The sequence below is a fragment of the Mucilaginibacter flavidus genome (genome assembly GCF_024055575.1).
GTDB classification, from domain to species: Bacteria; Bacteroidota; Bacteroidia; order Sphingobacteriales; family Sphingobacteriaceae; genus Mucilaginibacter; species Mucilaginibacter flavidus.
This window is the reverse complement of the sequence record NZ_JAMXOE010000011.1, coordinates 1-115343: the sequence shown is the minus strand read 5'-3', so window position 1 is coordinate 115343 and position 115343 is coordinate 1. Positions and strand designations below refer to the sequence as shown.

At 44.1% G+C, this 115343-nt stretch carries 90 protein-coding genes (1 of these 90 running past the window's edge); 47 read left to right on the top strand and 43 right to left on the bottom strand.

Going from position 1 to position 115343, the window contains the following annotated elements:
• Positions 1–2569: the 5' portion of a T9SS type B sorting domain-containing protein gene (locus NAF19_RS16885; protein WP_252791322.1), read on the bottom strand. Its footprint begins 548 nt before the window's first position; only the first 2569 of its 3117 coding nucleotides appear in the window; the start codon lies at positions 2567–2569; its stop codon lies beyond the left edge, outside the window.
• 189 nt (positions 2570–2758) lie between these two features.
• Positions 2759–3955: an amidohydrolase family protein gene (locus NAF19_RS16880; protein ID WP_252791321.1), complete on the bottom strand. Its 1197-nt coding sequence runs from the start codon at positions 3953–3955 to the stop codon at positions 2759–2761.
• Positions 3956–4115: 160 nt separating this feature from the next.
• Here NAF19_RS16880 and NAF19_RS16875 point away from each other — a divergent pair, with 160 nt between their 5' ends.
• The 4 genes from NAF19_RS16875 (at position 4116) to NAF19_RS16860 (ending at position 7385) form a co-directional block, all read left to right on the top strand.
• Positions 4116–4436 (top strand): ArsR/SmtB family transcription factor, encoded by a 321-nt coding sequence (locus NAF19_RS16875; RefSeq protein WP_252791319.1) that lies wholly within the window; start codon positions 4116–4118, stop codon positions 4434–4436.
• A 2-nt stretch (positions 4437–4438) separates the two neighbouring features.
• Positions 4439–4918, top strand: a complete 480-nt coding sequence (locus NAF19_RS16870) for an SRPBCC family protein (RefSeq protein WP_252791318.1) — start codon at positions 4439–4441, stop codon at positions 4916–4918.
• A 238-nt stretch (positions 4919–5156) separates the two neighbouring features.
• The gene (locus tag NAF19_RS16865) at positions 5157–6857 is read left to right on the top strand and encodes a GH39 family glycosyl hydrolase (protein ID WP_252791317.1); all 1701 of its coding nucleotides are present in this window, start codon (positions 5157–5159) and stop codon (positions 6855–6857) included.
• Positions 6858–7019: 162 nt separating this feature from the next.
• Positions 7020–7385: a DUF2200 domain-containing protein gene (locus NAF19_RS16860; protein WP_252791316.1), complete on the top strand. Its 366-nt coding sequence runs from the start codon at positions 7020–7022 to the stop codon at positions 7383–7385.
• A 70-nt stretch (positions 7386–7455) separates the two neighbouring features.
• Here the strand turns inward: NAF19_RS16860 and NAF19_RS16855 are convergent, their stop codons facing one another.
• From NAF19_RS16855 to NAF19_RS16840, 4 genes are all read right to left on the bottom strand, one after another.
• The gene (locus NAF19_RS16855; RefSeq protein ID WP_252791315.1) at positions 7456–9888 is read right to left on the bottom strand and encodes a bifunctional YncE family protein/alkaline phosphatase family protein; all 2433 of its coding nucleotides are present in this window, start codon (positions 9886–9888) and stop codon (positions 7456–7458) included.
• Positions 9889–10033: 145 nt separating this feature from the next.
• Positions 10034–10957 (bottom strand): metallophosphoesterase, encoded by a 924-nt coding sequence (locus tag NAF19_RS16850; protein ID WP_252791313.1) that lies wholly within the window; start codon positions 10955–10957, stop codon positions 10034–10036.
• A 32-nt stretch (positions 10958–10989) separates the two neighbouring features.
• Positions 10990–12777, bottom strand: coding sequence for a RagB/SusD family nutrient uptake outer membrane protein (locus NAF19_RS16845; protein ID WP_252791312.1), 1788 nt, complete (start codon positions 12775–12777; stop codon positions 10990–10992).
• A 37-nt stretch (positions 12778–12814) separates the two neighbouring features.
• Complete coding sequence (locus NAF19_RS16840) at positions 12815–16021, bottom strand: SusC/RagA family TonB-linked outer membrane protein (protein WP_252791310.1); 3207 nt, start codon at positions 16019–16021, stop codon at positions 12815–12817.
• 311 nt (positions 16022–16332) lie between these two features.
• Between NAF19_RS16840 and NAF19_RS16835 the strand changes: the two genes are divergently transcribed.
• Positions 16333–17037 carry a TetR family transcriptional regulator gene (locus tag NAF19_RS16835; protein WP_252791308.1) on the top strand — a complete coding sequence of 235 codons (705 nt, stop codon included), beginning with the start codon at positions 16333–16335 and terminating at the stop codon, positions 17035–17037.
• Here the strand turns inward: NAF19_RS16835 and NAF19_RS16830 are convergent.
• From NAF19_RS16830 to NAF19_RS16805, 6 genes are all read right to left on the bottom strand, one after another.
• Entirely contained in the window at positions 17005–17268 is a 264-nt protein-coding gene (locus NAF19_RS16830; protein WP_252791305.1) for a CBU_0592 family membrane protein, read from the bottom strand. The two genes, NAF19_RS16835 and NAF19_RS16830, sit on opposite strands and share 33 nt — an antisense overlap.
• Before the next feature lie 58 nt (positions 17269–17326).
• Positions 17327–18406 (bottom strand): Gfo/Idh/MocA family protein, encoded by a 1080-nt coding sequence (locus NAF19_RS16825; RefSeq protein WP_252791304.1) that lies wholly within the window; start codon positions 18404–18406, stop codon positions 17327–17329.
• Positions 18407–18415: 9 nt separating this feature from the next.
• A complete protein-coding gene (locus NAF19_RS16820; RefSeq protein ID WP_252791303.1) occupies positions 18416–19870 on the bottom strand; it encodes a Gfo/Idh/MocA family protein in 1455 nt (484 codons plus the stop codon).
• 29 nt (positions 19871–19899) lie between these two features.
• A complete protein-coding gene (locus tag NAF19_RS16815; protein ID WP_252791302.1) occupies positions 19900–22641 on the bottom strand; it encodes a 3-keto-alpha-glucoside-1,2-lyase-like domain-containing protein in 2742 nt (913 codons plus the stop codon).
• Between the two features lie 25 nt (positions 22642–22666).
• Positions 22667–23935, bottom strand: coding sequence for a Gfo/Idh/MocA family oxidoreductase (locus NAF19_RS16810; protein WP_252791300.1), 1269 nt, complete (start codon positions 23933–23935; stop codon positions 22667–22669).
• Positions 23936–24001: 66 nt separating this feature from the next.
• The gene (locus NAF19_RS16805) at positions 24002–24718 is read right to left on the bottom strand and encodes a 3-keto-disaccharide hydrolase (RefSeq protein WP_252791299.1); all 717 of its coding nucleotides are present in this window, start codon (positions 24716–24718) and stop codon (positions 24002–24004) included.
• A 191-nt stretch (positions 24719–24909) separates the two neighbouring features.
• Between NAF19_RS16805 and NAF19_RS16800 the strand changes: the two genes are divergently transcribed.
• From NAF19_RS16800 to NAF19_RS16785, 5 genes are all read left to right on the top strand, one after another.
• Complete coding sequence (locus tag NAF19_RS16800) at positions 24910–26175, top strand: ROK family protein (protein WP_252791298.1); 1266 nt, start codon at positions 24910–24912, stop codon at positions 26173–26175.
• Between the two features lie 34 nt (positions 26176–26209).
• Positions 26210–26980 (top strand): alpha/beta fold hydrolase, encoded by a 771-nt coding sequence (locus tag NAF19_RS16795; RefSeq protein ID WP_252791296.1) that lies wholly within the window; start codon positions 26210–26212, stop codon positions 26978–26980.
• Between the two features lie 84 nt (positions 26981–27064).
• Positions 27065–27211 carry a DUF2256 domain-containing protein gene (locus NAF19_RS30590; RefSeq protein ID WP_256484335.1) on the top strand — a complete coding sequence of 49 codons (147 nt, stop codon included), beginning with the start codon at positions 27065–27067 and terminating at the stop codon, positions 27209–27211.
• An 8-nt stretch (positions 27212–27219) separates the two neighbouring features.
• A complete protein-coding gene (locus NAF19_RS16790) occupies positions 27220–27693 on the top strand; it encodes a 2'-5' RNA ligase family protein (RefSeq protein WP_252791295.1) in 474 nt (157 codons plus the stop codon).
• 378 nt (positions 27694–28071) lie between these two features.
• Entirely contained in the window at positions 28072–28212 is a 141-nt protein-coding gene (locus tag NAF19_RS16785; protein ID WP_252791293.1) for a hypothetical protein, read from the top strand.
• 192 nt (positions 28213–28404) lie between these two features.
• Here NAF19_RS16785 and NAF19_RS16780 read toward each other — a convergent pair whose 3' ends face one another.
• Together NAF19_RS16780 and NAF19_RS16775 are read right to left on the bottom strand one after the other, a co-directional pair.
• Positions 28405–28674 carry a DUF6965 family protein gene (locus NAF19_RS16780; RefSeq protein ID WP_252791292.1) on the bottom strand — a complete coding sequence of 90 codons (270 nt, stop codon included), beginning with the start codon at positions 28672–28674 and terminating at the stop codon, positions 28405–28407.
• Entirely contained in the window at positions 28674–30209 is a 1536-nt protein-coding gene (locus tag NAF19_RS16775) for a flavin-containing monooxygenase (protein ID WP_252791291.1), read from the bottom strand. The genes NAF19_RS16780 and NAF19_RS16775 overlap by 1 nt, the downstream gene beginning before the upstream one ends.
• 59 nt (positions 30210–30268) lie before the next feature.
• Here NAF19_RS16775 and NAF19_RS16770 point away from each other — a divergent pair, with 59 nt between their 5' ends.
• Entirely contained in the window at positions 30269–30571 is a 303-nt protein-coding gene (locus NAF19_RS16770; RefSeq protein WP_252791289.1) for a hypothetical protein, read from the top strand.
• A 1-nt stretch (position 30572) separates the two neighbouring features.
• Here NAF19_RS16770 and NAF19_RS16765 read toward each other — a convergent pair whose 3' ends face one another.
• Together NAF19_RS16765 and NAF19_RS16760 are read right to left on the bottom strand one after the other, a co-directional pair.
• On the bottom strand, positions 30573–35084 hold the full coding sequence (locus NAF19_RS16765) for a hypothetical protein (RefSeq protein WP_252791288.1): 4512 nt from the start codon (positions 35082–35084) through the stop codon (positions 30573–30575).
• 680 nt (positions 35085–35764) lie between these two features.
• Entirely contained in the window at positions 35765–35953 is a 189-nt protein-coding gene (locus tag NAF19_RS16760; protein WP_252791286.1) for a hypothetical protein, read from the bottom strand.
• A gap of 707 nt (positions 35954–36660) precedes the next feature.
• On the opposite strand from NAF19_RS16760, the gene NAF19_RS16755 reads away from it, so the two are divergent.
• Positions 36661–37482 carry a hypothetical protein gene (locus NAF19_RS16755; RefSeq protein WP_252791284.1) on the top strand — a complete coding sequence of 274 codons (822 nt, stop codon included), beginning with the start codon at positions 36661–36663 and terminating at the stop codon, positions 37480–37482.
• 515 nt (positions 37483–37997) lie between these two features.
• Here the strand turns inward: NAF19_RS16755 and NAF19_RS16750 are convergent.
• Positions 37998–38600, bottom strand: coding sequence for a peroxiredoxin (locus tag NAF19_RS16750; RefSeq protein WP_252791282.1), 603 nt, complete (start codon positions 38598–38600; stop codon positions 37998–38000).
• Between the two features lie 191 nt (positions 38601–38791).
• Between NAF19_RS16750 and NAF19_RS16745 the strand changes: the two genes are divergently transcribed.
• From NAF19_RS16745 to NAF19_RS16735, 3 genes are all read left to right on the top strand, one after another.
• A complete protein-coding gene (locus tag NAF19_RS16745; RefSeq protein WP_252791281.1) occupies positions 38792–39787 on the top strand; it encodes an MBL fold metallo-hydrolase in 996 nt (331 codons plus the stop codon).
• 468 nt (positions 39788–40255) lie between these two features.
• Entirely contained in the window at positions 40256–40762 is a 507-nt protein-coding gene (locus tag NAF19_RS16740) for a CAP family protein (protein ID WP_252791280.1), read from the top strand.
• Positions 40763–40839: 77 nt separating this feature from the next.
• On the top strand, positions 40840–41346 hold the full coding sequence (locus NAF19_RS16735; protein ID WP_252791279.1) for an OsmC family protein: 507 nt from the start codon (positions 40840–40842) through the stop codon (positions 41344–41346).
• Between the two features lie 87 nt (positions 41347–41433).
• On the opposite strand, the gene NAF19_RS16730 is transcribed toward NAF19_RS16735, so the two are convergent.
• Positions 41434–41823 (bottom strand): DUF4242 domain-containing protein, encoded by a 390-nt coding sequence (locus NAF19_RS16730; RefSeq protein ID WP_252791277.1) that lies wholly within the window; start codon positions 41821–41823, stop codon positions 41434–41436.
• Positions 41824–41968: 145 nt separating this feature from the next.
• Complete coding sequence (locus tag NAF19_RS16725; RefSeq protein ID WP_252791275.1) at positions 41969–43066, bottom strand: nickel-binding protein; 1098 nt, start codon at positions 43064–43066, stop codon at positions 41969–41971.
• A 198-nt stretch (positions 43067–43264) separates the two neighbouring features.
• On the opposite strand from NAF19_RS16725, the gene NAF19_RS16720 reads away from it, so the two are divergent.
• The 6 genes from NAF19_RS16720 (at position 43265) to NAF19_RS16695 (ending at position 51462) form a co-directional block, all read left to right on the top strand.
• Complete coding sequence (locus NAF19_RS16720) at positions 43265–43765, top strand: VOC family protein (protein WP_252791274.1); 501 nt, start codon at positions 43265–43267, stop codon at positions 43763–43765.
• Between the two features lie 26 nt (positions 43766–43791).
• The gene (locus NAF19_RS16715) at positions 43792–44085 is read left to right on the top strand and encodes a hypothetical protein (RefSeq protein ID WP_252791272.1); all 294 of its coding nucleotides are present in this window, start codon (positions 43792–43794) and stop codon (positions 44083–44085) included.
• A gap of 147 nt (positions 44086–44232) precedes the next feature.
• The gene (locus tag NAF19_RS16710; RefSeq protein ID WP_252791271.1) at positions 44233–45051 is read left to right on the top strand and encodes a helix-turn-helix domain-containing protein; all 819 of its coding nucleotides are present in this window, start codon (positions 44233–44235) and stop codon (positions 45049–45051) included.
• Positions 45052–45092: 41 nt separating this feature from the next.
• Entirely contained in the window at positions 45093–46634 is a 1542-nt protein-coding gene (locus NAF19_RS16705; protein WP_252791269.1) for an FAD-dependent monooxygenase, read from the top strand.
• Between the two features lie 385 nt (positions 46635–47019).
• A complete protein-coding gene (locus NAF19_RS16700; protein ID WP_252791268.1) occupies positions 47020–50286 on the top strand; it encodes a LodA/GoxA family CTQ-dependent oxidase in 3267 nt (1088 codons plus the stop codon).
• 24 nt (positions 50287–50310) lie between these two features.
• Positions 50311–51462: an NAD(P)/FAD-dependent oxidoreductase gene (locus NAF19_RS16695; protein WP_252791267.1), complete on the top strand. Its 1152-nt coding sequence runs from the start codon at positions 50311–50313 to the stop codon at positions 51460–51462.
• A gap of 286 nt (positions 51463–51748) precedes the next feature.
• Here NAF19_RS16695 and NAF19_RS16690 read toward each other — a convergent pair whose 3' ends face one another.
• The 8 genes from NAF19_RS16690 to katG all read right to left on the bottom strand — a co-directional run bounded on the left by NAF19_RS16690 (position 51749) and on the right by katG (position 65943).
• Positions 51749–52924 carry a hypothetical protein gene (locus tag NAF19_RS16690; RefSeq protein ID WP_252791265.1) on the bottom strand — a complete coding sequence of 392 codons (1176 nt, stop codon included), beginning with the start codon at positions 52922–52924 and terminating at the stop codon, positions 51749–51751.
• Between the two features lie 367 nt (positions 52925–53291).
• Positions 53292–54905: a SusD/RagB family nutrient-binding outer membrane lipoprotein gene (locus NAF19_RS16685; protein ID WP_252791264.1), complete on the bottom strand. Its 1614-nt coding sequence runs from the start codon at positions 54903–54905 to the stop codon at positions 53292–53294.
• Between the two features lie 36 nt (positions 54906–54941).
• On the bottom strand, positions 54942–58565 hold the full coding sequence (locus tag NAF19_RS16680; protein ID WP_252791262.1) for a SusC/RagA family TonB-linked outer membrane protein: 3624 nt from the start codon (positions 58563–58565) through the stop codon (positions 54942–54944).
• Between the two features lie 210 nt (positions 58566–58775).
• Complete coding sequence (locus NAF19_RS16675) at positions 58776–59927, bottom strand: FecR family protein (RefSeq protein WP_252791260.1); 1152 nt, start codon at positions 59925–59927, stop codon at positions 58776–58778.
• Between the two features lie 317 nt (positions 59928–60244).
• Positions 60245–60817, bottom strand: a complete 573-nt coding sequence (locus NAF19_RS16670) for an RNA polymerase sigma factor (protein ID WP_252791258.1) — start codon at positions 60815–60817, stop codon at positions 60245–60247.
• A 489-nt stretch (positions 60818–61306) separates the two neighbouring features.
• Entirely contained in the window at positions 61307–62218 is a 912-nt protein-coding gene (locus NAF19_RS16665; protein WP_252791256.1) for a helix-turn-helix transcriptional regulator, read from the bottom strand.
• A gap of 296 nt (positions 62219–62514) precedes the next feature.
• Positions 62515–63336 carry an alpha/beta fold hydrolase gene (locus NAF19_RS16660; protein ID WP_252791254.1) on the bottom strand — a complete coding sequence of 274 codons (822 nt, stop codon included), beginning with the start codon at positions 63334–63336 and terminating at the stop codon, positions 62515–62517.
• 363 nt (positions 63337–63699) lie between these two features.
• The gene (gene katG / locus NAF19_RS16655) at positions 63700–65943 is read right to left on the bottom strand and encodes a catalase/peroxidase HPI (RefSeq protein WP_252791251.1); all 2244 of its coding nucleotides are present in this window, start codon (positions 65941–65943) and stop codon (positions 63700–63702) included.
• Between the two features lie 220 nt (positions 65944–66163).
• On the opposite strand from katG, the gene NAF19_RS16650 reads away from it, so the two are divergent.
• The 3 genes from NAF19_RS16650 to NAF19_RS16640 all read left to right on the top strand — a co-directional run bounded on the left by NAF19_RS16650 (position 66164) and on the right by NAF19_RS16640 (position 69698).
• Positions 66164–66367, top strand: coding sequence for a hypothetical protein (locus NAF19_RS16650; protein WP_252791249.1), 204 nt, complete (start codon positions 66164–66166; stop codon positions 66365–66367).
• Positions 66368–66470: 103 nt separating this feature from the next.
• Positions 66471–68504 (top strand): kojibiose hydrolase, encoded by a 2034-nt coding sequence (locus NAF19_RS16645; RefSeq protein ID WP_252791248.1) that lies wholly within the window; start codon positions 66471–66473, stop codon positions 68502–68504.
• Positions 68505–68534: 30 nt separating this feature from the next.
• Complete coding sequence (locus tag NAF19_RS16640; RefSeq protein WP_252791245.1) at positions 68535–69698, top strand: glycoside hydrolase family 130 protein; 1164 nt, start codon at positions 68535–68537, stop codon at positions 69696–69698.
• Between the two features lie 227 nt (positions 69699–69925).
• Here the strand turns inward: NAF19_RS16640 and NAF19_RS16635 are convergent, their stop codons facing one another.
• From NAF19_RS16635 to NAF19_RS16625, 3 genes are all read right to left on the bottom strand, one after another.
• Positions 69926–70225, bottom strand: coding sequence for a hypothetical protein (locus NAF19_RS16635; RefSeq protein ID WP_252791243.1), 300 nt, complete (start codon positions 70223–70225; stop codon positions 69926–69928).
• A 96-nt stretch (positions 70226–70321) separates the two neighbouring features.
• Positions 70322–71038 carry a pirin family protein gene (locus NAF19_RS16630; protein WP_252791242.1) on the bottom strand — a complete coding sequence of 239 codons (717 nt, stop codon included), beginning with the start codon at positions 71036–71038 and terminating at the stop codon, positions 70322–70324.
• A 208-nt stretch (positions 71039–71246) separates the two neighbouring features.
• The gene (locus tag NAF19_RS16625) at positions 71247–71831 is read right to left on the bottom strand and encodes a Crp/Fnr family transcriptional regulator (RefSeq protein WP_252791240.1); all 585 of its coding nucleotides are present in this window, start codon (positions 71829–71831) and stop codon (positions 71247–71249) included.
• A 166-nt stretch (positions 71832–71997) separates the two neighbouring features.
• On the opposite strand from NAF19_RS16625, the gene NAF19_RS16620 reads away from it, so the two are divergent.
• Positions 71998–72864, top strand: coding sequence for a phosphatidylinositol-specific phospholipase C/glycerophosphodiester phosphodiesterase family protein (locus NAF19_RS16620; protein WP_252791239.1), 867 nt, complete (start codon positions 71998–72000; stop codon positions 72862–72864).
• A 4-nt stretch (positions 72865–72868) separates the two neighbouring features.
• Here the strand turns inward: NAF19_RS16620 and NAF19_RS16615 are convergent, their stop codons facing one another.
• The 4 genes from NAF19_RS16615 to NAF19_RS16600 all read right to left on the bottom strand — a co-directional run bounded on the left by NAF19_RS16615 (position 72869) and on the right by NAF19_RS16600 (position 77788).
• Positions 72869–73090, bottom strand: coding sequence for a YdeI/OmpD-associated family protein (locus tag NAF19_RS16615; RefSeq protein WP_252791238.1), 222 nt, complete (start codon positions 73088–73090; stop codon positions 72869–72871).
• Between the two features lie 83 nt (positions 73091–73173).
• Complete coding sequence (locus NAF19_RS16610) at positions 73174–73953, bottom strand: GLPGLI family protein (RefSeq protein WP_252791237.1); 780 nt, start codon at positions 73951–73953, stop codon at positions 73174–73176.
• A gap of 4 nt (positions 73954–73957) precedes the next feature.
• Positions 73958–76765, bottom strand: coding sequence for an outer membrane beta-barrel family protein (locus NAF19_RS16605; protein WP_252791235.1), 2808 nt, complete (start codon positions 76763–76765; stop codon positions 73958–73960).
• Between the two features lie 129 nt (positions 76766–76894).
• The gene (locus NAF19_RS16600; RefSeq protein ID WP_252791234.1) at positions 76895–77788 is read right to left on the bottom strand and encodes a glycoside hydrolase family 25 protein; all 894 of its coding nucleotides are present in this window, start codon (positions 77786–77788) and stop codon (positions 76895–76897) included.
• 165 nt (positions 77789–77953) lie between these two features.
• Between NAF19_RS16600 and NAF19_RS16595 the strand changes: the two genes are divergently transcribed.
• The 4 genes from NAF19_RS16595 (at position 77954) to NAF19_RS16580 (ending at position 80953) form a co-directional block, all read left to right on the top strand.
• Entirely contained in the window at positions 77954–78340 is a 387-nt protein-coding gene (locus tag NAF19_RS16595; RefSeq protein WP_252791232.1) for a LytR/AlgR family response regulator transcription factor, read from the top strand.
• Positions 78341–78766: 426 nt separating this feature from the next.
• Positions 78767–79630, top strand: a complete 864-nt coding sequence (locus NAF19_RS16590; protein WP_252791231.1) for a universal stress protein — start codon at positions 78767–78769, stop codon at positions 79628–79630.
• A 30-nt stretch (positions 79631–79660) separates the two neighbouring features.
• A complete protein-coding gene (locus tag NAF19_RS16585) occupies positions 79661–80077 on the top strand; it encodes a hypothetical protein (RefSeq protein ID WP_252791229.1) in 417 nt (138 codons plus the stop codon).
• A 24-nt stretch (positions 80078–80101) separates the two neighbouring features.
• Entirely contained in the window at positions 80102–80953 is an 852-nt protein-coding gene (locus tag NAF19_RS16580) for a universal stress protein (RefSeq protein ID WP_252791227.1), read from the top strand.
• Positions 80954–81042: 89 nt separating this feature from the next.
• Here the strand turns inward: NAF19_RS16580 and NAF19_RS16575 are convergent, their stop codons facing one another.
• Complete coding sequence (locus NAF19_RS16575) at positions 81043–82824, bottom strand: hypothetical protein (RefSeq protein ID WP_252791226.1); 1782 nt, start codon at positions 82822–82824, stop codon at positions 81043–81045.
• Between the two features lie 200 nt (positions 82825–83024).
• Here NAF19_RS16575 and NAF19_RS16570 point away from each other — a divergent pair, with 200 nt between their 5' ends.
• From NAF19_RS16570 to hemH, 12 genes are all read left to right on the top strand, one after another.
• Positions 83025–84317: an acetyl-CoA hydrolase/transferase family protein gene (locus tag NAF19_RS16570; RefSeq protein ID WP_252791225.1), complete on the top strand. Its 1293-nt coding sequence runs from the start codon at positions 83025–83027 to the stop codon at positions 84315–84317.
• A gap of 46 nt (positions 84318–84363) precedes the next feature.
• Positions 84364–85254, top strand: a complete 891-nt coding sequence (locus NAF19_RS16565; RefSeq protein WP_252791223.1) for a universal stress protein — start codon at positions 84364–84366, stop codon at positions 85252–85254.
• 133 nt (positions 85255–85387) lie between these two features.
• Positions 85388–87778, top strand: a complete 2391-nt coding sequence (locus NAF19_RS16560; protein WP_252791221.1) for a heavy metal translocating P-type ATPase — start codon at positions 85388–85390, stop codon at positions 87776–87778.
• Positions 87775–87933, top strand: a complete 159-nt coding sequence (gene ccoS, locus NAF19_RS16555) for a cbb3-type cytochrome oxidase assembly protein CcoS (RefSeq protein WP_252791220.1) — start codon at positions 87775–87777, stop codon at positions 87931–87933. The genes NAF19_RS16560 and ccoS overlap by 4 nt, the downstream gene beginning before the upstream one ends.
• 85 nt (positions 87934–88018) lie before the next feature.
• Complete coding sequence (gene ccoN, locus NAF19_RS16550) at positions 88019–90145, top strand: cytochrome-c oxidase, cbb3-type subunit I (protein ID WP_252791219.1); 2127 nt, start codon at positions 88019–88021, stop codon at positions 90143–90145.
• A gap of 7 nt (positions 90146–90152) precedes the next feature.
• Positions 90153–90344 (top strand): hypothetical protein, encoded by a 192-nt coding sequence (locus NAF19_RS16545; RefSeq protein ID WP_252791217.1) that lies wholly within the window; start codon positions 90153–90155, stop codon positions 90342–90344.
• On the top strand, positions 90341–91240 hold the full coding sequence (locus NAF19_RS16540) for a cbb3-type cytochrome c oxidase N-terminal domain-containing protein (protein WP_252791216.1): 900 nt from the start codon (positions 90341–90343) through the stop codon (positions 91238–91240). The genes NAF19_RS16545 and NAF19_RS16540 overlap by 4 nt, the downstream gene beginning before the upstream one ends.
• A gap of 3 nt (positions 91241–91243) precedes the next feature.
• Complete coding sequence (ccoG, locus tag NAF19_RS16535; RefSeq protein ID WP_252791215.1) at positions 91244–92617, top strand: cytochrome c oxidase accessory protein CcoG; 1374 nt, start codon at positions 91244–91246, stop codon at positions 92615–92617.
• A gap of 3 nt (positions 92618–92620) precedes the next feature.
• Entirely contained in the window at positions 92621–93043 is a 423-nt protein-coding gene (locus NAF19_RS16530; protein WP_252791213.1) for a FixH family protein, read from the top strand.
• Positions 93040–93729, top strand: a complete 690-nt coding sequence (locus NAF19_RS16525) for a sulfite exporter TauE/SafE family protein (protein WP_252791212.1) — start codon at positions 93040–93042, stop codon at positions 93727–93729. Before NAF19_RS16530 ends, NAF19_RS16525 begins: the two co-directional genes overlap by 4 nt.
• Positions 93730–94005: 276 nt before the next feature.
• Positions 94006–94350: a hypothetical protein gene (locus NAF19_RS16520; protein WP_252791210.1), complete on the top strand. Its 345-nt coding sequence runs from the start codon at positions 94006–94008 to the stop codon at positions 94348–94350.
• 233 nt (positions 94351–94583) lie between these two features.
• Complete coding sequence (hemH, locus tag NAF19_RS16515) at positions 94584–95627, top strand: ferrochelatase (RefSeq protein ID WP_252791209.1); 1044 nt, start codon at positions 94584–94586, stop codon at positions 95625–95627.
• A gap of 148 nt (positions 95628–95775) precedes the next feature.
• Here the strand turns inward: hemH and NAF19_RS16510 are convergent, their stop codons facing one another.
• From NAF19_RS16510 to NAF19_RS16480, 7 genes are all read right to left on the bottom strand, one after another.
• Positions 95776–96210 (bottom strand): response regulator, encoded by a 435-nt coding sequence (locus NAF19_RS16510; protein ID WP_252791207.1) that lies wholly within the window; start codon positions 96208–96210, stop codon positions 95776–95778.
• The gene (locus tag NAF19_RS16505) at positions 96207–96725 is read right to left on the bottom strand and encodes a sensor histidine kinase (RefSeq protein ID WP_252791205.1); all 519 of its coding nucleotides are present in this window, start codon (positions 96723–96725) and stop codon (positions 96207–96209) included. The genes NAF19_RS16510 and NAF19_RS16505 overlap by 4 nt, the downstream gene beginning before the upstream one ends.
• 82 nt (positions 96726–96807) lie before the next feature.
• Entirely contained in the window at positions 96808–97347 is a 540-nt protein-coding gene (locus NAF19_RS16500) for a PAS domain-containing protein (RefSeq protein ID WP_252791204.1), read from the bottom strand.
• Positions 97348–97608: 261 nt separating this feature from the next.
• Positions 97609–98979, bottom strand: a complete 1371-nt coding sequence (hemN, locus tag NAF19_RS16495) for an oxygen-independent coproporphyrinogen III oxidase (RefSeq protein WP_252791202.1) — start codon at positions 98977–98979, stop codon at positions 97609–97611.
• 2 nt (positions 98980–98981) lie between these two features.
• Positions 98982–99440 (bottom strand): Rossmann-fold NAD(P)-binding domain-containing protein, encoded by a 459-nt coding sequence (locus NAF19_RS16490; protein ID WP_252791201.1) that lies wholly within the window; start codon positions 99438–99440, stop codon positions 98982–98984.
• 83 nt (positions 99441–99523) lie between these two features.
• Positions 99524–100576: a response regulator gene (locus tag NAF19_RS16485; protein ID WP_252791199.1), complete on the bottom strand. Its 1053-nt coding sequence runs from the start codon at positions 100574–100576 to the stop codon at positions 99524–99526.
• Positions 100573–101760, bottom strand: coding sequence for a PAS domain-containing sensor histidine kinase (locus NAF19_RS16480; protein ID WP_252791463.1), 1188 nt, complete (start codon positions 101758–101760; stop codon positions 100573–100575). The genes NAF19_RS16485 and NAF19_RS16480 overlap by 4 nt, the downstream gene beginning before the upstream one ends.
• Positions 101761–102056: 296 nt before the next feature.
• On the opposite strand from NAF19_RS16480, the gene NAF19_RS16475 reads away from it, so the two are divergent.
• The 5 genes from NAF19_RS16475 to NAF19_RS16455 all read left to right on the top strand — a co-directional run bounded on the left by NAF19_RS16475 (position 102057) and on the right by NAF19_RS16455 (position 108801).
• Entirely contained in the window at positions 102057–102776 is a 720-nt protein-coding gene (locus tag NAF19_RS16475) for an LOG family protein (RefSeq protein ID WP_252791198.1), read from the top strand.
• A 160-nt stretch (positions 102777–102936) separates the two neighbouring features.
• Positions 102937–103350 (top strand): hypothetical protein, encoded by a 414-nt coding sequence (locus NAF19_RS16470; protein ID WP_252791196.1) that lies wholly within the window; start codon positions 102937–102939, stop codon positions 103348–103350.
• A 163-nt stretch (positions 103351–103513) separates the two neighbouring features.
• The gene (locus tag NAF19_RS16465) at positions 103514–104827 is read left to right on the top strand and encodes a sugar MFS transporter (protein ID WP_252791193.1); all 1314 of its coding nucleotides are present in this window, start codon (positions 103514–103516) and stop codon (positions 104825–104827) included.
• A 331-nt stretch (positions 104828–105158) separates the two neighbouring features.
• On the top strand, positions 105159–108095 hold the full coding sequence (locus NAF19_RS16460; RefSeq protein ID WP_252791192.1) for a sensor histidine kinase: 2937 nt from the start codon (positions 105159–105161) through the stop codon (positions 108093–108095).
• 58 nt (positions 108096–108153) lie between these two features.
• Positions 108154–108801 (top strand): response regulator transcription factor, encoded by a 648-nt coding sequence (locus tag NAF19_RS16455; protein WP_252791190.1) that lies wholly within the window; start codon positions 108154–108156, stop codon positions 108799–108801.
• 39 nt (positions 108802–108840) lie between these two features.
• Here the strand turns inward: NAF19_RS16455 and NAF19_RS16450 are convergent, their stop codons facing one another.
• Positions 108841–109665 carry a hypothetical protein gene (locus NAF19_RS16450; RefSeq protein WP_252791188.1) on the bottom strand — a complete coding sequence of 275 codons (825 nt, stop codon included), beginning with the start codon at positions 109663–109665 and terminating at the stop codon, positions 108841–108843.
• Between the two features lie 336 nt (positions 109666–110001).
• Between NAF19_RS16450 and NAF19_RS16445 the strand changes: the two genes are divergently transcribed.
• On the top strand, positions 110002–115343 hold a 5342-nt coding region (locus NAF19_RS16445), incomplete at its 3' end, for a putative Ig domain-containing protein (protein ID WP_252791186.1).

The window sequence follows — 115343 nt, the reverse complement described above, 5'->3', positions numbered from 1 at the left end:
AAGTGCCCGGACTGCTCACAGTTATTTGGTCATTCGTATCACCGGTGGACCATTTTACCGTGCCGTTATTGTAGCTGACCTTTAAATCGACGGTTTGTCCGTCGCATAACGTGGTCTTTATTATTTTTTGGATGCTGATAGTCGGTGGCGGGTTAAAGCTGATCGATTGAGCTGCGGAGGTTTGCGAGCAAGTCGTCCCATCGCTATTTGGGTGGTTACTTACTATCGAAACAGTATAGTCGCCGGCAATACTTGCGGGTAACGAAGTTGTATTGTTGGCAGCAGGCAATAATACGTTGTCCTTGAACCATTTTATAGTATAAGCGGGGTCGGCAGGTACAGGGATCGATAAGGTAGCATTGTCGCCTATACAATAGGACGGTTTATCCGGGATGATAACAGGCGCCGGTAAGCTTACAAAATCCACCGATACCTCTTTTGATGGTACCCAAGAACCATCGCAGGAGCTTACTTCGATTTTATATTTCCCTGCCCGGGTTATTGCTAAGGACGGGGTTAGGTCGCCGGTTAGCGCATCATCCTTATACCAGCGGTATTGATAGGCCGTGCTGCCTTCCGCTTTAAGGGTAAGCGGCGTTCCGTCACAATATCTTAAGGCATCCGGGTAGTTAAAAGTAAAAACGGGTGCGGGTGTAAATGTTATTTGCTGCTGGTTTGATGTTGCTGTACAAGCTGCAATTTTGCTGCTGATGGTTACCGTGTATTTCCCATTAATGGTTGTGGTAATGCTGGTTTTATTCTTGTCCGCGGTTAGCTTATTGCCATCGCTAAACCAATTGATCTCATAATCTGGTTCTGTGGCTGCGTTAACTGTCAATATCGCGTTTTCACCTGTACAATATTTCGCTTTATCGGCGTTAATTACAGGAACCGGCAGATGTACAAGATCTACCTCAATTTCTTTTGAAGGCACCCAGCTATCCGTACAGGCACTCACTTCCACTTTATATTTACCGGTTTGGGTAACTGTAAAAGCAGGAGATGTTTCCCCATTTAAAACGCCGTTTGTGTACCAGCGGTAACTGTAGCCGGGCTTGTCATCCGTTTTAAGGGTTACCGGGTCATCATTGCAATTTTGGATCTTATCAGGATAGTTGAAGCTGAAAACAGGCACTTGTGTTACACTCACTTTTAAGTGATTGGTCTCTGCATGTATATTTTCGCAGGAGGCGTATATCAAAGCATAATAATCGCCCGCGGTTTTTACACTTAGCGTAGCCAGGTTGGCGCCGGGCAGTATGTTTCCGTTTTTATACCATTGTATGCCGTTATTCTGTACATCATATTGATTTAAAACCAGGTCAACGCTGCTGCCACCACATATCGTTGTTTCGGCCAGGTTGTCTCCGTTAGGGATATTAAAGGAGGCTGCCTTTAACATCTGTTTAGGGTCGAAGTATTTTCCGTAGTCGGGTTTTATAAGGTATAAGCCGTTGTCGCTGGCCAGCCAAATGCCACCCTCACACCCGGCTGGGGTATCTAAATAATTACTTGCGGTACCGCTTACGCATACATCGTTAACGGCCACATTGCCCAGCTGGTCGAAATGGAATAATGAGAAAGTGCGTAATGAGCTGCCGTCATAATTACCATACATCGAGTTGCTGAAATATAAGCCCTTGGCTGTACCAATAAGCAGGTTTTCCTTGGTGAGCGTAAATGGCGGATTGGCATAGTTTGGGTTGCCTAAACTGGTAAGGCCGTAAATAGCCGTGATTTTATTGACGCCGGTATTATCCAGGTAATGCCCATACGGCGGATTGGGATTGTAAAAGTTCTGAACCGCCTCCTGGAACATTCCTTTTTCGTTGCCCCAAAAAATATCAGAGCCATAACCCGGGATAGCAGTCACGGCTTGCAAGGTAACATATACAGTTGTTACATTTGGCCCGCTCTCGTTAACCTGGTAGATATAAGCTTCCTGTGCATTTTGGTAACCCGAAATAATTATCGGATATTGTTGCGGATCGGGCGGGTCATAGGTGTTCTCTTTATATACCTGGGTCCTGTAAGTGGATTCAAATATTTTTATATCCGTTATATTCGGGTTGCTGAAGTAATTAAGCTGTCCTGTTGCCGGATCAAATACTCCCCGGCCTGTAGCGGTACCTATAAGCAGTTTGCCGCGGCCGGTAACAGCATCAAAATTGGAGACCCCTATTGAATTTACCGCGCCTACCATCCCATCAGACGACCCGATCTTTTTTAGTGCACCATTTTTATATTCAATTACATTGGTTGAATTAGCGGCAATAAAAACATCATCCTGGTTGAGGCCGGCTATATCAATAAAGCGAAGGTTACTATATGCAGAAAATTTAGCGGTATAATCGTCTATTGTTAAAGTTATGCTGTTTACGCGGTACACGCCATTGTTTGAGGTGAGCACCCAGGCATAAGGATCTGAAAAATCGCGCCTTACCTTTAATACCTTTTTGCCCGTTAACAAGTTCGCAGTTATTGTAAAATCGAGATCCTGTTGTCCATAAGCAATTGTGCAGGCCAAAACAAGCAGTACAGTTAGTAAATAGCGATAAGGCGTCATCATCAATACGCCAAAGTAAAAACTTTTAATGATTTATGAGGCATGGGCATTCGGCTATTTTATATCGTGATAAAACGTTGTTAGTATTTGCCTCGCTGGAGACGTAAAGCGCATGCATAAGGTTCCGGCATACCTGCCGAAGGCATTGGGTTCCGGGCCTTGACCTATTACTTAACACTAAAGCACAGAATCTTACTGCATAGCTGCAATTTGTTTAGCGTTTAACTCTAAAAACCTGGTAGCATTATTAAATAGAATGTCACGTTTTTGTCCTTTGGTTAAATAACTTGCGCCTTCAATCCTGTCAATGCCAATCTTTATGGCACCGGGCCAAACCATCTGATCCGATCCATACATAACCCTTTTACCGAACCCGGCATTTACCAGTCGTTGCAAATAAAAATCAAATTCTTTTTGGGGCAGTATATAATTAATAACGCCAAGATCAACGTATAGCTGCGGGTAAGCGTATAGCATCGCAATCATATCATCTATCATAGGCCAGCCCGCGTGCATAGCATATATTCTAAGTTTGGGATGTTTAACTAATACATCTTCTAGTATCAGGGCGCTCCCCAACCTGGCGCGAGATTTAGTTAGTAGCGAAACACCCGGCGGCCCGGTACCAAGGTGTATGCCTACCGGAATATCCAGATCTTCGGCCATTTTAAAATAAGGTTCCATAGCAGGGTCGGCTGCGGATATGCCTTCGTACTGAATAGCAACTTCACCAAACACTTTAAATTCACCCGATTTAAACAGTTTAGTTAACGAGTCTACATCAAGTTTGTCATGTTTCAAAATGCCGAAATCCCAATAAACCGCATTTATAATCCTATCGGGTAATGTCGCTTTCCACTGTCTTACTTTAGTCATATCGCCGCTTAATACGCCGTATATATTTCTTTCTTTCAAAACAGCTAAAGTTTGCTGCTTTAACTCATCATCGGTAAGTGGCGAAGAAATGGAAACCGTGTTCCAGGCGCCGGTTTTTAAAGCGCCAATAAAAGTTTCTCCATAATTTACCTTAGGTTCGGCATACCCAAAATAGGCAAATGGCGCACCTACTTTTACAGGTGGAGGCCCCTGGTCGTCGGCACCAATGGCGTGCAGGTGCATGTCAATAACCGGTAACGGGCGCTTAACCTGCCCGAAAGAGTTCAAAGCTACCAGGAAAGCAAACAGTATGAATAGGTACTTTTTCATTGCATAAGGATTTGATACTAAAATATGAATTAATGTTGTAACGTAGGTCACGTAAACAATTTCCAGCATTTTTATGCAAACCCATCGTGGTTGCTCTATTTTATCTACTGCATTAGATACTACCACCTGTTTGTACGAGCCATTCGCACCGGTGCTTGCTTTTGCAATGTATAGCTTCATCATCGCTTATTTTAATTCCATAAGTATTGCCAAAGCCCGCATACTCAGGATTAGCGGTACGAGAATTAGAAAGATCAGCAACTGCACTGCTGCCAGATATTCTCAAAAAAAATTTGCACAACCAAATGGTTGTATTTATATTTAGCAACCAAATGGTTGTGCTATGATTGAAAGACGAGACGTTTACCAGGCTATTGCAGACCCCACCAGGAGAATGATTATCCAGAAGTTATCGGGTGGGGCGTTAAATATTGGTCAAATTGTAGAAGATTCGGGAATTACCAGGCAAGGGATTGCCAAGCATCTTAAAGTTCTGAACGAATGCGGCATGATCACGCTTACTCAGAAAGGCCGGGAACAATTTTGCGAAGCCCGGCTGGATCAATTAGATGAGGTGGTTGATTGGGTGAACCAATCCCGCAAGCTGTGGGGTCAGCGGTTTGAGAAACTGGATAAATTTTTAGCGGAAACAAAAAAACTATAAATATGAAATCAAAAGACAAAGAACTTTTAATAACCCACTTATTTGATGCCCCCATCGGGGAAGTTTTTGATGCATGGACCGACCCTGAAAAACTCAAGCATTGGTATGCTCCGGATGGATGTACCATAGCGTACAAGTATATCGAAGTAAAACAAGGAGGGAAGTTTCATTACTACATTCATCACCCCCTGCATGGAGGCGCTTGGGTAATGGGTACTTACGTTGAAATATTGCCACCCGAAAAGCTGGCGTTCACGATACGGATTACTAATGAAAATGGTGACGTGACAGATAATTTGTCGGCGCAATGGCCTGGCGAAATCATGACCACTGTGACGTTTGAATCAATAGGTAGTCAAACAAAGACAACAATCCATGAAGCTGTTTCTGAAGCCGAAGCGAGGAAAACAGGTGCTTACGCTGGCTGGATTATGATGTTTAATAAACTCAATAAATTGTTAACCGGGCAATTACCCGAATAATATTTATTTAGCCGTACAGTCGCGATGTGTTTGGTCGGCTTAATTTGGCCAGTCCTCCGCAAATTGGGTCGGAAATTTTTCACTTTCGGCTAATATTAAATAGAAAGCCTTCAGTCGAAAGATTTGAGGCTTTTTTGGTTTTGTGAGACTACCTTTTTTTAGATGAAACGTAAGTAAATACGAGGTACTGCAAGTATATTTACAGGTACATCAATCTCAATAACACCCGTTAACAACCATGAAAGATAGCATACAGCACACGTGTATAATTTTGTTGCTTATAATAACAAGCTACGGTAACACTTTCGCACAAAAAACGGGACAGCAAGCTGCCGGTATCACAGTCGACTTAAAAAATGAAACTGGCACTATGTTTCCTTTCTGGGCCTGGTTCGGTCACGATGAGCCCAACTATACTTATATGAAAGATGGCCGGAAACTGCTTAGCGAACTGGCGTCATTAAGCCCGGTACCTGTTTATATGCGGGTGCATAACCTGCTTACGACCGGCGATGGCACGCCGGCTTTAAAGTGGGGTTCGACCAACGCCTATACAGAAGATGAAAAGGGGAACCCGGTATATAACTGGCAAATTATTGACAGTATTTTTAGCACTTATATTAAACGCGGCATGAAACCTTATGCCCAAATCGGGTTTATGCCCGAGGCCCTTTCAACTCACCCTCAACCCTATCAGCATCACTGGCAGCCGGGCACTGCAAATAAGCTTTCGACCGGATGGGCCTATCCGCCAAAGGACTATCATAAATGGGAAGATCTGGTCTACCAGTGGGTAAAACATTCGGTACAAAAGTTCGGAAAAACAGAGGTTGAGAGCTGGTACTGGGAAGTGTGGAACGAACCAAACATTGAATACTGGCAGGGCATCAGGGAAGAATTTTTTAAATTATATGACTATGCCGTTAACGGCGCAAAAAGAGCATTGCCAACTATAACGATTGGCGGACCCGAGGTTGCGGGTACTTCGGGGCAGGGCGCTATAAGTTTCCTGAGGGCCTTTATTGAACATTGTATAAGTGGCGTTAACTATGCTACCGGCAAAACAGGAACAGCGCTCAACCTGGTTTCTTTTCATGCGAAAGGTCAGCCCCAGGTAGTCGATGGTCATGTGCGGATGAATATGGCACCGCAGTTAAGGGATATAAGCACCGGTTTCAAAATTGTTAGATCTTATCCCGAAACCAGGGATCTTCCGGTAATTATAGGCGAATCAGATCCGGAAGGATGTGCGGCCTGCGGTATGGCTACCAATCCGGCAAATGCCTATCGCAACGGCACCATGTACGCCAGTTATACCGCCGCCTCTTTTGCCAGGAAATACTTGCTTGCCGATTCGCTAAAGGTTAATTTTTTAGGTGCCGTTTCATGGTCGTTTGAATTTGAGAACCAGCCATGGTTTTACGGCTACCGCGATCTTGCTACCAACGGGATTGATAAACCTGTGCTTAATGTATTCAGGATGCTTGGCATGATGAAAGGAAAAAGACTTAAGGTTGATGGAAACCGGATGTACAATACAAAAGCGGTTGTTGATTCAAGCGTTCGCAAAGCTGAATCAGATATTGGCGCACTGGCTTCGGCAGATAAACATTCTGTTACGATTATGATTTGGAACTACCATGACGACGATATTAAAGAAAAAGCTGAACAGGTAGAGCTCACCATAAAAAACTTACCGATGAGCACAGCAACGTTAACCCATTACTGGATTGACGATGAACACAGCAATGCCTATGAAGCGTGGAAAAAAATGGGATCGCCGCAAAATCCGGATAGCGCCCAAATAGCAGAATTGGAAAAAGACGGGCAATTGCAAATGCTGGAAAAACCCAGAAAAGTAAATATCAGCGCAGGGCAATGCAAAATTGAATTGCTGCTGCCCCGGCAGGGTGTTACGCTGATAAAGCTTACGCGGTAACGGATGACTAATAAAATCGGCGCATGCCGGTAATTTAGTATAAGGACTGCTCAGCATTTCGCCGGCTCAGTTTGCTAAAGCTCGTGCCTATGCCTGTGTTTTTGCTTATCAATGTTTTATAGGTATTTTTGGGTAACGAAGATCAAGTCAACAATATAAGGTATGAACACCACCGACATACACAACGAGCGTATCGCAAAAATGACCTTTGCCTCGGTATACCCATTGTACATCGCAAAAGTGGAGAAGAAAGGCAGAACAAAAGAAGAGTTGGACCAGGTGATAACGTGGCTAACCGGCTTTAATAATGAGCAACTAAAAGATCTGATTGGACAAAAAGCAACTTTTGAAACTTTCTTTCAAATGGCTTCGATAAATCCCAATGCATCGCTCATCACCGGGGTAATCTGCGGATATCGCGTAGAGGAAATCGAGAATCCTTTAACACAGCAAGTCCGGTACCTGGATAAGCTGGTGGATGAATTGGCGAAAGGAAGGAAAATGGACAAGATATTGCGAAACTCGTAAAGTAATAGCTTCTATCTCGCGCAATCGCAGCTTCATGACGCATCCGCATTTGTTTAATTGGCGAAACTAATCAGTCATCATCATCCTTAACCGGTGATAATTTTACAAAGGCGCTCCTTCGCGGTTCCGGCATCCGGCTGGCTGATCCTTTTATGGCTTTCCAGATAATTTCATTTAACAATCTATCAGGAGCAGCATCTGCTTTGGCAAAGTTAAATAATGCCGATTGCTTGGCCTCCTTATTCCAGGCTGCATTCCGTTGGCTGATATCAACAATAGCATTTTGGGCTACATAGGCAGTGCTGTCAGGTATGGGCTGAAAGCAGTTCCACATAGGGGTTGCGGCGGCATCGTACTGGCTCATAGGGGGCAGCCCCAGGATCAATTCGATGGTACGGAGCATCCCGGAAGTTGAGTACATAGTGTGGTTAACGCTATGGCGTTTAACAAAAGGACTAATGACCCAGGCAACAGAGCGATGGGCATCTACATGGTCCGGGCCATCCTGGGCGTCATCTTCCAAAACAAAAATGACCGATTCTTTCCAGATAGGACTATGAGATATATGCTCCACCAGCCTGCCAAGTGCCAGGTCGTTATCTGCTACCTGTGCAATTGGGCTATAGGCTCCCTTTGATGAACCACTGGTATGGTCGTTTGGCAAATATATCGTGTTAAAATGCGGGACATTTTGCTTTGCTACAAGGGAATCAAAGTCATGTTCAAAAATCTTTTCCCTGAATACGTCCTGTACCGCCAGGTTCCAGCCCGGGTACGACTTGCAATAATGTGCGTCTTCCCTAAGCAGGTCAAGGGTAGGTTTCCCGGTGTCCATAAACTCCCCGTAGTTTCGAAAAGAAACGCCGGCCCGCTGACAGTAATTCCATATAAATCCCAGCGGCGGGTTTGCAATCGGGCGGCTTCCGTCAAAGTCGTAATTGCCTCCCCTGCCAGCATAATTGTAAGGCCAGTTCTTCTCCACAAAGTCAGTAGCATAAGCAGCCATCGACCAGTTGTGTCCATCGGCGCTTACTTCAGCATCCACATAAAAATTGTCGAGCAACACATAATCCTGCGCTAATTTATGGCCGTTAGGTGTTATTTTCTTTCCAAAAAGGCAAAGGCTGCTGTCGCCGTTGCCTTCGGGCATATCACCCAAAACCTGGTCGTACGTACGGTTCTCCTTCAATACATAGAATACATATTTAATAGGTGAATTGCCCCCGACCTTAACAGGAACCGGGTTCCCTGCTTCGCCTGAAGGAGCAAGCTCACGTTCTTTAGAATAGGGCGTATTTTTGTAAACCTGTTGGGTATAGTTACTCTGGATTGCCGGAGTTGGAACAGGGATAACCGATAGCGTGCCTTTAAACATGCTCCCGATATATTTTATCGGGCTAATAGGTGATTGGGCACTGTTATTACTCTTTTTATATTTTGCATCATCAGAAGACGGCTTATCGCCAGGCTTGTATGGATTAGACATAGAGGACATGCCCTTCCCATTGGTAACCAGTATTTGCTTGCCGCAAACACGTACACAGGTAGGATACCACCCAGTAGGAATAAATCCCAGGGAGTGACTATTACCGGGGTTGGATACATCAAATTCAGCGAGATAGTTATTATCTGCGTTGGCAATATAAAGAGTCTTCCCATCGGCAGACAGCGCAACACTGTTAGTGGCTGAGCCTACAGGTGCATCAGGTGATAATGCCGTATGAAGCGTTTCGGCTACTTCGCGGGTGTTTAGATTAATAACCGATACAGAATTAGAGCTTGCATTGGCAACATAAAGCCATTTACCTTTCGCATCAACGGCCAGGTCTGTAGGATGTTCTCCTGTATTTATTGAATCTTTTAATATGTTCTTTTGAGTATCATATATCCAAACCTTATGACCGCCCCATGCAGAAATATACAGCTCTCTTTTTACAGGGTTCAGGCTACAGGTATAGGCCTCGGCAGACAGGGCAACCCTGCTCAATACTTTCATTGTTTTAGTATCGCATACATACAGGGAGTTGTTTTCTTTGGTCACCACATATAGCCGTTCCCGCTTTGCATCAAGGGTAAGCCCGGTTGGGCTTATTTTATCCTTAGGCCAGGGCTGGCCGAGTATAAGGGTATCTTTATTGATGAGGTTTTTCCCGGTAAACTGATACCTGGTGATAATATTGTCATTACCCCCCGAAGCATACAAATAGTTTTTACTGAAGGCAAGCCCCAGCCAGGCATCTTTTACATTTATGGTAGCCACTAACTTTTGTTCCTGCAAATTGATCAGATCAATTGTTGGGTGCCCGTTACCATTGTTGGTGACTGCTGCATGGATTCCGTCGGGCGCTATGGCCATATTGAGCGGCAGATCGCTGCTTAACGGGATTGAGTTTCCGGCGGGTGAAAGTGACCAGCCATTTGGCAGCTGAACCCTTTGTGCAATAAGCTGGTTGCTTAGCAGCAAAAGGCCGCCGCAGATAAACCCAAAAAAACAATTTCTCATAGCTATAATATTAAGTCGCTTTTTATATTGATACTTTACTCAAGGCAAATTTAATTTCGCCTTGAGTATTATATCTTATAAAGAGCATTACCGATGCTGAAGAACAAAGATAAGGTGTAAAAGTAACCCGTATATTCCCTGCTTGTTAATAAGAATGCGGGAAGTATTCATTTTCAACAGTTCCATCATCATACAGACTTAATATTGCATAACCCGGAGGGGTTTCCAGGTAATAACCCGGCCCTGCCGATTCCACATCGCCTTTACCCCACCAGAAGCCACTCATAGCTCCGTTGCAGCAATATAAAACATCGTTGTAATGGCTATGATCAGATAAATGGTTGTGCCCGCTTAAGCAAATCTTTACTTTGTCGCGGTGTTTGTAAAATAGATCTTTTAACTTCTTACAATCGGAATGTCCACCACCAACCAGCACCTGCGTGGCACCTAAAATCGGAAAATGCGACATCAGCGATACAGGAGCAGATGCCGGTATTTTTTCCAGTTCGCCTTGTAGCCAGTCATACTGTTCCTGGTCCAGCGAAATATTGCCGTTGTTCCCGTCGAGTACAATAAAATGCCAGTTCTTTTTGGTAAAGCTATAGTACCGGTGCGGAATTTTCAATCGCTTAACCACATATTCTTTCCCGTACATTTCATCCTCTTTTGAGGGAGCCTTCCACCATGGGTCGTGATTACCTATGCAGCTATGTACTTCATATTTATCAAGCACCGCAATGCAATCATCCCAGATACTCCATAGCTGGATAACCTGGTCGTGTTTTACATTATCATAAGATGCATCCATAATGGAATCTCCCCCGTTTAAAAAGAAATCAGGCTTGTGTTTCGCTATGATGTGCTTTAAGCAGTTTTTAAACCTTTCCGGTGCATTATTCCCGTCAGTGATATGCACATCGGTAATATGCGCCACAGTCAGCGCTAATTTTTTACCTTTTTTTCCTTCCCCGTTATTTATGGAAGCCAGGGCCGGCAGCCCACCGGTTACCATCACGCCGGTGGCCAATCCCGCTGCCTTTAATAAAGATCTCCTGTTTAGTTTCATCATTTCATTTTGATTATCAAATAATTTACCACCTGTTACCAGCCGAATATTTGTTTAAGGGCCTGGTTCAATATTACCTGTTGTTGTGGTATAGGGCGATAATAATATTTAGGTTCCTGGAAATCACGGGTTACTGATTCGGTTACAATGAAGCTACCGGTATTAACATTCTTTAAATATACGGTGGCATCAGAGCCAATTGTACCTGTGCGGTAATATATTAACGGCACTCCCAATGAGTTCTTTTCCTTTTGATCTTCTGCCGGTATGGTTGAAGATGCGTCTATCAAAATAATATCCTCTACACCATCGCCGGTTAGATCATATTTTCCTAAACCTGCGAAATACATCCCTTCCGGACTTTTTGCTAACAGCTTCCCAGCCTTCCACCGCATCAGGTCGTCATACCTGGTATTTTCAAACGCAAACTCCACCCTGCGCTCTCTTCTTATCTCTAATATCACCCCGGCGTTCGACGCAATGTTAGGAAATTGTTGTTGTAATACTGCGTCGGGAGCTGAATTTGCCAGTGCCATATTAAGATCAGGCAAACCTGCCCGTCTCCTGAGAAGGTTCACCGAAGCATCAAGCTGGGGTTGCGTTAAGGTACCCAGTTCGGCAAGTGCTTCTGCATAGCTTAGCAACACTTCAGCATAGCGGTATACAGGGAAATCAACGCCATTTACGGTACTGGCATCGGTGCTGTTTATGTACCCTTTTAATTGGTGGTAGCCTGTAAAGTTTTTGTTTAAACTCTGGATATACGGCTTTGTATCCGGTACCCTGATCCATCCCGGGTATGCTATGGTTTGAGCAAGCCGGGGGTCGCGGTTCTGAAACTCCTGTACAAAACTCATTTTGTTATAGTTTGGCTGGTCGGTAAAACGGCTGCCATCTTTCATCAGGTAGGTTTGGATCAGATCTTTAGCAGGGGCCTGCTCATAGTCGCCAAAAACCACCCCATTTACATTCTCGCTCCGCTTCTTACCGTAGTCAAAAATATTGGCCAAAATAACTTCCTTATTTGCAGTCAGATCCTGGCTGTTGAACAAAGTAGCATAATCCTGATCGGGTTTCCCGGTATTGTAAACTGCGAAATTACCCGAGGTCATTATATCACCGGCTATTTTAACGGCGGTTTGAAGAAAAGTATTTGCGCTGCCCCCTAAATTTAATTCGGGATGATATTTACGGTAAGTACCTTCATAAAGCGCCGTGCGGGTATAGAATGCAGCTACCGCCCATTTCCCGGGTGTACCTGCGGGAACGCTTTCCCTTACGTGCTGATAGGCAAAATCAAGGTCGGCCATCACGCTATCCATAACCGATGCCCTTGGGTCGCGTGCCTTGTATAAAGCTTTATCGCCCGGGCTCAAAGTACCCGAGTACCAGGGCACATCCGAAAAGCGTTTAACTTTATCCATATAAAATAAGGCACGATAATACCTGGCCAATCCGGCATAGTGATTTTTTATATCGGCGCTCACTTTTGCCTTACTATAGTTTTCTAAAAAATAGTTCACATCGCGTAACCGGCTCCAGTCCCAACCCGAGGTAATATTTTGTGAATTGGCGCTGCCTGCCATTACATTTTTCACTTCTACGTTAGCGGTAGTTGCAACATTGTCACTGCTTTGATCATTCAGGTAGCTATACCTGTCGGGCATAGACAGCAGGCCGTTAACGTATAACGAAAGGTCATTTTCTGTATTAAAGAAAAGATTTGGTGAGATAGCCGTTTGGGGAAAACGGTCGAGTCCGCTTTTTTTGCATGCAGTAAACGCAATTGCAATAAACACGATATATATAGTGTATTTCTTCATGACTGATTTTTTTAATAATTATTAAATCATTTAAAAATTAAAGATCTAAGTTTAAGCCGATTGCATATTTTCGCTGGAATGGATATGCCCATGCGCTTGAGCCTTGATTTACCGCCTCAGGATCGATATATTTCTTTATAGCCGAGAACTCGTAAAGGTTATCGCCGGTTACAAAAATGCGAAGGCGGCTTATACCTGCTCTTTTTGTTAAATGGGTGGGTAAGGTATAACCCAATGAAACATTTTTAATTCTTAAATAAGCGCCGTTTAACAGGTACTTTGTTTGCGGGATATCCAATCCGGCGCCGTAATTGGCATCGGCCAGCCATGCTTGCAGCACAGGGTAGTAAGAGTTTGTATTGGCATCGGCAAGGCCTGCTGCCAAATAAGATTTCGAATCCTGGGCTCTTTGCGCAGCCGTCTCGGGTGTGGCGCGGTAGTAATTAAGGTTCCATGGATATACGTTGGCATAGGGCTGCTGATATGGTCCCCAAAACAAATAATGGTGCGGGTAAAAATCTCTTTTTAATACGCCCTGCATGAATACAGAAAGATCAATGCCATTCCAATTCATATTTATATTGGCGCCAACACTATAATGATCGGCGCTGTTGCCAATAATTTTTAAGTCTTTGGGATCATTTGCACTTAAGCCTTTTTCAATTTTATGGTTTCCATCCAGGTCTTTGTACTGGGGCCAGCCCGGAACAATGCTTAAAGCACCCCAGGGTATAATGCCCGATTCATCAAGCGCATTTATCTGGGCCTGGTTCTGGAATAACCCATTATTTTCCAGCCCCCATATCTCCCCAATTTTTTGCCCTACCCGGTAGCTCGAAAAAAGATTCTGATCGTTCTTGAATCGTGTGATTTCAGCGTCAGAATTGGAAAGGAATACTTTGGTTGAAAAACTGAAAGGTTTAGAAGCCAGCGTAAACCTGTCCTGGTAGGTTACAGATAATTCCCAGCCTTTAGTTCTTAAGTCAGCTGCATTTTGCATTGGAACTGCGGTACCGAGTACACCCGGCAATTCCTGGCCAGCGGTAAGCATCCCCTTGGTATTGCGGATATAATAATCAAATCCAACCAGGAATTTATCATTAAGAAGGCCGATATCAGTACCTACGTTAAATGTGGATACCCTTTCCCATGTATAGGTATTAGGGTCGACGGTTAACCCGGGGGCGCCTGTAATAATCGGGCTTTGGTTATTGCCGCCTATTAAATAACCCGAAACACCTGTTCGCAGTGATTGTATATAACCAAAATCGCTAACGTTTTGGTTGCCAAGGTCGCCGTATGACGTGCGCAACTTAAACGTAGACACTACAGGGGCCAAAGGCTTAAAAAAATCTTCGGCGCTCGCTATCCACGCTGCTGATGCCGATGGAAAAAAGCCGTAACGACTTTTTGTAGGGAAACGTGATGATCCATCGTAGCGGCCGGTGCCCTCTAAAATGTAACGTCCTTTATAGGTATAGTTTAGGCGGCCAAATTCGCTGGCTGTGGCATAGGCCGAATAGCTTGCGTTAACCGATGAGGTACCGTTGGTTAGTGCCAGGTAAGGCAATGAAGATGATATAAGCCCGTCCTTCGAGGCACCTATAGTTGAATAGTTATAATCTTCGGAGTTATAGCCAACCATAGCGCTAAAAAAATGGTCGCCGATGTTTTTTTTATACGTGGTATATAAATTGAAGGCGTTATTATATAGGTAGCCGTTATTCTCGGTTACACCACCTGTACCGCCTTCCTGCCGCACATCATTCGGCCCATAGCCAATATTATACGAATTTGCGTCGGCGTGGTATTTCCACAATTCTCTTTTAAACGAAGCATCGCCATTTACCGTTAAATCGCCATTTAAGAATGTAGCTGTTGCGCTGGCAATATTTTGAAAACCAAACATAGTTTGGAGGTTATTCCCGCCATCAACCAGCCTGGCTCCAAGCCTTCCTGCCCCGGTATTGGCCCAGGTACCATCCGGGTTTTTGGCTACGTCGGTTGGTTGCAAATAATAAATATCGGTTATGCTGCTTGCCGGCTGGGCCCGTTTAGTTTCATAAATACTGAGGTTATTATCTATTTTAAGCCACTTTAAAGGCGAAAATCCCAACCTCGATCTCAAGCCATAACGGTTCCAGAAATCGTCTGAAAGTTTATTCAGGCCATTTTCTTTGGTATAATCTGCAGACAGGTAATAAGTTAAAGGTGTGCTGTTTATATTGGCGCCTCCCGAAAGTGTCAGCGTATGGTTTTGTGATAAGCTGGCATCATTAAAAAAATATTTATACCAATTGTTGCTTCCCATGTAATCCCATTTTGTAGGATCAGATGGATTTAACCTGGTATCTGCAATAGATGGGTTGTCAGATCTTTCCCTGGCCCATTTGTAATGCTCATCGCTGTAATTCACGTAGTCCCAGGGCGTATTATTTGTAGATGTTTCGAGCACCTTTGAGTAGATGTAGGGGTCGGTTACAGGCTGCGGTAAAATAGTAGGCTTACCCCACGACGACAACGCATTGTAACTAATGAGCTGATGACCTGCACTGCCTTGTTTGGTTGTGATAAGTATTACACCAAATGCCGCCCTTGCCCCATAAATAGCTGCCGATGCGGCATCACGCAATATAGAAATAGATGAAATATCTGATGGGGTTAGGCGCAACATATCGTCGTTGCTTGATGCCGGGATGCCGTCAATTACAATTAATGGCGAGCCTCCGTTTATGGAAGTAAATCCCCTTATATTGATTGTCGGTACCGTACCGGGCGATCCGCCGGGGTAAGTAATATTAAGGCCCGGACTAAGGCCCTGCAAACCCTGCATTACGTTTGCTATCGGGCGCGATTCGAGCTGTTTGCCCGAAATCTGATCGATGGCTCCCGCAATATTTATTTTTTTCTTGGCGCCAAAGCCGACAACTACAACCTCGTTGAGGTTACCATAGTCTGGCGATAGGTTTACGTCCAATTGGGTTCGCCCATTAAGGCTGATCTCCTGCTGCTTAAACCCCATAAAGGAAAAAACAAGCGTGGCATTTGGGTTTACGTTAACAAGGGAATAGTTGCCCTGTAAATTTGTTGCGGTGCCCTGGGTTGTTCCCTTTACCCTGATGTTTACCGATGGTAGGGGGCCTTTGGCATCGGCATCAAAAACCACACCGCTAACGGTGATGTTTTGAGCGAAACCCTTTGCTGCAAAGAACATGAAGCAGATCAATAGTAGTTTTTTTTTCATAATCGGGTTAATATTTAATAGTTTAATTTTCATTCACCGCGTTATCTAAAGCGCGGCTAAGGTCTGGTTCTTATGTTATCAATTGGTTATCGAAAAATTAATAAATTAATTGAACAACCAATCAATTTATAATTCACAAAGAAAGAATTTATACGCAATAAAAGTTTTACGTTATTACCCTATTATTAAGCGATATTGGGGTTTATAGGCCAAAAGCTCATATAAATAAGCTATCATCCGGATTTTAAATATTTCTGTTCTGCCAATTCGCAAGCCTATGAAATATCGACGATTAAAAAGCAGTAAGTTAATTGAATAACCAATCAATTTATAAAATTTCAGAAATAAGATTACTTTTGAGTAGTTTAGTCGTTTCAGATATTATTAGCATGGGTAGAAAGAGCCTTAAAGAGATAAGACAATTAGAAATTATAAAGACCTTTTACAAGGTTGCTAAAAAAGAAGGTTATGAGAATACTTCTATCGCCAAAATAGCGAAAGTGATGGATATTAATCCAAGCCTTGTCAGTCATTATTTTGAAACAAAGGAGGATCTAACTTATGCACTGATAGATTATATCCTCGAAAGATACCTGTTGATCTATACGATTAAAAATAAGGAAGAAGTTACGCTTGAAGATTTACAAAAAACGATTGAAATGCTTTTTTCAAAAAAATGGAATTTGCTATTTGACGATGGGCTGTTTTATACCTTTTATGCATTGGCGTTCAGAGAGAAAAAAATCAAAGCAAAATATAAGACTATACTGGATTCCCTTCGCCTTGCACTTGCGTCAATGATAGAGCAATGCAATGAAAAGCATTTAATAAACGTTCCAACCCCTAAAACAGCGGCTGATTTAATTTTCGTACTGGTAGATGGCGCATATTTTTATCTTTCGTTAGAAAATGATAAAAAAGCATATGCCGAGCGCCTTGAATATTACAAGAATAAAGCTTACGAAATTTTGGGTATAGATAACTCATTCAGCCCTGGAAGCACCCTGGATACGTAACTGGCGACCTAAGGCAAATACCCCAATAAACATCCATAACAGGTTGGCTACAGCATTTGGCATATCGCTATTATCAATTGCTGTGGCTACCAAACACAGTCCGCCCATGATGTTCAATAACTGAAAAGTCCGCGATTCGGCCTTTATTACTTTTAAGCTTAACAATAAATAACCTAAGGTGCATAAAACCACACCCAGCCAGCCAATACTTGTTAATATAATTTGTTTCATAACGTCGGGTTAATATTGCCGGTAAATGTTATAATGTGCCAGAGGCAGGCACACCATCCTACAGGTCGATCATCTTTCCCGTTTTTACCGATTCATCACAGGCAAAGGCAATTTTCAGGCTATTTACCGCGTCGGCAGCAGGTTCTGAAAGGTCGATATCTTCCAGTATGGCTTTTAAAAAATGGCGTTGTTCACGATTACACAATTCCTGGTGGTCGGGTTCGTCTTTCAAATCTATCCACTCATTTTCCCTGGTAAACTCGTCGTCCGCATCGAGGTCTGCGTAATGCACCTTGATTGATTCGGTTTTGGTATGCGCCCTGATATTGTCTGAATTACCGGCCGACGCGGCATTTTTCGCGACAATAGAAACCGCACCTTTAGGCCCGAATACGTCCTTAATGAAAAATGCATTATCGCTTACCATTGGGCCCCAGCCGGCTTCATACCAACCCACAGAACCATCTTCAAAACGGATCTGCAGGTGGCCATAATTATAATTCCAGTCCGGGATATCATCTGTAAGCCTTGCGCCGATGGCACTCACCTGCATTGGCCGCGATCGCGTCATCTGGCACATCACGTCAATATAATGTACTGCGCAATCTACAATCGGGCTCAGGCTTTTCATCAAATTGCGGTGAATCGTCCATTTGTGGCCGTGGCTCTGCTGATTCAGGTTCATACGCATCACCAGCGGCTTCCCCATTTCTCTTGCCAGTTCCGTAAACTTTTCCCAGGATGGGTGATACCTTAGAATATACCCTACCAACAGCTTTTTATTTGCCTTTTCCGCAGCTGCTGCAACCCTTATCGCTCCCTCAACAGAATCAGCCAATGGCTTTTCTATAAACACATGGCAGCCTTGTTCAAACGACTTGATAGCGTAGGGCTCATGTGTATCCGGATAGGTAGAAATACAAACGGCATCCGGCTTCGTTACGTCAAGGGCTTCATAAAAATCATCAAACAACGGATAGCCACCGCCCAAATTTTGATTAAGCACCTCTTTGCTCTTTCCGGTAGATACCAGCCCGCATATTTCAAAGCCGGGTAAAGTATGGTAAGCCACGGCATGAGATGACCCCATATTGCCGCAGCCTACCACCAACACCTTTATATTGTTCTGTACAGACATGTTTTGCTTTTATACGCCTAAACTCCAGCCTTTGCGGTACTGGCGTTTTACAAATTGATTTACGTCGTCAAAGTTGGTCACTTTCATGTTAGCTTTATCCCACAACATTTTCATGTCTCTGCCCGGATAGCTTATATTTCCGTTTGCATCCTTGCGTTGCACATCGGTACCCCTAATAGCCAGGTTGGCGATCAACAATGTTTCGGTAAGCGGACCAGCGATCTCAAAAGGAGAGCTCAGCTGAATCTTGCCATAACCGGCCATGGCTGCTTCGGCAAACATCGTATAATGTCCGTCTTCCTGCCCGGGAACGCGTGGAATAGTGATCGCGGTATTATCTTCACTATTGCGCGATAAGGGAAGAAGCCTTGGATTTTTGCCATAAGTTTCGCAAATCATCTTTCCTTTGGTGCCGATAAACAACACCCCATTATCCCCAAATCTTTCATCAGGGCCCAGTTCTTCCGGGCGCTCCGGCTTTATTCCACCGTCCATCCAGTGTACCTTTACTTCGCCTTTTGTTTTATCCGTTTTAGCAAACGTAAGGATAACGTGGCTTGAAGGCGGACAGCTTTCAGGAAAATAACCGCGGTTAAACTCCCCAACGTATACACTTCCTACACTACATTCTACAGCAATCGGCGTATCCAGATCCAACACCCTGAAAGGTGGTTCAACCAGATGGCAGCCCATATCGCCTAAAGCACCTGTTCCAAAGTTCCACCAGCCGCGCCAGTTAAAGGGCACCAGGTTATCTATATAATCCTTATCGGGGGCGCTACCCAGCCACAAGTCCCAATTTAATTCTTTAGGAATTTCGGTTTTGCCTGTTGGCCATGCTATTCCCTGTGGCCAAACCGGGCGGTCGGTCCAGCAATATACGGTGTGTACTTTGCCAATCTTACCAGCATTATACCATTCCTGCAATCGCCTTACGCCATCGCCCGAAGCACCCTGGTTACCCATTTGGGTTACCACCTGGTAGCGTTTTGCCGCCTCAGTGAGCATGCGTGCTTCATAAATATCGTGGGTTAAAGGCTTTTGTATATATACGTGCTTTTCTAACTGCATGGCAGCCATCGCAATCATAGCGTGGTTATGATCAGGTGTCGACACGGTTACCGCGTCAATGTGTTTAGCTTCCTTGTCAAGCAGTTCACGGTAGTCTTTATAGTATTTTGCTTTGGGAAAGTTTTTGACTGATGTGGCCGCGCTCCGGTCGTCAACATCGCATAAAAATGCTACGTCGGTCTTTCCGCCTTTCACAATGCCGGCAATATCGCTCTCGCCTTTTCCCCCTGCCCCTATACCGGCAAGTTGCAACCGGTCGCTCGGCGCCAAAAATCCTTTACCCCCAAGTACATGACGGGGTACTATCATAAATCCCGCTGCTGCAAGCGCAGTTGTTTTAATAAAACCTCTCCTTGAATTTTGAGTTATTGATTGTTCTTTATCCTCGGGCATCACTATTTTTTTATAATTGATTTTTTATTTTACTCCGGCAATTCACGTATGTAAATATCGCGGTAATACACATGCGTTCCGTGCGCCTGCAGTTCTATTTGTTCTTTAGGGAAGATAGGTTGTTTACGGTCCCAGTAGTTGTCCATTACCACATTGTCAACAACCAGCACACCGTTTAAGTAAACGGTAACGTTCTCCCCTTTCATAATGATATGGAAATTGTTCCAATCGTTAATGGCATTATCAGCCAGTTTGAGTGGTTTGCTTTGATGCGCCTGGTTATTGTATAATCCCCCGGAACCTACTTGCGCACCAACACTTACCCTTGATGTGTCCCATATCTGCACCTGCGGCGACCCACGAAGGTAAATACCTGCATCACCCTCTTTTTCTATTTTCCAATCCACATACATTTCAAAGTTGCGGTACTGTTTGGTGGTACATATATTTTCGCCTTCGCCACTGAAATTGAGTACGCTGTCTTTTACATACCAGCCTTTGCGCATAATATCATCCGCCTTTTGTTGTTCTTTGGCCAGTGTTTGGGCGTCCATTTTGCTGCGCTCTATCGGGTTGCCAACCAAACCTTTCCAGCCGGCCAGGTCTTTATTGTTAAATAGCGGTACAAGGCCGGCGTCTGCAGGCATCTCGGCAATAAACTTACGAATGGCTACTTTTTCATAATCGCTGTCGCCGCCTTTTTTTATCTGCAAGGTTTTTTCAAGCCATTGCTTTACCTCACTGCCATAAAAGTTCTTGTCAGACAGCCCGATATTTGAGACGTAGTTGGATACATCATCCTTCAATTCGGGATCGTCGAGGTATTTGCTTAAATATAGCAGCGCAGGGAAGGTTTTATTATCTGCCAATTTTTCCAGTACGAGTTTTTTCTGCGGAACGGTTTGTGCCAGTTGCATAGCATTGCGCAGGTAAATCACCTTCTCATCGGCCGGGTAACCGGATTTGCTGATCGTAGCCACATAGCCGATAATTGCCCGATTTTTCACCCCCGGGTCATTCGCTTCTTTCGCAATCGTAAACAATTCGGGCGCGGCGCTTAGATCAGACCATGCCGACAGGGCCGCGATAGCCGCATGTTTGGCAGAAGCATCGCCCTGGTCGAAAGCTTTTGATATAGCAGCAAGCGACCTTTTATCACCTATGCTTGCAAGGATGTTAAAGTATACCTGTTTCTTATCCGCAGCGGCTTTGCTCATTTGCTCCAATACCACGGGGCTTTCCACCGACTTATCCTTCATCTGCCCGATAGCCGCAATAATGGCTGCAGATATATCTGATGTTTCATTTGCCTGGGTTGACGAAGAAAGTAAAACAAATAATTGATTCAAATTATCTTCACCTGCCAGTTGCTTTAAGGATGCATAAGCCGCCACGCGAACTTTAGTATCGCTACTGTTTAGTAATGGTATTATTACGCCGATCTTATCATGAGCCCCCCGCGCAGCCAAAACGTCAATAAGCGCTACCTGTACATCGGCAGGCAAAGTGGGCAAAACGTTCGCTACTTTTGTAACAACGGTAGTTCCTTTCATTATCAGGAGCGCGTTTTGTACTGCGGTAATTTCTGCGGCGTCGCCGGTTTTCAATACCTGCAATAAATTGCTGAGGTACCTGTCCTGCCCTATTTTACCTGTTGCCGTAATGGCAGCAACCACCACCCCGCTATCCTTACTGTTTAATTGCGCTAATATTGCAGGCAATGCCGAAGCGGCCTTGTTATCGCCCAGCATTTTGATGATGGCGGCTTTTTCCCCGTCATTAGCTATGCTTAATTCTCTTAGCCATAAAGCAGTATTAGTTGGGTTGAGGTAGGGTGCCGCAAATTTTAAAGCGGCTTCTCTGTATTGCGGATTGTTGTTCCTTGCGGCATCGATCAGCAATGGAGTGCTTTTGGCTCCCTGCATGTCGGCCAGTAATTTTAAAGCCGCCGTGTGGGTCTGCTCCTGGTTAGCCAGGCCTGCTTTGGACGACAGGGTTTTAGCCAGGCGGGCGGCAATTACCACGTTCGTTTTTGCTAAATTTTTAATATACAACAGGTAAGCTGATGTGGCGTTGGTTTCATCATAAGTAAACCCGGCCTTCTGGGCTGCGTTAGCCATCAGGTTGATTGATATAGGGTCGGCTATATTAGCCACCGCGTATAGCGCCACCTTATCCAGTTTTTTGTCTTTGCCTATCAGTTCCGATATACTTTTTACGGCGTCAGCATTCCGGATATCGCCCAGGGCTTCTACTAACGATAACCTGCAGGCGCCCCGCGAACCTCTTAAGGCTAACAATAGAGTTCCTTTTGCTGCAGGCGAACCGATCTTTACCAAAGCACGCGCAGCGGGGTCACAAAGGCGTTCATCGCCCAGGTATTTTTTAAGGATGAGAATAGCATCATCCTTACCTGTAACCTGTAACTGGCTGATGATAAATGCCTGGTTTTCTTTGTCGGCCGATTTAGCCAGCGCTTTGCCATAAGCTTTTACAGCCATGGCGCGCCACAGCTCTTTACCCGGCTGCGTAACATAAAACGAAAAGCCGCTGATGGCATCGAATATTTTAGTGTTATCTGCCTGTCCTGTTGGCTGCAGCATACCCAACATATTTACTATACCCGCTTCCCCAAGCTGCGCAGTTGCGACAGCATTGGCATTTAATTCGGATGCGTTGTTTGCCGGTTCCTTTTCAAGTATAGATTGCTGCGCCTGTACCGAAGCAACAAACGGCAGCAAAAAGGCTATTGTGATAAATATTTTCCTCATGATTGTGATTTAAAATCGTTAAACATTAAATGGTCCAGGGGCCGCGAAGTGGTGGAAAGATTAAGCGGTTTGCCCCTTCATCATCAATAAATTCCTGCTTCACAGGATCAAATTTTAACGAGCGACCTAAACGCAGCGCCACCAGCCCCATATTAATGATGGTGCATGAGCGGTAACCGTTTTCCTCATTCAATGCAAATTTTTTCCGGGTCTTTACCGCGTCAATAAAGTCGGTAACCTGTGGTTCGGGGTCGGGGAATTCAGATAATTTCCGCTCCAGGTCGGGGATGTCCGATTTAAACCCGGGATATAGCTTTCCTTTTGGCCCTTCTATGTAAGGTACATTATCAACTGTTCCTTCACCATCCAATATAATTTTGCAGCCATCAGCATAAGTGTAGGTTATCTTCCTCCAGGTGCCTACTGCATCCATATTTTGCTGCGGAGCATCTATTTCAACGCTTATCGGGCTGGTATTATCCTTCCCTAAAAAGTATTGAACGGGATCTAAATAATGCTGCCCCATATCGCTCAGGCCACCGCCATCGTAATCCCAATAACCTCTGAAGGTTTGGTGCACGCGGTGCGGGTGGTAAGGCTTATAAGGCGCAGGGCCCAGCCAGGTTTCATAGTCCAGTTCGGGCGGAACTGGCATTGCGGGCAAATTGGTTTTGCCAACCCAGTAAAACTTCCAGTCGAAACCGGTATGGCGGCCAACAGTTACCGTCAGTGGCCAGCCCAGCATTCCGCTTTCTACCAATTTTTTGATCGGCTTTACGGTGGTTCCCATCCCGTAAAAATTATCTTCAAAACGGAACCAGGTGTTCAGCCGGAAAATACGGCCATGCTGCTGCACTGCCTCCATCAGGCGCTTTCCTTCGCCTATGGTATGTGTCATTGGCTTCTCGCACCAAATATCCTTTCCTGCCCTTGCTGCATCGGCGGCTATAATGCCATGCCAGTGCGGCGGGGTAGCAACGTGTACAATATCAACTTCCGGCATTTGAATAAGCTCCCGGTAATCGCTCATTGTTTTTGCGCCGTTATTCAGCATGCCGGCTACTTCGTGCAAGTGATTTTTATCGACATCGCAAATGGCAACCACTTTAGTGCCGCCGTAAGGGATATGGTTGCGGCCCATGCCGCCAACGCCGACGATGCCTTTAGTAAGGTGATCGCTTGGAGCAAGATAACCCTTGCCCAAAACAAAGCGCGGCACTATAGTAAATGCTGCCGCCGCGATAGCCGACTTTTTTATGAAATCGCGCCGGGTATTTATTATTGGTTCTTTCATGGTTATTGATGGGTAAGTAATGGTTTTATAAAAAACATATCATTTTATTTCACAGACTTAACTGGATTACAACTCCCTGATCATGATGTGCCTGTAAAAAGCCTTATCGCCATGATCCTGTAAAGCAATCTCGCCGGTTTTAGCCTTCCCATAATCCGGGTAATCCTTCCATTTACTTTCAGTACGTTTTTTGTTCCAGTCGTCGGTCCAGGCCTCAAACTCAACTATCTTTTTGCCGTTCAACCAATGTTCCACATGGCCGTTGTTAAAAATGATGCTGCTGGTATTCCACTCACCTACCGGTTTTAGCTTTTTATTGCTGTTAGCAACGTGCATGGCATAGTCGGCGCCTGCTTGTTGCCATTCTTCCAGCTTCTGCGGAAAATTAACATCATCAATAACCTGGTATTCGGGGCCTGTTTCATACGGTGCATGATATTTTGCGTCTTCCTGCACATGATACATTACACCGCTGTTGCTGCCCTTGCTTACTTTCCACTCCCATTTCAATTCAAAATTAGCAAACTTCTTATCAGTTACTATATCACCTCCCGATGCATCTTTGGCTGCACCCAGGCATACCAGGGCGCCATCTTCAATATCCCAGTTTTTAACCGGTGTTGTTTTATTGTAGCCATGCCAGCCATTTAAGGTTTTGCCATCAAAAAGACTTATCCAGCCGCTTTTTTTGTTCGATGCAGGCGTTTTGGTTTTAGAAACAGTAAACGCCAGGGAAGCAATAACCACCGCTAACGCTACCGTTAACTTAAATTGATTTTTCATATTTGGTTTGTTTTAGTTGGTAAAATTTTCCTAAGTCCATTTTTTAGGAAAATAAAAACCAATTATATAAAAAATAATCAAAACAAATTATCGAAATGTAATTATTTATATAAATATATTTAACTTTACTAAAAATTTTATAAAAGTACTTTTAAAATAACCGGTAGTACTACTAATTGCACATGCATACTATGAATTCAAGCCCCCTTAAGTCGATACTCGTAGATAAAACTTATTTAGACGAGCTGAGTAATATTGAGCGGAAAAAATATTTGCAAAAGGTTAAGTTTATAAAATATATACATGCTGAGGGCCCGCAGTCGAACGCCAGCCTGAGTAATTTTCTGAATTTAAGCTTACCCACGTCAATCACACTGATAAATGAACTTATCGAGGAGGATTTAATAGAAAGAAAAGGAAGAGGCGAATCTGTTGGCGGAAGAAAGCCTGACCTGTATGCACTAAAGGATAATTCATTCTATATTCTTAGCATCGATATGGAACGATTTAAGATCAAGATGGCCATTTTCGATAGTAATAATAACAACATTACCGGGGTGCAAAGCTTTACATTCCCGATAACGCAAGAGGTAACTGCCGTAAACCAGCTTTATAATATTGCGCAGGATTTAATGAAGGCCTCGAAGATCGATCAGTCTAAATTGATCGGGATTGGGGTCGACATGCCGGGCCTGGTTGATACCGCCCTGGGCGAGAATTATACTTATTTGTTTTCAGGAAAAGAATCAAAAAGCCTGAAAGATACCTTAGAAGAAAAGTTCAACAAACCAGTTTTCATTCAAAATGATGTTAAGAGCGCAACGCTTGCAGAATCCCGTTTTGGGCTGGCCAATAATAAAAAGGATGTACTGGTGCTGTTAATGGACTGGGGCGTTGGTTTAGGGGTGATTATGGGCGGAAAATTGCAAAACGGAACATCCGGCTTTTCGGGCGAATTTGGGCATATCCCTTTTGTTGAAGATGGCGCCTTATGTTATTGCGGCAAACGCGGGTGCCTTGAAACGGTGGCCTCGGGCATTGCATTGGCAAAAATGGCCAAGGAAGGTATAAAGTCTGGTCAGAACTCAATTTTGGATAAACTATCGGACCAGGAAATAGATAAAATAGAACCACAATTGGTTATTGATGCGGCAAACCGCGGCGACCAGTATGCCATTAGTATATTGGCCGATATCGGCATTAAACTGGGGCGGGGTATAGCTATCCTGATACAACTTTTTAACCCGGAGCTTATTATCCTGGGTGGAAAAATGGCCGAAGCAAAGCAATATATAACTATCCCGATCCAGCAATCAATTAACACGTATTGCATGACGCAGATGCGGGAAAAGGTTGATGTTGTTTTATCAAAACTCGGGCAGGATGCCGCCATAATGGGCACGGTAGGATATGCTATAGAGAAAATTTTAGACCAGCAGATACTGTTAGCATCCTGATACCTTCTTTACCTTTGCACCTCAAAAGATCAGCATGGGACTTGTAAAGATTAATGGCATTCAGCTTTTTATTGAAGTTAAAGGGGCTGGCTTTCCGGTTATATTAATACATGGCGTGGGCGGAGATCACCAGGCACATTTAAGAAATATAATTGGTCCGCTGTCGAAAAACTTTAAAACTATTGCGTTTGATTGTCGTGGCCACGGGCAATCAGACAAACCATTGCAATATGCCATAGAAGACCATGCGAACGACGTTTTGGGAATCATGGATCATTTCGGACTCGAAAAAGCGCATTTACTGGGCGTCTCTATGGGTAGTTATATTGCGCAACTGGTTGCCATTACCGCTCCCGACCGTATCGATAAGCTGGTATTAACTGTTACCAAATCAAACGGGCTCACCTCGTCTATTCAGCGCTTATTCAAAGAAAATGAAAAAGAGATTGAAGGCCTGGATATGCACGCAACCATTTTGAAGCTTTTGAAATATATGGTGTATGGTCCTGAGCTGATGAAAAATCATTTGGAGATATTTGAGACTACACTAAGTCACGAGCAATTTGCCGCTGCCAACAAAGCTATAGGTGCTTTCGATTTCAGAAACCTGCTCCCGAAAATAACGGCAAAAACGCTGGTAATTAGCGGAAAACATGACGTGCTGAACCCACCGGCCGACGGAAAGGAAGTGGCCTCACTGATTAAAGATGCAACATTTGTTGAGATGGAATATTCAGGACATGCACCAACGTTTGAGGAACCACAAAAATATATCAATATAGTTGAGCGCTTTTTGTTAGGATAAGTAAAATCGCGCCCCTTCTCAAGAGGGGAACCAAAAAAGAATCCTCTGACTACCTTTGGTGGAGGGTTCAAAGGAAATAAAAATATGAAAGGGGTTAAAAAAGAAAATCTGCCTCAAAAAACCTGTATAGTTTGCGGGAGGCCATTCAGCTGGCGTAAAAAATGGGAGAAAGTTTGGGATGAGGTTAAATACTGTTCAGATAAATGCAGGACGCACCAAAGAGGCCATTAATTTTAACAATGCGACTGGATGCAGCCAGCCAGGCATTCTTTGATAAGCAACGTGCGCGATACTTCCCGCCGCGGCTTAACTTACTCAGTGCGCATTTGACGCTGTTTCATCAATTGCCTGATCAAATATCCACCTTTGAGGTGTTGGAGAACCTGCAGCAGTCTTTATTCAATCTTGAGGTAACCGGGCTTATAAATTTAGGGGCAGGGGTAGCCTACAAAATTGAGAGCCCTGCGTTACTGGCACTATATAAATTATTGAGCCGGCATTTCAACACCGACCTGATCCCGCAGGACCGGCAAGGCTTTCGTCCGCATGTGGTTATCATGAATAAGGAAACACCAGGAAAAGCTAAAAACCTGCTCAATGAACTTTCGCAACATTTTGAGCCGTTTACTATTACCGCTACAGGGCTCGACCTGTGGGTTTATTTGGACGGGCCATGGGCGTATCGGAGAGGTTTTGATTTTTTAAACGGATAAGGCGCCCAGGTTATTACGTTAACGTGAGTTCGGAACAAGAATTGGCACACCTCAAACTCCTACTTCGCCTCACCTAAACGGCGAAGCCCTCATGTAATAATCCTCTCCAATGGAGAGGACTTGAGCTTCGCTCTTCGAAATTTCCCTTTCAACACCCTCTCCTTTGGAGAGGGCAGGGTGAGGCGACGAGCGGCTATTGTGGTTGTATCCGCAGCCCAATGGATCGTATTCCTATATTTCTAACACCGCGTAAAATACAACCGACAGTACGTCTTGTATACTAAAATATACATGCGAACCCCCGTTTGGCCGGTGGACGTGCTCATTTTAGAATTGGCACTATATTTACTATGTATAGTTCAGCAAAACATTTAAACTATGAAAGCGAAATCAACTAAAACCACCGACTTACTAAAATCAATCGATCAGCAATTGAGAGCGATCCTTAGAAAAGATATCAGGAAAATTGAAGATGCAAATGTGCGGCAAGCAGCATTCCTGCAACTGATTGGAGCTTAGTATCTTGTTACTCGAAAAATGCCGATTAGTCTTGAGTCGAAAGTCTTAAGTTCTAAGTCAGAAAAAGCAATATCCTGGCTCGGACTTTCGACTAAAGACTATCGACTTAATACTATTATAAAAAACCATCTACCAATGGGATTGAAGCGTTCGTAAGAACGCTTTTTTTGTTACCGGTATTTTGGTTGGAAATTATAATTTGGGGATCGGCTGACCGCTATAGGGCGTTTCCAGCGCGTTCTTTATTCGGGTGAGGCGGTGCATTGCCCTGCCGCCATCGCTGTTCAATAACATGGTTTCAATGTTCCGCTTTACGGCTTCCGCTACGTCCAGTTGGGTGGAGGCCCGGTCGAGGCGAAGGGTTTCGGGTAATGTGGCGGTTTCGAAATAGGTTATTAGTTCCTGTGGGGTCATGGGGGCAAAGGTATTAAAAGCATGCAGCGCATGAAAAATTACCGCCATTAAATATTTTCAATAAGCTGCTGCAGGCCCGTGTTTTCTTTTAAAACACCGGCTACGGCTTTCAGCTGGGTTAATTGCTCATCACTCAAATCACTGATGCTGTTAACTTTACCGGCATTATTTTTCAAATAAACCGCTTTGGCACCAGGCATGCTGCCGTGGCCCTGCAACCTGAATTGCAACGGCAGCAGCGGGCCGAAAAGCAGCGAGCCGGCAAGGTCGGGGAAGGCATTAAGGTCGGGTTCAAAACCGGCGGCATTTGCCACCAGGCCAGCCAGCTCATGCAGCCCGGGCATTCCCTGGCCTTTTGTCGTTTTAAAACCAGCTATCCAATCAAGCATCTCAGCCGGACTTGCTGCCGGGATATGGTTACTCCAGGTGCCCGTGATCCACCGCGCCTGCAATTCGAGCGAGGGAAAGAACGAGCCTGATTGTAAATACTGGCCTATAAAAGCCAGGTTGGGGAACGAGGGGTGGAAAGTATATTTATACAGATCGAGGTGCTCATCGCCGGTGTTGATAACCTGGTATATTTCGCTGCTCAGAAAAGGAAGGTTCAGCTCATAGCCTGTGGCAAAAATTACATCATCTATCGCTTCTTCCGTTCCATCGGCAAATACTACGCTGCGTGCATTAAAATGATCGACATCCAGCTTTTGCGTAATGCGTTTTTTTTGTACCTGCGCCAGGTAACCGTCAGATACGGTTACGCCGGCTTCCAGGATATTTTCGGCTGGTTTAAGGCCGTCAAAATCTGCGGGATTGCCGCACGATTTAATGATAAATTCTTTAAGCCTTTCGGCGCCTGCACCGGGCGGGAATGCATTTGCCGCTAAACTTCTGAATCGCGTATATAGCTGATGGTCTCCCGGTTCGCCGTTTATCAATTTGGTTACCACATATTTTGGCTTCCGGCACGAAGATATTACCGTTACCGAGTCGTTTAACGACAGATCGGCCGCCAGGTCGGAGCCGGTTACCCGGTTGCCTACTACCAGCACACGCCTGCCGCTGAAATCGGTATTGCTGCGGTAGTTAAACGCATGCGATACCCGCCCGGTAAATTTATCCAGTCCGGCCCCCTGCGGTATATGAGGTTTATTGAAACGGCCCGAAGCCACAATTACCCGGTCGAATATTTCTGACCGGGCCCCGTTTTGTTTGGTGGTGTAAGTTAGCTGATACCCTTTGCCGGCAAGGCATTCAAGCTGGTTTACCGTAGTGTTGAGTTTAATGTAGGGCGACAGGCCGAAATTTTCCCGGTAATCACCGAGGTACTGCTTTACCACCGCATGTGAGGGGTAAAGCTCAGTATCCTCCGGAAAAGGCATATCCGAGAAGGCCGTAAGGTATTTGCTGGAGTTGGTATGCAAGCTGTCCCACACGCCGCTTAGCCCGGGGGCCTGTGTCCATTGTCCGCCGGTCTCCTTTCCCTGCTCAAAAAGCGTAACATCAAATCCATCGTATAACGCCCATTTCAGCGCCGCTAAACCCGATGGCCCGCCCCCTATAATGGCGAGTTTATTTGATTTCATAGTGTTTTGTGTTTTGCATGCGCCGGTTTAAACATGCCGCTTAAAGTAACTCTTTTGCAATGTCAGAAAATATTATGGATATTTATTATGATGCAGATATTGAACAGGTGCTCAAAATCATTTTGGGGGGTAAGCGGGACGCTGTCCGGAGTGGGGATCGGCCCGGTGCCGCCAAACGCATAGCTGGTTTTGTTTCTCACAAAAAATTTCATTTCCCTGTAGTTAAAAACTACAGGCATAGCTTATTCGTAGTCGGAGACTACGAACAGCGGGGGGTATTAAGTACTATAAAAAAGAGCCGCCTGGTTAAATTCTTTAACCAAGCAGGCTCGTTTATTTTGAGGATTGGGTGGATCCTGTAGTTCAGGATTTATCCGAAAAATAAAGATTCGGGTTGCCATACAGATGCATAGCAGCCCAGCCGTTTGGAGCGTAAAATCCTACCGGGGGATCAAATCCATTTTTAGCAGCAGCATGGTTGGCCGCTTGAACCGCAAAACTTACGCTGAGGCCATTTTGCATGCTTTCAAGGAAAACCTCCGTCCAAATTCCCGTCATTAATGGATTATATTTCCAGGAAGGCGCGACTACAGCTTTATAACCAAGGGAAAGTATTTCATTAACAAAAGAGTTTAATTGCTGCTTATATAAATCTTTGGTGACAGCACCGGAATCACAAATAAACACCACTGCAATAAATCCCGATCCGAAAACATGAGCCACACCTGTATCATTTACTAACGCATGACCCTCATCCTGCTGACGGGTATGTACTGACCTGAAACCCATTACTGTTTTATATCCATGTGCTACAAAAAAGTTGATGTTGGCATTTAATGGCGGCTTGGGATATACCGAATTTTGAATGCTAACTCCGTATTTTTCTACCAATACCGGTTTTAGCTTATTCTCAGCAATATAAAGCGGCATATCACCATCGACAGTTGGAACCCAGCAAGCCAAAGTCATTTCCTCCGGCTTTTTACGAATTGTATCTCCGTGTACTGCAAGGTATTCCAATGATATGATATTGGTTATTGGCTGGTGATAGCCAACAAAATCATAATTATTATTCATTACATACTCCTCTACAGGGGCCTCATGAGTTTCCATTTTGCTCATTTCATATTGCTCCGCTGAAACCTCTAAAAGATTTGGTGGAAATGATGCCATTTCTAAACTGAAGGCCACCAGCAATTCTTCAAATGGAAAAGGTATCGTGACACGGGAAAATGCAAGTTTTTTGAGATCTTCTACATATTCCTGTTCCTGAAAATTGATCGGATTACCATTTTTATCATCAAAAAGGTATTCAGGAAGCTGATCAATCCACTTTTTCATTTCCTTCATACTCCAATCAGGCAATGGAATTATTTTAGTATCACGATCGCTATTGATAGCCAGCATTGCCACGTTACCCGCGTATTCAAACAACCAAATCAAAACCTGACCATCCCGTAACGGAATATTAGCTAATAAGTGCTGTCCGTAGTCTTCTACAAAATCAGCAGGGCTAATCTGTTTGCCATCAAATGACGGCATCAAATCCCGCAACCCATTATGAAATACAAGACTTTGATCATTAATTACAAAGCCCGAAAGCAGCAGTTTGTCAACATCTTCAGAGTTTAATGCCATGTTTGCAACGTTATTTGCAAGCATTTCCAGTTTGGTTACTTCCGCTGCAAAATCAGTTGCATAGCGGGTTTCAAACGATTTAACAATGGCATCTTTCAACAATGGGTAAGAGGTATCCTCATTAGGGAAAAATTGTCCTTTCAAGTTATTCAGCGTACTCCCATCGATTTGTTTTTCAAATTCAGCTAGGTATATTTTGAGAGCGGCAGGAACGATAACGAGTCCCAGATTTTCCGCATTCACCATATTATAAATCAAGGCGGTCCAGGGGATGGCACCCTGTTGTCCATGCTTCATAATATCGAGAATATGCTTATCCAAAAACTGCTGGGCTATCTCCATTGCCTCCCCGAGACTCTCGCTATTTCCAATTTTTGAGTTTAGGTAACTCAAATTAAGCTTTTGTAGTTCGTAAGTATCCAGCGGCAACTGTGACAGGGCACGATAGATCCTGTCGACAATTGCAGAAAATCCGAAGTTACGATAGAACAGCATGGAGTTATAAAAGCCGTCAAATACCTGGTGCAAAGGAATTGCCGGCTTAGCATACAATGCAGCTAAATAGGCACACCCGTAAAAAGCGGCATCTAATACATTCCTTTGTGCAGTAAAACATTTAAATAAAGCAAGCCAACCTAGTACGGGCACTGTTTCATATTTAAATGAATAGGCCAATGCCTCCTCAGCGATATCGCGTGCCCGCTGGTGATGCCCGTTATGATTCAGCAGATCAATCACATTTAGAAATGAGGAATAAATATCCTTTTCAAATCTTTCTATACCATGCCCCAATCCAGCTGTAAGGGTTAAGTAAAGCAAGAGCGCATCAAATTGATCATAGGTATAGATTGCTGGCTCAAATGCACTTATGGCATTGATGAGGTGGGCTACCAGGTTGTCCCTGTCGGCTTCACTTAGCTTATGTACTGGTTCAAAAGTTGAGGGACTAATCAACAGGGGCTTTCCGTCACCTTTTAGATGATCAGCAAGCTCATCCATTTGCTGCCTCGCTTTTTCATGGTCGGTTGGTGGATATTCCACCTCTTTAGACTCTATAAATTTCTTTTTGCTTAGTTGCATTAGGGAACGGTCCAGATTGGTGATCAGATAGATCATTCCATCAAAACCCACCTTCCTGAAATTTTCCAGAAGAACCATTCGCGATTCTCTGTTCTTACGATCTATGGCAAAAAAACTAAAGGTAATAGGTGTTAGAAATAAGATCCTGTCCTCAATAAATTGCTTACCCTCTGGTTTTTTATCATAGTCTGTTTGAAAATAGTAAAGCTGTTTTAAGGTATCCTCTAATTCTTTGACTAAATCATCGATACTATTCCGCAGGGGTCGTAATTCTGCATGTTGGGTAAATACAACGGGATTCAGCCCGGCCGGTGTAAGCTGGAAATTTTTGATTTGTAGATTCCGTAGGATCTCGGTAACAGGTGCCGGATGATACATAAATGATAGCAGGTTCTTATCAAATGATTCATCGTCATGATAATAAGGATAAGACGCCAGCGTATCACTCTGTAATTTATCATTCCCAGTAATTATAATAGCACGGGTATATTTTCCAGTATTCACATAATTACCCAATAGAATTTTGTCCATAACCGGGTAACTGCCTACACCAATTCCGCTAAATATGGCATGGTTTGTCAGCAACAATCCACGGACAGTTAAATTTTCTACTCCTGTAAGCTTTTTAATATTTTTTTTGATGGCATCACAGTTTTGGTCAAGTGCATCACAGCGATCCATTATTTTTACCATTTCATCCGCTATGGCTTGGCTGTTAAGTGGAATTCTGGTAGGTATAACTTCAATTACCAATAGTTGCTTCAGGAGTTGAAACACCAATAGACCTTCGTTCTGAAGTTCCGCTGAAATAGGTTGGGTATCAATAAATTTCAATGTGTTTTTATTGCCATTCATTTCTTGCTTCACTTCTCCTCTAAGCAGTGCTTTTTGAGTTGCAGGACTTAAAAAGCTGTCAATGAGACTATCAAACTGGCAAGTCAAATGCCCGCCGCCTAATGACCCAAGGAGGAAAAAATAGTCATCTCCATTTTGTATGAGTGGTTTTAGCCAGATGTCCATATCCTGACCTAAAGGCTGACTCATTGATTCTAAAAATTGTTCAACAAAACTTTTATCAAAACCGCTTTGTACCTGGAGAAAATCTGTGAGCGCTGCCTTTTCTATTTTATAGGGTATGGCCTTGTAGTCTTGAGTTTTGGAAGCTGACTCAGTGATTTGAGGACCGTCAAATGAATTGAAATAAATTTTTAATAAGGTAACCAGGCGAACAATGTCCTTTACCCGGTATTGGTCATAGTTATCCAGTTTTGCGCGTAACAAGTGATCATTAAATGTGACCATTTGGGATAGCACATAGGTTTCAAGACGTTGCTGGTCCGGTTGGTCACTTTTGATTAAAATAACCTTCCCCTGTTCAATCTTATAATCCGGTTTTTTAAGCCCGGATTCAGGAAACTGTAAACCCGTCAAGGTATATTCCATACTTTGATTTTGCTGGCGCAAACGGTTTGCCTGCATAATCTTAAAATAGATTTCCGGTAATTTAGCGATGAGTATAGAATCAGCTTCGGCTTTAACCGTTGCCGTTTCATAAATGCATTCATTAAAATTTTCTTTCAAACCATCGAGAATCGATGCGGTTTGAATCGCATTCATCACCAATGTGGTTAATTTGCCGTTGGCCAGCCGAACACCTTCCTTTTGTTCAAAATTCCCCTCTAATAAAATATTGATAACTTCAACCGCAGAGTCATTAATGGAATCACTTACATCAGTAGCTCCGACTGAAGTGCCATTCATGTTCTTAAAATCCCCCTTCACGAATCGACTCATTTCATCAATTTCGCCATCTCGCTGCCCGGCTTGACGGCCCTGCTCGGCAAGTAAATTCAGATAGGAAAAATTTGCGGTGGCAATTGTCATTGCTATGAGCTCCGCGGTACTCAAACCGGTTTGAGCAAGTCCGTCACGGATTTTTCCGTATAACTCTAAAAAAAGATGATTCAGGTCATTTAATCCGGCGGCAAGCTTCGCGCCATCTGGATCATATTCGACCAGGCCTTTATAATGTTCGGCAATTGCAGCATCTATGATGCCAGAAGTTTTGTGTGGGTCAAAATCATGACTGAAGGGGTTAAGCCGTGAATCGGTTCTTATCTCGTTTGTAATAACATTGTATAAGGTAATTTTTTCCATTGTGATAACGAAGGTTGTAGAGCAAATATATAGTAAGTAGATGTGAATTATTCGGATTGGATTTAAATTAATTATTCTGTTAATGAATTAATGTATCGGTACTTAAATTTTAAAGAGGTCTTCCCCCGCCCGGTCAAGTGTCCACACTTGACTGAATAATGTTGTGAGCGTCTTCGCTCACGAAAGCCGATAGCCCGCTCATTTGACGAAACTTTTAGGAATTTGAATTGATTCAACAATTAATAGCATGGATCGCGAGCGGAGACGCTCGCGAACGTACTCATCCAAGCGGGGACGCTTGGATGGGCGGATGCTTTGAAATTCACCCAAGGGCCGTTCTAAAAAAGGCTCCCAGCTGTCGCAAGCGTTTTCCGCTACCGCAAGTCTCCAGACTTGTGGTCCGCGTTTAGGTAGCCAGCGTTCATATCAGCATCCTGGTGGCCAGCTTTGCAACCAATGCGGGCTACTTCCCGTCCGGTCAAGTGTCCACATTTGACTGAATGACGTTATGAGCGTATTCGCTCACGAAAGGAGGTTGCACGCTAATTTGAAGGGGCTTTAGGAATTTGGGGTGATTCAAGAATTAGATGCCTGGATCGCGAACGAAAACGCTCGCAACGCCATTCATCCAAGCTGGGACGCTTGAATGGGCGGGGAGAAATCGGATTTCGCTAAAATAGTTAAGGTTTGTTTTTATAATCCATTTCAAAAAATTCGGTAACATCTTCTTGCAGATTATCATCGTATTCAATTAAAAAATTTGGTCCTTTAATTGATATATGACATCCTAAAGCGTTTAAACCATTTAATATTTCCATTAGTTTTGGAACATTTACATTGTCCATTATTGCGATTTCGAAATTTGCCATGTTATTTGATATTAAATTTTTTATAAACAATTCCCTAGCTTTTATACTTCTACCTTTATCCGAGCTTTTTCACTGACGCATTGAAATGTCTAAACGCTATGCAATCAAAGTATTCAAAACCTGATTTTTTTGTGCCTTAGAAAACAAGTCTTGAGATCGATATTTCGTGTTACTTCGGGCATAGTTTAATAACTACTTAAAACAAATTTACGCAATAATTTACGTGTTTATTGATGTTGCCTCAAATCCCCCGGCGGGTTTACAGATGTAAACCCCATTATTTTTATAATATTTTGAATATCAGCAAATTACCATTATACCGGGGTATACTGTTAACCCTGCCTGTAAACCCTAAATTAATACACTGACTATCAATATATTATAAACAGCTAAAACTAAATACAGCTGATAATCAGCATGTTCCACAGTATTCCCGGGTGTTCCGTGCAGAAAAATGGAACGCTTTGCCGGCGAGCAATGCTCTTCAACCCGCTGGAAGTGGCATATAATCCTCACATTTTTTTGAATGCGGCCGGGAATGTGGCAACGCATAACATCATAGATGACTTGTAATTGCCTTGGCTAAAAAATAAATGCACTTTTTAGTGGAATATTGTGCTAACAGCCCTGAAAAGCGTTTTTTTTAAATAATGCGCTTTAAATTGACTACCATTGCACGGGGAAATTAGCCCCTTAATACCCTGGATATGAAACTAAAATCTCTACGCACATTATTTGTATTGTCGGCTGTCGTGTTTTTCTACGCATCGTGTAAAAAGCAGGGTGTTCCTTCGGGCAACACCACGAAAGATGCTATCGATTACAAAACGCTGAGCAGCACTATAGGCACGCAATTTTATAAGTCGATTACCGGGCAATACGGCGGGGCCGATGTAAACAAAGGTATAACTTCACCTTATATCACCCATGCCGGCGGAAACAACAGGGTGCTCAACAGCATACCTGCTTTATGTGGTACCGTTATCGATACCACCTACAATACAAAAACCGGTACAAACCCCATCACGGATACTATTAAAACACATTTCGAAAATCTTCATTTTACTTTCACCTGCGATGCAGGACAGGTTAACGGGTACCAGGTTCGCGACAGCCTGGTAAATGTGGCAAACCATAGTTTTTTCGTTTTTGATACTTACGCCATCACGCAATACTATGCGGTGAAAGCGCTTGACCAAACCTATAAGTTTGTTTCTATGGATGGTTCGCTAAGCGCTTTTGTTGAAACAAAGAATATTGAAGCGCCCTCAACAATGTCCACAGCTTCGGTTTATTATTTGGTAGGCCTTAAAGTAAACTTTGCTTCAGGCGCGGCCGACATTACCACCGGAACCACGAGTTTCAAAACAACCACTAAGTTGTATGGCCCGCAGACAAACTATCAAGAACAGGTTGCAACCTATTACGGCACCATTGTGTACTTAGGCAAACATAAGGCTAAGGTTACCTTTACACCGGGAGCGTCTTACATAGTCGACTTGATTACCGGTGTTGTTACACCTGCTTAACCGGTAAAAAGTATAACAGGCGAACCGGCCGAACAAGATATTGGGGTCACTTTCGGTTCCTCTCCCTGGTGCAATATAAAAGTAGCCCGCTTTGTTAAAAGGCGGGCTACTTTTATGATGTTGAATTTGTAATTTTCAAGTATTGCTGATTAGCATGTTGACAACCGTTCGCTTTGTAACCTGTCGGCGGGCTACCCCGATAGATCGGGGTGGCAGCGCAAAAAGGAAACGCCTGCGGGAGCGGCGGGTTTACAGGTGTAAAGCCTTGTATTTTCATAATGTTTTGGATATCAGCAAATTACCATTGTGCCGGGTATACTGTTAACCCTGCCTGTAAACCCCCAATTAATACGCTGACTATCAATATATTATAAACAGCTAAAACTAAATACCGCTGATAATCAGGATGTTCCACAGTATTCCCGGGTGTTCCGGGCAGAAAAATGGAACGCTTTGCCGGAAAGCAATGCGTCTTAACCCCAAAGCGGGCTAAAAAACTTAACTTAATGAATTGATTATAGCCCTTTTACAATTGCCAGCGACTTTTCAACATGGTCGGTAGCTGAAATGTGATCGGTTTGTGAGGAAAAGACAGCTACAACTTTACCACTTTTATCAATGACAAAAGTGGTCCGCGGGATAAAACCGTGTGTAAGATCCATACCGCGCACGTCTTTGATTCCGACCTTTGCCGCTCCCATTGTCAGGCCGTATGATGCTGCAATTTTGCCGTCGGCGTCTGAAGCGACGGCGAACTTGCCTGCACAGTAATTCGGATCGGAAGAAAATGAATTCAGCCGCTGGATATCGTCTGCGGATACACCGATAATGGTAGCTCCGGCCGCGGTAAATTTATCACTGAGTTCGGCGAAGGCATGTGCTTCCGCATCACACCCGCCGGTATAGGCAGAAGGATAGAAATAAATCACCACGGGCCCTTTAGCAAGGGCTGTTTTTAATTTAAAATCAAAGGCACTACCGGCCAGGCTGGCCTGGGCGGTAAATACGGGCGCTGCATCTCCTTTTGACAACATTGCCGATTGGGCAAAACCAGACCGGGCTACCAGGAGTGAAAAGCTGAAAACTAAAAAAGATAAGCAATAATATTTCTTGAACATGGCGGATGGTTTTGACAGAATGATGGTGTTGTTATCAAATCTACAATAGTTTGCAGAGAATTAACTCATATGTCATCAAAATTTTACTGTGGTACCCCCCTGGCTCGGGCAGGCCAAAAGAAAGTTCAAAATGAGAAAGTTAAGGCATTGAAATAATTAAACAGCCGTATAAAATATTATATTTGGTAGCTATGACGACTAAAAACACTTACCATCCCCTGGTCATAATCACGCTTTTGATTTTCATTCTTCCGGCGTTCAGCTTTAATATATTTAGCCACAAAGCACCGCCTGCCGAAAGCTGGTGCGACCGCCCCCTGCGGCGCGGACTTGAAAAATTAGCCGAGATCAAAACATCGAGGCCCTGGTTTAAGGTTTACAACGTTGGGCACAACACCTACGCCATTGACGAACCCTATAATTGGGAGGAAACCATTGGCTACCTGATTTTAGGTAAAGATAAAGCCTTGCTGTTCGATACCGGCATGGGGCTCGACTCGATATCGCTTGTGGTAAAGGAACTGACCAAACTACCCGTAACGGTGCTTAATTCGCATACCCACCCTGACCATATCGGCGGCAACAGCGAGTTCGGCCATGTTTTGGCTATGAATGCCAACTACACGCGCATCAACTCGGCCAGGGGATACCAGCACCAGGACGTAAAATGGGAAGTACGCCCGGCTTCATTTTGCTTGTCCCGGCTGCCCCGTGCAGATACCGCTCATTATTATATCAAGCCCTTTAAAGTTTCCAGGTTTATTAGTGACGGCTATATGATAGACCTTGGTTCACGAAAATTACAGGTGATAGCCACACCCGGGCATACGCCCGACGCGATTTGCCTTTATGATAAACAAGCCGGCTATTTTTGGTGCGGCGACAGCTTTTATGAGGGCCCTATTTTACTGTCGGGCGATAGCACAGATTTGAAAGCCTATAAAAAAAGCATAAACATTATGTCGCACTTTGCCGCTATGGCAAAACGTGTATTACCTGCACATAATCTGCCAATCGCAGATCCGGCCCTGGTAATTAAAGCGGCAGCGGTTTTCAACCAGATAGCATCGGGGGCGCAAAAAGGGGTACCGGGAGAAGACAATACGCTTGTATTTGATTTTGGCAAATTTTCCTATCAAATTGGTCAAAGGTTTATGCCGCAGTTGGTATTGAGTAAAAAACCATGACCCGCTTGTGGATATGGGCCACAATATTCAGCCTGGCATGTCAGTCCGCGTGCTAAGCATGTTGTATAGGCCACTGCGCTCATGCTTCGAGAACCTCAGCATGACACCCTTTTTTGCAAGCCACAGTATTCATCGTGATTGCCATAAAATAAAGTCATTGATAATCAGTATGTTTCACAAACGTTCGGGGTGTTCCGCGTGCAAAAATGGAACTCTCACACTTGGCTGCGTCGAAGCATCGATACCCGAACGGGCGAAAACAGAAATTGTAACGCTTGATTATCAACTATTTATATCCGACCAAAATTGAATACACTGATAATCAGCATGTTTCACAGCGTTCGGGGTGTTCCGCGTGTAAAAATGGAACGCTTTGCGAAAAAAACTAATTGCCACTTAAAATTTCTCACGTTGCCATCAGCCCCAAAATCACTATCTTTATTACAAAACTTCAAAAAAACATTCCCCATGAACAAACTCATCGTCATAGCTTTCCTCTTGATCTCAACCCTGTCCTACTCCCAAAGCAAAATAGACACCACCGGCTCCAAAATATCTTCCGCCGATGCCCAAAAGGTATTGGACCACCATAACCTGGTACGAAAAGAAGTTGGCGTACCTGCCCTTACCTGGAGTAAAGAACTTTCAGCCTACGCCCAGCAATGGGCCGATCACCTGGCCAGCACTAATACCTTTTCGCACCGGCCAAATAACCAAAACGGCGAGAATATTTTTATGGGCTCCGGCAGCTACACCCCTATGGATGCCTCTTTGAGCTGGTACAGCGAAATAAAAGATTATAAATATGGTAAGTTCACCGGCAGCGGCGGGGTGGGCCACTATACCCAAATGATCTGGAAAAACACAACCCAGGTTGGCCTGGGCGTGGCAATTGCCTCAAATGGCGACATCTACGTGGTGGCCAACTATGCCCCTGCGGGTAACTATATCGGGGAGTTTCCTTATGAAAAATAGGTTGACAAAAATTGACGCTGGCGTAGCCTGGCATATTTTACAATGCAGCTTACTGGTTTTTTATTAAACTTGTAATTATGAATGTAACAGAACTCAAAAACCTGCAGGCTCCGCTCAAGGATAAATATCGTGAGCAGCCGGAGTCGGCAATCATCACCTTAAAAGCAGAGGGAAAGATCGGCGAAGGTATTTCGTGTAAAGTGGAAACCGGCAAAGCTATTGTGGAAGCAGGGCTGCATCCCGCCACGGGCGGCACAGGTATGCTTGCATGCTCGGGCGACATGCTATTGGAAGCACTGGTCGCCTGCGCGGGCGTCACCCTGCAGGCAGTGGCAACAGCCATTGAAGTGAACATAAAAAGCGGGACCGTGCGGGCAGAAGGCGACCTGGATTTCAGGGGCACGTTAGGCGTGAGTAAAGAGGCCCCTATCGGCTTTAAAACCATCCGCATGGAATTTGACCTGGATACCGATGCCGGCGAAGAGCAAATAACAGCCCTCAAAAAACTAACCGAAAGGTATTGCGTGGTATATCAAACCCTTGCCAAAGGGGTGGAAGTTAATACCGAATATCATATAAAATAAAAACCAGTGCAGGGCTAGCGGTAGCCTCACCCCAAACCCCTCTCCAAAGGAGAGGGGCTAAAGCGAGCGAAATGCAAGCAACAAACTTTACTCTTTAGCTGTTGCAGGGCTTATGGTTGTGTTAATTTCAGTAATCACATTGGCAGGAAAGCCTCCCTCTTTAGCATGTTCGCGAATGAGGTCCTCGTTCTCTGCTTTGTAAACACAGAAAATTTTGTCGCCGGTTACATAGCTCTGTAACCATTGAATTTTGGGGCCCATGTTTTGCAGCACACTGCATGATTTTTGTGAAATAGCCTTTAACTGTTCTGGGGTTAATTTCCCTGCGTTAGGGATGTCGCGTTCGATCAAATAAGTTTTCATTTTTGCTGAATTTGGTTTTGATAAAGTGTCTGTTTTGGTTGTTTGTGCCATGGCGGTGATGCTGCTGAACAGGACGATGGCAAGAACGAGGATGTTGTTTTTGATGTGTTTCATAACATGAATGATTTAAGTATTAATGAATAATCAAAGATATTGCCGGCAAAAAGCGGGGGCTATAACAAATCATTCAATAAATGGCAATCTGTATGAAACAAATCCGTCAATAAGTGGTAAAATTTAAGCAGAGGGGGTTGCTCAATTAAAGTAGCTCGAGGTAAGTGTTGGGCAGGAGCCCGTATTTCTTTTTAAAACACTTGGTGAAATAAGAAGCGCTGGTAAAGCCTGAATCGAAAGTTACCTGCGCAATATTGTAATTCCGTTTCCGCATCAGTTCTTTTGCTTTATGCAGCCTGAAATCCTGTACAAGCGAATTGGGCGGCAAGCTTGTAAGGGCTACGGTTTTCCGATACAATTGTGAAGCGCTCATGGCAGTTGCCGTGCAGTAGTCCGAAATATTAAAATCCGCGTCCTGCCAGTTCTCTTCCAGCTTGCTGAACAATAATTTCAATAAATGCTCATCCTGCGGCAAAAGGTTCAGGAAATACTTTCGATCCGCCTGGAAAAGGTCATCCGCAATCAATTCTTTTACGGCTGATGCAAGGGCGATCTTTCCGTCTTTTGCAATACGGCACATGTTTGAGGCGAATTGGATGGTTTCTCCAAACAGGTGGTCGCTGTGCTCAACCGGCTCGCCGGCGTTTACCGCTAACCTCAAATCAATTGGTTTTGAAATGGAATCCGGCATTTCCTTGCGGATCGACAACGCACACGCCACCGCTTTGGAAGCTGAAGAAAATGACACAACAAAACCGCTTCCTTCATGTTCAACTTCACGTCCACCGTATTGCGAAATATTTTTCCGGATAATGGTGGAATGCGCGCTCAACAATTCGCCTGCTTTCTCATCTCCAAATTGATGTTTCAGCAAAACAGGATCAATCATTTTTGTAACCAATAATATCCTGAAAGAAGGGTCGGCAAAAACTTTTAAACCTTCATTTGTGACCGCTGCATCGGAAGGGTCGTAGATACGCCCCAGGAAAGCTTCAACCAGGCTGCTATCCACTTCAATAATTTTATTGGGGGTAAGGCCATGTGCTTTGCTATGCATTTCGACCACTGCATCTTTATCCGGCGCCTCAATAAGACAGAAAATACTTTCGCGGGCCTCGTCAATCCAATAGGTCATGCAGTTGCAGCCATGTTCGTGCTGGTGAAACAAGTCCAAACGGTGCGCTTCAGCAACGTCTTTTGCTTTTACGCCCGGAACAATATGAACATCCATGAATATCGGCATAGCAATGCATTAAAACAGGGCTAAATTTAAGATTTTTTTGCGTTGGGTACGAATCAGTAAGAATTAATGTATTGATATCCTGCAAATTGGGAGAGTTAGCATGCTATTCCGTTCCCGCCTTTGAATACGAAAATGGTTTGCATAAGCTAAATTCATAAAAAATGAAATGATTATATTTAAGCCTTAAATCAATATATCATGAAAAAGTTAATCCTCGCGTTATTTTTGCTGGTTGCATTTCTGCTGGGTTATGGTTTCAGGAGCATAACATCTCCGCCAAACACCGGCCCGCGGGTAACCGGCATCGGAGGCATCTTTTTTAAAGCTAAAGATCCGGCTGCGTTAAAAACATGGTATGAGAAAAACCTGGGCATGCGCATGGTGCAAAGCGGCACCAACTTTGAATGGCACCAGGGTACCGACAGCACAAAAAAAGGGTTCACATTATGGGCGCCGTTTAAGGAAACCACCAAATACTTCCAGCCCTCAGAAAAGCAATTCATGATTAATTACCGGGTGGAGGGGCTGGCTCAACTTTTGGTGAAGCTGAAAGCCGCAGGTATAATGACCACGGACTCGGTAGAAAAAGCCAGTTACGGCAGTTTTGTGCACCTGATGGATCCGGAAGGCAACAAGATAGAATTGTGGGAAGCAAATGATGTAGAATATGCGAAAATGGGAACTATAACGACGAAATAAAACCAACTAAGACTTTAAAGCCTGAAATGAGATGTGCACTAATCTTTTTATTGCTGACGGTAACTTCTTTAGTTAAAGGGCACACACCCCGTGATCCAAAAATCCGCTTTGATGGGTTTTATCAAGCTAAAGCCGACAAACACGAAAATGATTCAGACCATCATTACCTTAGATTTTATGCCAGCGGCAGAGTTATCAGTGTAACATCAGACGGAACCCCGGATGATTTAAAAACATGGTTCAATTTAAGTAAGGATGATATTCCATCGGGTAGCTACAAAGTTACCGCCAAAAAAATTTATTTTTTCAACTGTGAATAGACATGGAGGATCGGTAATTTACAACGGGAAAATCAAAAATCAATATGATTTGGTTCTAAGATTTAAAAGCTTAATGAACGGACATAAAGGGCGCGATAAATATCATTTTGTTGCTGTTTCTGATCTAAATTAATTGAATCCGCCAAAATGCAGCACCAAGAATTTACCCCTCCTGAAGAGCTACAGGATACTATAAAGTGCTTTTGGCACAACAAAAGAGACACCGGGGAACAGGAATCAAGTTTTGAAGTACAACCAGACGGTTATGCTGAAATAATTTTTTATTTCGGAAGCGCCCTTAGCTTTTCTGAAAATGGAACCTTGCAGTCATTGCCATCGCCATTTATGATGGGGCTGCTCAATCAGCCTGCTATTTTTTACACCAAAAAGCGCCTGGAAATTATAAGTATAAGGTGCTTTCCCTGGACTGTATTTGATTTGCTGGGACTGCAGCCCGGCAAAGACGGTGTGCGCATATTTGAGCACCCTATCGCCCGGCTTCAACCCGTGTTAAATGAGTGCGTTCAAGGCGGCAGGATAGATGAAGCGCTGGATGTGGTAAAACAGTATTTCCTGGATACGCGGTCGGGGGTAGCTAACCGCAGTGTGCTGTTCAAAGCGGGAGTGGCAATGCGCGAAGCAAACGGCGCCATGCCGGTAAGCCGGGTAGCGGAGGCAGCGCACGCCACGGTCCGTACCTTGGAAAGGAAATTCAAGCAATCTTCCGGCTATACGGTTAAAGATGTGTCGGGCCTTATACGCTTTGAGCAGGTGCGAAACCGGTTATGGCATCATCCGGATTGTAACCTTGCCGGCCTGGCCCATGAGCTGGGCTATACCGACCAATCACACCTCAGCAGGGAATTCAAACGCTACAGCGGCAGTACGCCGGCCGCATTCGCGCGAAAGGCAAAGAAAGGAAAACCGGCGGTAAGCAGCGATTTTGTCGCGTTTGTACAAGCCTAACCCAGTAGCATATCGGAATTTTGCGCTTTCAATAATTCAATATGAAAGCCACACTTGAAACTAATAAATCCGCACAAAATAATCCAATTTACGATGTCATCATATCCGGCGCTGGCCCGGTAGGGCTGTTGCTGGCCTGCGAGCTGGCGCTGGCAAAATGTTCAGTACTTGTACTGGAAAATGCGGAGAACCCGCGTTCGCCGTTGAAGCAGCTTCCGTTCGGTATACGGGGGCTCTCTGTGCCTACCATCGAAGCGCTTGACCGTCGTGATTTGCTGAAAGAACTGGAGATACATAAACGCCTTAAAAGCCCCCACCAAAATGCAGGACAAGGATCACGTCGCCAGGTTGGGCATTTCGCCGGCATCCCATTTCATGATGGCGATATCGACCGATCACAGTGGACATATCGTTTACCAGGCTCAACCGACACCAGCCTAATTTCTGAAATGGAGGAGCTTGAAACAATACTGGCCCGCCGTGCAGAATCCCTAGGCGTAGAAATAAAACGCGGGGTTGCCATTACCGGCTTTCATCAAACCGGGGACGGCGTAACTGTTCAATCGGGCGACCAATCCTTTAAAGGCAAATGGCTGGCAGGTTGCGATGGAGCCCGTAGCTTTGTTCGCAAGGCGGGCGGCTTTGAATTTGTGGGTACGGAGCCGGAATTTACCGGCTACACTGCTAAGGTTGACATTGCCGACCCGGAGAAGCTCAGGCCAGGCCGGAATATGACACCGACGGGCATGTACCTGCAATCGCAGCCGGGTTACCTGGTGATACAGGATTTTGATGGCGGGGCATTTCATAATTCGGAAAAGCCTGTTACGCTTAAACACTTGCGAGAAGTGCTGCACCGCGTCTCCGACACCGATGTCACGATCAGTGCCCTGCATATCGCCACCACATGGACTGATCGGGCACGGCAAGCCACAACCTACCGCAACGGGCGGACACTTTTAGCCGGCGATGCCGCGCACATTCACTCGCCGCTGGGCGGCCAGGGGCTTAACCTAGGGCTGGGCGACGCCATGAACCTGGGCTGGAAGCTTGCCGCAACCATCCAAAACAAAGCACCGGAAGGCTTGCTGGACAGTTATTATACCGAAAGATACCCAATTGGTGAACAGGTGTTGGATTGGTCGCGCGCCCAGGTTGAGATTATGAATCCCGCCCCTGCTGCCCGCGCGCTTCATGCGATTGTGCGCGACATTATGGATACCCACGATGGCGCTACCTATTTTGCTGGGCGGGTATGGGGTATTAACATGCAGTACAATCTCGATAGCGATCACCCTTTAGCAGGGCGTAGCGTCCCCAACTTTGAATTGGTAGACGGTACGACAATTGGCAGGTTAATGCAAGATGGCCGGGGCGTACTGCTTGATTTTGACAGGAACGAATCAATAAAAGCTTTGGCAGGCGAATATGGCGACCAATTCAAATATGTTTCCCGCCCAGCGAAAGAACAATTAGGTCTGAGTGTGTTACTGATACGCCCGGATGGGATTATCGCCTGGGCTGCTAACAACGATCCTGACTTAAGTGACCTCCAAAAGGCTGCCGATCGATGGTTTGTTTGAAATTGAGGCGATAAACGAGAACAGTTAACCGAACGGGACCATTAGCCGCAAGTCTAAACGTTTTCTTCAGGGAATTTAATTTGCAGCATTGTTCTTGTCAATAATTTTTCTACATTTATAAAGTAAAATCTAAACCTTAAAAATCACATAAATCACAAATTTCGCGCATTTTATTTCTTATAAATATCAACTCAGGCTGGTGTAATTTTTATGCTCCTTTATGATAAATTAAGTTCTAAACGGCCGGAAGTTGTCTTTTAAAACAAGACCATGATTTACATTTTTAATAACCCCAGCTGGCATTAAACAGGCGATCCGCGTGCATATATTTTTGACTGAAAACCTTGTACACAAATTATAAACCCTAAACTAAATAAGCAATCACATGACTGAAAAATCAAACAACCCCAAAAAGACCAGTACGCCGGACGCCGGTGCATCAGACAAGCATAAAGTTAAAGCTGCAAACAGCGGATCCACGGCAAATGATGTTACCTGTTGGGACAGCGATGGTGATATAAAAATTGTTACCCAGCGCCTCAAAGAGATGTTTGTTGAAATGGGGCAAAAAACAAAAATCGAAAATGGGCAAAAGCCTGCTGAACGGGCGGTTTTCCGTAAGCAACATGGCATCGCTTACGGCACGTTCAGGATAAAAAAAGATATTAGGCCCGAATTTAAGGTTGGAATTTTTGCCGGTGACGCTTACGAATGTGCCGTACGTTTTTCGAGTGATACCACCCCAACATCGCCCGACTTGCACTCCACACTGGGACTCGGCCTCAAATTATTTGGTGTTGAAGGCCCCAAATTATTCGGCGATGGCACTAACGCAGATTTTATCTTCCAAAACATCGACCGCTTTTTTGCCCGCGACGCGCAGCAGATGTGCAGCTTTACAACCGCCGGCGTAATTGACCACGACTACGATTCTTACATCAATAAGCATCCGAAACTCTCGAATATTCTAAACGCGATGACAAAAGTTGAAGCGAGTTGTTTAAGCGCAGGCTATTGGGCAATTCTTCCTTTTAAATTGGGTGAGGAGAATATTGTTAAATACCGCCTGGTTCCGGAAGATGAGGATCGTGGAACGCCTTTTAATGATAACAATTACCTGGCCCTTGATTTACAACAACGGCTGCGCAGCAAGGCTGCAAGGTTTCGATTTGAGATACAACTGCGCACAAATGATGCAACCATGCCCCTTAATGATGCCCAGGATGTATGGAGCGTGGAAGAAAGCCCTTATATATGTATTGCCGAACTGGAATTCCCAAAACAGGATATCTGTGCCATAGGGCAGGCTGAATTTGGAAGTATCCTGGCGTTTAATATCTGGAGGACATTGCCTCAGCATGAACCGCTTGGGTCGATTGCCCAAACCCGTAAAGAAGTTTATGCTGCAAGCTCTGAAGCCCGCCACCAGGCAAACGGCCAGCAACTACAGGAACCTCTTATAATCAACGTGCCATTTGAAGGAAATACGGATGAAAACAGCGACTGCATTGTTACGGCGGGGATATACCCTCCTATCGGAGTGATGCGGGTTGGGAATAGCGATGAAGAATATTTTATCGGACCACTGGTTACGGAGCCTGAACAAAAAATGGACGACTATGCTTACAGGGACCAAACCGGGGCCCTAAAGCGCCAGGCCGCCCAATTTAGGATTTACGGATTTAATGCCGCGGGGAAAGCAATTAAGGAATTGACTGCCGATAACGCTAAAATTGTTTGGCATGCTCATTTAGCAAACCAAAAGTCATCGTGGTATCAATTTCAAATGGCCCTGGATATTCCGGATGCCGCCACCGCTCCGCCGTCTATGTTACGAAATATTAATGTTGCCGACAGGAATTCGCTTATTATCGATGGGGGGAACCAGCTGATCAGCCAGCCGAATGTTGATAGCGGGCATCCTTTTGTGGGCAAGTTCCAGGAAGAGACCGTTTATCTCGGGGAGATGCGTACCGATGAAAAGGGACGCCTGATTATGCTGGGTGGCCACGGGGTATCAAAAAACATTGACGGAGATATTGCTATTACCTTCGCAAATAATGAAGGGTGGTATGACGACATTTCTGATGGCCCCGTTACTGCCGAGGTTGAGTACAACGGCGTTAAGCTTAAGGTTGACCCTGCGTGGGTAATTTGCGCACCACCTGATTATGCACCTATGCAGAAGTCCGTTCGCACCATGTGGGATTTAATGAGAGATGTTGCGATTAACGCCGGAATGCTTCACCGGCCGGCCCGGCCTTCTTTTACAAAAGATATCCTGCCTATTTTTCAGCGAATGACGAACCTTCAATGGGTTAATGCCGGGTTCGGGGCAGCTTTTGGCTGGGGTGGTCAATTTGATTATACAACGGCAAAATGGATGGTGAAATTAAACGATCCATCCCCTGCCAATATGGAGATGCGGCGTACAATCTCAAATAACTTCCGTCGGTACGAAGTTTCGGGCGCGGAGGCGCCGCAATTGTGGCCATGGATGTATGGCGACGCTATCAGTATCCCTTCCATGGGGTCGGTACGGCAACACTCAACATTATCCCAATTGCAACTTGAATTTATTGATCAATGGGTTAAAGGCGACTTTGACGCAGACTTTGTGGACATGACCGGTTGCCCCCATGTTCCGGAACCCGTTACCATTGATAAATTACCTGTAGCCGAGCAACCGGATATGCTTACGAGAGCAGCGATGGAATTTTGCCTGGCAGACGCCTTCCACCCGGGATGTGAAATGACCTGGCCAATGCGGACTGTCGGTATGTATATGTCGGCCTTCCGGCTTAAACATGCCCCGAAAACACCGCCTGTAAATTCGTCTTATTACGGGCTGGTTATGAACAGCGATGTATTTACTTTGGCAAAGGGCCCTTTACTGGGCGGACAAGTTGCCGGTGCCATTACACGATGGATGGCCATTCCGTGGCAAACGGACACGGCGAGTTGCCGGGATGGATATACGTCTGCCTACGATCCGTACCTCCCAACATTCTGGCCGGCCAGGGTGCCTAATAATATCTTAAGTGAAGAACGTTATAAAGAATCAATAGACCCGGCCTTATCGGAAGAAACCCGTAAACAGGCATTTGCTTACCGTAAAGAATGGCTTGATGATTTGCCGCTGGACGGAGAAGACCCTAATTACACGAACCAGATTAACAGCATGGTGAAGTACTTTGACAAACTTGCTGTGGTTCAACCCCGTCCGGGGGTGCCCAACGATCCGAACTTTCCGCCAAAAATGCAGGTGGGTATAACACCAAATGCAAAACAGGAAGCTGCATTGCTTACAGCGGCGCTGAAAGAACTGGAAGGTATATTAAACAGTAAAAAATCGCTTGGCAAAAATTTACAGCATCTTTTGCATACCGCTGTCAGTGATCTATCGCACAAGGATTTGCTGAACGAACAAGGCTTAATAACCAGTGCAAAAAGTAACTTAATTTCATTGGTTGAGCAGGAACTGAGCGAAGATTTCAAGTTGACGCCGACCGTTCAAAAACTGCTGACCTTATTAGGTTCCAAGGCACCAAAAGCGGCGAAACCGTTAGCCATGAAACATCACATAGCTACAGGGGGGAATATTGGTGTAACGGAGAAACAAAACCGATTCTCGAGGTACATACCTAAATAAAAACGGGGCATACCCGCAATTTTTATGAATACCGAAATAAACAACGATGTTGATGTTGTGATTATTGGCGGGGGTGTGGCTGGCTGTATTGCCGCCATCGCCCTCGCCGAATCGTATCATGTGGTGCTGATTGATAAGCTGGACCAGCCTGTTGAGCGAATTGGAGAATGCCTGCCCCCGGCCGCCCGCAGGATACTCAGACGGCTCGATTTATTGGATGGTTTGGAAAGTGCCGTTCCGCCTGGCGGGCAAAGCCCACATCTGAAAAATATCGGGACACGATCTTACTGGGGGAAAGAGCAAGTCCAAATTGTAGACCATTTGCGAAACCCGGATGGCTTTGGCTGGCATTTAGATCGCCGGGGCTTTGAAACCTATCTGCGTAAAGCCGCTTTAAAAAGGGGCGTAAATTGCGTTTGGCCGGCTAAATTACATGACGCACATTATGAAAACCTTTATTGGCATATCACTGCTGAACCCGTTGGTGAAGCATCAAAATCTAACGACTACTGTTACAGGGCAAAATTTGTAATTGATGCAAGTGGCCGGCAATCTCATTTTGCGAGAAAATCAGGTGTTCAGCGCCAGCACTTCGATAAACTGATTGCTTGTTGGGCCACGTTGCCCGATTTTGAGCAAAATAAAATGAGTACAATTTCAGCGAGCGAACTGGGATGGTGGTATAGCGCGCCCTTACCCAATAACAAGCGGGTGCTTGCCCTGCAAACCGATTCGGACTTAATCGACCGCCGGGAAATAAAAAATGTAAGCCAATTTATTAAGCTCGCGCAAGCCAATAGCGAAGTGGCGAAAATCATTGAACACAACCAGGGCGGCATTGAATTTCACCAAACTGTCGCTGCCAATTCAACGCGCCTAAACCAGGTTGCCGGACAGCAGTGGGCCGCATTGGGCGATGCCGCCATAAGTTTCGACCCGCTATCTTCACAGGGGATGTTTAATGCAATGGCCGGTGCTATGCAACTCGCAGAGATGCTGATAGTGTTCGGGCTGATAGAAAACCCCGGTTCAAAAAACATGGTCCAATTCCAAAATGCTTATACCTACCAGATCGACCAAATTTGGAGCCATTATATCAACCACAAAAAAACCTTTTACCGCCAGGAAATGCGTTGGAAAGAGTCGGTGTTTTGGAAGAGGAGGCACGATGATTAGTATAGCGCGTAAACCCGCCCGTTCCTTACCAACGTTGGCGACATTCCTACGGCAAACTTCAACCAACATGTATCCGTAAAACTGCAAAGTTCGGCATTAAAAACGATGGCATGCTGACACTGTTTTGTCAGCACTTTTTACATTTTTGGTGGTGGGTTTTAAAGTAAAAGCCAGCATATCGCATTGTAAATGCACTTTTTACCAATAGGTATTGACTATTTGCTGTTCCACCCTGTTCTATATGTTTCACTGTGAACAGCAACGTTTTTTGGCAATTATCCACCCGTCACCCCTGCTTCTCCGGTATCTTAAACCCAAGATAAGTTCCAGCCGTAATTCCCTGCATGGTGAGTAACGTTGCCGAAAAATCGGGCATAGTCAGGGTTGCGTATGCGGTATACAGAAAAACAAAACCCAATACCGTTGTAAAAACTACCATCTGCAGGCGGTGAAAGCTCACGCCGTTCTCGTCGGTAAGTATATCGCTGATAAAATTCTCTTTACCTGTTTTCAGGCCATCTATGAGATTGTTGATATTTGATGTCAGCTGGCAATCCAGGAAATTATTGTACCCAATCTTTGCCTCTACCCCCGCAGCGGGCAGCGCTGCTTTCAACAGATCGGTCGCTTGCCGTAGGTCGGCCTGCTGTGCCTGTAAATCCTGTACCTGCTTTATCGTCTTATCCGCCTTGTTATTGTTAATGCCTACAGCACCCAGCCCGGTACCAGCGCCTATACCAATAAGCACCAGGGTGCCTGAGGTTATCAGCTCATAATTGTCAGTTATCAACCAGATAAAAATATAGGAAGCCAAAACGATGGAAAACCAAAAGGCCATCTGCACCTTCCCAAGACTGTAAGGTGCATTGCCGGCAGATAAGCCCGGAATGCCAAGCGGGGTAAGGTCCGCAGGGGTATCACGCAGCATGGGTGTCGCGGTTGCAAATCTTAACAGCACCCCAAAATAGATGAGGATTACGGCCAGGCATGTCCAAAACCAACCCCGGTCGATGCGTACAAACTGGAAAGAATCAATTTTGGTTGCCTGGGCGCTTTGCCCGGTAAGGCCTATGCTGATACTCAATGGCAACCTGAAAAACTGGCTGCCGATGGCAGGATAACCGAGCAACATGTTCCATGTTTTATTATTCACATCAGTGCGTTTAAGCAAAAATTTAAGCTCGGCGCCGTCTCCGTGCAAATACCAGCCAACAGGTACCGAGCCTTCTATTTCGATGCTATTGATAAACAGCCTCACTTGTTTTACACCATTTTGCGTGGCTAAAAGCCCATTTACATGCGCAATGCTTACAACAAGAATATCGCTTATTGCTGCGGATTTTTCTTTTTTGTTGCCATCGAGGTGAGCATCAATTACAGTATCAGGTTTTATTGCAGGCGTTTGTGCCATCAAATTTAAACTGAACAGCGCCAGGAGCGGGATTAGGATTGGTTTTTTCACGACAAGGTTTATTTGAAATAAATTTAGCTAAATTGTTTAAAAAAACAAGCGCTTAAATCACTAAACCCGGCAATGGCATTTAGCGCAGGCCTGCGACCCGCACTGGCAGGTGCCGCCCTTTCAGGGCTGGGTATTTCTCGATTACTACCTTGTTTGAGGTCACCATTTGAAAACGTCATCATTAAATTGAACAATAATCACAAAAGGCCCAAAGGGTCGCAACTCACCAGCACAGGTCGCAGGCCTGTGCCAATAATGCGGATAGGCCCATAAAAAAACCAGCCCGGGAAAATTCCCGGGCTGGTTTTTTATTTAATTAATTCCGAAAAAAATTGACAGGTAAAAAAGTCAATCTATTACCGATTTCTTATTTCGCTATCCATACTTTGGTACTGATCAGGTCGCTGCCGCCTGTTGCCGCCTGCCAGTTAGCAAAATTGTAGGTTTGCTCACTGCTGGGGTATTGGTACCGGTTATAGCTGCCATAGGTTGTAGTATATCCTGAAGCGTTATTAGGATCAGCAGGTGTTTGGCCGGTCCTTTTCATCAGCGTCCATGCTTCCCATGGCTGGCGGAACATGTCAATCCACTCCTGCGCATAAATTTGTTTTAACGCGTGGGCTGAGTTTGCTGCATCAAAAACCACTGTGGGGTTAGCCAGAAAAGCAGCCGCATTTGGCAAACCTGTAGGTTTGTTTTGTACCCATACAGTTGAGGTCATTGCCTGTGTAGTCCAAAAGTTAATGGAGGCTGTTGCACCGGCATTATATTCGGACTGGGCGGTTACCGGGTTTGCAGCAGTCCCTATTCCCCGCAGGTAAGCTTCTGCTTTCAAAAAATGCACTTCGGCGGCTGTCATAAACAATTCCGGAATGTTTACGTCCCTGGCCCAGTAGTAGTTAAAGTTTGCATATGTGTTAGTAGTTGGCGGGTTGCCATTTTTATTCGACCAATCATTATCCCTCAACGAGTTATAAGGCGATCCGAATTCAGCCGCAGTGGCTGCAGTCGGATTTTGAGGGAACGGGTTCCATTGCCCTGCATTGTTCGGCTCAAAAAATATGCTGCACCTTGGGTCAAATATACCGCTGCCATCGGTGGCATTGGTACTGCTCATTAATTGCCACATGGTGGTGCCCATACGCAGCCTGCATTCAGTGCCGAAAGAGTATTGCCTCGCCTGGAGGTCCATATTAGGCACGTTGGTACCTGGATATAAACCAACGTTGGTATTGTCTGCATCAAGCAAAGGTTTACTCAACGCTTCGGTAACCTGTGACGCGGCATCTGCCTGGTCTTTATCATACATAGTTAGTGCCACGCGCAGGCGTAGGGAATTTGCAAATTCAATCCATTGGGTTATATTGTTCAGCAGCAATACATCGGCATTTCCCATGTTGTACTGGGTTGCGTCTGTGGTGCTTAAATGATCAACAGCCCATTTAAGATCGGCCAGGCAGGAAAGATATACTGCTTGCTGGCTATCATATTTAGGCTTCAATACACCCTGGTTGCTTGCGCTGTAATTAACGCCCTTTGCTGCTTCCGAATAAGGAATAGCGCCAAACATGTTTGACAATTTAATTGCCTGGTATGCTCTCAGCACTTTTACCATGGCTGTTACATTAGTGTAGATAGCAGGGTCTTTACTGGCAGCGATAACGCCCATCATGGCGTTGTAATTCGACAGGTTGTTATAAAACGAAACCCAGTTTTCATTGCCGTCGGTACCGTATACATAATCGGCTTTGGTATACACAATACCTTGTTGGGTAATAGGATATACCCAGCTATTATAGCTAACCTGGGGATCGCCCAATTGCATATTCGATTCGAAGCCGGTAAATAGCTGCTGCACGTTGGCAGTTGGTGAGCCAAATGGCGGCGTATTGATGGTATCAAATTTTTTGGTACAGGAACTAACTGCAACAAGCATCATGATAAAACCCATCTTTTTCAATATATTTCTTTTACGATTCATATCAATTATTATTAAGTTGATAAGTAAATTCCTTTATTAAAAATTAGATTTTATAGAGAAGGCGAAAGACCTTACACCGGGCAATTGATTCCATTGAATACCCTGTACGTTACCCGTACCGGCTAAACTTTCAGGATTCATGTTGTCAGGCAGCTTTGTGAAGATGTAAAACAAATCACGGCCTATTAATGAAAGCGTTAAGCCCTGCAATATTTTGGTGTGTTTGATGATACTTTCAGGCACCCTGTAGGAAAGGTTCACCTCGCGCATTTTAGCCCAGCTGTTGGTAAATATGCCATTGCTTCTTACCATAGGTATGTTGCTCCACGACTGGTAATTGCCAGCATATTTCCACCACGAATTTACTACAGCAGTGTTGGGTTGGCCATTAGGAGTAACACCAGGCAGTATTACACCATTATTCCCTTTGGTTCCATCGGGATAAGTGATTGGCAAGCCGCCACCGTTACGCTCCACGAGGGTTTCGGGCGCCTGGCCCTGGCCCATAAAAGAGGAATAATCTGCCGACCATATCTGTCCGCCAATTTTAAAGTCGGCAAGCACATAAAGACTGAAATTTTTATATTGGAAAGTATTGGATAAGCCGCCGGTAAGTGTAGGCGTCGCATTGCCTATTTTTACATAGTTGGGCGTAGTGGCATATTGTGCACCAATTACAGGGCCGTTGCCGGTATTGGTACCATCACCATAAATCAAATTAACTACTTTCTGGCCATTTAAATATTTATAGTCGTAACCGTAAATGGTACCGTATTGATCACCCACGTGGGCGTTCATGTTAACGCCATTACCGCCGAACCAAGTGCCCAGCGGAATCTGGTCGACACCAGGAGAAAGTGAAACGACTTTATTGCTGTTGTGCGCACCGTTTAAACCAATATCCCAGCTAAAGTTTTTTGAAGCTATTGCTTTAGCGTTTATGGTAAACTCGATACCCCTGTTTTGCAGCGACCCTGTATTGATAGTGATATTTGGCGCGCCCGAAGAATTGGCAACGTTAATTGGCAATATCTGGTTATAGGAGTTGATATTGTAATAACTTACGTTTACGTCTACCCTGTTATCAAAAAACCCAAGCTCTGTTCCAATTTCAATTGAATGGGAAGTTTGCGGGTTAACGTGTGTCGGCAATACGGTTGGAAATGTAAGTGCCGATTGTCCACCAAATGTGGATTGGTTATAATTAAAGCTGGTTTGGTAAGGTACTGTTCCGTTTGCACTTGACGCATCTGCAACGCGTATCTTTCCGAAGCTTAACCAGTTTTTTACCGCATCCATTTTAAATGCATCGGTAAATACAAAGCTCAAACTTGCCGAAGGATATGAAAATGACCTGTTTGATGCAGGCAAGGTAGATGACCAGTCGTTTCTTTCGGTAACCTCTAAAAACAAGTATTTTTTATACGACAAGTTCACGAGGCCGTACACTGAATTGATTTCGCTCTCCAGCCTGTTTTCGTTTGGCTTATATATATTATTACCGGTATAGTTAAGCAGGTTATACAAAAACGGTACTGCAAACGGACCATTGTTGTAGGCCGATATATCATACAACTGATTGTGGTAATTACTCGCGCCCACACTGATGCTGCCATCAATATCTTTAAACAAATCTTTCTTATGCGCTGTAAGCAATGCATCCGTGTTTATCGTTTTCACAGTCGACAAATCGTTTGAATACTTACCCTTTAAACCTGTTACATCAGTTGGTGTATTTTTGGTTTCAAACTGGTTGGTATAATAATTAATACCTGTATGTGCGGTAGCATTTAACCAGGGAAGAATGTCGGCAATTAACCTCACCGAACCTATCAGTTGGTTTTGGGTAAACGTGGTGTTATTTTCAAGTGTGTTCCACCAGTAATTTTGCACACCCTGGCTCGGGTATGGGGCATTGTTAAGCACCAACTGGTTTTGCGATCCATCCGGGTTAAAGGTTAATCCTCTTTCCAGTGGCTTATAGTCGGCAGGCAATCCATAGGTGGTAATATATCCCACACCATTCGGCTCACCGTAAATATTGGGGGCATTTAACCGGCTCACATTTGTATAGCTTACCGTTGCCTCTACTTTTACCTTGTTACTTACGTTGATAGAAGACCCGATGTTAAATGCATTTTGAGCTGAATTGCTGTTATAAGTTATCGCATCATTATCAGTACGCGTATAAGAAACGCGTAGCGTACCTATATCACCACCACCCGAAAAAGACAAATTGTGTGTTCTTGTTTGGCCTGTTTTATAATAGCTTTTAAAAATATTGGAATTACCGGTATAAGGCCTTGTAACGCCATCCCACCAAACTAATGGCTGGCCCGACATTTTAGGGCCCCAGGAAGCGCCATCGCCCGGGAAGCCGATATAATTATAAAAAGCACCTCCACCGGGAATATTACCATAATCCTGACCGTATTGGTCGTTTTCATTAAATTGCCTGTTATTACCATTGGCATCTTTCAAAAACGGGGCATCGGCCGAATATAGGGCCTGCGTCATACCGCTGCCGTATTCGTCCTGTAATTTCACAAAGCGGTACGGGTCGTTCCAGCGGTCGGTAAAATTATATGATAAGCCCAGGCCTTTTTGTTTAGAGCCTTTTTTTGTAGTAATCAAAACCACACCATTAGCGCCTCTTGCACCATATAAAGCTGCTGCTGTTGGGCCTTTCAGTACGTTAATACTTTCTAAATCGTTTGCATTTACAGTATTCAAAAAAGAGCCATAATCCACAGGTTGATTTTGACTAACATCATTATTTTGTCCCAACAGGTTTTGTGTACTCAGGTTAACACCACCGGGCAAAATAGTTTCATTATCAATCATTACTCCATCTACCACAATTAATGGCTGGTTGTTACCCAGTAAATTGTTGTTACCACGGATAACGATGCGGCTTGAGCTACCTTCCACGCCATTTGGCATAGAAATATTTAAACCTGAAACCTTTCCGATAAGGCCTTCGGAAATATTTGGCGGATCAGCCTTGATGATGTCTGCACCGGAAACTTTTTGATCAGAATATCCAAGTGACCTTGCTTCGCGCTTTATGCCGAGTGCTGTTACCACCACTTCATTCAATCCGTCCCCCGGTGCAAGTGAAATAGTTATTGGTTGGTTACCTGTTACTTTTACCTCCTTGGTTTTATAGCCAATGTAGCTTATAACCAAAACACCATTATCCTGCACATCGATGTTAAATGCACCATTTACATCGGTAATAGTACCGGCATTTGTTCCTTTTACTTTTACTGAGGCCCCGGGTAAGGGATTGCCTTTCTCGTCTAAAACCGTCCCGGTGATTTTTGCCGGCGCAACCTGCTCCGTAACAGCGATGAGACTATTGACCTGCTTCGCCTTAATCACAATTGTGTTTTGAACAATTGCATAGGTTAACGGTAAGTTTTTAAGGCACAAGGTTAAGGCCTGGTCTAGTGTAGCATTTTTTACGTCCAGTGAAATTTTGGGCGACTTTTTGATCAGTTCGGTGTTATACCAAAAAGTATAGCCACTTTGTTTCTCAATTTGACTGAGGACTTTCTCGAGCTTCGTGTTTTTCTCGGCTATCGTTATGTTCTGGCCGAAAGTACTTGCACTTAGATGAAGACACGCTGCAATAATTAGGGTAATAGTTAGTTTCATAACCAACATGAGCTTTTTAAGCCGTGGGTAGTTACACCGCAACGGATAAATAGTAGAAATTTCCATACATTTGTTTGGTTTTGGGTTAGATAATGAGTAGCAAAATATCATTTAATTTTCCCAGCCGGACTGCCGGAAGTGCTCGAACACTTTCGGCTTTTTTGCTGGCAAAAGCTATCGGACCTGGCCGCTGGCTTTATGTTTTACCAGTTATGATTTTACGGTAATCTTCCTCCCTTCTATAGTAAAATTAATTCCGCTCAATTCAAGAATTTTTAGCACCTGCGACACATTTGAATTGCGCGATATTTTTCCGTGATAGGTGTTTGCAGGTATAGTTCCTTTAAATTCAACATCAATATTATACCACCGGGCAATCTGCCGCATAATAGTTTGTATATCGGCCTCATTAAACTGAAACACGCCATTCTTCCAGGCCACTATTTCGTCGGTATCCAAATCTTTGTCTATCACAAACAACCCGTTCTTGGCTAGGGACGATTGCTGGCCAGGGCTGATCATTACATTCCCGGTGGCCGAAGAAACTTTGACACTGCCCTCGAGCAGGGTAGTTTTAACAGCCTTTTCGTCGCTATACGCATTTACATTAAAATGTGTGCCTAATACCTGCACGGTCTGCGTGGCTGTTTTTACATTAAAGGGCTGATTCTTATTTTTAGCTACTTCAAAATAGGCTTCACCGGTCAGCTCGACACTTCTGTCTTTACCGGTAAATGAAGTGGGGTATCTTAAGGATGAGGCTGCGTTTAGCCAAACTTTTGTTCCATCGGCAAGTACCAGTTGGTATTGCCCACCATAAGGGGTAGTGATGGTATTATAAGCGGCCTGGCTGTTACTCCCAGCCGTTGCTTTGTACGAAAGTGTACTGTCCTGTTTAACTATCTGTATACCGGCCTGTGTTGCAAGGGCGCCATTCTTACTATTATTTAACACCAGTTTTGATCCGTCTGCAAGTGTTAAGATTGCTTTATTGCCACCGGGGGCTATGTCGTTCTTGTATATCTTATTATTTACGATCGGCTGCGGGCGCCCGGGATAATGATTATATAATAAATACAACCCGACAGACGCAAAAACCAGTATTGCCGCGGCACGTGTTAAAGTCCGTTTATAAAATGTGATTGATGGGCTGGCGTTCGCCGCAATACGATAAGCGATGCCTTCTTTTAAAGACTCTTCCAGCCTTGCTATTTCCGGTTCGGTTAGTTGGCTGGTTGCTTCTTCTTCATTGGCAAAGAGCTCATAATATTGCTCAAGCAATTCAATTTCAGTAGCAGAAGCCGTTCCGTTCAGAAACTTCTTTTTTAATTTCAGGAATTCTTTTGTCAATTGTGAAGACATGGTTTATCAACTCTATACAATACAGTGTATAAATACCGGAAAATATCCCAAGCCAAAAAAAATATTACTAAACTGTTAAGTTAAGTTTAATATAAAGTCGTTTTAAACAAACAAGGGGCCGCATAAGTAGCCCCTTGTATTAATCAATCAACTAAACCTGCAATATATCTCACGTATTACAGTGCAAAACTTAAATTTTAGTGTCATATGCATTGATAGCATACAATATTGAAAACACTAACTATATATAACAGTATATAAAACCAGTACAATATCCCATGTCCGGAAAACTTTTTTTAATAAGTAAGGAGTGATGTTTACCTGGCAAGCAGAAACAATAACACCAAAAGTAATTTACTTAAGGTTGACCGCAGGCTGTGCAGGGAGGTAGTATACTGATTTTGAACAGTTTTTTGAGAGATATTTAATACCTCACCAATTTCTTTTGTCGACTTGTCCTCGATAAATTTTAACCGGAAAACTTCCCGTCTCTTTTCAGGCTGCATACTCATCCATTCGTTTATACAATCTTTCAATTCCCGAACTTCATAAACAGAGTCGGCAAAAAGGGACGGATGGTTCAAATATTCTAACGGACACTCAAAAAATGGCTGATTATTATTCTTTTTATACAGCATAAATACCTGGTAGCGGGTTGCACTAACCAGGTAGGCAGCTAAGTTTTCAATATTCCTGCCAGCTCTTTTTATCCAAAGGTCGGCAAAAACATCTTGTACAACATCTTCGGCTAATTCAGCATCCTTTAAACGCTTATACGATTCGTTGTAAATTTTCTTCCAAAAACGCTTATAAATCTCGTTAAACGCCCCTTCGTCGCCTTCGTGAAGAAGGTCGGCCAACTGAGTATCGGTGAGAGTTTTATAACACATTAGGTCCGGAAATTGGATTGCTAAAGCTATGCAAAAATTTGCTTGTCAACCACAAAAAAAATTCACGCATAAAATTATTTTTTTTATGCTATTTACACTTACCCTTTTTTGCCACTCCCGCAAACATGTCACCCGGGCCTTCCGCGAGCCCATTTATCTTTTTAAATAACGTCGAAGTGCTGCACTGATATTTTACATATCTAGCTTTAAATGTGTTAATTCCCACAAAAATTTCCTGGAGCCTGTATTTATTTCGTAGCAATTAATATTTTTTATCGTCCAGCTAAAACAATTTTCCAAAAACACATAAAATACACTAAGCTATGATTTGCCGGGCGACCGTCGATGGAAAAGGACTAGTCGGATGCAGAGCGCTGGTCTAAATTGAGCAGTGTCTTGTTTAATGCGATATAGATGAGAGAAAAAGTATTTTGCAATCATCAACTATATTTGAAGTAACTTGAGAAGTGTGCCGGCATGCTCAATTTATCAAACCTGTGTTCTGAAACCAACAGGGCTAAGGCCATATTGCGATTTAAATGCCCGGCAAAAAGCGCTGGTATCTTCGAAGCCGCACATCCATGTGACCGAATGAATAGGATTGTTGGTATGTTTCAGCAACCGGGCCGCATGCTCAAGTTTGAGGCGGATAAGATATTGATAGGGGGTAACGTGAAAAACCGCCTTAAACTGCCTTACCAGTTGAGGGACTGATAAACAAGCCGACGCACTTATAAAATCAAGGCCCGGGTTTTCCATAAACGATGAATGCAGGATATCTTTGGCGATACATAGCCGTTTGTACAACTCCGTTTTTGTGCTCAATTTAATTGCCTGCACATGGTTTGAACGACTCCTATCTTTGTTGTGTACGCGCAACAGATAACGTAATAAAAAAACAAGATATTCGGCCATCATTGCAGCATCGTATCCAAAGTTTTCAAGGGATGTAATAAGGCCCGACAAGTGTTGCTGCAATTCCAGGTCGAAATTATTAAGCGTTTGAAAAAACTCAGGCGCTGTGGAGTTGGCAAGCGCATAGTTATCCAGCATCCCACCTTCACTGGTAAGCGTATCCTGAAGCACGGATGCAGCAAATTCATTTTTAAAAAAGACTGAAAAACTTCTCACTTTTTCCTTGCCGGCTATATTACAGGAGTAAGTTTGGTCATCGTTTAAAACAAGAAATTGCCCCGGCCTGATAGCAAGCCGGTTATTGTTTACGCCATACCATTCTTCGCCCGTTAATACGGTTTTAAACGACAGGCAACCCACGTGTCTGTCGCAATAGCCATAACTACTAAGCGCATTGAAAATTATATTATGCTTTTTGAATTTGCTGAAATGCAATCGTTCATCAAAACCTGGCTTGGAGTGATCAGGAAGTGCTGTAAAATACATACTGCGTTCTAAAGCTTTTTTAATTAGTATCCGTTGCGTAACACAAATTAAAGATGCAGATTATTTTATCACACTACAAATTGCTTCAATGTAATAGGGTTTATTTTCAACTAACGGGACGTTAGAATCAACAGGTGCAATAAAACTGAACCGATAAATTGACCAACTGCAGTTTTATGTGTTTGTTGTTCACAGAAAATACATAACGCCTTGAAAATTATATTTCAAGGCGTTAATTTTCACCCGATAACAACGGCCCTTTTAGTCCTCGTTATCCTGAATAGCTAATTTTCTTACTATGATTTAATAAAAGCCAAAAGGTCCTTATTTATAGTTGCAGCTTCTGTTGTTGGCATTCCATGAGGAAAGCCCGGGTACGAAATAAGTTTTCCGTTCTTCAAAAGCTTCGCAGCTTTTACGCCTGTAAGCGAGAATGGAACGATCTGGTCATCCTCGCCGTGCATAACCAATACAGGGATATCTACGCTTTTAAGGTCTTCGGTAAAATCAGTTTCAGAAAAAGCCTTAATACAGTCATAATGTGCTTTAATGGCACCCATCATGCCCTGGCGCCACCAATTATCTCTAATTCCCTGCGATACTTTCGCACCTTCACGGTTAAATCCATAAAACGGGATGGTGAAATCCTGGAAATATTGCGGGCGGTGTGATGCTGTGCCTTCGCGTATTTCGTCGAATATCGACATTGGGATACCATCGGGGTTGCTTTCAGTTTTAGCCATGATTGGAGTAACTGCACTAATCAGTACAGCTTTGGCTACGCGGCCCTTTCCATGTTTTGCAACATAGCGGATAACTTCACCACCGCCGGTAGAGTGGCCAATGTGAATAGCATCTTTTAAATCAAGCGCCTGGGTAAGCTCGGCCACATCAGCCGCATAGGTATCCATGTCGTGTCCCTCGGCGGTTTGGCTCGATCTGCCATGTCCGCGGCGATCATGGGCAATAACCCTGAAACCCTGCGCAAGGAAAAACATCATTTGCGCATCCCAGTCATCGCCGGATAGCGGCCAGCCATGATGAAAAAATAGCGGTTGCCCGGTTCCCCAATCCTTATAATAAATTTCGGTTCCGTCTTTTACTTTGATTGTGCTCATTGGTAGATTTGTTTATGTTAATTAAAAAATAAAGAGTCGTTTCGGCTTGTAAATAATGGATTATATAAATCCTTGTTAATCAATACAAATGGTGTTGGACGTTGCCACATGCTGATAGCGCGTGGCCAGGGGTGAGTACCAAAGCCGTTTAAAACCTAAAAATAATAAATAAACCCGGTCTGTAAATCTGCCTTTTAAAATTTAACAATATCGTAACAAAACAAATATCCCGCTGATAGTCGCTAAGTGGCTTTAACGTATCAGGTAATTAAATGGACAGGTCAACTTACACTATCTGCCATATACAAAATAGGTGGCCCGTTGCCAGGCCACCTATTATAATTTTATAAACCGCTGCTTAAATTAAGCAAGGTCAAAGCGGTCAAGGTTCATCACTTTAACCCATGCAACAACAAAATCGTTCACAAACTGCTCCTGCGAATCGTCGCACGCATAAACCTCGGCCAGGGCGCGAAGCTCGGAGTTTGAACCGAAGATCAGGTCGGCACGGGTGCCTATCCATTTCAGTTCATTTGTCTTACGGTCGTGTCCTTCAAAAAAGTCCTGCGCGTCAGATATTGCGCTCCACTTCGTGTTAAAATCTATCAGATTCGCAAAAAAGTCGTTGGTAAGCGCGCCGGGGCGTTTAGTGAATACACCATGTTGAGATTGGTTGAAATTTGTACCCAGCACGCGCATACCGCCAACCAGCACCGTCATTTCGGGCGCTGTTAGGGTTAAAAGCTGCGCTTTATCAACCAGCATAGCCTCTGATGCTGCAATATGATGGCTCTTCAAATAATTGCGGAACCCATCTGCACCCGGTTCCATTACACCGAACGACTCAACATCCGTTTGCTCCTGCGATGCATCTGTACGTCCAGGTGTAAATGGCACGCTCACGGCATGCCCGGCATCCTTAGCCGCCTGTTCAACTCCAGCGGATCCGCCCAAAACAATCAAATCAGCCAGCGATACGCGCTTACCACCTTGCTGTGCGCTGTTAAATTCATTTTGAATACCTTCAAGTGCTCCTAACACTTTGGCCAGTTGGCCCGGGTTGTTTACTTCCCAGTCCTTCTGCGGGGCAAGGCGGATGCGTGCACCATTTGCGCCACCGCGTTTATCAGAACCACGGAAAGTGGATGCCGATGCCCAGGCGGTTGATACCAATTGTGATACCGAAAGGCCTGAAGCCAATATTTTACTTTTCAGCGCGGTCACATCGTTTTCGTCAATCAATTCATGATTAACTGCCGGTATTGGGTCTTGCCAAATCAATTCTTCGGCAGGCACTTCCGGGCCAAGATAACGGGCGCGTGGCCCCATATCACGGTGCGTTAGCTTAAACCATGCACGCGCAAAGGCATCTGCAAATTGATCCGGGTTCTCCAGAAAACGCCTGGATATTTGTTCGTAAGCGGGGTCTACCCTTAACGCAATATCTGTAGTAAGCATAAACGGCGCATGGCGTTTTGCCGGGTCGTGAGCATCTGGAACGGTACCTGATCCTGCATTATCCTTCGGTTTCCATTGATTTGCACCGGCAGGGCTCTTCGTTAGTTCCCATTCAAAACCAAATAAATTTTCAAAATAGTTATTGCTCCACTTTGTAGGTGTGGTAGTCCATGCGCCTTCCAGGCCGCTGGTAATGGTATCGCCTGCATTACCGCTGCCGTAGCTATTTTTCCAGCCGAGGCCTTGCTCAACTATACCTGCACCTGCGGGTTCTTTGTCTACATATTTACCTGGATCGGCAGCGCCGTGGGTTTTTCCAAAACTGTGTCCGCCTGCAATCAGTGCCACGGTTTCTTCGTCGTCCATCGCCATGCGGCCAAACGTTTCGCGGATGTCACGGGCTGATGCCATTGGATCCGGGTTTCCGTTAGGGCCTTCAGGATTTACATAAATCAAGCCCATTTGCACAGCGGCAAGCGGGTTTTCCAACTCCCGGTTATTGGTATAACGCTTATCGCCCAGCCACTCCGTTTCAGCACCCCAGTACACATCTTCCGACGGCTCCCAAACGTCGGCGCGTCCGCCGCCAAAACCAAAGGTCTCAAAACCCATCGACTCCAGGGCGCAATTACCCGCAAGTACCATCAAATCGGCCCACGAAAGTTTCTTACCATATTTCTTTTTTATCGGCCAAAGCAGCAGGCGTGCCTTATCGAGGTTCGCATTGTCGGGCCAGCTGTTAAGCGGTGCAAAACGCTGGGTGCCAAAACCCGCGCCGCCACGACCGTCAGAAACGCGGTACGTACCTGCACTGTGCCAGGCCATACGGATGAAGAACGGCCCGTAATGGCCGTAATCTGCCGGCCACCAATCCTGCGAGGTTGTCATCAACTCAAAAATATCTTTCTTCACGGCACCCAGGTCAAGGCTTTTGAATTCCTCAGCATAGTTGAATCCCTCGCCCATCGGGTTGGTAAGCGATGAGTGCTGGCGCAGTATATTCAATTTTAACTGGTTAGGCCACCAGTCGCGGTTCCTGGTGCCACTACCCGCACTTTGTTTTAGGGCTCCATTTAAAAACGGGCACTTGCCGCCGCTTTCGCTGTTCATGTCGTGCAATATGCCCTTATCAGATGCATTATTTCCCATAGTTTTTTGTAATTGATTTATGCGTCTAATTTATCAGATTATCTGTTAACTTGATAGCCCCCCGGCGTTTATAAATTAATAATTTACATCATTATGGCTTAACTAAGAACAAATCGCCCTGCCCGATATTAGAGCAATTACAAAGGCAGCTTGATTATACTTTTCGGTTTTCGAATAATTATTCATCATTTTGCAGCTTATATTTTTAATAATATTTATCATGACACACGAAGCCGTAGTTGCCGCCCTGAAAATAATTGCCGAAAAAGGCATGGCCATCAATTTAAGTAAAGATGATTTGAAAGATTTACAAACATACAAGCTGATTGATGTTGTAAAAGGTGCAGAGAACGACAGGTCGCCGGCTTGTGCATTAACCAAAAAAGGCAAGGTGATGCTTAAAGCGAATTCAAAACCTCAATAGTTTTTACACCTATAGACCGACAGAGACGTTAAAGCCACGAAAATACACTACGGTGAAATTTCATCATTTTGTTTAGATTAGATTTTTTAAACCAGTTAACTAAATGAGGAAGCTATTTTCGGTTGTGTTTGCAGCAGCCCTGTTTTGCGCCGGCCAATCCACAGCACAAGACAAATGGATAATTAAGGCTGATAAAATTGACCCCGCCAATTATTACGGAATTACGGTTGCCAATGGCATGATTGGCATTGTATCGTCGCCCGAGCCTTTCAAAGTTAAAAACGTGGTTCTTGCCGGTGCTTATGATTTGTATGGCCGGGGCAGGGTAAGCAATTTCCTCAACAGTTTTAACCTGCTGAATATGTACCTGGAGATTAACGGGAAGCGCATCGGCGCAAACAACATCAGTAATTTTAAGCAACAGCTGGATATGGAGCATGCCGCGTTTACTACCAGCTTTGATTACGGCGATGAAGCATCCATAAAATACACCTATTACTCGTTGCGCCAGTTGCCATTTACCGTTTTGATGGACGTATCCATCATCGCCAAAAAACAAATAACCGTTACCGGGGCAAGCGTAATGGAAGCACCGGATGCACTGAAAGAAGTGCAGAATTATTATAACGAGATTGACCGGCCGCACGTAACTATTAGCCTGCTTACCTCAACTGCTAAAAGCCCGACCGGTAAATTACAACTCTGCGCCTCAAATACCTTCCTGTTTAACGAGGCTCATGGCCAGGAGCCACGCGTTATACACGAAATGTGGGACAATAATATGCACCTGATGAAATTCAGCAAAAGCATAGCCGCGGGGCAAACTTATAAATATGCATTGGCTGGATCGTCTATTACATCGGCCCATAACGCCGACCCGCTGAACGAAGCCGAACGCCTTACCATGTTTGCAAAGCTGGAAGGAGTTGATCGCCTGATTCAATACCACAACAATGCATGGAACGAGCTTTGGAAAAGCGATATAAAAATTGAAGGCGACGACCAGGCGCAACAGGATGTGCACAGCATGCTTTACCATTTGTATTCCTTTTCGCGGGCGGGAACCAGCTACTCGCCATCACCAATGGGATTATCGGGTTTAGGTTATAATGGCCACGTATTTTGGGATGCCGATTTGTGGATGTTTCCGGCCCTGCTGGTTTTGCACCCGGAGATAGCGCACTCAATAGTTGAATACCGTTTTGAGCGATTAGCAGAGGCCAAACGGAATGCATTTGCTCATGGCTATAAAGGCGCGATGTTCCCCTGGGAAAGTGCCGATAGCGGCGTAGAAGAAACACCCGTTTGGGCATTAAGCGGCCCTTTTGAACACCATATAACCGCCGACGTTGCCCTTGCTGCCTGGAACTATTATTGTGTAACGCAGGACAAGGATTGGCTGCGGGAAAAAGGCTGGCCAATCCTGTCGGCTACGGCTGATTTTTGGGCAAGTCGCGTTGAACGTAACGGACCCGGCCATTATGATATAAAGGATGTTGTTGCTGCTGATGAATGGGCCGAGAATGTAGACAACAATGCTTTCACCAACGCCGCCGCCAGCGCCAACCTGCGCGCTGCCACAGCCGCCGCAAAAATATTAGGCCTGAAAGCCGATGCAGACTGGGAAGATGTGGCTCAAAACATCCCGGTGCTAAAATTCCCTGACGGAGTTACCCGCGAATTTGCCGCCTATAACGGCGAAGGCATCAAACAGGCTGATGTTAACTTGCTGGCTTATCCCTTAAAAACCATCACTGACCCCGCACAAATAAAAAAGGATCTGGAGTATTATGAAACCCGGATACCCAATGAGGGCACCCCGGCTATGACGCAGGCGGTATTTGCGCTGCTGTATTCACGCCTTGGTGATGGCACTAAAGCCTACCACTTTTTCAAGGACGCTTACGAGCCTAACCTGAACCCGCCATTCAGGGTAATTGCTGAGACCAAGGGCGGCACAAACCCCTATTTTGCAACGGGTGCGGGCGGAATTGTGCAATCGTTACTGATGGGATTTGGTGGGTTGGATATAACTCCAAATGGTATCGTGCAAATCAAAAGCAAGTTGCCTGCTAACTGGAAATCTGTTACTATAACCGGCGTTGGACCGGGGAAGAAAACCTATAGCGTAAAATAAAACGCTTTTTATTACTCCTATTTACTGAATATGAAGATTAACTCTGTATTGTTATTCGTAATTGCAGCTGCACTGTCGGCCGGTTGCGGCCCTAAACAAAATAACGCTCTTGTTACTGCAGTTGATACTTCGCAAAACTGGGCGCTTATCCCGTTTAAAAAAGTTGACAGCCTGAATCCCGTGTTAAACCCCGGCACAGGTCGCTTTACCGACCCAATATTAAAAAAGACAGTTTTATGGGAAGAAAAAGATGTGTTTAACCCAGCCATAGTAAACCGTAACGGCAAAATTTATATGCTCTATCGCGCACAGGATAAGGCCGGCACATCACGTATCGGTATGGCCGTAAGTACCGATGCGCTGCACTTTACGCGTATGCCCGCGCCTGTATTTTACCCGGATAACGATGCCTTTAAATACCTGGAATGGCAGGGCGGCTGCGAAGACCCGCGCATTGTGGCCGACGATAAAGGTACTTATTACATGACCTATACCGCCTACGATGGGAAAGTGGCCCGCCTGCTTATTGCTACCTCGCCCGATTTAACACATTGGAAAAAATATGGCAGTGTATTTGCTAAAGCCTACGATGGTAAATATGCTAAATTGTGGAGCAAATCGGGTTCTATTATATCGACCTATAAAAACGGGCAACCAATTGCAACAAAAATAAACGGCAAGTACTGGATGTACTGGGGCGACACCCAAATATGGACCGCCACATCCGACGATTTAATTAACTGGACCCCGGTTGAAATGAAGGCAGGAGAACAACCACCGGTAAAATTAAGGGCGACAGCACTTGATATGCCGTTGCTAAAAATCGCCCTGCCTACCCGCGAAGGCAAGTTTGACAGCGATTTGGTGGAATCAGGTCCGCCGGCTATGATTACTGATAAAGGAATCTTATTGATTTATAACAGCCGCAACGTACCCGCATTTGGTGATAAAACATTGAGCGAGGGCACCTACTCCGCATCGCAGGTATTGTTTGATAAAAACGATCCAACCAAAATATTAAAACGATTGGATAGCTATTTTATGAAACCCGAAAAACCCTACGAAATTACAGGCCAGGTAAACCAGGTGTGTTTTGTTGAAGGGCTTACACAGTTTAAAAACAAATGGTATTTATATTATGGCACCGCCGATTCGAAAATCGCAGTTGCGGTTGACACGGTCAAGAAATTTTAATGCGTCAATTTGCCCCACCATCCTGGTTTTAGCCGTTACTGGGCAAAAAAGTGTTAGCGATACCTGGTCGAAAACATCCGGACTACCTGGCGAATTTCGACATTGAAGATGATGATCGCATTTTACGCGTTGAATGCACAATAACCCAAATAAACAGCGTTGAAATTGAATCGTTGCTTAAGGGTATTGGTGTGTACTGCAAGACATTTATGAATTAAGCTCCGTGGCTATTTAGCAAGCGCCTGGTAAATTTCGGCAGATAGCAAACCGCTGCCACCACCATAGTGCTGCACAATAATAGCACCAGGGCTTAATGCATTAAAAGTGGCCCGAAGCCTGTTTTCGCTGTCCGGTTCGATACCACCGCAAAGCAGCACTATTTTAAATGCTTGGGTGCTAAAAAGCAGCACGGCTTCATCATCAGTAGTTGCGCCAGCGCCTTCCCATTCGGGATTATTGTTTATCAGCCTTACAACGGTTTGCAAAATTTCGGGGTGCCTGCCTATGGCTAAAATTTTTGTCTTCATATTTTTAAAGGAGTCCGAAAGTCGGAATGTCAACTGCGGAATGTTTTACTTCGGTCTTTCCGGACTTTCCCGACTTTCGGACTCCTATCTTTTAAATTAAAACTCCATTGGTACTTCCATCAGCAAAAACTCAGCATCAGTATCGGCGGTGATGGTAAATTTGTCGGTGTCCCAAATGCCGTAGCCATCGCGGGTGTTTAACAGTTGGTCGTTAACCTTTACATCGCCGCTTAAAACAAATACATAAACGCCGTTACTTTTGCCTTTTACGGTATAATCTGTGCTTACGCCTTTATCAAACTTACCTAAGTGGAACCAGGCATTCTGGTGTATCCAAACACCTTCGTCGTCAGGATTTGGCGAAAGTATTTGCTGCAACTTGTTGTGCCTGTCGTCGAGGTTCAAAGTAATCTGATCGTACCGGGGTTCAACATTCTTTTTGTTGGGATATACCCATATCTGCAAAAATTTTACGCGTTGTTCCCTGTCTTTGTTATACTCGCTGTGATAGATGCCAGTACCGGCGCTCATGGCTTGTATGTCGCCGTTTTTTATCACGGCTACGTTGTTCATGCTGTCTTTATGCTCAAGATCGCCTTCAAGCGGTATGGAGATAATCTCCATGTTATCATGGGGGTGCTTTCCGAACCCCATGCCTGCATCAACGGTGTCGTCGTTTAATACACGCAACGCGCCAAAGTTCATCCGCTCCGGGTTGTAATAGCTTGAAAAACTAAATGAATGATAACTATCAAGCCAGCCGTGGCTTGCATGCCCGCGGGTTTCGGCTTTGTGTAATACTGTATGTGCCATTTTGGTTGTTTCCTCTTTTTGATTTTGTATAACAAAGGTACGGTGGCAATTTATCCGGAAAGATGATGTAGGTTAAGAAATGAGTGGACGCGAATGGCACGAATTTTTTCGAATTTCACGAATTAAAAAACAAATGAAGCCGTGTTTGATATTGGTTACTATAGTAGATTAGTGAAAATTTGCCTTAATTCGTGACATTCGTGTTTAATTATTTCTTTTTAATCAAACTACTCCTCATCCTGCTGAAAAACTCCGGCGTTACGCCGATGTATGATGCAATTTGCTTTTGCGGTAAATAGTCGATCAAAGTAGGATATCGTTTACAAAAAATGCCATAACGCTCTTCCGCGGTCAGGCTCATGTTATCCACTATTCGCTGTTGGTTGGCTACAAGTGAGTTTTCGGTGAGAATGCGAAAAAACCGTTCGAACTTTGGCACTTCGTGGTACAGCTTTTCCTGGTTGGTTTTTGAAAGAATAATGCCTTCCGTATCTTCCAGGGCCTCTATATTTAATATACCAGGTTTTTGCGATATCAGGCTGTACATATCGGCAATCCACCAGCCAAGCGGCGCAAAGCTTAGTACATGTTCAATGCCGTTTTTGTCTACAGTAAACCCACGAAGGCAACCGTTGGTTACAAAAACGGAATTCCGGCATATTTCGCCCTCGTTAAGGGTAAATTGTTTCCGCTTGATCTGGATGGGTTTAAGGTGCGACATAAAAATATCCCGCTCCGCTTCATCCAGGTGAATGTATTTCGAGATGTTGTTAATCAGCAGATCAAATGGCATATAAATTTAAGTTTGTCCCGGTTAAACCGGTTGCAGATCAAAGCGCCTGGATTCTGTATTTAAAGCGCTTAATATTACCCGGCTGTAATTTAACCATATGGTAACATTTAATTTAATAACCGCCCGGTAAATTTGTATTGAAAAATTTTAGCAATAACACTCAAAAATGCGTTCAGCAATTTTAAGCGTAAAATTACTAAAAACAGCTGCACTTGTTTTACTTTTTCTTAGCCCCTTAATAGTTCTATCGCAATCAGACCCGCTGCCAAACGCATTTGCACATAACGACTATAACCACAACCGGCCATTATTTGACGCCCTTGAAAATGGTTACACCAACATAGAAGCTGATGTGTTTTTAGAGGATGATGAATTAATTATCGCCCATATTAATCCATTTTTCCGACCGAGCAAAACACTTGAGTCGTTGTATTTAAAACCTTTGGCCCGATATATAAAAAATAATGGAGGAGAGGTTTACAAAGGATATACCGAACCCGTTATTTTAATGATAGATATTAAAACCGGTGCAGACAATACCTACGCAGCTATTGAAAAAGTGCTTGCGCGTTATAGTAGCATACTCTCATCGTTCGACCATGGCGTGGTTACAAAAAAACAAGTTACCGTTGTGCTGTCAGGGCATAAGCCATACCAAATGTTAAAGGCTCAACAAACCCGGTTTGCGTTTATTGATGAAGACCTGGTAAAATCAAAACAAGATACCTTGTCGACAAATGTTTATGAACTATCCAGCTGCAAATACTCAAAAATTTTGCGCTGGACCGGCCATGGCAAATTCCCCAATGAAGAACGTGCCCGGCTTTGCGCTTATGTAGCGATGGCCCATAGATTCCGCAGAAAAGTAAGGCTTTGGGCCTCACCGGAAAACCGGGAAGTTTGGAGAGAATTATTAAATTGTAAGGTTGATTTGATATGTACCGATAAACTGTCCGAACTTAAAGAGTTTTTGCTGTCGCGCTTGCCACAACGGGAAAACCCGGCGATGATGATAACTAACAATACCAAATAACAACCTAGGTTTTCAGCGTTTTTTGCTCGTTTTGTAGCATGATCAATGCCTTTGCAGCGCGTACCTTACGGGTGTCTTCCTGTTTGGCCGAGCCCACCCAATCGCAATAACCCTGTTTATATCCCTTTGACAATCCATCGAAAAACGCCCTGGCTTTTGCATCAGTACTCAATAATGCTTCAAGTTCCGCCGGGGTTCCTTCTATGTGTTCACCTTTTTTAAGCATGTATTTTAGATTTAAGACGTGAGATTTGAGATAAAACTAATAAATATACTGAAAAACTTTGCTATCTCATCTCACGTCTCAAATCAAATTAAAAATGCTTTCCAATAAGTTTGCCCCCAGTTACCCCAGTCTTTCATAGCGCTGTTTAGCGTTTTTAGCAAACCTTTGTTATCAGTGGGCTTACCTTTTTTTGGAGGGGTGAGTGCTTTGGCATCCACCACGCTTTCGGTTACCTTGGTGGCAAACCAGGATATATTTTCATGCGGTAAAGCTACGCCCAATATCATACCAGGCAGGCCGCTAAATGATTCGGGGCCACCGGATGTTGGTATTCTTTCGGTATAAAAAGCCACCACATACACCGAATCCAAAATAATGGCATTGGCGCGGCGGCAGGTATAACCGGCTATGTCGCGTGTTTCGTCTGTTATTTTCCAGTTGATTTTCCGGGTGCTGTCTTTCACTAAAAAGGTCTCTTCAAAAACTGATTTCTGGTTAATAAAGGTACCTGCGTTATAGTCGGTAAATATTGTATTGTTCTGATTTACCATAGCATTGTTACTGAAAAACATCCTGCTTTCTTCGGCTTCCACGGGTACAAATTGCGCTTTGTTATCGGAAAAACTCAGCGTGCTTTTCAGTTTTTTAAATTGAGGCTGGTTTTTACGGTACGAGTCATAGGCCTGCTCCAGCCAGCTGTCGTCTTTATATTGGTCTACCTGTTTTTTTAAAAGGGCAAACATGTTTACCGATTTTTCATATTCAATTACGCCCGAGTTGGTAAAATGAGCATTTTGCGCAAATGCCGAAGTTAAGCCAAGCAGCAAAGCGCCTATTAGTGTTATAATTTTGGTCTTTGTCATCTTTTTATTTTTTTGTGCTCAAGGCATTCATGCTATTAAAATTCCAGGTTACTGTAAACATAAAGTATCTTTTTATGGTAGTGTAGCTATTCTGCTGCAAATAGTTTCCATTTACCGAACGGCTAAAGCCTACGTTCTGGTTTAACAGGTCATTGCCTGTTAATGCCAGTTTCAGATCGTCGTTCTTAAAAAACGTTTTAACTATACTGGCATTAAGCAGGGTCTTTTTCAGATCGTTATTAAAGGTCTGTGTTTTCGCCGTAAAGTCATAGTTTACGTCGGAGCCTATCTGAAATTTTCCCGGCAGGTAAAAGTTAACATTACCATCGGCGTTAAAACCCCTGCCATTATTATTTATATTGGTAAGCAATGATGATTTACTGAATGTATAGCTTGGCCCGGCCGAAATGGAAACATCATATTTCTTTTCTTTATATTTCGAGAGCCGCAGCCTTCCGGAGTAAGTATTGTAGGTGGTTTGGTTCAGCGCACCGTTCGACAGGCTGTATGAAGTGCTGCCATTTGCACTCACGTTAAGCCCCGCATTTATATCGAGTTTTTCAATTTTCTTATCGTAATAAGTGTTGACATTAAAGTTAAATGGGGTTTTATTGCTTAAATTAACATAGTGAGTTACAGATTTGTCAGTAGCAAAGTCCGTAGTGACATCGCTTATGATCGGGTTGCTGGTAAACGAGTAATTTCCGAAAATATTAAACGACTCTCCCTTGATAACCTTATAAGAGAAATACGACAGGCTGAACCTGTTTCTGAATGAGGGGGTCAAATCCGGATTACCTACTACAAAATTGTTTGGGTTGTTGTTATCGGCTACGGGCTGTATTTGGTTAAGGCTTGGCTGAGCGGACGTACCGTTGTAATTTAAATTGACCGACTCCTGCTTTCCGATCTTATATTGGAAGTAAGCTTGTGGCGCCCAGTTTATAAAGGTGCGTTTAAACGGCACATCGGTAACCTGGTTTAGCTGGTCGAAGTTTACGCTCGATACCCTTGTTCCAAAGTTAAAGGTGGTTTTTTTTGACTTTAAATTAAAAATAGCCCCCACCTGGTTTGATATTTCGTTTAGCCTGTAGTCACTGCTATAGGCAGCTACCGGCACATCGTAGTTGCCCGGCGTCGACTGATCGAACGACTCCTGGTTTGAAGTTCCGTGGCTTGTTTTAAAAGCATAATTTGCTATAACCGAAAAGCTTTTTGTTATAGGCTCGGTGTACGTCGCATTGGTTGTAAGCACCGAGCTTTGGGTTGTGCTGGTTTTTTTCTGGTCGGTAAGCGCGGTGCTGTCAACAGCTCCGGCCGCGTCATAAAAGTCCTGGTTATATTTTAAAAAGCCATGCGAATTGGCCTGGTTTATGTTCTCGGCAACGCTTAAAGAAAATGTACGGCCTTTTTTCTTAAACTTTTTGGTGTAAAACGCGCTTACGTCAAATACCTTTCCGTCGGTGTTGTTGATTACATCCCGGGTGTTTGAGTTTACCTTGGCTCCGCTCTCGTACTGGCTCAAATAATCGTAATTGCTGCGACTCTGGCCATGCTTTAAAGTGGCATCGAACATTATTTTAAGTGTCTGCGTTGTATCTAACTTTATATTAATCATACCATCAACTTTCTGGCGGAAGATATAGTTATGGTACGTCTTATCTGATGCACTGTTTAGCGAACCCTGGGGCGTGTTGTTTTGACTAAGCGTATTTTCCGTGCCATCAACAGTAAGCGATCCGATTTTATAGTTAAAATTTAGCGTTGTGTTATCCTTATTAAGCTTAGTATCGTAGTGTACACCGCCTGTACGCGCCAATGGTATGCCCTGGCCGTAATACTGGCCGCCAAACGAGTCGAGGCCATCATCACCTCCCCCGCTCATAAAAAACATCATGCCGCCATCGTCGCCAAACTCTACATTTGCACCCATGGTGCCTAACTTTTGGCTGTCGTCCCAGCCGAGCCCAACTTTGCCGTTATTCCCGACAATACCATAGGCCGAAAACTTTGATTTGGCTTTAAAGCGGTTAAACAGCCCCGTTCCCTGGTAATAACCGTCAGAACCTACACCACCTTCCAATTTACCGAAATAACCGTTCTTTTTGTCTGCCTTCAATTGTATATTAATGGTCTTTGTCTTTTCGCCATCGTCAATCCCTGTGAAAGTAGCCTGGTCGCTTTTCTTGTCATAAAGCTGAACTTTGTCAACCATATCGGCTCGCAGGTTTTTGGTTACCAGCGTGGGATCATCGCCAAAAAACTCCTCGCCATCAACCAATACTTTTGGCACGGTTTGCCCCTGGGCGGTAATTTTTCCATCTTTATCCACCTGTATACCAGGCAGCTGTTTTAATAAATCTTCAACAGTGGCGTTGGGTTGTATTTTAAATGCCCGTGGGTCAAATTCGGTGGTATCGCCTTTTATTTTTATGGCTGCGCGGGTTCCTTTAATTATGACATCGGCCAATAGCTTTGCTTTTAACAGCATGCTTAGCCTTCCAAAATCGTGGGTGCTTTTAGCAGAATCTAATGCAAAGCGCTCTACGTAGTCAGCATAGTCAGGGTAAGTAACCAGCAATATAAATTTGCCTTTCCTAAGGTTACCAATTGAAAATGCACCAGCAGTGTTTACTCTTGTAAATTTTACCAGTGTCGAGTCTTTTTCGTTTAATACACTTACAGTTGTGTTAGCCAGTTTAGCGTTTGACGTGGTGTCGGCAACGGAACCCTTAATTGAATAAGAGTTCTGGGCAAATGCCGAAAATGTTAGCAATAAACAGAAAGCTAAGAGCGTAATTGTGAACTTCATATGTCAGGTTTATCGAAAACTAAAGTATAACTAAATTCTTAGTAATCGAAAACATTAACAAAAATTAACACTTCTTATTGCATGCGCAATGCAATAAAATTGCAGTTGACTTATTTACAGGCAGTTAATTTATTTAACAAGCAGTTTTGTAAAGGCCACGCTGTCGCCGTTAAAGGCATCAAAGTCGGTGATATGGTTAATCCCGTTTACTTTTGCCTTATCGCTGTGTTGCCAAAAAGCCCATTTTGTCGCTTTTGCTACATCTAATTTAGGTTGATAGTAGTGGGCTATCCATAAGGTGTAATCGTCAAAATACCCCTCCAGATTATCCTGGTAAAATTTCACGCCGGAGTATACTATCGGCTTTATTTTGGTTTTTGCCTCCACCTGTTTTAAAAACGCCTTCAGCTCTTCGCGCATTTTCGCCGGGGCAACTCCGTTCAGTTCCTCAACATCTACCGCCATTGGTAAATCGCCTTTTTCGGTTTTTACATTTTGCAGGAAAAACACCGCCTGCCACTTCCCGCTTGCCTTTGGCCTGAAATAGTGATAGGCACCGCAGATAATACCAGCCTTTGGCGCTTCACGCCAGTTGCGCTGGAAATAAGGGTCGACCAGCACTACACCCTCGGTAGCTTTTATAAAGGCAAAAGTGATGTGTACCTCATCTTCGCGCATGGCCTTTACCCGGTGCCAGTCAATTTTACCCTGGTAGGATGAAACGTCGATGCCATGAATGGTATACTTATCGGGTATACGAATGTTGAAACTTTTGTAGGTGCGGTAATGCGGATCGTGGCCGATATCGCGTATCCACCGCCAGGTTGAGGTGAAGGTTTTGATAACGTAACCGTAATAAAAAGGCGAAAGTAATATCAATAAAAAGCCTGCAAGTGCAACTTTCCATTTTGTGGTAAAAGCGCTGCTTTTTTTCTTTTTAGGCTGATACTTTCTTTTCGGCGCGGGGCTTTTAGCCGCAGGAGTTTTTTTTCCAGAGGTGCCCTTTTTGTTTCCGGTTGTCACAATGGCAAAAATACGCGAACCTTTTTGTTATTTGTGGGTTAATAGTAAAATTAGAATCAAGAGACAGAAACAAGAGTCAAGAGCCAAGAATCAAGATAATAAACTGACTCTGTTACGAAAAGTCATTAGTTCCATGCACGTTTTTGCTCATCTGCCTAGATCGACTTGTTAAAGACCCTGCGTAACCCGCCAAAAACAATTCTAACTACCGCCTATCGCGAGTTTGCATTGGAAGGGTTTGATTTAGGCGTGATAGATTACCTGTTAAAGCCAATAACTTTCGATCGTTTTTTTAAAGCTATTGAGCGCTATCTTAATACCAGCAATCACGCCGCACCCGAGCTACTGTCATCGTTAGAGGCGCAGTTTGTCTACCTAAAATCAGGGCACAAATACTTTAAGGTCGACACCCGCGCCATTCTGTATGCAGAAAGTTTAAAGGATTATGTAAATGTGCACACGAGGGAAAAGATGATCACCTCCAAATATAAAATCAGCGATTTGCAGCAAGAACTCGAAGGTAACGGCTTCTTGGGGATTCACCGGTCGTAATAGTTAACATGCTGCGCATTACCGCCTTTGCCACTTTCGACGTTGAGATAAGCAAAATAGAACTGCCTGTTGGCAACAGTTATAAAGCCTACGTATTTAAAGCGCTGCACAAAGGCTGAAAGCTAACTAACACTAATATCCCGAGAGCCTAAACTCTGCCGGAACCCCCGCTACCAGGGTAAAAGGGACAACGTTTTTTATTAACCGGTATTAACTATTTCGTTACCAGGTATGCAATGCAAGTGCCCATAACTAATTTGTTGATAATTAGACATTTATTTTTTTAAATATTCCACATTTTGGAATCCTCTCATTTCCGGCTACTGCGTGGTTGATGTAGCATCACATGATTATATGACCTGCATCACTTTTCAGACAAAAGCCAATCCCCAACTTTACACTATTGAAATTCAAAACTTTAATGCCATGTTAACACTATTACTTGCTACTGATTTTTCGGCCAACTCAAAGGCAGCGGCCCATTACGGCTACCAGCTTGCAATGCAAACTAAAGCCAATGTTGTTTTGTGCAATGCTGTTATAGTACCGGCTGAGGTACCCCAGGCTGACATGGCGCTTTGGCCGGCTGATGAATTCGATCTGCTGATACAAGACAGCGAAACAGTTTTAAAAGATTTTAAAGAAGAGTTGGACGCATTGGCACCAACTGACGGCTTTAAACCTAAAATTACATGCGTTACCGAACCCGGTTTAGTTACGGATGTACTTGCCAGTGTAGCCGATAAACATCACGCCGATATAATTGTAACAGGCACGCATAGCGGCGGTAATTTAAGCCGTTTCCTTGTTGGTGACCATGCCTCCCAGCTTATTGAACACAGCCGCGTACCGGTATTAATAGTGCCCGAAAATCCTTCGTTACAACCCATCCGGAAAATAGCATTTGCAACCGAGCTTGTTAATATGGAACGCGACCTGAAACCAATTTGCGACCTGATAACCTGGGGGAAACTGCTGAATGCCGAAATAATAGTTACCCATATAGCCGACGAAAAGTATGAGGCTTTCAAATATCAAAAAGACCTCGCCGAATCGTTACTTGGCCTTGCCGATAAATCCCACTTTCCTGACATTCATTACCGGATGATAAAGGACAACAAAGTAGACGACGGACTTGAATGGCTGAGCGAACACGGCGAACTTGATATACTGGCCATGGTACACCAGCACCGCAACCTGTTTGCCGAGCTTTTTAGCCACAGCCATACCAAAAAAATGGCCGCAAACCTGCAACTGCCGCTAATGGTTTTTCCGGCATTAACTCACTAAATATTTACTATTCTATTAAACTGTAAACATATGAATACTTCAACTCCCGACTCTGAACTTGAAAGCGAACTGCAGGAACTATATATTTTAGTAAGGCACTGGCAGCAGGATATTGGCTTTATGGAAGAAGAACTGCAGTTTTTCAAAAACGTACTGAACAAATACCAGCCTGAAAATCCGGGCGATAATGTGGAATTAAAGACTACCGTTTTTGGCAGCGAGATATCAAAACAGGAAAAGCACTTAACTGCGCTTAAAACAAAAATCCCCGATTTTTTAATCTTCCTTGAGCCTTTTATAGGCGACATAAAAAAGGATATGGATTTGGGCTTCCTGGCAAAATACAACCAGCTGCAAACCGAACTTCAGCAATTATTTACCGATGTAAAAGCCACCAAAGTGGCACTGTTTAGCTATACTGAAGGATTAATGACCGACCACAAATAAACTTACCCGAGTAATAATATAAATATGAAGACCATTGCCGTACTAGCTGATTTATCTGAAAATTCAATGCATGCAACCCGTTTTGCTGTGCATATAGCTAAAAAAATGAAAGCCCGGGTTTTATTGTTTAGCGTAAATACCGTAGCTGTACCCGCACAGTTGCAATTGGCCGGTGGCCACCAGGATTTATTTGATTTTGGCGCCGGTAGCCCGCTTGCCGATTTTGCGATAAAAACAGAACTCGATATGGCCAACCGGTATTTTCCCGGCTCATATTTACCCGAAGTAACTTTTGACGCGGGCAGCAGTGAATTAGAAGATGTAATGACATCTATTGCCCATAACAACGAAATTGCCCTGGTTATAACAGCTCCAACAGCAAACACCGATTTGGCGACCTTTATGTTAAGTGATGTCTGCACCAGGATAATAGACTGGGCAGCCGTACCTGTGATGGTAATACCGCAGTGTGCAACCCTGCGAAACTTTGAAAAAATGGCTTTCGCCACTACCCTGCACGAAGAGGATATAAATTCAATTGCCGAGTTAGGCGCGCTAATGGAAGTATTTGCAGCCGAGTTAATGGTGACCCATTTGAATGAAGACCCCGACAACCTGCAAATACGCGACGCGGAGCAAAAATTAAACCGCGACCTTTATAAAAAGCTCAACTGCGGTGGGGTTTACTTCCGGTCGATTGATGACACGAAACGTGATAAGGACTGGAATTGGTTAAAAGCCAATAAAAAAACCGAACTACTGGCGCTTATGCAGCACCCTCGCGAAAAAATGACCAAATTTTTTACAAGGGGACAGAACCTGCATGCCACCCATCATATAACCATCCCCGTTATGGTACTTCCAAAAAGGCCTTAACAGCAATTGGTGTAAAAATATAAGGCAGCCTGCATAATTTGTAGGCTGCCTTTTTTAATGGTTTAAACTCTCGCTTTTTAGCTGCCAGGTTATACCTGTATGCCGCTTAACTGCTCTTCGGATGTGATTAAGTCATGCAGCCACTCCTGTAAAAGTTGCGAAGTTTGGCTGGTCGATTCGGCAAACAACTCTTTGTAATAGGCTATGCCTTCCTGCAACTGCAATTTAAATTTCGATAATTGTTTTTTCTTCTTGTCATTAAGTTCATTGATCTGCGCGCGGAGGTCGGTTTGCAAATAATCTATATATAGGTTAAGCTCCTTTATGAACATGTGCGGGCGTTTAATTTTACCCAACAGGTCGGTAGCGCCATATATATGGTTTACCATTTGCTCAAGGCTATAAATTCCCGAAAAGTAAGCCAGGTTGGGGCCGGGACAAATAGCTACTGCTTTATTTTCCCTGGGTTTAAGCATATCGTATTTTATATAAGCCGATGAACACAAACCTTCGCAAAGGCATAGTTTCTCAACAATAGTTTCGTATTGTTTTTCATATTCTGCTTCGGCAAGTTCAAGGGTTTCCAGCTGCTTCAATTTCAGGTTCTGATATTCTCTTGATGCTGTGCAGATGGGTTTGTCGGTAAACTCCGTATTAGTGCACAGGTATTTTTTTGTGCAGGGGCTGCCGGGACGATTGTTCTCCAGTCGCTTAAGGCGCTGCGCCTCGGCAGTGCTGTTTTTAAAGTTATTAAACAATATGCCCAACGGCGACGATCCGCTTAAATAGAAGTCGTCTTCGCCTGCATGCTCTAACTGATGAAGGGTATCGTTATCAACGTTTGTAACTTCGGGCACCAGTAAAAAGGGGCTGCCCCATCCGGTGGCGTCCACCTGGTAATGCTTCAGTAAAAATTCGTTTTCTGATGCTGTGCCTATTCCGCCCTGCACGCTTAGTTTCTGGCGAGGCGCAGCATCGCAGGTAATGCCTTTTTCGAGCAATGCGTTGTGGTAGATTTGAAATAGTTCCTGCAACATTTCCACTCTTTTCTGTTTAAATTCTTCCAGGATAGGGCCAAGCAAAAAGCCTTCGGTGGCAAAGGCATGTCCACCGCAGTTTAAGCCCGATTCGACACGAAACTCCGACACCCACAAGCCTTTTTTAGCCAAAAATTTTGCCTGGATAAAGGCCGAGCGAAAATCGCTTACTTTTAGTATTATTTTTTTACGCAGTTGCCCTTCGGCGTCTGGAAAAAAATCAGCAAGTGATTCAAGGTAACTGTAAAGCCGCGGGTTCATCCCGGCCGACATGATAACAGCCGATTGCAAGTTGCTTTGTGCAAAACCGCGAAGTGCAGCCAACGCATCAGTATTCTGTTCGCCAGTTGATTCGCCCTGCACCGTATAGTTCATCTTATCCACTTTCGACATGATATTTACGTCGATGCTGCCGATAGTCATTTCCCGCTTAAGCAGGCATTCAAAATATTGCTTTTGGCGTTCGTTCGGGTAGTCCATCATAAGGTCGTACCCCTGCCGCAGTTGCGAACTTTCGGGCAGCATCTCAAAATACCGGCACAAATCGTTCCCGGGTTCAAATGGCAGTTGCTTTAGTTCAGCAAATTGACGGTCAACCAGTTTGGCAACCAGGTTTAAATAAGCAGCAATGCGCGCTGCACGGTAATCAGTATCTTTTTTGCTTATCGGGATGTAAGATTCACCGTTAAGCTGGCTGTGGTATTTGCGCATCCGCTCGATAAGTTCGTCGTCGACAATTGACATTACCGAGGAAATGCCATACTTGGCAACTTTAAGCGGTGTATCAATGGAGTATCCTAATCCCAGTACCGGGATGTGAAATTTATGGCCCATAGTAAATTATCAGGGTTGTAAATGACTATTTAAGCAACAGTCCTATTTTTCCCACAAAGCTACATTGGGCGCATGCTTTAAAAACTGACGCAAATCACTTTTTAAACATTTGCATATCATTCTTTATAAAAACATAACAAAGCAACTTTGAAAAGCAAAAAACAAAGGCGATTCGTCGCCGGCAAACAATTATTAAAATTATGCTTGATACAACCTACATAAGTGCCGACGAGGCTTTAAGACACGTAAAATCGGGCGACCGTGTTTTTATTCACGGCAGTGCGGCCACACCGGTACACCTTGTTGAAGCACTACAAAACAGGCATAACGAACTTAATGATATAGAACTGGTAAGTATTACTACCCTTGGCGATGTTAGTTTTGATACACCCGAGCATAGAAAATCATTTTATTTTAATTCGTTGTTTGTTTCGGCAACTACCCGGTCTGTTGTAAACAGCGAAAACGGCGATTATGTGCCGATATTTTTAAGCCAAATACCACTACTTTTCAGGAGGAATATTTTGCCGATTGACGTAGCATTGATACAGGTATCGCCACCGGATAGCCACGGCTATTGCTCGTTGGGTACGTCTGTTGATATTGCCAGGGCTGCGGTTGATGTGGCCAAATATGTAATTGCGCAGGTAAACCCATTTATGCCGCGTACTCATGGTCAGGGCTTTGTTCATATCAGTAAAATAAATGCGATGGTTTGGCATGTTGCCGATCTGCCTGAAGTTGATTATTCGGCTGGGGAGAGTGATATTGTTCAGAAAATCGGTTACAATATTGCATCGCTGATAGATGACGGAGCAACACTACAACTGGGCATTGGCAGTATACCCGACCAGGTTTTGAAAAACCTGGCCACGCACAAAAATCTCGGGTTGCACTCCGAAATGTTTTCGGACGGTGTTATCGCGCTCATTGAAAACGGCAATATTGATAATAGCCGGAAGAAATTAAATCGTGGCAAATCAGTAACTGCATTTTTAACCGGTACCCGCAAATTATATGATTTTGTTGATGACAACCCGGGCATCAGGGTGATGGACATTGGTTATGTTAACGATACGAGCATAATAAGACAAAATCCGGGGGTTACAGCCATAAATAGCGCTATTGAAATTGATTTGACTGGGCAGGTATGTTCCGATTCTATTGGCACATATCAATATTCGGGCATTGGGGGGCAGATGGATTTTATACATGGCGCTTCGCTGTCTGAAGGTGGCAAGCCCATTATTGCCCTGCCATCGCAAACAAACAAGGGCATCAGCCGCATTGTGCCGTTTTTAAAAGAAGGCGCCGGCGTGGTGACTACCCGCGGGCATGTGCATTGGATTGTTACCGAATATGGCGCAGTTAATTTATTTGGCAAAAGCCTTAAGCAACGCGCTAGGGCCCTTATCGAAATTGCACATCCTAACCATAGAGAAACACTTGACCATGCTTATTACACCAGGTTTGAAAAAGAACTAATAATGTAACAACAGGTAATACTTATTAAACCAGTACCAACTTAATACCCGGATCATGAAAACCATATTAGTATTAACCGATTTCTCCATTAAGGCCGACTATGCAGCCCACTACTCATTAAAGCTTGCCGCAAGTATAAAGGCTGATTTGTTGTTGTGTAACGTATTTCCCGAACCTTCTACTGATTATATTTCGGCCCAAACCGGTATACCAACGGTAAACGCCAACCGGTTTGAAGAAGAAAGCATTAGCGATTTAACTGAATTGGCCAGCCGGCTAACCGTGGAGTTCGAAAAAAATATACCTGCCGGCGAATTTGTACCGGTAATAGAACCTTGCAGCATGGCCGGCTCGGTGGCAAATGCAGTTAATTGGATAACCGCTAACCGTCATATTACAATGGCGGTAGTTGGCACGCATAGTAATGGCTTGCTGGGCACCATTTTCCAGGGCGACCACACCAACGAAATAATTGAAAAAGCCAATTGCCCTGTTTTGGTAGTACCCTTCCAGGTACCTTTTCATGGCTTCAAAAAAATATCTTTCGCTACCGATCTCAGTTATAATGGCGTAGAGGTGCTGCACAGTTTGTATGGGTTCGCCAAATATTTCGGTTCTGAAATATTAATTACTTATGTAATTGAAGAAAACTCATCAGATAAAGAAGAACAGCACGTAATAAAAAAGTTTTATAATCAAATTCCGACATCGGCAAATAACCTCAACGTTCAGTACCGTACCATCAAAAGCAATAGCGTTGCTGCCGGTTTGACTTGGCTATCGCAACATACCGATATTGACCTTTTGGTGTTGGTACACCGTAAGCGTAGTTTCTTCCAAAAAATATTCGAAGAAAGTGTAACTCAAAAACTGGCTGCGCATCTTGTAAAACCCATGCTAGTTTTTCCGGGCACAAAAGTTTATGAATCGTTGCCGATTTTATAGCAGCCGCGAATCCTGTTTAAGCAGCTTTTGTAATACAGCCTCAAAAAGTGACGCGAGTCACACTTTTAGCCGTTAAAAATCATGTGTTGCTAACGCCTAACAACGCAGTTTTGATGAAATTAAAATTGTTATAATGACGGAGAGCTCAACACTTGTAAAACCCGCGTGCTACCATTGCGGAGACGACTGCCTGACCACAGAATTTGTTAGCGACAGTAAACAGTTTTGTTGCCACGGCTGCGAAAGTGTATACAACATTTTAGCGGGATCGGGTATGTGCAGCTACTACGGTTATAATTCGCATCCCGGCGCTACCAGGGCGAGGGTTGATAAACGCTTTGATTATTTAAGCGAACCATCAATACTTTCAGAACTGCTGGATTACACCGACGACCGAATTTCCATCATCACCCTTTATATACCGCACATACATTGCAGTTCGTGCCTGTGGCTGCTGGAGCAATTAAACAATTTTAGCCCGGCCATACATTATTCAAGGGTCGATTTTTTGAAAAAACAACTCATCGTCAGGTTTGATAACCGCCAATACACCCTACAGCAATTGGTTGAGTTACTATATGATATAGGCTACGAACCGCTCATTAGCCTGCAGGACATTATCAAAAAACAAAACACAGCCGACAAGGGTAACCTTGTGCAGCGCATTGCAGTAGCCGGGTTTTGTTTCGGTAACGTAATGCTGCTAAGTTTTCCCGAGTACTTTGGCCTTTCGGTTTACGAGCAAACGTTTAAACACTTTTTTGGGTACATAAATATCCTGTTCAGCCTGCCGGTAGTTTTTTATAGCGGTCGCGGCTATTTTGTAAGCGCCTGGAATAATTTAAAGGCGAAGGTGCTAAACATCGATTTTCCGCTTGCATTAGGTATTGCAGTGCTTTTTGGACGCACCGTAATTGAAAACCTGGCGCATACCGGGGCCGGCTTTGCCGATACGCTTTGCGGGCTTGTATTTTTTTTACTGGTAGGCAAATTTGTTCAGCAAAAAACCTATCACCATATATCGTTCGAGCGTGATTACCGTTCGTTTTTTCCGGTGGCGGTGCAGGTTTTGGTAAACGGCGTTGAAAAGCCGCTGCCGCTTGCAAAGCTTGTAATGGGGCAACGGATGGTTATCCGCCATAACGAAATTATCCCGGCCGATGCCATTTTGTTAAAGGGCCAGGCTTTAATTGATTTCAGCTTTGTAACCGGTGAATCAGTTCCCGTAAATCGCACCCTCGGCGAGATAATCTATGCCGGCGGCCGCCAAACCGGCGAGGCTATTGAGCTGGAGGTTGTTAAACCCGTTTCGCAAAGCTACCTGACCCAGCTCTGGAACAACGAGGCGTTTACCCGCAAACAAGATAACCGCATGAAAACATTTAACGAAACAGTAAGCAAGTATTTTACTGTTGTGTTAATCATAATTGCTGTTGCATCGCTGCTGGCGTGGTTGCCTTTTAACTACCGCACAGGTATTGATGCTTTTACGGCAGTGCTTATTGTAGCCTGTCCATGTGCCCTTGCCTTAAGTACTCCGTTTACTATGTCGGCAGCTCTGGGGATTTTTGACCGTAACAGGTTTTACCTGAAGAACACTGCCGTTGTTGAGCAGCTAGCACGGGTTGACACATTGGTAATGGATAAAACCGGCACCATAACAAACGGCACAAGTAAGCGCATTATACTTGGCGGCGACCTGACCGACAGGCAACAGCAAATAATTTACACAGCTTGCCGTAATTCCATCCACCCATTAAGCCGCATGATAACCCAATATTTAGGTGAAATGCGGGCACTGGATATAACTGAGTACAAAGAAATACCTGGCAAGGGCATAAATGCAACAATTGCCGGCCACAAAGTGCAGGTAGGCAGCGGCAATCTGATTTTTGGGTATTTTTTTGAGACGAAGCAAATGACCCGCGTTCATTTAATGATTGATGGCGAATACCTGGGTTATTTTGGATTTGACCAGGAATACCGCGAAGGGATGGATAATATTGGGTTGCTGGCCACTGATTATGATTTATACTTACTATCGGGCGACCAGGACCATGAGAGAAATGAACTGGTCCGTTTTTTTCATAACGATGCCAAAATGTTTTTTGGAAAATCGCCCCAGCAAAAGCTTGATATCATTAAAAACCTGCAGCAAAACGGGCATAAAGTAATGATGTTGGGCGATGGCCTGAACGACTCGGGCGCACTTAAACAAAGCGACCTTGGCATTGCTGTTACCGATAATGTAAACAACTTTTCGCCGGGCAGCGATGCCATTTTGGATGGGCAGTCGTTTAACAAGTTACCCGCGTTCCTGCGCTTTTCAAAGGATACAGTTAAAATTATCCACCTGTCTTTCCTTATATCGTTAACCTATAACCTGGTTGGGCTAAGCTATGCGGTTACCGGTCGGCTTTCACCGCTGGTTGCAGCCATTTTGATGCCATTAAGTACCGTAACAATTATTTCATTCACCACGCTGGCCACACATTTTGCAGCGAAAAAGCGAAAATTAATATGAATATCATCTATTTCCTTATCGGTTGCAGCGTGCTGATGGCACTTATTTTCCTGGGAGCCTTTTTTTGGGCGCAACGCAGTGGTCAAAACGACGACCTGTACACTCCTTCTATGCGAATTTTGCTGGATGATGAGTTAAAAGATGATAAAAAATGATTTTAATCATTTGTAAACCACAACTGTCATCATTCTGCCAGTTATCCAGCCTTAATAGTTTTACATCCATAAAATACGACACTTTATGCAGCCCGAAAATTTTTATTATGACAACAAAATCGTCCGGAATTTTGGTATCGCTACCGTAATCTGGGGGATCATCGGCATGACTGTAGGCCTCATCATAGCCATACAGCTGTACCATCCGGGGGCCAATATGGGCAACCAGTACACTACTTATGGCCGCATCAGGCCGCTGCACACCAATGCGGTTATTTTTGCATTTGTGGGCAACGCCATTTTTATGGGGGTTTATTATTCCCTGCAACGATTATTAAAAGCAAGGATGTTTAGCGATACGCTTAGCCGTATTCATTTTTGGGGATGGCAGCTGATTATACTCTCTGCAGTTATTACCCTGCCGCTGGGCTTAACCACCTCGCACGAATACGCAGAACTTGAATGGCCGATAGATATTGCCATCACAATTATCTGGGTAGTATTCGGCTGGAACATGTTCGGTACTATTTTTAAACGCCGCGAACGGCACCTTTATGTAGCGATATGGTTTTACATAGCCACGTTTATTACCATTGCCGTTTTGCATGTTGTAAACTCGTTCGAGCTGCCTGTATCAGCCTTTAAAAGCTATATGGTTTATGCCGGTGTTCAGGATGCTTTGGTGCAATGGTGGTACGGGCATAATGCAGTTGCGTTTTTCCTTACCACGCCATACCTGGGTATGATGTATTACTTTTTACCAAAAATGGCAAACCGGCCGGTGTACTCATACAAGTTAAGTATACTGCACTTTTGGGCACTTATATTTATTTACATATGGGCAGGTCCGCACCATTTATTATATACCACATTACCGGGCTGGGCACAATCATTGGGCGTAGCATTTTCAATTATGCTGATAGCCCCAAGCTGGGGAGGTATGATTAACGGTTTGTTAACCCTCCGTGGTGCCTGGGATAAAGTGCGCGATGATGTTATCCTAAAATTTATGGTAGTTGCCCTTACCGCTTATGGCATGGCAACTTTCGAGGGGCCTATGTTATCATTAAAACAGGTAAATGCAATTGCCCACTTTAGCGACTGGATTATAGCACACGTTCACGTTGGCGCCCTTGGCTGGAACGGCTTCCTTACCTTTGCCATGCTGTACTGGTTGATACCGCGTATTTACAAAACCGAGCTTTTCTCCAAAAAACTAGCCTCATTCCACTTCTGGATTGGCACATTGGGTATACTGTTTTATGCCATACCTATGTACTGGGCAGGCTTTACTCAAAGTTTGATGCTGAAGGAGTTTACTGCCGAAGGCATGTTAAAATACCCCAACTTTCTTGAATCAACCTTGCAGATACTGCCTATGCACATGATGCGGTCTGCCGGTGGTGCCATGTATTTGCTGGGTGTAATAGTTATGGCCTATAACCTTACCCGCACAGCTTTACAAGGCAAACTGGTTGCCAACGAAGCAGCACAGGCTATGCCATTGGCGCCGGTGCACACCATTGCCCGCGAAAGCGCCTGGCACCGCAGGCTTGAGCGTAAACCCATTCAAATGCTCATTGCAGCATTACTGGTTATATTGGTGGGTACGTTTGTTGAGCTGATGCCTACATTAACCATATCATCAAACATACCGACGATAGCCGCTGTAAAACCATATACCCCGCTTGAATTACAGGGCAGGGATCTTTACATACGTGAAGGCTGCGTTGGTTGCCACTCGCAAACCATAAGGCCTTTCAGGTCAGAAACCGAGCGTTACGGTGAATACAGCAAAGCCGGCGAGTTTGTTTACGATCATCCATTTCTGTGGGGCTCTAAACGCACCGGGCCCGATCTGGCACGCGAGGGCCAGAAATATGGCAACGCATGGCATTATAATCACCTGATGGATCCGCGCCTCATGTCGCCAGGTAGTATTATGCCCGAGTACAGCTGGTTGCTTACCCAAACCCTTGATACCAGTTTAACCGTTGCCAAAATAAACGCCATGCGCACGCTGGGGGTGCCTTATGCGCCGGGTTATGAAAAAGTTGCCAATGCTGATCTTGACAAACAAGCAAAAGCAATAGCAGCCAATTTGGCCACCGACCATATTAAGGTAAAAAGCGATAAAGAGGTGATAGCTATTATTGCCTACCTGCAACGCTTAGGAACCGATATTAAAGCAAATAAAACAGCCAGTAAATAATCCTATTATGTTTAAGCAATTCACCGAAAACATTGACGCAAACCAGGCCTACCTGTTATTCTCGCTGGGCATATTCTTTGTGTTTTTTATTGTAGTAGCCATAATGCTTATCCGCATCCGCAAATCTCATGTCGATCACATGAGCGATTTGCCTTTGCATGATAGCGATACCGAAACACCTCAATCATTACAGTTATGAAATATCTGCGAATAATTTTTCTGTTATTTATACTAATAAGTGTGCAGCCAGTTACTGCCGCTGCCGATAGCCTTTTGCCCGGCGAAACAATGGATTACATTGGTTATGGGGCCATTATTGCTGTACTGCTATTGCTGATTATTGCGATGCTTGTTTTATTGAAAGCATTCAAAGTGCTTACCCGTGTGGTACTGAAATCAGAAGGGTATACTAACGAGCAGATTAATGCAGAATTGGAGCCCGCAAAAAAGGAAAAGAAACCAAAAGCCGAAGTTTGGCAAAAACTACTTTCATTACGGCCGATGGCCGAAGAGAAGGAATTGTTGATTGCCCACGATTACGATGGAATTGAAGAACTGGATAACCCAATACCTGCCTGGTTTATGTGGCTTTTTTATTCCACCATTGTATTTGCAGTATGCTACCTGCTGATTTACCATGTGTTTAATGCCGCGCCATTACAGTACCAGGAGTATAAAATAGAGATGGCCCAGGCCGATATTGCTAAAAAAGTATTTTTAAGCAAAGCCGCTAACAGGGTTGATGAAAATAGCGTAAAGCTTGTTCAGGACCCTGCAACTCTTGCATCGGGCAAAGCAATTTTTATGTCAACCTGTGCACCCTGCCATGGAGAACACGCACAGGGGAATGTTGGGCCAAACCTTACCGATGATTACTGGCTGCACGGCAATAAAATTAACGACTTGTTTAAAACCATTAAATATGGTGTGCTGGCAAAAGGTATGCCTACCTGGGAAAAACAATTATCGCCAAAGCAAATATCAGATGTTGCGAATTATATAAAATCGCTGCATGGTACTAACCCGGCAGGGGCTAAAGAACCGCAGGGTACAAAGGAAATTGATACCGACAATAAAATTGCGGCTAACAAATAAAAAATGGACGGACTACTGGTAGCTGAGCAAAGCAAAAAAAGGAAATGGATATACCCGCTTATCCGCAAGGGTAAGTTGTATAAGTGGCGGTCGTGGGTTAGCTATGCTTATCTTATCCTGTTTTTTGCCGGGCCATTTTTGCGGATAAAAGGACAGCCCCTATTAATGTTAAATTTCATGGACAGGCAGTTTGTAATCCTGGGGCAGGTTTTCTGGCCCCAGGATATCTTCCTGTTTGTGCTGGCCACGCTGGTTTTTGTGGTTTGCGTGGTGCTTTTTACCATCGCATTCGGCCGTATATTTTGCGGGTGGATTTGCCCGCAGACCATTTTTATGGAGATGGTTTTCAGGAAAATTGAAGAATGGGTTGAAGGCGATGCAAATCACCGCAAAAAAGTAGATGCCGGGCCGTGGACACGGGAAAAAGCATTAAGAAAAACCGCAAAGCATTTCTTATTTGTATTGGTATCGTTTTTAATTGCCAATACTTTTCTGGCTTATATTATTGGCAGTACAAGCTTGTTAAAAATTATAACCGAGCCTGTTAATTTACATTTAGTTGGTTTTATAAGCATTTGGGTATTTACCATTATTTTTTATCTTATATATAGCCAGGTTCGCGAGTTGGTATGCACCGTTTTTTGTCCGTATGGCAGGCTGCAGGGCGTATTTCTTGACCCGGATACACTGGTAGTTGCCTATGACGACGCCCGTGGCGAACCGCGCGGAAAGCTTTCGAGAACGGCTGATCCCCTAAAAGTTAAAGGCGACTGTGTTGATTGCGGGCTTTGCGTTGCTGTTTGCCCTACAGCTATTGATATACGGCATGGCACTCAAATGGAATGCGTTAACTGCACGGCTTGCATTGACGTATGCAACGATGTTATGCACAAAATAAACAAGCCTTTAAACCTTATCGGTTTTTACTCGGAGAACATGATCCACAAGCAGCAAAAACCAACCTTTACCGGGCGTATGGCAGGCTATAGCGGTATTATTGTTGTGCTGATGACGGTACTTTGTTATTTTATATTCAGCCGCGGCGATATGAGTATAGAAGTGTTGCGCAGTGCCGGCATGCTTTACCAGGAACAAAAAGGCGGCTACATTAGCAATATTTATAATGCCGAAATTATTAACAAATCGGCGACGGGGAGGGATATCAGCATTAATACCGACGACCCTTCGATAAAAATAAAGTACATACAGGCACCGGGCAAAGTAACGGCCGGAGGTTCGGCAAAAACGGTTTTTTTCCTGATGGTGCCGGCTTCGCATATTACTTCGCCAAAAACAGATATTAAAATAAACCTGGTATACGATAAAAAAGTAGTGCAAACAGTCAGCACTTCATTTGTAGGACCAATAAGCAATTAAAATATGAACTGGGGAAAAGGAATAATATTAGGAATGGCGGTTTTCATGCTTTTTATAATCAGCATGTGCGTGTATATGTTCAGGATGCCTGCTGATGAGTACGATCACCAGTACTATGAAAAAGGGCTGAATTTTGACAAAGATTTTGCCAAAGAAAAACAAGTTGTTGCCGACCATGCCCAGCCTGCAATTAGTATTGAAGCCGGACAGGCACATATAGCCTTTACAAAACCTGCAAACGGAACAGCGCGGTTTATCAGGCCCTCCAGTGAAGCGCTCGACAAAACGTTTCAACTAAATACAAATACCGGTAGCAGCACCAGTTTGGAGTTAAATGGTTTAGTTGCCGGAAAGTGGCGGATTGTACTGGATTGGAAAAGCGGCGATAAAGCCTACCTGTATCAACAGGAAGTGTATATAAAATGAATACCAACTTAATAGCATTTTTCATCGGCTTGTTTGGCAGCGTACATTGCATTGGTATGTGCGGGCCGCTGGCATTTGCTGTACCATCGTTTCATTCGCGCTGGTGGCTGGTAGTGGCCGATAAGATAACCTATAACCTGGGCCGCGTTATTACCTATTCGTTTTTAGGATTATTAATAGGCTTGCTGGGCAGGCAGCTTTGGCTCGCCGGGCTGCAGCAGGGTGTAAGCATTATCAGTGGTGTACTTATAATAGCTGCCGGGCTGTCCAGGCTACTTAAAATTAAATTTTCGCAAAGCGGGTTCATCTCTAAGATGCTGGCACCTGTTAACAGGCTCCTGACCTATGCGCTTAAGCACAAGGCCGGCCATTTGGCAATAGGCTTGCTTAACGGTTTTTTACCCTGCGGTTTTGTTTACCTGGCCCTGGTTGGTGCAGTTAACACCTCATCGCCTTTTGCGTCGGCACAATACATGTTCTGGTTTGGTATGGGCACCTTTCCCTTAATGCTGATAGCGACCGTAAGCTCGGGCTTTATTGGCCCTGCTGTGCGACGCAGCATAAACCGGGGCATGCCTTATGTTATGGTATGTTTGGGCCTTTGGTTCCTGGTTCGTGGTTTGGGCCTCAATATTCCTTATCTCAGCCCTGCAAAACAATCTTCGGGCGTAACTATTTGCCATTAGTGTTAAGTCAATAGTCTTTAGTCTAAAGTCCTGAGTCGAATTTTTGCTTTCTATGACTTAGAGTTTAAGAGTTTAAACTCAAGACTAACCATCAATTTTCGAGTAACATAACGCTAGTTTCTTTCGCTTTCGCCCCTTATATTCTTGCCATCATGCTTACGAATGTTTTGGGACAATCTGGTCGCTGATAAAATGATAAACGTCATTTTTTGCCTGGGTTTTTGTCATGGTGTAAGGGAGGGTGCTGGCTGATATTTGCTGTATAAAAATTCAACTATGGCAACTTCAATTAATCATGCCGGACAATGGACTCAAAAACCGGCAACAACAGATCCAACAAACATTGTTAATAAATGGGCCGTTTTTATTCAAAGCCAGTCCGAAAACAAAACCTTTTGGTTTTTATTGTCGCTTGTGTTCCAGGGCGTATTTTTTCTGCCCCTGCCAGCCCTGCTGATTTATTATTTTAACGCGCCTACACTTATCGTTGTGGTAACGCTTACCCTGTTTTTTGCAAACATTATTGCAGGTATGGGCGGAGCCGGAATAAAAACTTTGCTTAAGCTGTTTGCAGCAAGTATTGTTATACAAGTATTAATGGCAATTATCTGCATACTTTAACTAATCCGCCCGGCAACGGGCGAAACTTAGTCAATTAAATAATATACTGTTGATGGGAAGCTTGCCAGCTAAGTTTGGCAAGGCCCGGAACATGCTGCCCGCTCTCCCCTAATTAGTTTATCGCCCGGTGTTTTGGTTGCGCGGGCGGCCACTTTTGTGTAAATGATTAGTGAACGAGGAGAAAAGTGGACTGGGCGGGCAGCTCTCCGGGAATTAACACTTTAATAACTAAAATGCGCAAAGGAATTTTATTGGTTAATTTAGGAACCCCCATTAGCCCTTCAGTTAATAATGTACGGAAATACCTGGCCGAGTTTTTAATGGACCCCAGGGTTATCACACTTCACCCGTTACTTCGCTTTTTACTGGTTCGCTGCATCATAGTCCCCTTCAGGGCGGCTAAATCAGCCAGGTTGTACCGCAAAATATGGGACGGCCAAACCGGTTCGCCCTTATTGCATTTCAGCAACATGCAGCAGCATCTTTTAAAAATGGAACTTGGCCCGGGGTTCGTTGTAGAACTTGCCATGCGTTACCAATACCCGCCAATTGAACTGGCATTAAACAAGTTAAAAGCAGCCGGGGTCGAAAGTATCCGCGTTATTCCTATGTTTCCGCAATATGCCTCGGCCACCAGCGGGTCGGTAATGGCTAAAGTGATGGAAACAATGAACCAATGGGATGTTATTCCATCGGTATCATTTGTCAATTCGTTTCATGATGATGAATTAATGATTGAAGCTTTCGCTGAAAATGGCCGAAAATACCCCGCTGAAAATTACGACCACGTGCTGTTTAGTTTTCATGGTTTACCCGAAGCACAGTTAAGACAATGCGACGCCTCCGGCAGCCATTGCCAGCGCAAAAAGGGATGTTGCGACACGCTTACATCTGTAAACTTTAATTGTTATGCAGCCCAGGCACATCATACAGCAAGGCTGATTGCCATTCGACTGGGCATCGAGCCTGGTAATTACACCGTATGTTTTCAGTCGAGATTAGGCAGGGCCGAATGGATAAAACCTTATACCGCCGACGTTATAACAGACCTTGCGCAAGCTGGCTGTAAACGGCTGCTGGTTTTTTGCCCCGCATTTGTTGCCGATTGCCTCGAAACAATTTACGAAATCGGGGTTGAATACCGGGAGATGTTTTTGGCGGCCGGCGGCCAGCATCTGCAGTTGGTTGAAAGCCTGAACGGGTCGCCCATCTTTATAAAAGCCTTACAAAATATGGCTTCGCAAAACGCACCTGTTTTGGTACATCATGGCGTTTAAACATTTATGTTGATGACATTAAATATTATTGCAAGGCCGGCTATAATTACCGTACTAAAAAGACTATCGCTAGTACCGTAAGAATTGAATATATGTTCATTTTTTATAAAACAGAACTTGAATTAATGCACGGGAGCGCATTTTGTTTTTAAATTTCTTCTTCAAAATATTTCATAGCAAAATCTTCAACCATGTGTGGTTTAAGGGGCTTGTGCAAAAACGTTGATATATCGCTATTTTTAAGCGCGCGCTCTTTATCTGCGGGGTTTATAGAAGTGGTGAGCATGATCACAACCATCCGGGCCTTCAAACTGTCATCCATTTTCCGGTATTCGTCCATAAAATCCCAGCCACTTAACCCCGGCATATTTATGTCTAAAAAAATCACCCCAGGCCGTGGCATATGTTCAGTACCGCTGTATTTACCTGTGTAGGCTAAAAAATCCAGCGCATCGACTGCATTGTTTATAGCCGTTACCTGCACGTCAACGTCAGCCCTTTCAATCATTTTGGTATGGATAAAATTTGTGGCGGCGTCGTCATCAATTAGTAACACACCCTTAAACCCCTTATATTTTTTCATACAGATTTAACTTTAATTGGAATTGTGAAATAAAAGGTACTCCCGGCGCCGGGCTTCGATTTTACAAATATTTCCCCTCCGTGCGACTCAATGATTTTTTTGCAGTGCGCCAACCCTATCCCGTTACCATCATAAACATCGCGCGTATGCAATCTTTTAAAAAGCCTGAATATCTTTTTTGCAAATTTCGCTTCAATCCCAATCCCATTGTCAGTTACTGCAAAGCGCCAAAATTTTTCGTTGCCGGTGGCGCTAATATTTATTACAGGTTTTTTGTGTCGCTCCCTGAACTTAATTGCATTGGTGATCAAGTTTTGAAAAAGCTGCCTTATCTCCAGCGGGTAGCCGTTAATAATTGGCAGGTTATCATAAACAATTACAGCCTCAGTTGCCTTTATGGTTACATCCAGATCCTGCTTCAGTTCATCCAGCAATAAGTTGCAGTTTATCGGCGCCATAGTTTTGTCGATCCCGATACGCGAATAGTCAAGCAAGCCCGTAATCAGATATTTCATACGGTTTGCCGCCTGGTTGATAAAATCAAAATAAGTTTTTGAATTTTCGTCGAGCGTATCGGCGTATTCAAGTTGTATCAGTTCAATAAAATTGGTAATGGTTAACAGGGGGCTCCTGCAAATCGTGCGAGGCTATGTATGCAAACTGTTCAAGTTCTTTATTTTTGCGTTCAACCTCAATTAAGTGTTTTTTTATGGTTGTTTCTGCCTGCATTTTTTCGGTTAAATCGCGGGTAACTTTGGCGTATCCAACAACTTTTTTACTTTCATCGTGCAATGCAGTTAAGGTAATTGACCCCCAAAACGCCGTCCCGTCCTTCCGTATCCGCCAGCTTTCATGATAGGTGGTGCCAAGCTGATCTGCCTCGGCCAGGATAGTCGCCGGGACGCCTTTTTTGCGGTCACCTTCCGTATAAAACAAACTGAAGTTTTTTCCAATTATTTCTTCGGCCTTGTACCCTTTGATTTTTTCGGCGCCCTTGTTCCAGGTTTCCACATTGCCATCCTTATCCAGCAAAAAAATAGCATAACCATTTATTTCCTCCATCATTTTTAGCAACAGGAGCTGGTTATTATTGAACTTTGTGCTTTCAGCTATGCTACTGTTGTGTGAAATATTCAAAGCGTATTAGGTTTGCTGATATTTATTTAAAGCTTATGTGTGATTCAGGGCTCCTTCCAATTTTTGAGTTTACAGAAGATTTTTAGCAATATTCCAGCAGGCAATTATCACCCCAACAAGGATGATTAAGCCAATAGCAACAAACATCACTACCGAATACAAAGGCTTTTCAATCATTTTTATTCTCAAATAGCGGTGAGTACCTTCCTTAAATAGCTAAGTTAAATGTTGAAACATCTAAAAAAAATGACATTGATCACTTTAAATGGCCATACTAAATAATTGTGTTGTTGGCTTATCGGCCCAAAGCCGCTCATCAAACGCCATGCAAATGTTACGTAAATAGCGTTTGCCAAGGGGGGTAACCTTTAATTCCCACGAATTAAGCTCAATTAAACCATCATCAGCCAGCGGCTTAAGTCGTTCAATACCGTCAAACAGGGCGTCGCAGCCGTCAACATGGTAGTTCCATGTAGTATAGCCTTTACACATAATATTCAAAATATGTTTACGCATTAGCAGGTCGGAATGCGTTAATATATGCCCTTTAAAAACTGGCAGCTCATCATTGTTTACAAGCTTCAGGTATTCTTCAACAACTTTCACATTTTGGGCAAACCCGTAATATGAATCACTGATGGCCGATACGCCAAGACCGATAAGCATTTGGGTGTGCTGGGCTGTATAACCCATAAAATTGCGGTGCAATGTCCCCTTATCCTCAGCTTCAAAAAGCTGATCCTCGGGCAAGGCAAAATGATCCATCCCTATTTCTTTAAACCCGTGTCCCCTTAGCAGACTGCGGCCAATTTCATAAAGTTTGCTCTTGTCGTGCGCATTGGGCAGATCTTTTTCAGTAAATAAACGCTGGCCGGGTTTAATCCAGGGCACGTGTGCATAACTGTAAAACGCTATCCTGTCGGGCATTAACTCGGCCACTAGCCTGATCGTTTCGGCAAGGCCCTGCATTGTTTGCAGCGGCAGGCCATAAATCAGGTCGTAGTTTATTGATGTATAGCCTATGGCCCTCGCTGCCCTTGTTATGGTTTCAACCTGTTCAAAACTTTGGTGGCGGTTAATAATGGTTTGCACTATGGGGTCGAAATCCTGTATGCCAAGGCTAATCCTGCGAAAACCGAGGTTATACAAGGTAAGCAAGTGTTCAATAGTGGTATTTGCCGGATGCCCCTCGAAACTAAACTCTGCATTAGGGTGAACATCGGCGCTTTGTAAAACACCAGAAATGAGCCGGTGCAAATTAGCCGAACTAAAAAATGTTGGCGTACCGCCACCCAGGTGTATTTCTTTAATAATTGGTTTACCGTCCATAATATCCAGGTACATTTTCCACTCCTTAAGTACAGCAGTAATGTAAGGGTCTTCAACCTGATGGTTTTTAGTTATGCGGGTATTGCAGCCGCAGTAAGTGCAAAGGCTTTCGCAAAATGGCAGGTGAATGTAAATACTGATACCTTCGTTACCGTTGCTTTCAATAAACGACCGTTTTACCGTTTGTTTCCAATCGGTAACGTTAAACGAGTTTGTATCCCAATAGGGCATAGTTGGGTAACTGGTATAACGTGGAGCTGGAACGTTATACTTGCTGGCAAGGTCGTTAATCATATTTTCCATGGCTAAGGTTGAACAGTTTTTTGGGGGGTAGTTTTATTGCAATCATTGGCGCAGACGCAAGCCTGGCCAACGCATTTATTGAGGCTCCACAAATCAAGACTTTTGATTGTTTGGTCGGCTATTTCCTGCAGCGCTTCATTGGTTAAAAGCGGCCCGCCGGGCGGATAGTTTGGAATATTTGCTATTTTTATACCGTGACCGGTCAATGCTGTCTTATCAACGTGGCCGGTGCCGGCAGACCTGGTAACGATAAATTGAATGCCCAGGGCAGCCAACTGTTCAGCCACCGGTGCTGATAAGTCATCATCTTCAGTAACAATAACTGCGTTTTTTCCTTCGGCGTAAACAGCCGTATCAATTCCTAGAGGATTGGAAATAAGCGTTATATCGTGCTTTTTCTGATTAGCTTTCGCCAGGTATTCTTTTTCAAAGGGCTTAACACTAAAGGCTACAGCTTTCATCCATTATAATATTTATAAGAACAAAGCTACCGTTATACCAAACCACAGAGTATGAGCGATGTCAGCCCAAAAAGTGATCTGTGTCAGTTTTTCATTTTAGCAAGCTTTTCGGGATTAATGACAGTAATCAGGCTTCCTTTCTTGTCAATTAATCCTTCGTCTTTAAAATCCGACAGCGTACGGCTAACCGTTTCGGTGGCCATGCCAGCCATTGCAGCCAAATCCTCGCGGGTAATTTTAAAACCTTCGGCGCCGCCAGGCTGCTGTTTGTAAAGCCGCATCATAGCCTCGGCCATCCGTTTTCGTACCGAGTGGTAAGCCAATTGTAACAACTGATCCTCTTTTTCCCTTATATTATTTGCTAAAATTTTGATGAACTCGCGGGCCACCTCGGGGTACAGGTTAAGCAATTGCTCCAACTGGTCTTTAGGTATAAGGCACAGGGTGCTATCTTCAAGGGCAGTAGCCGTATCTGAATATGGTTCGTTTGACAGGAGGGCATTTACACCCAGGTAATCGTCATCATTAAAAATACCGGTCATTAGTTCGCGCCCATCCTCTGCCAGCTTTATAGTTTTTACTTTGCCGGTAACAACAAGGTAAAGGCCGTTGCCTTTATCACCATCGTAGTAAATAACCTGGTTTTTTTTAAACTGGCGGGCCTTACGTTCACTTATAATTTTCTTCAGTTCATTAAACCCGTCGTTTTTAGCTATCAGGTTATTTAAACGGTCTAATGATTTGCTATAGAAATTTTGCTGCAATTCCTTTTTCTTCAGCCTGCTTTCAATGGCATTTAATAAGTCCATGTCATCAAAAGGCTTGGTAAGGTAATCATCAGCGCCCATTTCCATTCCCTTTCGTAAGTCCAGGCGTTCAGCTTTCGCAGTTAAAAATATGAAAGGAGTGGCGGCTGTCGCCGGGTTTTTGTTCAGCATATACAATACACCATAGCCGTCGAGTTCGGGCATCATTATATCGCACAAAATAATATCCGGCAAATTTTTCAGGGCCAGGTCAACCCCGGTTTTACCGTTGTCGGCCTCAAATACTGCGTAGCCGGCTAACTCAAGAATTTCAACCACATTTTCGCGGATGTCGTTATTATCCTCAATTATTAATACTTTCTTGCTCATGATATCGGAAATGTAATAGTGAATAAGGTCCCCTGGTTAATATCGCTTCTAAATTCAATTTGCCCGTTCATCAGGCTGGTATAACGCGCCACAATGTTTAAGCCCAAACCGGTGCCCGGGATGTTGCCTGTGTTGTGCGCTCTAAAAAAGGCTTCAAATAAATGTTTTTGGTCGGTATCAGGTATGCCAATACCATTGTCCTTAATGGTAATAATGCATTGTTGCCCGGTTACTTCGGTATTAAATTCAATAAATGTATTTTCACCCGAGTATTTAATGGCGTTGGCTATAAGGTTTATTACACAGTTTTTAAGCAGGTTAGGGTCAAGGTTTATTATGCCGCTGGTGCCTGTGTGCTGGTAAATAATATTTTGGTTTTGTTTGGCCACCATCTGCATTTCTTCAGTTATCTCTTCCGATAGCTTAACAACATCAAAATACGTAAATGCCGGCTGCACCTTCCCTGCTTCCAGTTTTTCGAGTGAAAGAAAATCGTTGAGAATAGTGGTTAAATTGCCAACGGCATTCTTAATCTTTGCAACGTGTTTCCGGATGTTTTCGTTTTCAAAAGGCAGCGCGTATTTTTCAATAAGCGATGCCGATAATTGAATAGCGCTCAATGGCGTTCGGAATTCGTGCGATGCCATTGACACAAAACGGCTCTTCAATTGGCCGAGTTCCTTTTCTTTTACAAGCGAAAAACTAACTTCTTCTTTCGCCAGCTGCAGTTCCTGTACGGTCTCCTTGAGCGAATGCGTACGCGTTTCGACGAGATCTTCCAAATGGGCAGCATATTCCTTTAGTTGGTATTCTGCCTCTTTCTCCCGGCTCAAATCATGGATAAAACCCGCGTAAATTTTCCTGCCTGTAAACGGCACATCGCTAACCGCAAGCCTAAAAGGAAATATTGTGCCATCCTTCCTTAACCCGGTTACCTCCCTGCCCATACCAATTATGTGTGGCTCGTTGGTTCGCTGATAACGATGAATATATTCGTCGTGCTGGCTTTTATAGGGCTGAGGCATCAAGGTCGAAATGTTTTGACCTATCACTTCTTCGGGCGTACACAAAAACAGCTTACATGCCGCCGGATTAATGGATTCAACAATGCCGTGACCGTCAATAGTAATTATCCCATCAATGGCGTTGTCAATTATCGCTTTTAGCAGGGCGGCGTTTTCCATGTACTCGTTTAGCATTTATTTACAGTCATGCGGGTTCGTGATATTTGTCACAAATATCACTGATGGCATCCTAATCAAATATAACCCTTTTCATGCAAAAATGTGATCGTCGTCATTTTTTGTACAACACGGCCTCAAAGTATAAAGGCAACTGCCATCATAAAGCACCCGCGTAATCTGACAACAAACAACCAATTTGCTGATTTGTGTCATATTTTATACGCTTTAATTTAAAAAACTTTACGCTGTTATAAATCGCCAATGCCCCACAAAACACATGCGTATAAACTGTCGTTATGAATAATTCAGAAATTCAATTTTTAGATGGGCCGCAATCAAGACTCAAAGAGCTAAAGTTTACTTTTCAAACCATGCGCGAACTTATCCACGGGTTCCGGGCGTTGCATTTTATAGGCCCTTGTATAACGGTCTTCGGTTCGGCCAGGTTTAAAGATGGTCATCCTTACTACGAACTCACCCGCAAAGCATCTGCCGAATTTGCAAAACTTGGATTTACCATCCTTACCGGCGGGGGGCCTGGTTTAATGGAAGCTGCAAACCGCGGCGCCCGCGATGTTGGAGGCCGTTCGGTTGGTTGTAATATTCAATTACCGGTTGAGCAGCGCCCAAACCCATACCTCGACAAATGGGTTTACATGCAGCACTTTTTTTTACGCAAAGTATTACTGGTAAAATATTCGTTTGCATTTATAGTGATGCCCGGCGGGTATGGCACGCTCGACGAATATTTTGAAGCGCTTACGCTGATACAAACTCATAAAATTAAAGATTTCCCGATTATCATATTTGGCAAAGATTACCATAAGGAACTGTTGGAGCATATTGAAACCATGAAAAAGGACGGTACAATAAATGAGACCGATTCGCATCTTTACCTGGTAACAGACGATATTCAAGAAGCCGTAAATTTGATAAAGGAAAAAAGCATTAAACAGTATGGTCTAAAGCCCAGGCCCAAATCAAAGCCTACCTGGTGGTTATTTGAGCACCGGTAAGCAGCCCGGGCAAACAAACTTGTACCACGAGCTGCCACGGCATTGGGTGACGACGATCACTTATTGGCGTGACAGTCGTCATTTTATGCCGCCCGATTATTTCGAATTTAGCAGTCTGTAATATTATTACCATTTAATACAAGCTGAAAATACACCCGTTATGCAGGCAACAATTACCAATCCCGACCGCACGCTCCAATATTATGTGATTGCCCGTAAATGGTTATCAGACCTGGAGTTTTTTAAAATAGAAACCGCATACCTGCACCGGCTGATGGATGATTACATTGTGCGCTTGCAGGATGCTGAACATATCCACCGGCTTATTGAGGTTGGCAAGGAACTGAAAAAACTGGAACAAATGGAAATAAACAACATGCTGGCCAATCAAATAACGCAATTGGAACTGATGGCTGAAGACGTGATCCCTGAAGACTCTGAATCACTTGCAGCTACACAGGTTCAGTTGGAATATTTTATCACCAACCTTAACCACCAATTCCGTAAAGTAAAGCAAGAATTGTTCAGGCTGGTGCTTGACGTTAAGCATAAATACAAAATTATAGCCAACTAAATCTCACCCAGTAATACCTAATAGTAAAAGCGCACATAACCCGGCGCTTTTTTCTTTCATATAATTTTAATTGACCTGTTGTAACGGAGCCCGCAGCTTGCAATTGTTTCTTTTGTGTGGTTTTAGTATTATTTAATTATTTTGCGAAACTTAAAACCAACATATGGCAATTACACCTTCCATCAGTGCCCCGGTCACTAAAAAACCTGCTGTAAGTCCTATAGTTATCATAGGCGCATTATTTTTTATTTTCGGATTTATTACCTGGCTCAATTCCGTGCTTATTCCCTATTTGAAAATAGCATGCCAGCTAAATAACTTCCAGTCGTATTTTGTGGCCACCGCTTTTTATGTGGCCTGCCTGGTGATGGCAAAGCCATCGGCCTGGGTGCTCAAGCTTTTTGGCTTTAAAAACGGCATGTCGGCCGGGCTGGTAATTATGGCCATTGGCGCAATAATATTTATCCCGGCAGCAATCACCAGGGTTTATTCAATTTTCCTGTTGGGGCTTTTTATACAGGGTAGCGGCATGGCCATATTACAAACCGCAGCAAACCCATACATTACAATAGTTGGCCCGGCCGAAAGTGCTGCAAAGCGCATAAGCATTATGGGTATTTGTAACAAGATGGCCGGTGTATTGGCTCCTATTGCCCTGGGCGCAGTGGTATTAAAAAATATCGACGCATTTACCACCAACCTTGCCAAATTAAATCCGGCACAAAAAACTGCTGAATTAAATGAGCTGGCATCGAGGGTGATATTACCTTATATACTAATTGTAATTGTGCTGCTTATATTGGCCGTATTAATTTATTTCTCGGGCCTCCCCGAAATTGATACCGACCACGAGGACGAAACCGTTGCTGCAGCCAACAGCGGCAAAACAAGCATATTCCAGTTCCCACATTTAATAATAGGGGTTATTGCCCTGTTTTTCTATGTTGGCGCCGAAGTAATAGCAGGCGACTCTATCATCAGCTACGGAGCATCGCAACATATACCCTTATCCACAGCTAAGTTTTTTACATCCTTCACTCTGAGTTCCATGGTTGCCGGGTATATTATCGGCATTATTTGTATTCCGCGCTATATCACGCAACAAAAGGCACTGGTTGTATCTGCCATTTTAGGTATTATTTTTACCATCGCGGCATTACTCACTCACCAATATGCTTCAGTATTTTGCATCGCCCTATTGGGGCTTGCTAACTCGCTGATGTGGCCCGCAATATGGCCGTTGGCGCTAGCAGGTTTGGGTCGATATACTAAAATAGGCTCATCCATGCTGATAATGGGTATTGCCGGCGCTGCAGTTTTCCCACCCTTATATGGTTTTTCTGTCGACCATTTTAAGGCAAGTATGGGCCAGGCAGATGCAGCGCACATGTCGTACCTTATTTTACTGCCGCTTTACCTGTTTATTTTTTATTTTGCTGCTTACAAGTACAAAAAAAGAAAGCATGTTAGTGCATAATTTATAAATCAAACTGTTACAAATAATAAAAGCCCCGGAATACGGGGCCTTTTGCGTTTGGTAACGTCACCTCTATTTTCCCTGAGGGTATACAAACGAGGTGTTTTCTTCCTTCGTTTTTATAGGCCTTACCTCAATCGTGCAATGTTTGTTATCATGTTTTTTTCTCAGCGGGTTCAACAATTCGTCGCTCCAACAAAAAATTTTGCTATTTATAATCAATCACTTATAATTATGCTAAATTTAAAATGACTTTGTATAGCCACGGTTTTAGCCGGTATGTGTAATGATGAAATTTATATTTAGTTTACTAATATCCGTTTTACCGTACATGCTTTTGGCCCAGTCATTTACGCCAAATCCTGATTGGCGTTTCGAAAATTTCAACAGTCAAAATCATTTTATCAGCCGTGGAATTGCCGACATTGCCCTTGACAAACACGGCTATGTATGGTCGTGCAGCGGCGGAGTGCAACGTTTCGATGGTTACAAAACCACGGATTATAACAGTTTTGACCAGGCAAACAGTGGCCTGCGTGGCAATTACACCAGTCTAAAGGCTGATAATACTGGTAAAATATGGGTTTGTTCGTTAGGGATATGCAATTACGATGATGCCAGCGGTAAGTTTATCTATATAAAAACCGACCCCAAACATCATATAGCGAGCGTTAACTCTTATTGCCTGCAAAAAAACAATCTCTGGTTTGCCTGCGATTACGGATTGGCAAAGCTTGACCTTAAAACATTGAAAATATCATATACAGCGCTTAAAAATGTAACAGATCCTTTGTGCTCCTATCTGCTTGATGATAATACTGTATTACTGTCGAGCCGCGAAAAATTTTACATCTACAACATCGCAACAGATACTTATAAAACCAATACGCTGATTTATAACCATACACTTATTAAAACCTTTTCGATAATTAAAACGGGCAATCAGATTTTCCTGGGTACGTCTGACGGGCTATTTTCATACAACAATTTGACAGACCTTGAACCGGTAAGCAATGGAGTAAAAGATGCGGCCATAAACGACTTGGTTTTTTTGCCGCAGGACAAGGAAGAGAAGTATCTTTTTATGGCAACAGAGGGAAAGGGTATTGTTGTTTACAATACGGCTTTAAAAAAGGTTGAATTTACTTACATGCACTATGACAGCAACCCTTACAGCGTCCCCAGCAATATAATAACCAAATTTTATGTTGATAAAACCTGCCGGCTATGGCTAAGCACATCAATTGGTATAAGTATGCTTGATGTGGTAAATCAGCAGTTAAAAATGCGCTTTTTGAATAAAAGCAATAGTGATGAGTTAGGCATAAACAAAATTGCAAAGGATAAATATGACAGCACAAAAGTGTGGATGTCATCATACAACCAGGGGTTGATTTGCGTGAATTGGGAAACAAAAAAAATTGAAAGGGCATTTGACGCAAATCCCGCCATAAAGCGGATAAATGATTTTGTGCAGCTATCAAAAAGCAGGTTTTTGCTGGCGACAAAAAAAGCGATAGTCGAATGGGATGTAAATAACGGTATTCAGTCTCAACAAAAGCTGCCCGTACCCGACTCAATTGCGCTGGTTTGCAACATCAGGAAAATTATTACGGCAGGTGACAACGTTTGTTTTATTACTACTGATAAGGGCCTTTTTAAATATGAACTGGGCTCACGGCATTTTAAATTGGTTACCGCGAACAATCTAACTGACAAATCATACACCCGGCTTAAATTTATATTGTTAAATGGGTTTTATGATAAGGGTATTGTTTGGGCAGCATCAAGGGACGGGCTTTTTAGTTACAATACCACCACAAATAAAACGGTTAACTATCGAGGAAAGGGGGAAAAACCGGATTATTTTTTCTTTGACATAGCCCCCGTGCCCGGCAATCAAATAGTTTGTGCCGCAGGCAGTGGTATAAATATTTTTAATACAGAAACCAAACAGTTCACAATAGTAAACTCCTTAGCCGGGCTGCACAGGCCTGGCTGCGAAAACGTTATCTGCATAAACAACATGATTTGGGCCGGTACCGAGGCCGGTATATTAAATTATGATTTAAAAACGCACACTTCTTCGAGGGCCGAACACGAAACCTCGATGATGCAGATTTACCCAAGTTCTTCATTTGCCGTTTTAGGCAAGGATATTATTTTCGGGTTCGGCAATGGCTATGCCTATTTTACGCAGGATTTAAAGAACAACCTTGCCCCATCCGACCCGGTAATCGAAAAAATTGATGTGAACAACCAGCCGGTGTTTCTTCCATATCCTTCACAAAAAGATGCCGGGAGTTTGACTTTTACCCATTCAAACAATTCAGTCAATATAGCATTTACATCGTTTTTATATTCAGACCCCGACCATATAAATTTCCGTTACAGGCTTAGTGGCGCCGGTAACAGGTGGCAATATGCTAACGAGCAGCGCAATGCCAACTACACGCAACTGCCACCCGGCGACTATACCTTTTTTGTACAATGCGGCAATAAAAATGGTGTGTGGAATAACCATCTTGCTTCTTTCAGTTTTATCATTACGCCACCTTATTGGGAAACCTGGTGGTTCAGGGTATTAGTTATACTTGTCATTGCATTTGGTTTATACCAGCTGTACCGGTATAAAATAAAACACATACTGGCAATTGAACGGATACGTGAACGGATCGCTTCCGATTTCCATGACGACATCGGCTCAGCGCTAAGCAGTATTTCAATTTTTAGTGATGTGGCGGATAAGCAGCTGCAACAAAAATTGCCGCCTGAGCAAACACGCGAGGTGATAGGACATATTTCGCACCACTCGCAGACAATGCTTGAGGCGATGGACGATATTATTTGGGCCGTAAACCCTCAAAACGATCACTTTAACGATTTGGCAGTGCGCATGCGCGAGTTTGCCATACCCTTGCTTGAAGCAAGCAACATCAATTTTTATATAGATATACAGGAAGATATACTAAGCGCACGTGTTAAAATGGAAGCCCGCAAAAACATCTTCATGATTTTTAAGGAGTGTATCAACAATATACTTAAACATGCTGAATGCACGGCCATTAAAATAACAGTAACCAGGCTGAATAATCACCTTGAATTAACCATAAGCGACAATGGCAAAGGCTTTGATATTAATGCAAAAAGCAACCGCAACGGGCTTAAAAATATAAAGAAGCGTGCTGCTGAAATTGACGGCGTTATTGAAGTTATTTCGGAGCCGGACAAGGGCACAGTTACCAGGCTGGTAGTCAATATCATATAGACATATGATTGAACGATGAATTAAGCAAAGTTATATTTACCCATTAATTATTTACAATTTGGACATCAGGGTTTCGGTATTTGATGATAACAATGCATTGCGGGATGGTTTATTTTACCTTATCTCTGCTACGCCCGGCTTCACTGTTTCGGGTGTTTATCCTGATTGCAATAATGTGCTGGAGCATTTGCGAAACGACCCAACTGACGTAATATTGATGGATATTGATATGCCGGGTCTTAACGGCATTGAAGCTACCGCCCTCATAAAAAGCCATCACCCGGAAATTAATGTCCTCATCCTTACATCGTACGATGACAGTGTAAAAATCTTTGATGCGCTGCAATCCGGCGCTACCGGTTACCTGCTTAAAAAAACCACGCCTGCCAAAATAATGGAGGCTATTACCGAAGTAAGCCAGGGTGGCGCCCCTATGAATGCCAGCATAGCCCGCAGGGTACTTGAGTTTTTTAGCGAGAAGAAAAACATCGTCGAAAATGGATATGACTTGTCAACGCGAGAGAAAGATGTTCTTGGCTGCCTTGTAAAAGGCGACAGCTATAAAATGATTGCGGCCAATTGCTTTATAAGCATGGGCACAGTTTGCACGCACATCAGCAATATTTATAAAAAACTACATGTTAACTCAAAATCCGAAGCGGTTGCTAAAGCTATCCGCGAGCATTTGGTTAACGATACGATGTAAACTCTGTCCGGTGCAGGCAAGTTATGGTTAACCATCTCTCTATTTTACCTCGTTAACAATGCCTGAACGGATAAGCTTGCGATAGTATTTTTTTAACCCTTCTAAATCGGTCAGGGTGCTGCCCTTTTTCAGTTTTACGTTATTTATAAGTAGCAAAGGCTTTTTCACCTTACCCAAAAAACCAAATTGAATGGTTTCAATTGTATCCTTTCCAGCGTTTAAAACAACGTTTTTCATCAGGTAATAGTCGGCCCTGCCAGATTCGTGCTGCGTCGTATCAGGCTCTACGGTAAAGCCTATTGCCTTAAACTTTGCCAACGCTTCGTCCTCACTTACTTTTAACCGGTATGATTTACCTATATGGATATCGCCTCCTGGTTGCATATAAAAACTGACGGGCGGCGAGGTAGCCATAAATACCACTGCGGCCGGCGTAGCAATTAAACAGGCAGCAAAAGCAGGCGAAATGCGGCCTATCCGGTAACTATCAATCCGCCCTATCAAATACCAGGCTAAAGGCAGAATTAACAGGGCAACAAAATCGCTGTAATCAATCGTCCTGGTAATTGGAATAAGGGCAACTTTATTGTAGGCATGGATAAAATTTTCGGAAATGGGCAATTTCCAAAAAACAAATAACGCACCTGTTATTATAACCGAAACCCGCGAAATGCGCGGGAATAAGAATTGCAGGAACATGGGGAAAATCAGTAACCCCGCAAAGTCAGATATTTTCCCTGTGATCCAGTTGCCGAATGTCCATTTAAGGTATTGATCGTTGAGCGCCAATACTGTCAGCCCGACAATAAAAACCCAATTGAAGATAAGGGCACGGTTACGGGTTGTTTGAAATTGTTTAACCATAGTTGTGTAAGGGATTGATTGAATTAACCGGAAAGTCATTCTGTTTCTCCGGAAATAATGGTACTAAAACTGCCTGAATTAAAAAAAATTATACCGATGCTGTTTTTTAACAAATAAGTAAATGTCCGAATTCAGGTCCTCTTCAAAATCATAAGCTCATATGATTGATGAGCACCCGTAATTTACTGATTTTCACCCCTTAAATAGCAACTAACGTTTCAGCCTGTAAAGGGTCCGTTAGCCATTTTCATCTTATTAAACCAAAAATCTACCTATCAGCACATTCAATACAATTTTAAATTAAAATCATCACCTCACCAATACTAAAATAGTACCATGAAAACACCTTTACTTATCAAAAAAAATCATTTCAGCAAAGCTACGCCTCTCGGCTATTTAAAGCTTGTAGCTTTTGCTTTATTGCTTTGCCTGAGTTATAAACTTTACGCAGCAGTAAAACCCGCGCTTAAATATTCGGGATACCATAAAACCAGGAGAAAAACGGGTAAATCAGACGCTTTTACGGCACCTGTTATCAGTTATAGCAGCCCACATACCTATATCATCGGTAACGCAATAGCAACACTGTCGCCGCAAAGTTCAGGCGTCGATCCGCTGGGCTATAGTAGTGGCCTGGTGAGTGCGGCAACCGGTTTTGGCGCCATACGTGGCGTATGTACCGACGCAACAGGGAATGTTTATATCGCCGATTTTTCAAATAGTGTAGTAAAGGAAATACCCGTGGGTGGTGGAGCGGCAGTTACTATTGGCTCGGGTTTTTTGAACCCAACCGGCGTTGCAGTTGACGGCGCCGGAAATATTTATGTAGCAGATTATGGGCATAGCCTTGTAAAAAAGGTACCTGTTGGCGGTGGCGCGCCTGTTAGTATCGGCACCGGCTTCGGTAACCCGTATGGTGTGGCAGCAGATGCAGCCGGCAATGTTTTTGTGGCGGATTATAACCACGGTGCAGTAAAAAAGATAAATGCAGTTGGTGGTGCCACTGTAGTTGTTGGCTCAGGCTTTACTAACCCGGCAGGTGTTGCTGTAGACGCAGCGGGCAATGTTTATGTGGCTGATTATACCGCAAGCAATATAAAAAAGATTCCCGTTGGCGGCGGTGCGCCGGTTCTAATCGGTACCGGATTTAGCAGCCCATATGGCGTTGCGGTTGACAATACAGGGAATGTTTTTGTAGCCGATTACAGCCATGATGCCGTAAAAGAAATTTTAGTAAACGGGGGCGCTACCATTACTTTAAACAGCGGTTTTAACACGGTAACGGGTGTTGCCGTCGACGGCGCCGGCAACGTGTTTGTTGCCGATTATGCCAGCGGAACCTTAAATGAAATTAAACCGGTGGGCGGCTATTATATTAACCCTGCACTCCCTGCCGGCTTAACTTTTGATAATGCCACGGGTAACATCACCGGGACACCAACGGCCATAACCCCGGCGACAAGCTATTTTGTATCTGCATACAACAGCACAGGCAGTAGCTCAACCGCGTTTAGCATTCAAATTAATGCGTTGAGCTTAAGTTACACAAACCCTCCGGCATATGTGTCTGGGGTGGCAATCCCCTCATTGGCGCCAACAAGTGCCGGGGTAGCAGCGCTCGCTTACAGCAGCACTACAGTAACCTTAGGCTCGGGCTTCAGCACCTCGCGTGGTGTAGCTGTGGATATATTTGGCAATGTTTACATGGCCGATTTTGCCAACAACCTGGTAAAGAAGATACCAGTCGGTGGCGGCGCACCGGTTACTATAGGTTCCGGGTTTAGTGGGCCCGACGGCGTAGCTGTTGACGCCGCCGGTAATGTTTATGTATCTGACTATGGCAATAACGCCATAAAGAAAATCCCTTTTGGAAGTAATACCCCTATTATAATAAGCGCGGGCATCGTCCATCCTTACGCCGTCGCGGTTGATGCAGCAGGTAACGTATACGCGTCCGATAACGGCAATAATGCAATAAAGGAGATATACCCAAATGGCGGAGGAACTGTTGGACTGGGTAGCATTACCAATCCCCTAGGTATCGCGGTAGATGCGTTTGGTAACGTATTTGTTGGGGATGGTAGTACCAATACCGTGAAAAAGTTTGCTGCTGGCGGAGGCGGTGCTAATGTTATAGTCGCCAGTAGTTTTAGTTCCCCATACGGTGTAGCAGTAGATCCTGCCGGTAATGTTTTTGTGGCTGATGCGGGAAATAATGCAATTAAAAGGTTCCCTGCAGCCGGTGGTGGCGGAACTATAATCGGTTCAGGCTTCAACCTTCCAACCGGGGTGGCTACCGATGCTTTCGGAAATGTATTTGTGGCCGATTACAACAGCGCTGCCGTTAAACAAATTAAACCTACAGGCGGATATTATATTGGTAAAACCTTACCTGGGGGGTTAAGTTTCGACAATGCTACGGGTATTATCAGCGGCCTGCCCACGGTTACAGGAAGTCCGGTGACAAACTATCCGGTAACAGCGTACAACGCAGGCGGCAGCAACTCAACCAACGTTAATATTTCGGTAAGCGGACTTAACATAACGTACAACTCACCTCAAACTTTTTCAGTAGGTACCGCTGTAACGCCGGTTGTGCCGGTAAATAATGGGGTTGCGGTAGCAGGTTATAGCAGCACGCCGGTTATAGCGCACGCTTTCACTAAACCATATGGTGTATCTGCCGACAATGTGGGTGTTTTATATGTAACCTCACAATCAAACTTCCAGATCACTAAGATCCCGCTGGTTGGCGCAAATGTCGCTCTTGGTTCTGGGTTACTGCAGCCTCAAAATGCAGTTGTTGACGCATTGGGTAACGTATACGTAGCAGACTACGGCAACAATGCAGTAAAAAAGATACCCGTTGGCGGTGGAGCGCCGGTAACGTTAGGCTCGGGGTTCCTTAGCCCTACGGGTGTAGCAGTTGATAAATTAGGAAATGTATATGTTGTAGACCAGGGACACAACGCGGTGAAAGAAATCCCGGTGGGCGGCGGAGCGCCGATAAATCTGGGCTCTGGCTTTAATTTTCCTTACGATATAACGGTTGATGCTTTTGGTAATGTATATGCATCTGATTACGGGAATGGATTGGTAAAGAAAATCCCTGCAGGTAATGGCACCCAGGTCACAATAGGCTCTGGGATAACAAGCCCGTACGGCTTGACTGTTGATAATTCAGGCAATGTATTTGTCACCGATAGAAACAATAACTTTTTAAAAGAAATACCTTCAAATGGGGGCCCGGTTATTACAATTGGTTCCGGATTAAGCCTTCCATATGATGTAGCTGTTGACGGCGCCGGAATTTTATATGTTGCGGATTGGGGTAACAATGCGATTAAAACAATTAAACCTGTTGGAGGATATTATATAAGTCCTTCGTTACCGGCCGGCTTAAATTTTGATAATAATACGGGTGCTATTAGCGGCACACCAACCGTTGCAACCCCTGCTACCGACTATGTTATCACCGGGTATAATACAGCAACTTCTACCAGTTCAATTGTAAATATTAAGGTAAACCAGTTCCCGCCACCAACAATAAACTATGCCGGGCCGCAGGTTTATACTGTTAATGTTGCGGTTCCGCAGCTCACGCCAACCAGCACCAATGTATCAGCCTTTGCTTATACAGGCACTCCGGTTGCTGTTGGGTCGGGCTTCGTAACCCCACTGGGTGTAGCGGTTGATGCCTCAGGCAATATTTATGTAGCAGATACAGGTAATGGCCTTGTAAAAAAGGTCCCGGCTGCAGGTGGCAGCCCAGTAGTTATAGGCAGTGGCATAAACAATCCTATTGGTGTGGCGGTTGATACCCTTGGTAATGTTTTTGTAGCCGATAATGGTAATGGCAAAGTATACAAAATACCGGTTGGCGGTGGCGCCACTGTTGCTATAGGGCCAGCCTTCCCCGATCCTATTGCTGTTGCCGTGGACCCGGCTGGCAATGTGCTGGTTGCCGATGCTGTAAACAATACTGTAACAAAAATACCCGTGGGCGGTGGTGCCCCGGTAATATTAGGCTCGGGGTTTGTGTCGCCAGCCGGCCTGGCTATTGATGCAGCCGGAAATATATACGTTGGTGACAATGGCAATAATGCTGTAAAAAAAATACCGGTTGGCGGCGGCGCCCCGGTTTCAATAGGTTCTGGTTTCAGTGGGCCATCGGGCGTGGCGGTTGATGCCGCAGGCAATGTTTTTGTAGGCGATTTTAACAATAGCGCAGTAAAAATGATCCCTGCCGGCGGCGGAGCCACAATCTCAATAGGCTCCGGTTTCAATCATACTTTTGGCGTGGCGGCAGATGGCTTGGGTAACGTTTATGTTGCCGATAATTTAAACGGCGCTGTTAAAAAGATCATGCCTGTTGGGGGGTTTTTCATAACGCCATTTTTACCTGCCGGGTTAAATCTCAATAATAATACAGGTGCCATCAGCGGCACCCCAAAGGCAGGCAGCCCGGCCACAAACTATACGGTTACCGGGTATAATGCCAGCGCATCGAACAATACAACTGTTAATTTAAAGGTTAATCTGATACTCCCGCCGACATTAAGTTACGGGGGTGCTAAAACATTTCATTCAGGTGTTACTATTGCACCGTTGACGCCAGTAAGTAATGGGGTTGGCGCTACTGGTTATGGGAGCAACACTACCGATGTAGGCTCCGGGTTTGCAAACCCTATTAATGTAGCAACAGATGCCCTTGGGAATATTTATGTTGCCGACCGTGGCAATAATACCGTAAAAAAAGTTCCGGCGGGCGGTGGTGCGCCCATAAGTATAGGGACTGGCTTTACCCTTCCAAGCGGTGTGGCGGTTGACGGCGCCGGAAATGTGTATGTAGCTGATTTTGGAAATCATGCAATAAAAGAGATCCTTGCGGCCGACGGCTCTACAGTAATTATTGGTTCTGGTTTTAATTCGCCATATGGCGTAGCTGTTGATGCAGCGGGCAATGTTTACGTAAGCGATCAGAATAACAATATTGTTAAAAAGATCCCTGCAGGAGGTGGCGCAACCGTTAATGTTGCTTTTAATGTAAACCTTGGTGCAAGTTTGGCCTGCGATGCTATAGGGAACGTTTATGTAGCCGATGAAGGTAACAGCGCAATAAAGAAAATTCCGTTTGATGGCAGCCCGGTAGTTACTTTAAAAGCAGGCCTTAATCAACCATACGGCGTAGCCGTTGATGGTGCAGGAAACGTGTTTATTGCTGCTTTGGGCGACAAAGCAATATACGAGATGCCTGTTGGCAGTAATTCGCTTATTAGTATAGGCTCTGGTTTTGCAGGACCAACCGGGGTAGCGGTTGATGGAGCGGGCAACGTTTTCGCTGCTGAGTTTGGCAGCGGCAAGGTTAAACAAATTACCCCGGTTGGTGGCTTTTATATAAATGCCCTACCTGCGGGACTAACATTTGACGGCGTAACCGGCACCATTAGCGGTTCCCCAATTATAGTTAGCCCAGCGAGCGGTTATACTGTAACGGCATATAATGTGGGGGGTAGTAACACCGCAATGGTAAATATTACAGTGAACCCGGGCGTTCCAAACATCAGCTACACAACACCCCACACATATTTAACCGGAAGCCCGATAGCCGCACTATCGCCCACCAATACCGGCGGTGCGGTGCCGGCAACAATTTACAGCCAGGTTACTACACTAGC

Coding starts and splice junctions, on each gene's coding strand:
- NAF19_RS16880 (WP_252791321.1), bottom strand. CDS start 3,955: ATGATGAAGCTATACATTGCAAAAGCAAGCACCGGTGCGAATGGCTCG.
- NAF19_RS16875 (WP_252791319.1), top strand. CDS start 4,116: ATGATTGAAAGACGAGACGTTTACCAGGCTATTGCAGACCCCACCAGG.
- NAF19_RS16870 (WP_252791318.1), top strand. CDS start 4,439: ATGAAATCAAAAGACAAAGAACTTTTAATAACCCACTTATTTGATGCC.
- NAF19_RS16865 (WP_252791317.1), top strand. CDS start 5,157: ATGAAAGATAGCATACAGCACACGTGTATAATTTTGTTGCTTATAATA.
- NAF19_RS16860 (WP_252791316.1), top strand. CDS start 7,020: ATGAACACCACCGACATACACAACGAGCGTATCGCAAAAATGACCTTT.
- NAF19_RS16855 (WP_252791315.1), bottom strand. CDS start 9,888: ATGAGAAATTGTTTTTTTGGGTTTATCTGCGGCGGCCTTTTGCTGCTA.
- NAF19_RS16850 (WP_252791313.1), bottom strand. CDS start 10,957: ATGATGAAACTAAACAGGAGATCTTTATTAAAGGCAGCGGGATTGGCC.
- NAF19_RS16845 (WP_252791312.1), bottom strand. CDS start 12,777: ATGAAGAAATACACTATATATATCGTGTTTATTGCAATTGCGTTTACT.
- NAF19_RS16840 (WP_252791310.1), bottom strand. CDS start 16,021: ATGAAAAAAAAACTACTATTGATCTGCTTCATGTTCTTTGCAGCAAAG.
- NAF19_RS16830 (WP_252791305.1), bottom strand. CDS start 17,268: ATGAAACAAATTATATTAACAAGTATTGGCTGGCTGGGTGTGGTTTTA.
- NAF19_RS16825 (WP_252791304.1), bottom strand. CDS start 18,406: ATGTCTGTACAGAACAATATAAAGGTGTTGGTGGTAGGCTGCGGCAAT.
- NAF19_RS16820 (WP_252791303.1), bottom strand. CDS start 19,870: ATGCCCGAGGATAAAGAACAATCAATAACTCAAAATTCAAGGAGAGGT.
- NAF19_RS16815 (WP_252791302.1), bottom strand. CDS start 22,641: ATGAGGAAAATATTTATCACAATAGCCTTTTTGCTGCCGTTTGTTGCT.
- NAF19_RS16810 (WP_252791300.1), bottom strand. CDS start 23,935: ATGAAAGAACCAATAATAAATACCCGGCGCGATTTCATAAAAAAGTCG.
- NAF19_RS16805 (WP_252791299.1), bottom strand. CDS start 24,718: ATGAAAAATCAATTTAAGTTAACGGTAGCGTTAGCGGTGGTTATTGCT.
- NAF19_RS16800 (WP_252791298.1), top strand. CDS start 24,910: ATGAATTCAAGCCCCCTTAAGTCGATACTCGTAGATAAAACTTATTTA.
- NAF19_RS16795 (WP_252791296.1), top strand. CDS start 26,210: ATGGGACTTGTAAAGATTAATGGCATTCAGCTTTTTATTGAAGTTAAA.
- NAF19_RS30590 (WP_256484335.1), top strand. CDS start 27,065: ATGAAAGGGGTTAAAAAAGAAAATCTGCCTCAAAAAACCTGTATAGTT.
- NAF19_RS16790 (WP_252791295.1), top strand. CDS start 27,220: ATGCGACTGGATGCAGCCAGCCAGGCATTCTTTGATAAGCAACGTGCG.
- NAF19_RS16785 (WP_252791293.1), top strand. CDS start 28,072: ATGAAAGCGAAATCAACTAAAACCACCGACTTACTAAAATCAATCGAT.
- NAF19_RS16780 (WP_252791292.1), bottom strand. CDS start 28,674: ATGGCGGTAATTTTTCATGCGCTGCATGCTTTTAATACCTTTGCCCCC.
- NAF19_RS16775 (WP_252791291.1), bottom strand. CDS start 30,209: ATGAAATCAAATAAACTCGCCATTATAGGGGGCGGGCCATCGGGTTTA.
- NAF19_RS16770 (WP_252791289.1), top strand. CDS start 30,269: ATGTCAGAAAATATTATGGATATTTATTATGATGCAGATATTGAACAG.
- NAF19_RS16765 (WP_252791288.1), bottom strand. CDS start 35,084: ATGGAAAAAATTACCTTATACAATGTTATTACAAACGAGATAAGAACC.
- NAF19_RS16760 (WP_252791286.1), bottom strand. CDS start 35,953: ATGGCAAATTTCGAAATCGCAATAATGGACAATGTAAATGTTCCAAAA.
- NAF19_RS16755 (WP_252791284.1), top strand. CDS start 36,661: ATGAAACTAAAATCTCTACGCACATTATTTGTATTGTCGGCTGTCGTG.
- NAF19_RS16750 (WP_252791282.1), bottom strand. CDS start 38,600: ATGTTCAAGAAATATTATTGCTTATCTTTTTTAGTTTTCAGCTTTTCA.
- NAF19_RS16745 (WP_252791281.1), top strand. CDS start 38,792: ATGACGACTAAAAACACTTACCATCCCCTGGTCATAATCACGCTTTTG.
- NAF19_RS16740 (WP_252791280.1), top strand. CDS start 40,256: ATGAACAAACTCATCGTCATAGCTTTCCTCTTGATCTCAACCCTGTCC.
- NAF19_RS16735 (WP_252791279.1), top strand. CDS start 40,840: ATGAATGTAACAGAACTCAAAAACCTGCAGGCTCCGCTCAAGGATAAA.
- NAF19_RS16730 (WP_252791277.1), bottom strand. CDS start 41,823: ATGAAACACATCAAAAACAACATCCTCGTTCTTGCCATCGTCCTGTTC.
- NAF19_RS16725 (WP_252791275.1), bottom strand. CDS start 43,066: ATGCCGATATTCATGGATGTTCATATTGTTCCGGGCGTAAAAGCAAAA.
- NAF19_RS16720 (WP_252791274.1), top strand. CDS start 43,265: ATGAAAAAGTTAATCCTCGCGTTATTTTTGCTGGTTGCATTTCTGCTG.
- NAF19_RS16715 (WP_252791272.1), top strand. CDS start 43,792: ATGAGATGTGCACTAATCTTTTTATTGCTGACGGTAACTTCTTTAGTT.
- NAF19_RS16710 (WP_252791271.1), top strand. CDS start 44,233: ATGCAGCACCAAGAATTTACCCCTCCTGAAGAGCTACAGGATACTATA.
- NAF19_RS16705 (WP_252791269.1), top strand. CDS start 45,093: ATGAAAGCCACACTTGAAACTAATAAATCCGCACAAAATAATCCAATT.
- NAF19_RS16700 (WP_252791268.1), top strand. CDS start 47,020: ATGACTGAAAAATCAAACAACCCCAAAAAGACCAGTACGCCGGACGCC.
- NAF19_RS16695 (WP_252791267.1), top strand. CDS start 50,311: ATGAATACCGAAATAAACAACGATGTTGATGTTGTGATTATTGGCGGG.
- NAF19_RS16685 (WP_252791264.1), bottom strand. CDS start 54,905: ATGAATCGTAAAAGAAATATATTGAAAAAGATGGGTTTTATCATGATG.
- NAF19_RS16680 (WP_252791262.1), bottom strand. CDS start 58,565: ATGAAACTAACTATTACCCTAATTATTGCAGCGTGTCTTCATCTAAGT.
- NAF19_RS16675 (WP_252791260.1), bottom strand. CDS start 59,927: ATGTCTTCACAATTGACAAAAGAATTCCTGAAATTAAAAAAGAAGTTT.
- NAF19_RS16670 (WP_252791258.1), bottom strand. CDS start 60,817: ATGTGTTATAAAACTCTCACCGATACTCAGTTGGCCGACCTTCTTCAC.
- NAF19_RS16665 (WP_252791256.1), bottom strand. CDS start 62,218: ATGTATTTTACAGCACTTCCTGATCACTCCAAGCCAGGTTTTGATGAA.
- NAF19_RS16660 (WP_252791254.1), bottom strand. CDS start 63,336: ATGAGCACAATCAAAGTAAAAGACGGAACCGAAATTTATTATAAGGAT.
- katG (WP_252791251.1), bottom strand. CDS start 65,943: ATGGGAAATAATGCATCTGATAAGGGCATATTGCACGACATGAACAGC.
- NAF19_RS16650 (WP_252791249.1), top strand. CDS start 66,164: ATGACACACGAAGCCGTAGTTGCCGCCCTGAAAATAATTGCCGAAAAA.
- NAF19_RS16645 (WP_252791248.1), top strand. CDS start 66,471: ATGAGGAAGCTATTTTCGGTTGTGTTTGCAGCAGCCCTGTTTTGCGCC.
- NAF19_RS16640 (WP_252791245.1), top strand. CDS start 68,535: ATGAAGATTAACTCTGTATTGTTATTCGTAATTGCAGCTGCACTGTCG.
- NAF19_RS16635 (WP_252791243.1), bottom strand. CDS start 70,225: ATGAAGACAAAAATTTTAGCCATAGGCAGGCACCCCGAAATTTTGCAA.
- NAF19_RS16630 (WP_252791242.1), bottom strand. CDS start 71,038: ATGGCACATACAGTATTACACAAAGCCGAAACCCGCGGGCATGCAAGC.
- NAF19_RS16625 (WP_252791240.1), bottom strand. CDS start 71,831: ATGCCATTTGATCTGCTGATTAACAACATCTCGAAATACATTCACCTG.
- NAF19_RS16620 (WP_252791239.1), top strand. CDS start 71,998: ATGCGTTCAGCAATTTTAAGCGTAAAATTACTAAAAACAGCTGCACTT.
- NAF19_RS16615 (WP_252791238.1), bottom strand. CDS start 73,090: ATGCTTAAAAAAGGTGAACACATAGAAGGAACCCCGGCGGAACTTGAA.
- NAF19_RS16610 (WP_252791237.1), bottom strand. CDS start 73,953: ATGACAAAGACCAAAATTATAACACTAATAGGCGCTTTGCTGCTTGGC.
- NAF19_RS16605 (WP_252791235.1), bottom strand. CDS start 76,765: ATGAAGTTCACAATTACGCTCTTAGCTTTCTGTTTATTGCTAACATTT.
- NAF19_RS16590 (WP_252791231.1), top strand. CDS start 78,767: ATGTTAACACTATTACTTGCTACTGATTTTTCGGCCAACTCAAAGGCA.
- NAF19_RS16585 (WP_252791229.1), top strand. CDS start 79,661: ATGAATACTTCAACTCCCGACTCTGAACTTGAAAGCGAACTGCAGGAA.
- NAF19_RS16580 (WP_252791227.1), top strand. CDS start 80,102: ATGAAGACCATTGCCGTACTAGCTGATTTATCTGAAAATTCAATGCAT.
- NAF19_RS16575 (WP_252791226.1), bottom strand. CDS start 82,824: ATGGGCCATAAATTTCACATCCCGGTACTGGGATTAGGATACTCCATT.
- NAF19_RS16570 (WP_252791225.1), top strand. CDS start 83,025: ATGCTTGATACAACCTACATAAGTGCCGACGAGGCTTTAAGACACGTA.
- NAF19_RS16565 (WP_252791223.1), top strand. CDS start 84,364: ATGAAAACCATATTAGTATTAACCGATTTCTCCATTAAGGCCGACTAT.
- NAF19_RS16560 (WP_252791221.1), top strand. CDS start 85,388: ATGACGGAGAGCTCAACACTTGTAAAACCCGCGTGCTACCATTGCGGA.
- ccoS (WP_252791220.1), top strand. CDS start 87,775: ATGAATATCATCTATTTCCTTATCGGTTGCAGCGTGCTGATGGCACTT.
- ccoN (WP_252791219.1), top strand. CDS start 88,019: ATGCAGCCCGAAAATTTTTATTATGACAACAAAATCGTCCGGAATTTT.
- NAF19_RS16545 (WP_252791217.1), top strand. CDS start 90,153: ATGTTTAAGCAATTCACCGAAAACATTGACGCAAACCAGGCCTACCTG.
- NAF19_RS16540 (WP_252791216.1), top strand. CDS start 90,341: ATGAAATATCTGCGAATAATTTTTCTGTTATTTATACTAATAAGTGTG.
- ccoG (WP_252791215.1), top strand. CDS start 91,244: ATGGACGGACTACTGGTAGCTGAGCAAAGCAAAAAAAGGAAATGGATA.
- NAF19_RS16530 (WP_252791213.1), top strand. CDS start 92,621: ATGAACTGGGGAAAAGGAATAATATTAGGAATGGCGGTTTTCATGCTT.
- NAF19_RS16525 (WP_252791212.1), top strand. CDS start 93,040: ATGAATACCAACTTAATAGCATTTTTCATCGGCTTGTTTGGCAGCGTA.
- NAF19_RS16520 (WP_252791210.1), top strand. CDS start 94,006: ATGGCAACTTCAATTAATCATGCCGGACAATGGACTCAAAAACCGGCA.
- hemH (WP_252791209.1), top strand. CDS start 94,584: ATGCGCAAAGGAATTTTATTGGTTAATTTAGGAACCCCCATTAGCCCT.
- NAF19_RS16510 (WP_252791207.1), bottom strand. CDS start 96,210: ATGAAAAAATATAAGGGGTTTAAGGGTGTGTTACTAATTGATGACGAC.
- NAF19_RS16505 (WP_252791205.1), bottom strand. CDS start 96,725: ATGAAATATCTGATTACGGGCTTGCTTGACTATTCGCGTATCGGGATC.
- hemN (WP_252791202.1), bottom strand. CDS start 98,979: ATGGAAAATATGATTAACGACCTTGCCAGCAAGTATAACGTTCCAGCT.
- NAF19_RS16490 (WP_252791201.1), bottom strand. CDS start 99,440: ATGAAAGCTGTAGCCTTTAGTGTTAAGCCCTTTGAAAAAGAATACCTG.
- NAF19_RS16485 (WP_252791199.1), bottom strand. CDS start 100,576: ATGAGCAAGAAAGTATTAATAATTGAGGATAATAACGACATCCGCGAA.
- NAF19_RS16480 (WP_252791463.1), bottom strand. CDS start 101,760: ATGGAAAACGCCGCCCTGCTAAAAGCGATAATTGACAACGCCATTGAT.
- NAF19_RS16475 (WP_252791198.1), top strand. CDS start 102,057: ATGAATAATTCAGAAATTCAATTTTTAGATGGGCCGCAATCAAGACTC.
- NAF19_RS16470 (WP_252791196.1), top strand. CDS start 102,937: ATGCAGGCAACAATTACCAATCCCGACCGCACGCTCCAATATTATGTG.
- NAF19_RS16465 (WP_252791193.1), top strand. CDS start 103,514: ATGGCAATTACACCTTCCATCAGTGCCCCGGTCACTAAAAAACCTGCT.
- NAF19_RS16460 (WP_252791192.1), top strand. CDS start 105,159: ATGCTTTTGGCCCAGTCATTTACGCCAAATCCTGATTGGCGTTTCGAA.
- NAF19_RS16450 (WP_252791188.1), bottom strand. CDS start 109,665: ATGGTTAAACAATTTCAAACAACCCGTAACCGTGCCCTTATCTTCAAT.